The organism is Pseudomonas sp. 3296 (assembly GCF_031456615.1).
In the GTDB taxonomy this organism is placed as follows: Bacteria; Pseudomonadota; Gammaproteobacteria; order Pseudomonadales; family Pseudomonadaceae; genus Aquipseudomonas; species Aquipseudomonas mucoides.
Map to the genome: position 1 here is coordinate 340,008 of NZ_JAVDUY010000007.1, position 115,343 is coordinate 455,350.

At 59.0% G+C, this 115,343-nt stretch carries 105 protein-coding genes and 1 pseudogene (2 of these 106 cut by a window edge); 33 read left to right on the forward strand and 73 right to left on the reverse strand.

Annotation, left to right across the window (positions count from 1 at the left end; all coding sequences use genetic code 11):
- Nucleotides 1-340 carry the start of a DNA-binding protein gene (locus tag J2X66_RS20915; RefSeq protein WP_310267888.1) on the reverse strand. The gene continues 671 nt to the left of window position 1, outside the view, so 340 of the gene's 1,011 nt are visible here — the first part of the coding sequence; its start codon is at nt 338-340; its stop codon lies beyond the left edge, outside the window.
- 178 nt (nt 341-518) lie between these two features.
- Here J2X66_RS20915 and J2X66_RS20920 point away from each other — a divergent pair, with 178 nt between their 5' ends.
- From J2X66_RS20920 to ahpF, 3 genes are all read left to right on the forward strand, one after another.
- Nucleotides 519-1,457, forward strand: a complete 939-nt coding sequence (locus J2X66_RS20920; RefSeq protein ID WP_310267891.1) for a site-specific integrase — start codon at nt 519-521, stop codon at nt 1,455-1,457.
- A gap of 149 nt (nt 1,458-1,606) precedes the next feature.
- Nucleotides 1,607-2,170 (forward strand): alkyl hydroperoxide reductase subunit C, encoded by a 564-nt coding sequence (ahpC, locus tag J2X66_RS20925; RefSeq protein WP_010460707.1) that lies wholly within the window; start codon nt 1,607-1,609, stop codon nt 2,168-2,170.
- A 139-nt stretch (nt 2,171-2,309) separates the two neighbouring features.
- Complete coding sequence (gene ahpF, locus J2X66_RS20930) at nt 2,310-3,875, forward strand: alkyl hydroperoxide reductase subunit F (RefSeq protein ID WP_310267896.1); 1,566 nt, start codon at nt 2,310-2,312, stop codon at nt 3,873-3,875.
- A 92-nt stretch (nt 3,876-3,967) separates the two neighbouring features.
- On the opposite strand, the gene gloA is transcribed toward ahpF, so the two are convergent.
- On the reverse strand, nt 3,968-4,489 hold the full coding sequence (gene gloA, locus J2X66_RS20935; protein ID WP_310267899.1) for a lactoylglutathione lyase: 522 nt from the start codon (nt 4,487-4,489) through the stop codon (nt 3,968-3,970).
- A 166-nt stretch (nt 4,490-4,655) separates the two neighbouring features.
- Here gloA and J2X66_RS20940 point away from each other — a divergent pair, with 166 nt between their 5' ends.
- The gene (locus J2X66_RS20940) at nt 4,656-5,159 is read left to right on the forward strand and encodes a DUF4946 domain-containing protein (RefSeq protein WP_405046796.1); all 504 of its coding nucleotides are present in this window, start codon (nt 4,656-4,658) and stop codon (nt 5,157-5,159) included.
- Between the two features lie 176 nt (nt 5,160-5,335).
- On the opposite strand, the gene J2X66_RS20945 is transcribed toward J2X66_RS20940, so the two are convergent.
- The 3 genes from J2X66_RS20945 to J2X66_RS20955 all read right to left on the reverse strand — a co-directional run bounded on the left by J2X66_RS20945 (nt 5,336) and on the right by J2X66_RS20955 (nt 8,457).
- Nucleotides 5,336-5,701 (reverse strand): histone-like nucleoid-structuring protein, MvaT/MvaU family, encoded by a 366-nt coding sequence (locus J2X66_RS20945; protein WP_027922999.1) that lies wholly within the window; start codon nt 5,699-5,701, stop codon nt 5,336-5,338.
- 233 nt (nt 5,702-5,934) lie between these two features.
- On the reverse strand, nt 5,935-7,470 hold the full coding sequence (locus J2X66_RS20950; RefSeq protein ID WP_310267909.1) for an EAL domain-containing protein: 1,536 nt from the start codon (nt 7,468-7,470) through the stop codon (nt 5,935-5,937).
- Nucleotides 7,471-7,584: 114 nt separating this feature from the next.
- A complete protein-coding gene (locus J2X66_RS20955) occupies nt 7,585-8,457 on the reverse strand; it encodes a LysR family transcriptional regulator (RefSeq protein WP_310267911.1) in 873 nt (290 codons plus the stop codon).
- A 77-nt stretch (nt 8,458-8,534) separates the two neighbouring features.
- On the opposite strand from J2X66_RS20955, the gene J2X66_RS20960 reads away from it, so the two are divergent.
- Both J2X66_RS20960 and hppD read left to right on the forward strand, forming a co-directional pair.
- Entirely contained in the window at nt 8,535-9,473 is a 939-nt protein-coding gene (locus tag J2X66_RS20960) for an EamA family transporter (RefSeq protein WP_310267915.1), read from the forward strand.
- 256 nt (nt 9,474-9,729) lie between these two features.
- A complete protein-coding gene (hppD, locus tag J2X66_RS20965; protein WP_310267918.1) occupies nt 9,730-10,806 on the forward strand; it encodes a 4-hydroxyphenylpyruvate dioxygenase in 1,077 nt (358 codons plus the stop codon).
- A gap of 62 nt (nt 10,807-10,868) precedes the next feature.
- On the opposite strand, the gene rarD is transcribed toward hppD, so the two are convergent.
- Together rarD and J2X66_RS20975 are read right to left on the reverse strand one after the other, a co-directional pair.
- Complete coding sequence (gene rarD / locus J2X66_RS20970) at nt 10,869-11,750, reverse strand: EamA family transporter RarD (protein WP_310267920.1); 882 nt, start codon at nt 11,748-11,750, stop codon at nt 10,869-10,871.
- A gap of 194 nt (nt 11,751-11,944) precedes the next feature.
- On the reverse strand, nt 11,945-12,958 hold the full coding sequence (locus J2X66_RS20975) for an aldo/keto reductase (protein WP_310267924.1): 1,014 nt from the start codon (nt 12,956-12,958) through the stop codon (nt 11,945-11,947).
- Between the two features lie 465 nt (nt 12,959-13,423).
- Between J2X66_RS20975 and J2X66_RS20980 the strand changes: the two genes are divergently transcribed.
- On the forward strand, nt 13,424-13,789 hold the full coding sequence (locus tag J2X66_RS20980) for a DUF6124 family protein (protein ID WP_310267927.1): 366 nt from the start codon (nt 13,424-13,426) through the stop codon (nt 13,787-13,789).
- Between the two features lie 55 nt (nt 13,790-13,844).
- On the opposite strand, the gene J2X66_RS20985 is transcribed toward J2X66_RS20980, so the two are convergent.
- On the reverse strand, nt 13,845-15,155 hold the full coding sequence (locus tag J2X66_RS20985; protein WP_310267930.1) for an MFS transporter: 1,311 nt from the start codon (nt 15,153-15,155) through the stop codon (nt 13,845-13,847).
- 168 nt (nt 15,156-15,323) lie between these two features.
- Between J2X66_RS20985 and J2X66_RS20990 the strand changes: the two genes are divergently transcribed.
- From J2X66_RS20990 to J2X66_RS21000, 3 genes are all read left to right on the forward strand, one after another.
- On the forward strand, nt 15,324-16,436 hold the full coding sequence (locus J2X66_RS20990; RefSeq protein WP_310267933.1) for a sugar diacid recognition domain-containing protein: 1,113 nt from the start codon (nt 15,324-15,326) through the stop codon (nt 16,434-16,436).
- A gap of 176 nt (nt 16,437-16,612) precedes the next feature.
- Nucleotides 16,613-17,746, forward strand: coding sequence for a glycerate kinase (locus J2X66_RS20995; protein WP_310267935.1), 1,134 nt, complete (start codon nt 16,613-16,615; stop codon nt 17,744-17,746).
- 306 nt (nt 17,747-18,052) lie between these two features.
- On the forward strand, nt 18,053-19,678 hold the full coding sequence (locus J2X66_RS21000; RefSeq protein ID WP_310267938.1) for a methyl-accepting chemotaxis protein: 1,626 nt from the start codon (nt 18,053-18,055) through the stop codon (nt 19,676-19,678).
- A gap of 106 nt (nt 19,679-19,784) precedes the next feature.
- Here J2X66_RS21000 and J2X66_RS21005 read toward each other — a convergent pair whose 3' ends face one another.
- Nucleotides 19,785-20,228 carry a hypothetical protein gene (locus tag J2X66_RS21005; protein WP_310267942.1) on the reverse strand — a complete coding sequence of 148 codons (444 nt, stop codon included), beginning with the start codon at nt 20,226-20,228 and terminating at the stop codon, nt 19,785-19,787.
- 244 nt (nt 20,229-20,472) lie between these two features.
- On the opposite strand from J2X66_RS21005, the gene J2X66_RS21010 reads away from it, so the two are divergent.
- Nucleotides 20,473-21,660, forward strand: a complete 1,188-nt coding sequence (locus J2X66_RS21010; RefSeq protein WP_310267945.1) for an aminotransferase class I/II-fold pyridoxal phosphate-dependent enzyme — start codon at nt 20,473-20,475, stop codon at nt 21,658-21,660.
- 116 nt (nt 21,661-21,776) lie between these two features.
- On the opposite strand, the gene J2X66_RS21015 is transcribed toward J2X66_RS21010, so the two are convergent.
- The 5 genes from J2X66_RS21015 to J2X66_RS21035 form a co-directional block, all read right to left on the reverse strand.
- A complete protein-coding gene (locus J2X66_RS21015; RefSeq protein WP_310268390.1) occupies nt 21,777-22,754 on the reverse strand; it encodes an NAD(P)-dependent oxidoreductase in 978 nt (325 codons plus the stop codon).
- A 22-nt stretch (nt 22,755-22,776) separates the two neighbouring features.
- Nucleotides 22,777-24,075 carry an MFS transporter gene (locus J2X66_RS21020; RefSeq protein ID WP_310267948.1) on the reverse strand — a complete coding sequence of 433 codons (1,299 nt, stop codon included), beginning with the start codon at nt 24,073-24,075 and terminating at the stop codon, nt 22,777-22,779.
- Nucleotides 24,076-24,165: 90 nt separating this feature from the next.
- Complete coding sequence (locus J2X66_RS21025) at nt 24,166-25,143, reverse strand: sugar kinase (protein ID WP_310267951.1); 978 nt, start codon at nt 25,141-25,143, stop codon at nt 24,166-24,168.
- Nucleotides 25,136-25,918: a TIM barrel protein gene (locus J2X66_RS21030; RefSeq protein ID WP_310267954.1), complete on the reverse strand. Its 783-nt coding sequence runs from the start codon at nt 25,916-25,918 to the stop codon at nt 25,136-25,138. Before J2X66_RS21030 ends, J2X66_RS21025 begins: the two co-directional genes overlap by 8 nt.
- A gap of 71 nt (nt 25,919-25,989) precedes the next feature.
- On the reverse strand, nt 25,990-27,015 hold the full coding sequence (locus J2X66_RS21035; protein ID WP_310267956.1) for a LacI family DNA-binding transcriptional regulator: 1,026 nt from the start codon (nt 27,013-27,015) through the stop codon (nt 25,990-25,992).
- A 247-nt stretch (nt 27,016-27,262) separates the two neighbouring features.
- Between J2X66_RS21035 and J2X66_RS21040 the strand changes: the two genes are divergently transcribed.
- Both J2X66_RS21040 and J2X66_RS21045 read left to right on the forward strand, forming a co-directional pair.
- Entirely contained in the window at nt 27,263-30,079 is a 2,817-nt protein-coding gene (locus tag J2X66_RS21040; RefSeq protein ID WP_310267959.1) for a hypothetical protein, read from the forward strand.
- 233 nt (nt 30,080-30,312) lie between these two features.
- Nucleotides 30,313-32,970, forward strand: coding sequence for an autotransporter outer membrane beta-barrel domain-containing protein (locus J2X66_RS21045; protein WP_310267962.1), 2,658 nt, complete (start codon nt 30,313-30,315; stop codon nt 32,968-32,970).
- A 62-nt stretch (nt 32,971-33,032) separates the two neighbouring features.
- On the opposite strand, the gene J2X66_RS21050 is transcribed toward J2X66_RS21045, so the two are convergent.
- From J2X66_RS21050 to J2X66_RS21060, 3 genes are all read right to left on the reverse strand, one after another.
- Complete coding sequence (locus J2X66_RS21050) at nt 33,033-33,644, reverse strand: LysE family translocator (protein WP_310267966.1); 612 nt, start codon at nt 33,642-33,644, stop codon at nt 33,033-33,035.
- Between the two features lie 51 nt (nt 33,645-33,695).
- Nucleotides 33,696-34,535, reverse strand: coding sequence for an AraC family transcriptional regulator (locus tag J2X66_RS21055; protein WP_310267968.1), 840 nt, complete (start codon nt 34,533-34,535; stop codon nt 33,696-33,698).
- Nucleotides 34,536-34,611: 76 nt separating this feature from the next.
- The gene (locus J2X66_RS21060; protein ID WP_310267971.1) at nt 34,612-35,253 is read right to left on the reverse strand and encodes a DUF1345 domain-containing protein; all 642 of its coding nucleotides are present in this window, start codon (nt 35,251-35,253) and stop codon (nt 34,612-34,614) included.
- Between the two features lie 104 nt (nt 35,254-35,357).
- Between J2X66_RS21060 and J2X66_RS21065 the strand changes: the two genes are divergently transcribed.
- A complete protein-coding gene (locus J2X66_RS21065) occupies nt 35,358-35,564 on the forward strand; it encodes a hypothetical protein (protein WP_310267974.1) in 207 nt (68 codons plus the stop codon).
- A 98-nt stretch (nt 35,565-35,662) separates the two neighbouring features.
- On the opposite strand, the gene J2X66_RS21070 is transcribed toward J2X66_RS21065, so the two are convergent.
- On the reverse strand, nt 35,663-38,761 hold the full coding sequence (locus J2X66_RS21070; protein ID WP_310267977.1) for an efflux RND transporter permease subunit: 3,099 nt from the start codon (nt 38,759-38,761) through the stop codon (nt 35,663-35,665).
- 14 nt (nt 38,762-38,775) lie between these two features.
- On the reverse strand, nt 38,776-39,933 hold the full coding sequence (locus J2X66_RS21075) for an efflux RND transporter periplasmic adaptor subunit (protein WP_310267979.1): 1,158 nt from the start codon (nt 39,931-39,933) through the stop codon (nt 38,776-38,778).
- A 293-nt stretch (nt 39,934-40,226) separates the two neighbouring features.
- Between J2X66_RS21075 and J2X66_RS21080 the strand changes: the two genes are divergently transcribed.
- Entirely contained in the window at nt 40,227-40,928 is a 702-nt protein-coding gene (locus tag J2X66_RS21080; RefSeq protein ID WP_027923024.1) for a response regulator transcription factor, read from the forward strand.
- 4 nt (nt 40,929-40,932) lie between these two features.
- Nucleotides 40,933-42,234, forward strand: a complete 1,302-nt coding sequence (locus J2X66_RS21085; RefSeq protein ID WP_310267986.1) for an ATP-binding protein — start codon at nt 40,933-40,935, stop codon at nt 42,232-42,234.
- Nucleotides 42,235-42,287: 53 nt separating this feature from the next.
- On the opposite strand, the gene J2X66_RS21090 is transcribed toward J2X66_RS21085, so the two are convergent.
- From J2X66_RS21090 to J2X66_RS21100, 3 genes are read right to left on the reverse strand one after another with little or no spacing between them, the layout of a single operon-like run.
- Complete coding sequence (locus tag J2X66_RS21090) at nt 42,288-43,055, reverse strand: transcriptional regulator (RefSeq protein ID WP_310267988.1); 768 nt, start codon at nt 43,053-43,055, stop codon at nt 42,288-42,290.
- A complete protein-coding gene (locus J2X66_RS21095; RefSeq protein ID WP_081743930.1) occupies nt 43,052-43,549 on the reverse strand; it encodes an RNA polymerase sigma factor in 498 nt (165 codons plus the stop codon). Before J2X66_RS21095 ends, J2X66_RS21090 begins: the two co-directional genes overlap by 4 nt.
- A 55-nt stretch (nt 43,550-43,604) precedes the next feature.
- The gene (locus J2X66_RS21100; protein ID WP_027923028.1) at nt 43,605-44,147 is read right to left on the reverse strand and encodes a tetratricopeptide repeat protein; all 543 of its coding nucleotides are present in this window, start codon (nt 44,145-44,147) and stop codon (nt 43,605-43,607) included.
- Between the two features lie 158 nt (nt 44,148-44,305).
- On the opposite strand from J2X66_RS21100, the gene J2X66_RS21105 reads away from it, so the two are divergent.
- From J2X66_RS21105 to nudC, 3 genes are all read left to right on the forward strand, one after another.
- A complete protein-coding gene (locus tag J2X66_RS21105; RefSeq protein ID WP_310267993.1) occupies nt 44,306-45,079 on the forward strand; it encodes a class I SAM-dependent methyltransferase in 774 nt (257 codons plus the stop codon).
- A gap of 160 nt (nt 45,080-45,239) precedes the next feature.
- Nucleotides 45,240-46,052, forward strand: coding sequence for a crotonase/enoyl-CoA hydratase family protein (locus J2X66_RS21110; RefSeq protein WP_310267996.1), 813 nt, complete (start codon nt 45,240-45,242; stop codon nt 46,050-46,052).
- A 6-nt stretch (nt 46,053-46,058) separates the two neighbouring features.
- Nucleotides 46,059-46,889 (forward strand): NAD(+) diphosphatase, encoded by an 831-nt coding sequence (gene nudC / locus J2X66_RS21115; protein ID WP_059182900.1) that lies wholly within the window; start codon nt 46,059-46,061, stop codon nt 46,887-46,889.
- On the opposite strand, the gene J2X66_RS21120 is transcribed toward nudC, so the two are convergent.
- The 3 genes from J2X66_RS21120 to J2X66_RS21130 form a co-directional block, all read right to left on the reverse strand.
- On the reverse strand, nt 46,857-47,636 hold the full coding sequence (locus J2X66_RS21120; RefSeq protein WP_027923032.1) for a TSUP family transporter: 780 nt from the start codon (nt 47,634-47,636) through the stop codon (nt 46,857-46,859). The genes nudC and J2X66_RS21120 overlap by 33 nt on opposite strands.
- Nucleotides 47,637-47,889: 253 nt before the next feature.
- Nucleotides 47,890-48,366, reverse strand: a complete 477-nt coding sequence (locus J2X66_RS21125) for a nuclear transport factor 2 family protein (RefSeq protein ID WP_140669239.1) — start codon at nt 48,364-48,366, stop codon at nt 47,890-47,892.
- 56 nt (nt 48,367-48,422) lie between these two features.
- Nucleotides 48,423-48,986, reverse strand: a complete 564-nt coding sequence (locus J2X66_RS21130) for a TetR family transcriptional regulator (RefSeq protein WP_310268004.1) — start codon at nt 48,984-48,986, stop codon at nt 48,423-48,425.
- A 215-nt stretch (nt 48,987-49,201) separates the two neighbouring features.
- Between J2X66_RS21130 and pssA the strand changes: the two genes are divergently transcribed.
- Nucleotides 49,202-50,545: a CDP-diacylglycerol--serine O-phosphatidyltransferase gene (gene pssA / locus J2X66_RS21135; protein ID WP_310268006.1), complete on the forward strand. Its 1,344-nt coding sequence runs from the start codon at nt 49,202-49,204 to the stop codon at nt 50,543-50,545.
- Between the two features lie 91 nt (nt 50,546-50,636).
- On the opposite strand, the gene efeO (J2X66_RS21140) is transcribed toward pssA, so the two are convergent.
- Genes efeO (J2X66_RS21140) through efeU form a run of 4 tightly spaced genes read right to left on the reverse strand, consistent with a single transcriptional unit; the run spans nt 50,637 to nt 54,850 of the window.
- On the reverse strand, nt 50,637-51,461 hold the full coding sequence (gene efeO / locus J2X66_RS21140; RefSeq protein ID WP_310268009.1) for an iron uptake system protein EfeO: 825 nt from the start codon (nt 51,459-51,461) through the stop codon (nt 50,637-50,639).
- A gap of 24 nt (nt 51,462-51,485) precedes the next feature.
- Nucleotides 51,486-52,784, reverse strand: coding sequence for an iron uptake transporter deferrochelatase/peroxidase subunit (gene efeB / locus J2X66_RS21145; RefSeq protein WP_310268012.1), 1,299 nt, complete (start codon nt 52,782-52,784; stop codon nt 51,486-51,488).
- Between the two features lie 18 nt (nt 52,785-52,802).
- On the reverse strand, nt 52,803-54,002 hold the full coding sequence (gene efeO / locus J2X66_RS21150; RefSeq protein ID WP_310268015.1) for an iron uptake system protein EfeO: 1,200 nt from the start codon (nt 54,000-54,002) through the stop codon (nt 52,803-52,805).
- 8 nt (nt 54,003-54,010) lie between these two features.
- Nucleotides 54,011-54,850 (reverse strand): iron uptake transporter permease EfeU, encoded by an 840-nt coding sequence (efeU, locus tag J2X66_RS21155; protein ID WP_310268018.1) that lies wholly within the window; start codon nt 54,848-54,850, stop codon nt 54,011-54,013.
- Nucleotides 54,851-55,067: 217 nt separating this feature from the next.
- Between efeU and J2X66_RS21160 the strand changes: the two genes are divergently transcribed.
- The 6 genes from J2X66_RS21160 (at nt 55,068) to J2X66_RS21185 (ending at nt 61,978) form a co-directional block, all read left to right on the forward strand.
- A complete protein-coding gene (locus J2X66_RS21160) occupies nt 55,068-56,084 on the forward strand; it encodes an AraC family transcriptional regulator (RefSeq protein WP_310268022.1) in 1,017 nt (338 codons plus the stop codon).
- A 172-nt stretch (nt 56,085-56,256) separates the two neighbouring features.
- Complete coding sequence (locus J2X66_RS21165; protein ID WP_310268024.1) at nt 56,257-57,921, forward strand: AMP-binding protein; 1,665 nt, start codon at nt 56,257-56,259, stop codon at nt 57,919-57,921.
- Between the two features lie 16 nt (nt 57,922-57,937).
- Nucleotides 57,938-58,699 (forward strand): SDR family NAD(P)-dependent oxidoreductase, encoded by a 762-nt coding sequence (locus J2X66_RS21170; RefSeq protein WP_027923042.1) that lies wholly within the window; start codon nt 57,938-57,940, stop codon nt 58,697-58,699.
- An 11-nt stretch (nt 58,700-58,710) separates the two neighbouring features.
- Nucleotides 58,711-59,904 (forward strand): acetyl-CoA C-acyltransferase, encoded by a 1,194-nt coding sequence (locus J2X66_RS21175; protein ID WP_310268027.1) that lies wholly within the window; start codon nt 58,711-58,713, stop codon nt 59,902-59,904.
- Nucleotides 59,905-60,062: 158 nt separating this feature from the next.
- Complete coding sequence (locus J2X66_RS21180) at nt 60,063-61,190, forward strand: acyl-CoA dehydrogenase (protein ID WP_007945943.1); 1,128 nt, start codon at nt 60,063-60,065, stop codon at nt 61,188-61,190.
- 14 nt (nt 61,191-61,204) lie between these two features.
- Complete coding sequence (locus tag J2X66_RS21185) at nt 61,205-61,978, forward strand: enoyl-CoA hydratase (RefSeq protein WP_310268030.1); 774 nt, start codon at nt 61,205-61,207, stop codon at nt 61,976-61,978.
- A 115-nt stretch (nt 61,979-62,093) separates the two neighbouring features.
- Here J2X66_RS21185 and J2X66_RS21190 read toward each other — a convergent pair whose 3' ends face one another.
- The 11 genes from J2X66_RS21190 to argH form a co-directional block, all read right to left on the reverse strand.
- Complete coding sequence (locus J2X66_RS21190) at nt 62,094-63,245, reverse strand: acyl-CoA dehydrogenase family protein (RefSeq protein WP_027923046.1); 1,152 nt, start codon at nt 63,243-63,245, stop codon at nt 62,094-62,096.
- A gap of 3 nt (nt 63,246-63,248) precedes the next feature.
- The gene (locus J2X66_RS21195) at nt 63,249-64,355 is read right to left on the reverse strand and encodes an enoyl-CoA hydratase/isomerase family protein (RefSeq protein WP_310268035.1); all 1,107 of its coding nucleotides are present in this window, start codon (nt 64,353-64,355) and stop codon (nt 63,249-63,251) included.
- A 230-nt stretch (nt 64,356-64,585) separates the two neighbouring features.
- Nucleotides 64,586-65,293, reverse strand: coding sequence for an HPP family protein (locus J2X66_RS21200; RefSeq protein ID WP_310268038.1), 708 nt, complete (start codon nt 65,291-65,293; stop codon nt 64,586-64,588).
- A 161-nt stretch (nt 65,294-65,454) separates the two neighbouring features.
- Nucleotides 65,455-66,633, reverse strand: a complete 1,179-nt coding sequence (locus J2X66_RS21205) for an MFS transporter (protein ID WP_027923049.1) — start codon at nt 66,631-66,633, stop codon at nt 65,455-65,457.
- Between the two features lie 79 nt (nt 66,634-66,712).
- Nucleotides 66,713-68,062, reverse strand: coding sequence for an MmgE/PrpD family protein (locus J2X66_RS21210; protein WP_310268043.1), 1,350 nt, complete (start codon nt 68,060-68,062; stop codon nt 66,713-66,715).
- Nucleotides 68,059-68,946 (reverse strand): polysaccharide deacetylase, encoded by an 888-nt coding sequence (locus tag J2X66_RS21215; protein WP_310268046.1) that lies wholly within the window; start codon nt 68,944-68,946, stop codon nt 68,059-68,061. The genes J2X66_RS21210 and J2X66_RS21215 overlap by 4 nt, the downstream gene beginning before the upstream one ends.
- Nucleotides 68,939-69,787, reverse strand: coding sequence for a polysaccharide deacetylase (locus tag J2X66_RS21220; protein ID WP_310268050.1), 849 nt, complete (start codon nt 69,785-69,787; stop codon nt 68,939-68,941). The genes J2X66_RS21215 and J2X66_RS21220 overlap by 8 nt, the downstream gene beginning before the upstream one ends.
- Nucleotides 69,788-69,903: 116 nt before the next feature.
- On the reverse strand, nt 69,904-70,728 hold the full coding sequence (locus J2X66_RS21225) for an ABC transporter substrate-binding protein (protein ID WP_310268053.1): 825 nt from the start codon (nt 70,726-70,728) through the stop codon (nt 69,904-69,906).
- A 39-nt stretch (nt 70,729-70,767) separates the two neighbouring features.
- The gene (locus tag J2X66_RS21230) at nt 70,768-71,532 is read right to left on the reverse strand and encodes an amino acid ABC transporter ATP-binding protein (RefSeq protein WP_027923054.1); all 765 of its coding nucleotides are present in this window, start codon (nt 71,530-71,532) and stop codon (nt 70,768-70,770) included.
- Between the two features lie 10 nt (nt 71,533-71,542).
- A complete protein-coding gene (locus J2X66_RS21235; RefSeq protein WP_027923055.1) occupies nt 71,543-72,421 on the reverse strand; it encodes an amino acid ABC transporter permease in 879 nt (292 codons plus the stop codon).
- A 149-nt stretch (nt 72,422-72,570) separates the two neighbouring features.
- Entirely contained in the window at nt 72,571-73,998 is a 1,428-nt protein-coding gene (gene argH, locus J2X66_RS21240) for an argininosuccinate lyase (protein ID WP_310268057.1), read from the reverse strand.
- A gap of 306 nt (nt 73,999-74,304) precedes the next feature.
- Between argH and J2X66_RS21245 the strand changes: the two genes are divergently transcribed.
- A complete protein-coding gene (locus tag J2X66_RS21245) occupies nt 74,305-75,270 on the forward strand; it encodes a LysR family transcriptional regulator (protein WP_310268060.1) in 966 nt (321 codons plus the stop codon).
- 41 nt (nt 75,271-75,311) lie between these two features.
- Here J2X66_RS21245 and J2X66_RS21250 read toward each other — a convergent pair whose 3' ends face one another.
- Genes J2X66_RS21250 through arnB form a run of 9 tightly spaced genes read right to left on the reverse strand, consistent with a single transcriptional unit; the run spans nt 75,312 to nt 85,698 of the window.
- Entirely contained in the window at nt 75,312-76,931 is a 1,620-nt protein-coding gene (locus tag J2X66_RS21250) for a glycosyltransferase family 39 protein (RefSeq protein WP_310268063.1), read from the reverse strand.
- Nucleotides 76,904-78,283: a UDP-glucose/GDP-mannose dehydrogenase family protein gene (locus J2X66_RS21255; RefSeq protein WP_310268068.1), complete on the reverse strand. Its 1,380-nt coding sequence runs from the start codon at nt 78,281-78,283 to the stop codon at nt 76,904-76,906. The genes J2X66_RS21250 and J2X66_RS21255 overlap by 28 nt, the downstream gene beginning before the upstream one ends.
- A complete protein-coding gene (gene arnF / locus J2X66_RS21260) occupies nt 78,280-78,681 on the reverse strand; it encodes a 4-amino-4-deoxy-L-arabinose-phosphoundecaprenol flippase subunit ArnF (RefSeq protein WP_310268071.1) in 402 nt (133 codons plus the stop codon). The genes J2X66_RS21255 and arnF overlap by 4 nt, the downstream gene beginning before the upstream one ends.
- A complete protein-coding gene (gene arnE, locus J2X66_RS21265; RefSeq protein WP_310268074.1) occupies nt 78,678-79,022 on the reverse strand; it encodes a 4-amino-4-deoxy-L-arabinose-phosphoundecaprenol flippase subunit ArnE in 345 nt (114 codons plus the stop codon). The genes arnF and arnE overlap by 4 nt, the downstream gene beginning before the upstream one ends.
- The gene (arnT, locus tag J2X66_RS21270) at nt 79,019-80,668 is read right to left on the reverse strand and encodes a lipid IV(A) 4-amino-4-deoxy-L-arabinosyltransferase (protein WP_310268077.1); all 1,650 of its coding nucleotides are present in this window, start codon (nt 80,666-80,668) and stop codon (nt 79,019-79,021) included. The genes arnE and arnT (J2X66_RS21270) overlap by 4 nt, the downstream gene beginning before the upstream one ends.
- Nucleotides 80,665-81,549, reverse strand: coding sequence for a 4-deoxy-4-formamido-L-arabinose-phosphoundecaprenol deformylase (gene arnD, locus J2X66_RS21275; RefSeq protein WP_310268082.1), 885 nt, complete (start codon nt 81,547-81,549; stop codon nt 80,665-80,667). Before arnD ends, arnT (J2X66_RS21270) begins: the two co-directional genes overlap by 4 nt.
- Entirely contained in the window at nt 81,549-83,540 is a 1,992-nt protein-coding gene (arnA, locus tag J2X66_RS21280) for a bifunctional UDP-4-amino-4-deoxy-L-arabinose formyltransferase/UDP-glucuronic acid oxidase ArnA (RefSeq protein WP_027923064.1), read from the reverse strand. The genes arnD and arnA overlap by 1 nt, the downstream gene beginning before the upstream one ends.
- Nucleotides 83,537-84,553, reverse strand: coding sequence for an undecaprenyl-phosphate 4-deoxy-4-formamido-L-arabinose transferase (gene arnC, locus J2X66_RS21285; protein WP_027923065.1), 1,017 nt, complete (start codon nt 84,551-84,553; stop codon nt 83,537-83,539). Before arnC ends, arnA begins: the two co-directional genes overlap by 4 nt.
- Nucleotides 84,550-85,698, reverse strand: coding sequence for a UDP-4-amino-4-deoxy-L-arabinose aminotransferase (gene arnB / locus J2X66_RS21290; protein ID WP_310268089.1), 1,149 nt, complete (start codon nt 85,696-85,698; stop codon nt 84,550-84,552). Before arnB ends, arnC begins: the two co-directional genes overlap by 4 nt.
- Nucleotides 85,699-86,083: 385 nt before the next feature.
- On the opposite strand from arnB, the gene xerC reads away from it, so the two are divergent.
- Nucleotides 86,084-87,022, forward strand: a complete 939-nt coding sequence (xerC, locus tag J2X66_RS21295) for a tyrosine-type recombinase/integrase (protein ID WP_050590164.1) — start codon at nt 86,084-86,086, stop codon at nt 87,020-87,022.
- 10 nt (nt 87,023-87,032) lie between these two features.
- Here xerC and J2X66_RS21300 read toward each other — a convergent pair whose 3' ends face one another.
- From J2X66_RS21300 to J2X66_RS21345, 10 genes are all read right to left on the reverse strand, one after another.
- Nucleotides 87,033-88,103 carry an ABC transporter ATP-binding protein gene (locus J2X66_RS21300; protein WP_310268092.1) on the reverse strand — a complete coding sequence of 357 codons (1,071 nt, stop codon included), beginning with the start codon at nt 88,101-88,103 and terminating at the stop codon, nt 87,033-87,035.
- Complete coding sequence (locus J2X66_RS21305) at nt 88,100-89,698, reverse strand: ABC transporter permease (RefSeq protein WP_405046799.1); 1,599 nt, start codon at nt 89,696-89,698, stop codon at nt 88,100-88,102. The genes J2X66_RS21300 and J2X66_RS21305 overlap by 4 nt, the downstream gene beginning before the upstream one ends.
- Before the next feature lie 3 nt (nt 89,699-89,701).
- On the reverse strand, nt 89,702-90,715 hold the full coding sequence (locus J2X66_RS21310) for an iron ABC transporter substrate-binding protein (protein ID WP_310268095.1): 1,014 nt from the start codon (nt 90,713-90,715) through the stop codon (nt 89,702-89,704).
- Nucleotides 90,716-91,034: 319 nt separating this feature from the next.
- Nucleotides 91,035-92,558, reverse strand: a complete 1,524-nt coding sequence (locus J2X66_RS21315) for a glycosyltransferase family 39 protein (RefSeq protein ID WP_310268097.1) — start codon at nt 92,556-92,558, stop codon at nt 91,035-91,037.
- Nucleotides 92,555-94,303, reverse strand: a complete 1,749-nt coding sequence (gene arnT, locus J2X66_RS21320) for a lipid IV(A) 4-amino-4-deoxy-L-arabinosyltransferase (protein ID WP_310268100.1) — start codon at nt 94,301-94,303, stop codon at nt 92,555-92,557. Before arnT (J2X66_RS21320) ends, J2X66_RS21315 begins: the two co-directional genes overlap by 4 nt.
- Nucleotides 94,304-94,420: 117 nt before the next feature.
- The gene (locus tag J2X66_RS21325) at nt 94,421-95,044 is read right to left on the reverse strand and encodes a histidine phosphatase family protein (RefSeq protein ID WP_310268105.1); all 624 of its coding nucleotides are present in this window, start codon (nt 95,042-95,044) and stop codon (nt 94,421-94,423) included.
- 245 nt (nt 95,045-95,289) lie between these two features.
- A complete protein-coding gene (locus tag J2X66_RS21330) occupies nt 95,290-95,847 on the reverse strand; it encodes a PqiC family protein (RefSeq protein WP_310268395.1) in 558 nt (185 codons plus the stop codon).
- 32 nt (nt 95,848-95,879) lie between these two features.
- Nucleotides 95,880-97,538, reverse strand: coding sequence for an MlaD family protein (locus tag J2X66_RS21335; RefSeq protein WP_310268108.1), 1,659 nt, complete (start codon nt 97,536-97,538; stop codon nt 95,880-95,882).
- Nucleotides 97,519-98,175, reverse strand: coding sequence for a paraquat-inducible protein A (locus tag J2X66_RS21340; RefSeq protein ID WP_310268111.1), 657 nt, complete (start codon nt 98,173-98,175; stop codon nt 97,519-97,521). Before J2X66_RS21340 ends, J2X66_RS21335 begins: the two co-directional genes overlap by 20 nt.
- Nucleotides 98,172-98,768 carry a paraquat-inducible protein A gene (locus tag J2X66_RS21345; protein WP_027923076.1) on the reverse strand — a complete coding sequence of 199 codons (597 nt, stop codon included), beginning with the start codon at nt 98,766-98,768 and terminating at the stop codon, nt 98,172-98,174. Before J2X66_RS21345 ends, J2X66_RS21340 begins: the two co-directional genes overlap by 4 nt.
- A 227-nt stretch (nt 98,769-98,995) precedes the next feature.
- Between J2X66_RS21345 and J2X66_RS21350 the strand changes: the two genes are divergently transcribed.
- Complete coding sequence (locus J2X66_RS21350) at nt 98,996-99,619, forward strand: dihydrofolate reductase family protein (RefSeq protein ID WP_310268115.1); 624 nt, start codon at nt 98,996-98,998, stop codon at nt 99,617-99,619.
- A 55-nt stretch (nt 99,620-99,674) separates the two neighbouring features.
- On the opposite strand, the gene J2X66_RS21355 is transcribed toward J2X66_RS21350, so the two are convergent.
- On the reverse strand, nt 99,675-100,100 hold the full coding sequence (locus J2X66_RS21355; RefSeq protein WP_310268118.1) for a hypothetical protein: 426 nt from the start codon (nt 100,098-100,100) through the stop codon (nt 99,675-99,677).
- Between the two features lie 127 nt (nt 100,101-100,227).
- On the opposite strand from J2X66_RS21355, the gene J2X66_RS21360 reads away from it, so the two are divergent.
- Nucleotides 100,228-100,908 (forward strand): TetR/AcrR family transcriptional regulator, encoded by a 681-nt coding sequence (locus tag J2X66_RS21360; protein ID WP_310268121.1) that lies wholly within the window; start codon nt 100,228-100,230, stop codon nt 100,906-100,908.
- 80 nt (nt 100,909-100,988) lie between these two features.
- On the opposite strand, the gene J2X66_RS21365 is transcribed toward J2X66_RS21360, so the two are convergent.
- The 11 genes and pseudogenes from J2X66_RS21365 to J2X66_RS21415 all read right to left on the reverse strand — a co-directional run bounded on the left by J2X66_RS21365 (nt 100,989) and on the right by J2X66_RS21415 (nt 111,424).
- Nucleotides 100,989-101,351, reverse strand: a complete 363-nt coding sequence (locus J2X66_RS21365) for a DUF6124 family protein (RefSeq protein WP_310268124.1) — start codon at nt 101,349-101,351, stop codon at nt 100,989-100,991.
- Between the two features lie 436 nt (nt 101,352-101,787).
- Nucleotides 101,788-102,576, reverse strand: coding sequence for an SDR family oxidoreductase (locus J2X66_RS21370; protein WP_310268127.1), 789 nt, complete (start codon nt 102,574-102,576; stop codon nt 101,788-101,790).
- 46 nt (nt 102,577-102,622) lie between these two features.
- Complete coding sequence (locus J2X66_RS21375; protein ID WP_310268129.1) at nt 102,623-104,170, reverse strand: amino acid ABC transporter permease/ATP-binding protein; 1,548 nt, start codon at nt 104,168-104,170, stop codon at nt 102,623-102,625.
- 64 nt (nt 104,171-104,234) lie between these two features.
- Nucleotides 104,235-105,029 (reverse strand): ABC transporter substrate-binding protein, encoded by a 795-nt coding sequence (locus tag J2X66_RS21380; protein ID WP_310268131.1) that lies wholly within the window; start codon nt 105,027-105,029, stop codon nt 104,235-104,237.
- 46 nt (nt 105,030-105,075) lie between these two features.
- Nucleotides 105,076-106,146, reverse strand: coding sequence for a 2-oxoglutarate and iron-dependent oxygenase domain-containing protein (locus J2X66_RS21385; RefSeq protein WP_310268134.1), 1,071 nt, complete (start codon nt 106,144-106,146; stop codon nt 105,076-105,078).
- A 14-nt stretch (nt 106,147-106,160) separates the two neighbouring features.
- On the reverse strand, nt 106,161-107,012 hold the full coding sequence (locus tag J2X66_RS21390; RefSeq protein ID WP_310268136.1) for a TIM barrel protein: 852 nt from the start codon (nt 107,010-107,012) through the stop codon (nt 106,161-106,163).
- Nucleotides 107,013-107,632: 620 nt separating this feature from the next.
- Nucleotides 107,633-108,541, reverse strand: coding sequence for a hypothetical protein (locus tag J2X66_RS21395; protein WP_310268139.1), 909 nt, complete (start codon nt 108,539-108,541; stop codon nt 107,633-107,635).
- A gap of 519 nt (nt 108,542-109,060) precedes the next feature.
- Entirely contained in the window at nt 109,061-109,891 is an 831-nt protein-coding gene (locus J2X66_RS21400) for a HAMP domain-containing sensor histidine kinase (protein ID WP_310268142.1), read from the reverse strand.
- Nucleotides 109,892-109,944: 53 nt separating this feature from the next.
- Nucleotides 109,945-110,142 (reverse strand): annotated as a pseudogene (locus tag J2X66_RS21405) (RAD55 family ATPase); the annotation flags it as partial.
- Nucleotides 110,139-110,573, reverse strand: a complete 435-nt coding sequence (locus tag J2X66_RS21410; protein WP_310268145.1) for a hypothetical protein — start codon at nt 110,571-110,573, stop codon at nt 110,139-110,141. The pseudogene J2X66_RS21405 and the gene J2X66_RS21410, both read right to left, overlap by 4 nt.
- A 290-nt stretch (nt 110,574-110,863) precedes the next feature.
- Nucleotides 110,864-111,424 (reverse strand): YSC84-related protein, encoded by a 561-nt coding sequence (locus J2X66_RS21415; protein WP_027923086.1) that lies wholly within the window; start codon nt 111,422-111,424, stop codon nt 110,864-110,866.
- Between the two features lie 304 nt (nt 111,425-111,728).
- Between J2X66_RS21415 and J2X66_RS21420 the strand changes: the two genes are divergently transcribed.
- On the forward strand, nt 111,729-112,208 hold the full coding sequence (locus J2X66_RS21420) for a VOC family protein (protein WP_310268147.1): 480 nt from the start codon (nt 111,729-111,731) through the stop codon (nt 112,206-112,208).
- 4 nt (nt 112,209-112,212) lie between these two features.
- Here the strand turns inward: J2X66_RS21420 and J2X66_RS21425 are convergent, their stop codons facing one another.
- Nucleotides 112,213-113,118: a LysR substrate-binding domain-containing protein gene (locus J2X66_RS21425; protein WP_310268149.1), complete on the reverse strand. Its 906-nt coding sequence runs from the start codon at nt 113,116-113,118 to the stop codon at nt 112,213-112,215.
- 99 nt (nt 113,119-113,217) lie between these two features.
- Here J2X66_RS21425 and J2X66_RS21430 point away from each other — a divergent pair, with 99 nt between their 5' ends.
- Complete coding sequence (locus tag J2X66_RS21430; protein WP_310268153.1) at nt 113,218-114,138, forward strand: DMT family transporter; 921 nt, start codon at nt 113,218-113,220, stop codon at nt 114,136-114,138.
- Between the two features lie 42 nt (nt 114,139-114,180).
- A complete protein-coding gene (locus tag J2X66_RS21435; protein ID WP_310268156.1) occupies nt 114,181-114,573 on the forward strand; it encodes a tautomerase family protein in 393 nt (130 codons plus the stop codon).
- Nucleotides 114,574-114,604: 31 nt separating this feature from the next.
- Here J2X66_RS21435 and J2X66_RS21440 read toward each other — a convergent pair whose 3' ends face one another.
- Nucleotides 114,605-115,343, reverse strand: the 3' portion of a protein-coding gene (locus tag J2X66_RS21440) for an FAD-binding oxidoreductase (RefSeq protein WP_310268159.1). The gene runs 563 nt beyond the window's last position; the window shows 739 of its 1,302 coding nt (coding positions 564-1,302); its start codon lies beyond the right edge, outside the window; the stop codon is at nt 114,605-114,607.

Consider the following 115,343-nt stretch of genomic DNA (forward strand, 5'->3'; position numbering starts at 1 on the left):
CGGTATTGGCTTCCTGGGCTTCTGAAAGCTGGCTTTCCAGTGTTTTGCGCTGCTGGTCGAACTGCTCGCGAGCCTGGTCGATCGGTTCCTGGGCCTTCTCTTTCAGGCGTTGGGCCAGGCGCGACACCAGATCCGCCAGTTCGTCATCGATGGGTTCTGCCACAGCTTCGGCCCGTTCACGGCCGTCATCCAGTTCCTTCAGGTAGCGATGGATCGTGGTTTTCGAGCCGGTGTTGCCCATTTCGATCCGTACTGCATCGATGCTTGGGTTTTCGCCGCGGGCGAGGATCGCCAATCGTGCCGCTTGCACCACTGCTTTATTTACGCCGCCACGAGCCATGAGTTCTCCTACGATTTCGTACTGTGGTACATGCCACTAAAGTACGCAGTGTACCATCTGAAAAATAAAGATAAATGATGTCAGTTTGTCATGCGGGATATACTGGTATTACCCCGTGTGATGAGCCGCGCGGCACGATTGCACCCGCCAACGCGGTACGTTTTAGAGAGTTGAGCCGATGACCGAGCTGGATCGATACCTACAGGCCGCCACGCGCGACAACACCCGGCGCAGCTACCGGGCTGCCATTGAGCATTTCGAAGTCACGTGGGGCGGGTTTCTGCCGGCCACCGCCGACAGCGTCGCGCGCTATCTGGTGGCGTATGCGGGGGAGTTGTCGATCAATACGCTGAAGTTGCGTCTGTCGGCGCTGGCGCAGTGGCACCACAGTCAGGGATTTCCTGATCCGACCAAGGCGCCGGTGGTACGCAAGGTGTTCAAGGGGATTCGCGCGTTGCACCCGGCCCAGGAAAAACAGGCCGAACCGTTGCAGCTGCAACATCTGGAACAGGTGGTTGCCTGGTTGGAAAAAGAAGCGGCAGCAGCCAAGGCGCAGCAGGATCGACCAGCGCTCCTGCGGGCGCGGCGCGACATGGCGCTGATCCTCCTGGGATTCTGGCGCGGGTTTCGCAGTGATGAGCTGTGCCGTGTACAGATCGAGCACGTTCAGGCCGTCGCCAGTTCGGGCATCACGCTCTATTTGCCGCGCACCAAGAGCGACCGCGAGAACCTTGGCAAGACCTATCAAACCCCAGCCTTGCAGCGTCTTTGCCCAGTGAACGCTTACATCCAGTGGATCACCGAAGCCGCGTTGGTTCGCGGCCCGGTGTTTCGAGGCATCGACCGCTGGGGGCATCTGAGCGAGGAGGGGTTGCACGCCAACAGCGTCATCCCGCTACTGCGCCAGGCCCTGGAGCGCGCCGGCATTCCAGCCGAGCACTACACCAGTCACTCCCTGCGCCGTGGCTTTGCCAGTTGGGCCCATCAGAGTGGTTGGGACTTGAAGTCGTTGATGAGTTACGTGGGCTGGAAGGATATGAAGTCCGCCATGCGCTATGTTGAAGCGAGCCCGTTTCTGGGTATGGCCCGACTCGCGGAAAAGCCGCTGGCGCTGTAGATCACGTTTTCTTCTATTAATACTGTCGGCTAATAGCGAAAACAAATCAGCAGCATGAGGTTTGCCAATGAGCCATCCGGGGATCGAGTGGGTAGGATTCACCCATCAACTTGTTAACCCAACTTTTCAACCCTGACGGAGAGTCATCGATGCCTATCATCAACAGCCAAGTTAAACCGTTCAAAGCTGACGCCTTCAAAAATGGCGACTTCGTAAAAGTGTCCGACGCTGACCTGAAAGGCAAATGGTCTGTCGTTTTCTTCTACCCGGCTGACTTCACCTTCGTTTGCCCAACCGAACTGGAAGACCTGGCTGACAACTACGACGCATTCCAGAAACTGGGCGTCGAAATCTACAGTGTTTCCACCGATACCCACTTTGCCCACGCTGCCTGGCACAACACTTCGCCAGCCATCGGCAAGATCCAGTACACCATGATTGGCGACCCGACTCACGCCATCTCCCGCAACTTCGACGTGCTGATCGAAGACGCAGGCCTGGCTGACCGTGGCACCTTCGTGATCAACCCTGAAGGCCAGATCAAAATCGTTGAACTGAACGATGGCGGCGTTGGCCGTGACGCTTCCGAGCTGCTGCGCAAGATCAAGGCTGCCCAGTACGTTGCTGCTCACCCAGGCCAGGTTTGCCCAGCCAAATGGAAAGAAGGCGAGGCCACTCTGGCGCCGTCCCTGGACCTGGTTGGCAAGATCTAAGTCTGTGAACGCTTCAACAGGGCGGTACGCCGCACCTACTCAGTAAGCTGCAACCGCCCTCAAAAACGCTCGGGCGAGATTCGCTCGGGCGTTTTTTTATGCCTGTTTTTTATGAAGTACCAGAAAGGAAATCGCCCGTATGTTGGACGCCAATCTTAAAGCCCAGTTGAAATCGTACCTGGAACGGGTCACCCAGCCGATCGAGATCATTGCCTCCCTCGACGACGGTGCGAAATCCCAGGAAATGCTTGAATTGTTGAAAGACGTTGCCAGTCTTTCCACACACATTACCTTGCTCGATAACGGTGATGACGCACGCAAACCATCGTTCTCGATCAATCGCCCGGGGGGCGACATCAGCCTGCGCTTTGCCGGCCTCCCGATGGGCCACGAATTCACCTCGTTGGTGTTGGCGCTACTGCAAGTCGGCGGCCACCCTTCGAAGGCCAGTGTTGAAGTGATCCAACAGATTCGCTCACTCAAAGGCGAGTTCAGCTTCGAAACTTACTTCTCGCTGTCCTGCCAGAACTGCCCGGACGTGGTCCAGGCGCTGAACCTGATGGCCGTGTTGAACCCCAACATCCGCCACGTCGCCATTGATGGCGCGCTGTTCCAGGCCGAAGTCGATCAACGCCAAATCATGGCGGTGCCCAGTGTTTATCTGAATGGCGTGAACTTTGGCCAGGGCCGCATGGGCCTGGAAGAAATTCTTGCCAAGCTGGACACCAGCGGCATCGAGCGTCAAGCCGAGAAACTCAGCGCCAAGGACGCCTTCGATGTCTTGATCGTCGGCGGTGGTCCAGCGGGTGCTGCAGCTGCCATCTACGCGGCGCGTAAAGGCATTCGCACCGGCGTGGCGGCAGAGCGTTTTGGTGGGCAGGTGCTCGACACCATGGCCATCGAAAACTTCATCTCCGTGCAGGAAACCGAAGGGCCGAAACTGGCCAGCGCGCTCGAAGAACACGTCAAGCAATACGACGTCGATATCATGAACCTGCAACGCGCCACCGCGCTGATCCCGGCGAAAAATCCCGGTGAGTTGCACGAAGTCCGTTTCGAAAGCGGTGCCACACTGAAAACCAAGGCGCTGATTCTCGCCACAGGTGCGCGCTGGCGTGAAATGGGCGTGCCGGGCGAGCAGGAATACAAAGCCAAAGGCGTCTGTTTCTGCCCGCACTGCGACGGCCCGCTGTTCAAGGGCAAGCGTGTGGCAGTGATCGGTGGCGGTAACTCCGGCGTTGAAGCGGCCATCGACCTGGCCGGTATCGTCAGTCACGTCACGCTGCTGGAGTTCGACAGCAAGCTGCGTGCCGATGCGGTGTTGCAACGCAAGCTGTTCAGCTTGCCGAACGTCACCGTCATCACCAGTGCTTTGACCAGTGAAGTGAAAGGTGATGGTCAGAAGGTGACCGGTCTGGTCTACAAGGATCGCGATGCGGGTGAGTTCAACACGGTCAACCTCGAAGGCATCTTCGTGCAGATCGGTTTGCTGCCTAACACCGATTGGCTCAAGGGCGCCATCGAGTTGTCGCCTCGTGGCGAGATCATCGTCGATGCTCGCGGTGAAACCTCGATACCGGGCGTCTTTGCTGCCGGTGACGTGACCACCGTGCCGTACAAGCAGATCGTTATTGCGGTGGGCGAGGGTGCCAAGGCTTCCCTGAGCGCATTCGATCACCTGATCCGGACCTCGGCCCCGGCATAGACGCCGCCGCTGAAAACACAAAACCCCATGAGTGATCATGGGGTTTTTTGTGCTTCACACATTCCAAATTGTAGGAGTGAGTTTGGTGAAGGTTAAAGCGGAGCAGGCTGGATGATTTCCACCCAGTAAGCATCCGGGTCCTTGATGAAGGCCAGGCTCTTCATGCGCCCGTCATTCAAGCGCTTCTGAAAATCGCAGCCCAGCGCTTCAAAACGTTCGCACGCCGCGCGGATGTCCGGCACGGAGATGCAGATATGACCAAAACCACGCGGGTCAGTGTTGCCGTTGTGGTAAGCGAAGTCAGGGTCGTTCTCGGTGCCGTGGTTGTGGGTCAGTTCGAGAATGCCAGGGATCGACTTCATCCACTCGGTGCGGGCGGTCGCGTCGGCCGGGATCTGGTTCTTGTCGACCAGTGCGAGGAAATACAGGCTGAATTCCGCTTCCGGGAAATCGCGTTTTTCCACCAGCGAGAAACCGAGGATGCGTGTGTAGAAGTCCAGAGACTTGGTGATGTCCTTGACCCGCAGCATGGTGTGGTTGAAGACGAACTTCTGAGTGGCGGTGTCAGGCTGGGCGGTGACGCCTGGGAAGGTGTTCAATTCGTGCAGGCTCATGGGCCCTCCGGAAAATAAGTGGGGCTAACGAATGTTCGCAATGATACGCAAGGGCTCTGACATCACCAAACCCAAACGGTCTGCTATTGCCTGACAGGCGGACGAGGCTCAGACTTTACGGTTCAATTCGTGAGTGTTTATTACAATGGTTCGATTCTGTAAGCCGATGTTCGTCCTGGTGGGCCTATTTTCAATGGTTGCCATTGCTCATGCCGAGTCACCACAGGTGACGTGGCCCAGTGGCTGGGAAGTCGAAGCCCTTGCGCCAGATGCGGCCAATTCAGCTGTTTCCCGTCAGCGTGCGGTCAAAAACGATCAAGGCGGCACGCCAGTCATGGTCATGGAGTTGACGATGACGCAAGTCGAAAGCGGTCATCAAGTGAATGTACAGGGCGTTTTGCTTGAGATGCGCAAAGCGGTGCAGAAAGACTTCTTTCAAAGCGGCTATCAAAGCGTCTGCAACAAAATACATCCCGCGACATTGAGCCGTCTGTCGGCGCTGGAAACAACCTGCACCATTACCCAGAATGGGCGACACGTGCTGTCGCAAACATTGGTAGGGGCGGTGGATGCCGATAAAGCCTATGTTCTTTCTTACGCGGGGCAGGCCGAGGCTTATAAGGCAAGTCAGGAAGAAATCGAGGCGGTGCGTAACAGCTTGAAACTTTAGTGTCAGGGTTTTACGTGCCAGTGGATTTTGCCGGTTTCCGACATTTTTAGATACCCGAAGGCATTAAGCACAAAGTTGATCGGTAAGTTGCGAGTTGATCCCGTCAGATCGTTGCATTTAGTGGGTATCCATGAAAAAGCCCTGCATGAGCAGGGCTTTTTTATAACCGCAAGCTGTTAGCCGCGCAGCCAGGAATCAACAGTGGCTGCGCCATATTGTTCCTTCCAGGCCTTCAGGCCGCGGTGATTGCCGCCCTTGGTTTCAATCAGTTCACCGGTGTGCGGGTTCTGATAGACCTTGACCACGCGAGCGCGGCGGGTTTTAGGTGTTTTTGCTTGTTGCAGACCGGATTTTGCCGGGTTCGGATCGAGGATGGCGATGATGTCACGCAGGCTTTTGCCGTAGGTTTTCATCAGCCCCTGGAGCTTTTCTTCGAATTCGATTTCTTTCTTGAGCCCGGCATCATTCTTCAGCGATTCCAGCTGCTTGAGCTGTTCCTGAAGGGCCTTTTCAGCTGCACGAAATTCAGCGAGTCTGGACAATATCTTTACTCCAATAGTGTGTTTGGCTGATACCAACCGCAAACAAAGCTATAAGCCAAGAGCCTTGAAGCGACTCGGTGATAGTGGCTCACCTGCCCATCTTGCACAGGTACGAAAAATTGTAGTAGTTAATTGGCCAAGAGTAAATCCTGACGTTTTCTTCATGTAACAACAGTAGTTTTTTGATTCAATTTGGTGCGCGATGTCGATGATTCTTCGCATAAAACCATTAGTTAATGGTGGGTTAATGCGTTAATGAATTCAGCGCCGGGCATCGGTCGACCGAACAGATAACCTTGCAGGAAGTTCACGCCATGGGCAGTCAGATAGTCGCTTTGTTCTTCGGTTTCGACACCTTCGGCAACGATTCCCAGATCGAGCTTGGCCGAGAGTTCGATGATGGTGTCCAGAATATGCCGTGAAAGGGCGTCGATGCCGATCATGGCCACGAAACTCTGGTCGATTTTCAGGAAGTCCACGTTGAACTGGCGTAGATAACCCAGGCTGGAGTGCCCGGTGCCGAAGTCGTCAATCGCGATCATCACGCCCATTGCCTGAAGTTGTTCAAACAGCTCCAGCGTAATGTCGCTGGGCTTGATCAGTTCGCGCTCGGTCAGTTCCAGCACCAGGTAAATGGAACCGGGTGCAAAGGCACTCAGGAACGCTCGACAGTCCTTGACCAGTTCCAGGTCCTTGCAGTGGCTGGCGGTGATATTGATGCCGATGTGAAAGGGCTCGGCGAACGAGGAAGAAACAGGCCCCAGCAACTGTGCGGTCTGGCGCATGAGCGAACGGGTCATGGGCACGATCAGCCCGGAATCTTCGGCGAACGGGATAAACAGGTCGGGCCGCACCAGACCTTCCTTGGGGTGTTTCCAGCGCATTAACACTTCGGTGCCGGACCACTTCCGGGTATCGCCATACACCACAGGCTGAAACCAGGGGACAAACTCCTCGGCCGCGAGGGCGCGCTGCATTTCATGAATCGGCGACCATGAACGCCTTTGCAAGACGTGCCCGATAGCGCCCGATGCCACGCCAAAAAAAATCAGCAGGCTGAACAGCGGCGGGTATTCGCTGGCCATGTAACGCCAGTTTTCACCCTCAGGGAAACCGGCTACGACCGAAAAGGCATAGCGCGAGGACGTGAGTTCACTTTCGGCCAAGGGCAAAGTGGGCAGGGCGCCTTTGTGTACTTTACCGTCGACCGACAACCAGTTCGGGCCCACTTGCAGCAACAATATTGTCTTGCGCCCAATCAGGCGCAGCACGTTAGTCAAGTGGTAGCCGTCCAGCGTCGTCAGCGCCCCCTGTTTTCCCTCATTCAGGCGATACACCAGCACCGCCGTATCGGGAGTGACAGGGTTACCGTTCATGAGCCACAACTTACCTTGCACATAGTCTTTGGCGTCGATCTTTTGCTGAGCGTCACCGAACAACGAAGTGCAATAAAGGTTGTCGTCCCACACCAGGCTGGCCGAACGCACAAACGGGCGGCGGGTGACTTGTTCACGCAGGGCCAGTTTGACGTCGTCGCAGATTTGCCCGGCCAGCGGCAGCAACTCGCTCGCGGACTGCGCCGTGTTGTCCAGCATCAGTTCGAACTGGCGCACGGCTTCGTCTGCGGTCACTCGGGTGCTTTGCTGGAGAACCCGTTCAGCCTGCATATAGAGAATGCCAAAGCCCAATATCACCGGGAGCAATCCACATAGCAGGGTCACCATAATGCGGATGCGCAACGGGCGACGGCGTTTGGCACTCAATGGCATTCGCGAAATCTCTCATACAGAAACAGGGCTCTCAACTGCGGGCAGGACAACAACACGCCTCACAAAAGAGTTCAGATAGTGGCCATGATAGTTGGCCCTTGGCGCTTATGTCGCTCAATGGGCGTTCAGCTCGAGGGCCAGTTTGATAAAGGCCAGCGTGGCGGGTGACGCCTGACGCTGGTCCAGTACTGCCAGTCCGACCTGGCGAATAACGGGGGGCGACAGTGGTTTTCTCACATAGCGACTGTTGAGGTTGTCGGGCAGAGAACTTTCAGCCACGACCGTCAACGCATCGCCGCGGCTGACCGTGTCTAGCGTGCTGAGCAATTGTGAGCAGCGGTAGCGGATGTTCGGTATGAGGCGGGCGGCGCTGAACAGCCGCGACACCAGCTCCGATGAGCCTGCCTCAGTCAGCACGAACGGGTCGTGACACAAATCGTTCAAACTCAGAGCGTCACGACCGGCCAGTGTGTGATCGGCAGGCACCAGTGCGACCATTTGGTCTTCCAGCAACGCGAAGGTGTCGAAGCGATCTTCAGGCAACACCACAAAGCCGATGTCGATTCGTCGCTCTTCAAGCCATTGAATCACCTGGCGGTCCGGGCCTTCGTCGATGTGGACTTCAATGCCTGGATGTGCCGTGCGGTAGTGCTGCAGGATCTGGGGCAGCAGGCGGATCGACGAGGTCGGGCCAAACGAGCCGATGCGCAACGTGCCGCGCTTCATCCCGCGGGCATCGGCCGCTTCCTGGCGCAGTGTGTTGGCCAGCCCGAGCATCGCCCGGGCGCGCAACAACAGTTGCTGGCCTATATCGCTCAGCTCGACCTGGGATTGATGCCGCCGCAACAGTTCAACGCCAAGCTCTTGTTCCAACGACTTGAGCGCGTGAGACACCGCCGACTGCGAAATCCTCAAGCGGTTGGCAGCTGCCGTGAAACCGCGCAGTTCAGCGACCAGCGAGAAAATCTCAAGTTGAGTCAGGGTCATGAGCTTTTACTCATTTTACGATGATAGGTCATTAATCGAATGATACGTCATCTTCCTTGGCCTGGTTTTGCTTCTCCATGACAATCTCTGCGAAAAGAACCACTTCGCCCACTCCGGTGTATCTGAAACTCGCCGCCGTCACCATGATTTGGGGCGGGACGTTCGTTGCCGGGCGTTTCCTGGCCGACAGTCTCAGCCCCTTGTTCGCCGCCAGTCTGCGGTTCCTGCTGGCCAGTGCGGCGTTGTTGCTGTTTGTGCTGCTGGCCCGAATCCCGTTGATCCGGCCGAACCCGCAACAATGGCTGCGATTGGCGCTGCTGGGGTTCTTCGGGATCTTCTTCTATAACCTGTGCTTCTTTTATGGGCTGCATTACATCAACGCCTCGCGGGCCTCGTTGATCGTTGCGCTGAACCCGGCAGTGATCGGTCTAGCTTCATGGCTGATATTCAAAGAGCGTTTGAGTCGGGCGAAAGTCTTCGGTATTGCGATCTGTATTGCCGGGGCGTGTGGGGTGATTGCCAGTCGTAACCCGCAGCTATTGGCCGGCGATGCCGATGCCTCGATCGGTGACCTACTGATTTTCGGCTGCGTGCTGGGATGGGGGATTTACTCGCTTTTCTCTGAAGAGCTGAATCATTCGCTGGGGCCGGTGCAGACGGTGACGTATTCGATTCTGCTGGGTACGGTGATGCTCTGGGTGACCAGTGCCGTGCGCGGTGAACTGAGTGTCAGCGCGCTGGTCAGCCTCGGTCCGCAACAATGGCTGAGCCTGATGTACCTCGGGGTTTTGGGTTCGGCGCTGGCCTACATTGGTTATTACGACGGCATCCGCCAGATCGGCGCGACGCGTTCAGGAGTATTCATTGCCTTGAACCCGTTGACCGCCGTCATCCTCGGCGCACTGTTGCTGGGCGAGCCGTTGACACTGGCGATGTGCCTTGGCGGCGTGTTGATTCTGGCGGGAATTTTCCTCTGTAATAAACCCCTTGCGCGAGTAGGGGAAAAGGGGATTTGATACAGAAGGCGGACAAACCGATTTACGCTGTGTAGAATCGGGTTACGCATACAATAATAAACGTCTTCTGGCAGCAGAAGCCTCGCCCGCAAGAGCCTTGGGTCGACAATGAAGAGTTTTGGGTTTCAATTGATCTACGGTGACTTCCTCGCCCGCAGCGTGCGGGGCATCTCCTGTGCGCCACCCGCCGGTCTCAGCATTGCTAGCAACTAACACTTTTTGACTGTTAATTCTAAAAGCATGATGAGGCGCCAAAATGGCAGATTTATACGAAAACCCAATGGGCCTGATGGGCTTTGAGTTCATCGAGTTCGCATCGCCAACCCCGAATACCCTGGAGCCGATCTTCGAGATCATGGGCTTCACCAAGGTGGCGACCCACCGCTCCAAGGACGTGCACCTTTATCGCCAGGGCGCGATCAACCTGATCCTCAACAACGAACCGCACAGCGTTGCTTCGTACTTCGCGGCTGAACACGGCCCGTCGGTGTGCGGCATGGCGTTCCGCGTCAAGGATTCGCAGCTCGCCTACAAGCGCGCACTGGAAATCGGCGCCCAGCCGATCCACATCGAAACCGGCCCGATGGAACTGAACCTGCCGGCGATCAAAGGCATTGGCGGCGCGCCGCTGTACCTGATCGACCGTTTCGGCGAAGGCAGTTCGATCTATGACATCGACTTCGTGTTTATCGAAGGTGTGGACCGGAACCCGGTCGGTGCCGGCCTGAAAATCATCGATCACCTGACCCACAATGTGTATCGCGGTCGCATGGCCTACTGGGCCAACTTCTACGAGAAACTGTTCAACTTCCGCGAAATTCGTTACTTCGACATCAAGGGCGAATACACCGGCCTGACCTCCAATGCCATGACCGCACCGGACGGCATGATCCGCATCCCGCTGAACGAAGAGTCGTCCAAGGGCGCCGGGCAGATCGAAGAGTTCCTGATGCAGTTCAACGGCGAAGGCATCCAGCACGTTGCGTTCCTGTCCGACGACTTGATCAAGACCTGGGATCACCTGAAAAGCATCGGCATGCGCTTCATGACCGCGCCACCGGAAACGTATTACGAAATGCTCGAAGGCCGTTTGCCAAACCACGGCGAGCCGGTGGATCAACTGCAAGCGCGGGGCATTCTGTTGGACGGTTCGTCCGAGTCGGGTGACAAGCGCCTGTTGTTGCAGATTTTCTCGGAAACCCTGATGGGGCCGGTGTTCTTCGAATTCATCCAGCGTAAAGGCGACGATGGTTTCGGCGAAGGCAACTTCAAGGCGCTGTTTGAGTCGATCGAACGCGACCAGGTTCGTCGTGGCGTGCTCGCCACCGAATAACCCGGCACACCACTAAACAACTGTGGGAGCGAGTCTGCTCCCACATTTGTTTTGGGTTGGGTTTAAGGGCGGTGTTGTCGCATCAGGTGTTTGAAGCCTTCGAACACCAGCACCACCACCGCCAACCAGATCGGAATATAGGTCAACCATTCCCCAGGCTTGATGCTTTCCCCAAGCAGCAACGCCACACCCAGCAACAACACCGGCTCGACGTAACTCAACAACCCGAAAAGACTGAACGGCAACAAGCGGCTGGCGATGATGTAGACCACCAATGCCGACGCGCTGAGCACCCCCAGGATCGGGATCAACAGCGACAGCCACGGGTGTTGATCGAACACGCCGAAGCCTTGCTCGCCACTTTGCACAAACCAGAATGCCACCGGCAGCGTCAACGCCATGTCCAGCCACAGGCCGCCGAGGTTGTCCGAGGCCAGGCGCTTGCGCACGATGAAATAGGTGGGATAGCCAATGCACACCAGCAACGTCGCCCAGGAAAAACCACCGACCTGATACACCTCATTGATCACGCCGAGGCAGGCCAGTACCACGGCGACCTTTTGCAGGTAGGACAGACGTTCGCCGTAGGCGATTCGCCCGGTCAGCACCATGGTCAGCGGGAGCAGGAAATACCCCAGTGATACGTCCAGGCTGTAGCCGTTGAGCGGCGCCCACATGAACAGCCAGAGTTGCACGCCAAGCAGGGCCGAGGAGGCGATCAGGGCGGCGATCAGTTTCGGATTCGCCATGGCGCGCCGGACAATCTCCACCACGCGCGTCCACTCGCCGGACACCACCATGAACACGGTCATGCAGGGCACAGTCAGCAGCATGCGCCAGCCGAAAATTTCCACGCCGCTCAAGGGCGTGAGCAACGACGTGTAGTAGTACATGACGGCAAACAGCACCGAGGCCGACACCGATAAAGCGATACCTTTAGACAAACTGCCCTCGCGAGGTTGAAGGTGAAACGGGGCGCAGAGGATACGTGGTTTTCAATCTAAACACTGACCTACTGATCAACACCGATCAACTGTGGGAACGAGCCTGCTCGCGAAGGCGATGGATCAATCAACACTGATGCCGACTGACACACCGCTTTCGCGAGCAGGCTCGCACACAGGGGCTGTGTGTTGCTTCAGGTATTGCGGGGTTTACGGCCCGACACAAAATGGCTCACGTCATTAAACCCCGGCGTCGATGAATGCCCTGGCACCACCAGCGAATCAATGAACGCCTCATCCTCCGCTGTAATCTTCACCGCTTGCGCCTTGGTGTACGCGTCCCACTGTTCCTCGGTACGCGGCCCGACAATCGCTGAAGTGACGGCGCCGTTGTTCAGCACCCAGGCAATCGCAAACTCGACAATCCCCACGCCACGTTCTTGTGTGTACTGCTGAATCTGCTGGGCAATGCGCAACGACTCAACCCGCCATTCGGTTTCCAGAATGCGTTTGTCGGCACGCCCGGCGCGGCTATCGGCGTCCGGCTTCACATCCGGCGCATATTTGCCGCTGAGCACACCTCGCGCCAACGGGCTGTAAGGCACAACACCCAGACCATAATTGTGGGCGGCAGTGATTTGCTCGGTTTCCGCCTGGCGGTTGACGATGTTGTACAGCGGTTGGCTGATCACTGGCCGGTCGACGCCCAGTTGATCGGCCACACGGATCACCTCGGCAATGCGCCAGCCACGGTAGTTGGACAAACCCCAATAACGGACCTTGCCCTGACGAATCAGATCGCCCATCGCCGACACGGTCACTTCCAGCGGCGTGTTGTGGTCTTCGCGGTGCAGGTAATAGATGTCGAGGTAGTCGGTGCCCAAGCGGGTCAGGCTGGCGTCGATGCCGTTGAACAGGTGTTTGCGGCTCAAGCCGCTGCGGTTCGGCACACCGTCCACCGGGCCGAAGCCAACCTTGGTCGCCAGCACCCATTCATGGCGATTGCCGGCAATCGCTTCGCCAACGATCTCTTCGGAACGACCACCGGTGTAAACATCGGCGGTGTCGATGAAGTTGATGCCCTGGTCCCAGGCCTTGTCGATGATCCGCAGGGAATCTTCGGTGCTGGTCTGTTCGCCGAACATCATGGTGCCCAGGGTCAGGGTAGAGACCTGTAAACCCGAATGACCCAGCGTGCGATAGCTCATGAGGAAATCCTTTTACCGGTGGGAGAAAGGCCTCAATCAAATACCAGAACCGTCGTTGGGAGCAATCGGAATATCAGCTCAATGGTGGAGCCAGTGTAGGAATGAGCCCGTGGCAATAAACAGTATTGTTTAAACAGTCGGGAGGGATGGGGCTGGAGGCTACATAACCTTGCGTCGTTGCCTACGACTGCGCCAGAATCCGCCGGCTTGTGCGCCTTGGGGCTGGGCTCTATCGTTTGCTCGTCGCTGAAAAACAGCGATCGGGTTTGGTAGCCCGGTTATCCGGCGCATAGCGCACCTAATACAGGGACTTTTTATCGTCCTCTGTTTACATGGTGGCCATGCGTAGGGCGCTTCCGGGCGCGCCGGGTTGCCAGATAACCGGTCTACCAACCTCCGTATGGCCGCCACCTTCGTTTGGTAGCGAAGGCGATGGCTCCACTTTTAATATCTGGAGTTTCATCTATGTTCAAGATCACACCCAATCCACCAGAAGCCGACACCGACGACGTTTCCCCCTACGAATCCACCAATCCCAAAAAACTCAACACTGCCGCCGACCGCGCCCTCGATTACTACCTCAAACCGGTCATCCCCAAAGACACCCCACGTAAACCCAGCACCATCTATTCCGTAGGCCCCGACACCGATAACGAAACCCTGCTGGTCAACGCCTGTGAGACGTTGGCATCAGCCAGTGTCATGTTGAGTGATTTCGCCGGGCAACTAAACGGCACACAGCGCCACACCCTGCTCGGTATTCAAAACTCCGTCATGCTGGGTGAACTGGCGGTGAACCGGATGCTGGATAACGTCGACCCGCACGGCTGACGCGCCGCACATTAAAAACGGCCCGAATGGGCCGTTTTTGTAGGGGTAGAACGGCTTACACCCGTAACGTCCGCGTCATCCGCAGCGCCAGCAAGCTGCCACACACAATCACACCCGCCAACAAATACAAAGCGGCATCCGTCGACCCGGTGCTGTCCTTGACCCAACCCACCAGGTACGGACTCAGGAAACCCGCCATTTGCCCCATAGAGTTGATCAACGCCAAACCACCCGCCGCCGCACCCGCGCTCAGAAGTGCCGTCGGCACCGGCCAGAACATCGGCAGGCCGGTGAGGGCGCCCATGGTGGCGATGGTCAGGCCGAGGATCGCAATCGCCGGCGTCGTCGCGAAGTTCACCGCGATCAGCAGACCCACCGCGCCCATCAACATTGGCACCACCAAATGCCAGCGACGTTCCTTGCGCAGGTCCGCTGAGCGCCCGACCAGCAGCATGAACACCGCCGCCAACAGGTACGGAATCGCACTCAACCAGCCGATCACCAGGTTATCGCTGAAGCCCAGGTTCTTGATGATCGACGGCAGCCAGAAGTTGATCGCGTACACGCCACTCTGGATGCAGAAATAGATCAAACCGAACGCCCAGATCGCCGGGTTCTTGAACACCGCCAGCAAAGAATCCGTAGTGGTTTTCGGCTTGTTGGCCAGGTCTTCAGCGTGATCTGCTTCCAGTACCGAGCGCTCGAACGGGGTCAGCCATTTGGCGTTGGCGTAGCTGTCGCTCAACAGGAAATAGGCGAGGGCGCCAAGGATCACGGTTGGAATGCCTTGCAGCAGGAACATCCACTGCCAGCCGGCCAAACCGCCCTGGCCCGCCGCGAAGTGGTTGAGGATCCAGCCGGAGAACGGGCTGCCGAGCAGGCCGGACACTGGGATCGCCGACATGAACAACGCCATGATGCGGCCCCGGCGGAAGGTCGGGAACCATTGCGAGAGGTACAGCACCACGCCGGGGAAGAACCCGGCTTCGGCCGCGCCGGTGAACAGGCGCAAGGTGTAGAACTCGGTCGGAGTGGTGACGAACAACAGGCACGTCGAGAGCGTGCCCCAGACGATCATCATCAGCGCGATCCAGCGCCGCGGGCCGAACTTGGTCAGGGCCAGGTTGCTCGGCACGCCGCACAGCACGTAGCCGATAAAGAAAATCCCGGCACCGAGGCCGTACACGGTTTCGCTGAATTTCAGTGCGTCGAGCATCTGCAGTTTGGCAAATCCAACGTTCACCCGGTCGAGGTAGTTGAACAGGTAGCAGATGAAGATGAAGGGGATCAAACGCAGGGTAATGCGTTTGTAGACGGCGTTTTTCTCGTCAACGATGGCCTGGGTAGCGGCGGCGCTCTGTGACATGGCGGCTCTCTCTTTATTATGATTTTTTGCGATGCAAGGGTAACGTTGATCGCCCAGAGAGTCTCGGCCACGCTTTGGGTGGTTGTCTTTGTGCCTGAGCACAGGGTTTGCGACCAAGGCCTGTGCGGGTGAACAACCCGTCCCATCCCGTTTTCAAGGATCCCCGTTATGTTCGAACTCGATCACGACCTGGCCCAGGACATCGTCGACCGGGCGATGGCCATCCTGCCGTACAACGTCAACGTGATGGACAGCCAGGGATTGATTCTCGGCAGCGGCGAACCTGAGCGCATCAACACCCGCCACGAGGGCGCACAATTGGTGCTGGCCAACGGGCGGGTGGTGGAAATCGACGCGCAAACGGCGATGCATCTCAAGGGTGTGCAACCGGGAATCAACCTGCCGCTGCTGCTGGATGGGCGCTTGATTGGCGTGCTCGGCATCACCGGCGAGCCCGAGCCATTGCGTACCTACGCCGAGCTGGTGCGGATGACCGCCGAGATGCTGGTCGGCCAGCGCAATCAGCAGGCCGACCAGCAATGGCGGCGTCAGCGTTGTGACGATCTGCTCGCGTTGCTGCTGAGCGAGGCGGGGGACTCGCCACGCTTGCTCGATGAGGCGCAGCAATTGGGGCTCAAGCCGCAGATGACGCGGGTGCCTTATCTGTTTGAACTGGGCTTGGAATACGGCCCGGCGCAAACCGTTGAAGCGCTGAGCGCCTGGCTGACCTCGCGTTACCCGGACAGTTGGTGCGTGAGTTCGGCGAAGTCGTCGTTGCTGTGGTGCCGGCCGGCCTCGCAATCGATCGAGAATGATCGACTGCTGGAAAAACTCGACGGCTTGGGCTGGAATATTCTGCGCATTGCTGTGGGCGGGCAGGCGGATGGCTTGTCGGGGCTGCGGCGCTGCTACCGGCGGGTTGGCGACTTGCTGGCGTATGGGCGCGATGTGTTGCCGCGTTCGCGTTTGCTGACGCTCACTCGGTATCGACTGCCAGTGATGCTGTGGCGGCATCGTAACGACGATGCGCTGGACGAATTGCTCAAGCCGTTGCGTAAAGTCATCGCCAAGGATAGTAACGGCCAACTGTTGGCGACCTTGCGCAGCTGGTGTGATCACGATGGGCAGAGCCAGGCGTGTGCCGATGCGTTGGGGATTCATCGCAATAGCTTGCGGTATCGGATGGAGCGGATTGCGGAGTTGAGTGGGGTTGATCCGCTGAAACTGGACGGCATGCTCGCGCTTTACCTCGGCGTCCAGCTTTTGCCCCAAACCGACTGACCGAACACAACCCCTGTGGCCGCTGCCTCGCAGTCTCGACAGCTGCTACAACTCAGTGTGTAGCTGCACGGCTTTGTGAAAATGAACAATAAACGCCACACCCGCTTGTGCAGCGGACTGGCGTTATTGTTTGGGGCTACTGGCAGCATGGAGCGCATTGGAACTGGAGAATTCGCATGAAAATCGTCATCGCCCCCGATTCGTTTAAGGACAGCCTCAGCGCCCAAGGCGTGGCCGACGCCATTGCATTGGGGCTGGCAGACGTCTGGCCGGACGCGCACTTGGTCAAATGCCCGATGGCCGACGGCGGCGAAGGCACGGTCGAATCGATTCTGGCCGCGTGCGAAGGCGAATGGCGCCGCACGAAGGTGCGCGGTCCACTCGGTGCAACCATCGACGCCGCCTGGGGCTGGCTGCCGCACAACCAAACCGCGATCATCGAAATGGCCGAGGCCAGTGGTCTGCAACTGGTTCCGCCGGGCAAACGCGACGCGTGCACCAGCAGCACCTTCGGCACCGGGGAGCTCATTCGCGCGGCACTCGATGCCGGTGCGCAACGGGTGATTCTGGCAATTGGTGGGAGCGCCACCAACGATGGTGGTGCCGGGACCATGCAGGCGCTGGGCGTGAAGTTGCTGGATGCGCAGGGGCAAACCCTGGCACCGGGCGGTTTGGCGTTGGCGCAACTGGATCGCATTGATCTGAGCGGCATGGATTCGCGCCTGAGCGGCGTGCGTTTTGACATTGCTGCCGACGTTAACAATCCCCTGTGCGGCCCTCACGGCGCTTCGGCGATTTTCGGCCCGCAGAAAGGCGCATCGCCCGAGCAAGTCCAGAAACTGGATAACGCGCTGGGGCACTTTGCCGAACTGTGTGCGCGTGCGTTGGGTCACGACGTCAAGGACGAGCCGGGCAGTGGGGCGGCTGGCGGTCTGGGATTTGCTGCCAAGGCGTTTCTCGGCGCGCAGTTCCAGGCCGGTGTGGACGTGGTTGCAGAATTGGTCGGCTTGGCGCAAGCGGTGCAGGGCGCCGACCTGGTGATTACCGGCGAAGGGCGTTTCGATGCGCAGACCTTGCGCGGCAAGACGCCGTTCGGCGTGGCGCGCATTGCCCGGCAGCAAGGCGTGCCGGTGATCGTGATCGCGGGCACGTTGGGCGAAGGTTATCAGGCTTTGTACGAGTACGGCATCGATGCGGCGTTTGCCTTGGCCAGTGGACCGATGACGCTGGAACAGGCGTGCGCCGAGGCGCCACGGTTATTGCAAGATCGCGCGAGCGACATCGCACGGGTCTGGCGAATCGCTAAGTAGCCGCTGTCGAGCCTGCGAGGCTGCGTTTGAGTGCGCAGCAGTCGCAGGATCTAAAAAGCGCGACCGCTTCGCAGTCGAACGCGGCCTTAGGCAGCTGTTACAGGGATTGTGTTTCATGAGTGAAACACTCATCCCCCGAAATATATTTGCACAGCCCCCGCAAAATTCCTCATCCCCGGCCGATACAGCCTATAGACGCTCACACACCCGATTCGACAGTGGCGCCGAGCTGAAGGTACGGACCAATGCCCCTTCAGTGATTTCCGGCAAGGATGCTCGCAGCCTCAATCACCCGAGAATCCACCTATGTCACTGCGTAATCTGAACATCGCGCCTCGCGCCTTCCTCGGTTTTGCTTTCATTGCCTTGCTCGTCATCGTGCTGGGTGTGTTTGCCGTGAACCGTATGTCGATCATCCGTCAATCCTCGATCGACATGAGCAGTACCCAACTGCCCAGCGTCAGCTACCTGGGCAATGTCACCGAAAATATTCTGCGCATGCGCATTTTGTCGTTCCGGATTCTTGTCAACCGTGAACCGGCCAGCCTGCAGGAAGCCGAAACCCGCATTGCCGTGCTCACCGACAAGGCGCGCAAGGCGCAGGCCAGCTATGCCGAGTTGCCGGCAGGCCCGGACGAAGCGGCGCTGTATAAAGTGTTCAGCGCGACGCTGGACAATTACATGCAGGCACAGCGCGAAATGATGGACCTTTCGCGTCAGAACAAGGTTGATGAGATGCGCACCTTGATCAATACGCGGATCAAGGACGGCACCGACCTGATGGGCGAACAGCTGAATAAGCTGGTGGCCTATAACAATGAGGCTGCGAAAATGGCCGGTGTCACCGCCGAAGATAACTACAACACCGCTGTGTACGGCATCATTCTGGTAGCGGTGCTGGCGTCGCTTATGACTGTGCTGCTGGCCTGGCTGCTGACCCGCAGCATCGTCACCCCGCTGAACCGCGCGGTGCAGGCGGCCGAAACCATCGCCGGTGGCAACCTGACCAAAGTCATCGAGATTGACGGCAAGGACGAACCGGCCCGTTTGCTCGGCGCCTTGGCGGCCATGCAAACCAACCTGCGCAAAACCATCGAACAGATCGCCGGTTCTGCCACGCAACTGGGCGCCGCCGCAGAGGAACTCAGCACCGTGACCGAGGAAGCCTCGCGCGGCCTGCAACAGCAAAACAACGAAATCGAACAAGCCGCCACCGCCGTCAACGAAATGACCGCCGCCGTGGAAGAGGTCGCGCGCAACGCGGTGTCGACCTCGGAAGCTTCCAGCCAGTCGACCCAGGCTGCTCGCGAAGGCCGTGACCGGGTAGTGGAAACCGTCAACGCGATCCAGACCATGACCCACGACGTACAAAACACCTCGGTGATGATCGAAGGGCTGGCCGCGCAGGGCCGTGATATCGGCAAGGTACTGGACGTGATCCGCGCCATCGCCGAACAAACCAACCTCTTGGCACTCAACGCTGCCATCGAAGCCGCCCGTGCCGGTGAAGCCGGACGAGGTTTCGCCGTGGTGGCAGACGAGGTGCGGGCATTGGCTCATCGCACCGCGCAATCGACTCAGGAAATCGAAAAAATGGTCGCCGGCATTCAGAACGGCACCGGCGAAGCGGTTTCGTCGATGCAGCAAAGCAATCAGCGAACCCAAAGCACCCTGGAAATGGCCCGGGCCGCCGGAGTGGCACTGGAGCAAATTACCCAGTCGATCCATTTGATCAACGAACGCAACCTGGTGATCGCCAGCGCGTCGGAAGAGCAAGCCCAGGTGTCCCGCGAGGTCGACCGCAACCTGGTGAACATTCGCGACCTGGCTACGCAGTCGGCGACCGGCGCCAACCAGACTAGCGTCGCCACCCATGAACTGTCGCGCCTGGCGGTTGATTTGAATGCGATGGTTGCGCGTTTCGTGATTTGAATCGTTGAGTCGAAGCAGAGGCATAAAATTGGAGCCGTTTTGTGCTCCAATTTTAATTTGCCGTGCGGTTCTAAGTTTGAGAAATGACCCTATAGCCTATTTGCATTTACATGCCCTTTACTGTGACGTTTTGAATGAGCGACACTGGCGACTCTGACGATTTCGGCGACTCTGGCGATTTACTGTCATCTGCCAACTTGAACAATTTATAGGACATCGGTTGTATGCCGTTGCCAATCCTTGTGATGTTGCCAGTCGAGAATATGACAATCGTGTCAGGGGCCGAGGTGGAAAGGTGCGCAAGAGCAGTATAATGGTTGGGCGGTATACCAAATGTTAACTCGACGTAGTCATACGATTTATCAACATAGGGTTTTATAGTAACTTTCAACTCGTCGTCGTGTGCTGCGAGGTATTCAGGAGTGACGCCTTTAGTCAGCACTTCCTCTGGTAATACAGGTAGTTGAGGAGGAATTTGCGAGGTGCGCGGAGTTTCATTAACGGTGTTTTTCTGGAAACCTGGATGAGATGTTTCATTGAATTTCGACATTTCGATACTCCATGGCTAGGGGATTGTGAAAGGAAACTTCATCGAAAGTCGACATTCCTGCGATCATTTAGCGGCCTTAAACGATGCTCGTCTACTGTCAGATCTGTCAGCTGGACAAGGTCGAGAAACGCTTTCAAATTGTCGAGTTTCACTCAGCGAGTCCTCGCTGATGCCAAATAGCTGGCGCGTTTTGTGATTTGAGATAGGGTGAAGGCTGGGAGTCCGCGCGCGACAGGAGAATCACATGCGCTATTCAGCCTTGACCCAACGAATCGCCGGCGACGGAGCGGCAGCCTGGCAGATTCATGACCGAGCGCTGAACATGCGCGAGCAGGGCATTGACGTGCTACTGCTGTCGATCGGCGACCCGGATTTCGACACACCGCCACCGATTGTCCAGGCCGCGATCGATAGCTTGCGGGCCGGCGACACCCATTACCCGGACGTGCGCGGCAGTCGTGGGCTGCGCAGCAGCATTGCGCGGCGCCATCGCCAGCGCAGTGGACAAGGCGTTGACGCCGACCATGTCATCGTGTTTCCGGGAGCGCAATGCGCGGTGTACTCGGTCGCGCAATGCCTGCTCGATCCGGGTGATGAAGTGATCGTCGCCGAACCGATGTACGTGACCTATGAAGGTGTGTTTGGCGCTTGCGCCGCCAAAGTAGTGCCCGTCGCAGTGCGACCGGAGAACGGCTTTCGCGTCGCCCCGGCAGACGTGGCGGCACTGATTACGCCGAAAACCCGCGTCATCCTGCTCAACAGTCCCAACAACCCCTCCGGAGCGAGTTTGCCGCTCACCACCTGGCAAGCGCTGGCAGCATTGTGCGTGCGCCATGAACTGTGGCTGATCAGCGACGAGGTCTACAGCGACTTGTTGTTCGAGGGCGAACACATCAGCCCGGCGAGTTTGCCGGGCATGGCCGAGCGCACCGCAACCATCAACAGCCTGTCCAAATCCCACGCCATGAGCGGCTGGCGCGTGGGGTGGTCGATCGGGCCTAAACCCATGGCCGAGCACCTGGTGAATCTGTCGTTGTGCATGCTGTTCGGGATTCCTGATTTCATCCAGAACGCCGCGCAATTGGCGCTGGATCAAAACTTGCCGGAAGTAGCGCTGATGCGTGAGGAATATCGTCAGCGTCGGGATCTGGTGTGCGCACGGTTGAGCGGATGCCCCGGCATCAAGCCGATCCGTCCGGATGGCGGCATGTTTGTGATGGTCGATGTGCGCCAGACCGGGCTCGGCGCCCAGGGGTTTGCCGAACGGTTGCTGGAGGGGTACGGCGTCTCGGTGCTGGCCGGGGAGGCGTTCGGGCCGAGTGCGGCGGGGCATATCCGGATCGGGTTGGTGGTGGATCAGGTGAAACTGGCGGATGCGTGCCGACGGATTGCGTTGTGTGCAGCGGACCTGCTGGAGGCGCGTAGAGCCTGAAGTTATTGTGGTGTCTGTCCCGGTCTCATCGCGTCAAGCTCACTCCCACAGAGGGGGGGGAACGCCACAGATCCAATGTGGGAGTGAGCTTGCTCGCGATGGCTGCCGGAAATGTCTTAAGCCTGCCACACCCCGGCATTCACCAGGTTTTTCGGCCGTTCTCCAGCCAACGCCATCAGCAGATTATCCACCGCACACCGCGCCATCGCCTCCCGCGTCTCATCCGTCGCGGACCCTATGTGCGGGGTCGCCACTACGTTATTCAACGTCATCAACGGCGAGTCCGCCTGCAGCGGTTCACGCTCAAAAACATCCAGCCCAGCCGCCCGAATCTGTCCTGTACGCAGCGCCTCGATCAGCGCTGCTTCGTCCACCACCTTGCCCCGGGAAATGTTGATGAAAATGCTTTCCGGGCGCATCAAGGCGAACTCCTCGGCGCCGATCAGCCCTTCGGTTTCAGCCGTTAGCGGCAAGGTCAGGCAAATGAAATCAGCTTGCTGCAAAAGCTCCTTCAGGCTGCGGTACTGTGCATCGAAACGCGCTTCCACCGCCGGTTTCGGCGAATGACTGTGATAGATGACCGGCATGCCAAATCCGAAATGCCCGCGCTGAGCCAAGGCTTCACCAATACGGCCCATGCCGATGATGCCCAGCGTCTTGCCATGCACGTCCGTGCCGAAATGCACCGGGCCAATGTTGCGTTGCCATTGGCCGTTGCGAACCATGTTGGCCAATTCCACCACGCGCCGGGCGGTCGCCAGAATCAACGCGAAACCGGTGTCCGCCGTGGTTTCAGTCAGTACATCCGGCGTGTTGCTCAGCAAGATGCGGCGCTCGGTCAGGTAGTCGATATCGTAATTGTCGACACCGACCGAGACGCTGGCGATGGCTTCCAGATTCGGCGCCAGGTCCAATAATTGCGCGTCCAGTTTCAGGCTCGCGCCGAGTAAACCCTGGGCGCGGGGCAGGGCATCGCGCAGTTGTGCAATGCCTTCCGGGTTGAGGTTATCGATCAGCGTCACGTCGGTGTGCTCATGCAGGCGAGCCATCAACAGCGGCGAGAGTTTCTTGTACAGCACGACCTGCTTTTTCATCGTCATCATCTCAACTTCATGTTCAAGGGTGAGCCGTCACTGGCCGTTGCGTATCGGCCTTGGCCACGACGCGGTCACTGGCGCCGGGCTTGAGGAACATCGTCAGCACCACCGAGAGCATCAACGCGCCGCTCATCAGCAAATAAGAAGCGCCGGGCGAGCCGGTGGAGCTGTTCAGGTAACCGACCAGATAGGAGCCGCCAAACGAGCCGAGCGCGCCCATGCTGTTGATCAATGCCATGGCACCGCCCGCCACGTTGGCCGGAAGGATTTCGGGGACGATGGCGAAAAACGGTCCATACGGCGCATACATGCAGGCGCCGGCAATCACCAGCAGGGTGTAGGACCACCAGAAATGTTCGGCGCCCAAGGCGTAGGAACCGTAGAACGCAAGGGAGGCAATCAGCAGCGGCGGCCAGACGAAGCGTTTGCGCTTCTGCAGTTTGTCCGAGCCCCACGACACCAGCAGCATGCCGATCACTGCGGCCAGATACGGCAGCGCCGAGAGCCAACCGGCTTCGATCATGTCCATTTGCGCACCGGCCTTGAGGATCGACGGCAGCCACAGCACGAAGCCGTAAACGCCAATGCTCCAGCAGAAAAACTGCAATGCCAGGATGATCACCTTAGGCGAGCGAAAGGCTTCGGCGTAGTTCTTCACTGCTTTGATGCCGACCTGTTCGGCGGCGAGGGCGCTTTCCAGGTCCTGCTTCTCCTGATCGCTGAGCCACTTGGCCTGTGCCGGACGATCGTCCGCCAGGCGCCACCAGATAAATGCCCACAGCACTGCCGGCAAACCTTCGATGATGAACATCCAGCGCCAGCTGAAATGCTGCACCAGATAGCCCGACACCACCGACATCCAGAGCATGGTGACCGGGTTGCCGAGGATCAGGAACGTGTTGGCCCGTGAGCGTTCGGCACGGGTGAACCAGTGGCACAGATAGACCAGCATCGCCGGCATGACTGCGGCTTCAACCACGCCGAGCATGAATCGAATGACGACCAGCCAGTAGGCGTTGGAGACGACCCCGGTCAGCGTCGCGAGGCCACCCCAGAGGATCAGGCTGACGAAAATCAGCTTCTTGACGCTGTGTTTCTGGGCATAGATCGCGCCCGGCACCTGGAAGAAAAAGTATCCAAGGAAGAACAGCGCGCCGAGCATCGACGACAGGCCCGGCGTGATCATCAGGTCGGCGGCCATACCCGAGGCGGCGGCGAAGCCGTAGTTGGCGCGGTCCAGATACGCCAGGCTATAGGTGATGAACACGATGGGCATGATGTACCACCAGCGGCGGGTGGCGAGTGAAGCGGTTTTCATGGGTAGTGCTCCTGAGCTTGTTGTTTTTGTCGCAGCAGGTAGTTACATCTTCAACATGTGTGCGGATCTCATCGCGAGCAAGCTGTGCTCCTACAACGCGTGTGGGAGCACAGCTTGCTCGCGATTGACGCCCTCAAATTCAGCAGATAATTCCAGCCGGGTCGGCAACCCTTCCATATCCCCACGGCTCTGCACCGCACGACTGCCAATCCAGTTGGCACGCCGCACTGCGTCGGCAACGCTATGGTTCTCCAGCAGCGCGCTGATCAAGCCGACGGCAAAGCCATCACCTGCGCCGACCGTATCAACCACGTTTTTTACCGGCACACCTGCGACAAACCCCTCATTCAGCTGCGTGCGGTAATAGGCTCCGTGCGGACCGAGTTTGATCGCCACCGCTTCAACACCCAGATCCAGATAAAACGCCGCAATGTCCGCCGGGTCTTCAAACCCGGTCAGCAATCGACCTTCACTCAACCCCGGCAGCACCCAATGGGCGAGGGCGGCGAGGCGGTTGATTTCGGTAATCATCTGTTGCTCGCTGGCCCACAGGCTCGGGCGCAGGTTCGGGTCGAACGACACGCTGCGTCCGGCATTGCGCATGCGGGTCATCAGTTCGAAGGACATTTCCCGGGCAGATGCAGACAGCGCCGGTGGAATGCCGGTGGCGTGCAAGTGCCGGGCGTCGAGCAATGACGAGGAGATCGATTGCACCGACAAGTGACTGGCGGCCGAACCACGCCGGAAATACTCGACTGCCGGATCGCTGCCATCGTCGGCACGGGACTTGAGTTGGAAACCGGTCGGATGCGCCGCGTCGATGGCGACGTTGCGGCAATCCAGGCCTTCTTTGCGCAGCGTATCGACGACAAATCGGCCCAATGAATCGGCACCCACTCGACTCAGCCATGCCACGTTGAAACCGAGCCGTGACAGGCCAATCGCGACGTTGCTGTCCGCGCCGGCAATACGTTTGTGGAACTGGCCGACGTCGGCCAGATCACCGCTTTGCTCGGCGACAAACATCGCCATGGTTTCACCGAACGAGAGGATATCGAACTCAGACATGAGCGTTCTCCAACCGGGATTGGCCAAGGCGGGCGAGGGCAGCGACGTGTTCGGTGGTCAGTTGCATCAGGTCATCGCCTTGCAGCGGGTATTCCGCCGCCCGCATAACGCCTTGGGCCATGTGTCGCAGCAGGTGTTCCCATTCGTGCACATCATTGGCGGTTGGCGGGATCGCAACCAGTTTTCCGTCGGCCCGGCGGGTCACGGCTTTGCAGTGCACGTAACCGACATGCCGACCGAGCAACCGTGCGGCGCTGGCGGCGGATTGGTCCTGCCAGTGCCAGTTGCCGATGTCGAAGGTCATTTGGATCGGCAGGTGATGGTGTTCAACTTGAGTGAAAAAGCGCTGAAAGGGTTCGATGCGACCGCCGTGCAAGGTCTGGTCGTTTTCCACCAGCAGTTGCACGGGGCTGCGCAAGAGGACGCGGTTCAATGCTTGAAGATCATTGTTGTCGGTGAAGTAACCCAGGGAAACTTTCAGCCACTTGGCGCCGAACGCTTGGGCACGCTCCAGGGTCGCGGTCAATTCGGGATTGGGTTTTGACTGACCGGCCAGCCACAGCTCCATGGGCGATGAATAGATGCTTTCCAGACCTTGGGCGTGGCTGTTGTCGGCCAGTTGCACCGGGTTTTCATCGGTCAGCAGCTCTTCGCGCCATTCAATGCGCGTAGCGCCGGCGGCGGCCAGCACATCGATAAAACTGCCTTGGCCGCGTTGGCGCACAAGGTCTGCGCCGTAGCTGGACAGGCTGATGGAAACGGGGGGTGTGTTCATTGTTTTTATACCTCTGAAACCGGTTTCATTTTTGTTCAAAAAAAGCTGGCTGATTGAAGGGAACATAACGTTCACCGAAGATTCCCAAGGGTTGATCCCCGAACAACCAGCCGCGCAGAAAAATCCAGTGTCCGCACTGCTCCCGCCTCCCCACGCAACCGTTTGAGCAGGCACTCAAACGCACTGGCGCCAATCTCGGCCGTCGGCTGGGCGAGGGCGGTAATCCCGCTGCCCACCAGTGGATACCAATCCAGGTCATCCAGCGCAATCAACCCTACGTCCGCAAACAAATTGCACTGCAACTCACGCAACGAATGCGTACTGGCCAACGCCGCAATGCCATTGGCGCAAAACAATGCTTTCAGGCCGGGGCCGGGAGTGTTCAAGAAGGTCTTAACGTGGGCGGTCAACTCGCTACCGGTTTCGACCACTGCACCTTTCAGCGCCGGGCGTTGCTCAATCTGCGTCTTGAAACTGCTGACCCGCTCGATCCGGGAACTGGTGCCGTCAAACGGTTCAGTCACCATCAACACATCGTGATAACCCCGTTGCTGTAGATGGGCGAGGGCCATTTCCACCGCTGCCGGATTGTCCAGTCCGACCAGGTCGCTCTCAAGCTGCTCGACTTTGCGATCCACCAGCACCATCGGCATTTCGCGATGCAGTTCGCGTAGTTCGTCGCGGTGATGGCCGAGGGTGTTCACGATCAGGCCTTCGATGTTGTACGAGCGCAGCAACGCCAGGTGCTGGCGTTCCTGCTCGTCATCGCGATCGGTGTTGCACACCACCAGGCTGTAGCCGTGCTGACGGCAGGCGGTTTCCACCCCGTGCATCACGGCAATTGAATAAGGGTTGCGGATATCGGCCACGAGCATGCCGATCAGGCGGGTGCGTCCGCGTTTCAGGCCGCGGGCCATCTGGTTGGGGCGGTAGCCGAGTTGGGCAATTGCCTGCTCGATGCGCAAGGCCGTGGCATCGGAGAGCAAGGCGCGGTCATCGCCGATGAAGCGCGAGACGCTGGCCTTGGAGACACCAGCGTGTTCGGCGACGTCGAGCATGGTGACGCGGCTGCGTTGTGCGGCGGAGAAGTCGTTCATGGCGATGTTTGATCTTGTTGTTAGGTTTTTTTAAACGATTGAAACCGGTTTCAGATAACACCAATCCCTGCATCCTCGTCAAGGTGCGATCAAGCATCCAGGCGATAGGGACTCCCTATTTATCCGATGAGCGGTCGCTCTACCTGTCAGATCTGACAGTAGGCAACTGCAATGGCTAAGCGCTTAATTCTCCCCAAGCGAAGAATAAACCCGCTCAGTATCCTACAACTCGATGAACTAGAAGACGATGACGGCGAATACATCAAAGGAACCAGATCAAGGCTTATTTGCGCTACCACTTTCAGTGGAAGGTGTTGATGATAATGATCCGGACGGTTATGTTCCGCTCGAGATATTGCGTAACGGCACTCGCATCATTATTCCCTACTGGCCTAACCCTCTACCTGGCGATGAGCTTTGGATAAACCGGTTGCAAAATGGCATTGAGGAAAGGCTGTACACGGTTTTTTTAAGTCCGCCACAACCCGCTTTCTTATACTTCATTTTAACGCCGCAGCACTTGGTTACGGACGGTAGTGCATACTTGTACTACACGATCTGGAAAGGCTCGGGCGGTATCGATGATCCTTCGCCACACAGAAAGCTGACCATAGATCACACGCCGCCTCTGCGTTTGAAAGAACCGCGTTTTCCCGATGCCACTTTATGGGGCTACCTGAATAACAAAACTGTACCTCCATTGATGTCAGGAGTCACAGTGGCAATACCCGATGCTATCGGTTATGCATTGCCAGGTGATATCGCCAAAGTGTACTGGCAAGGTTATTCAAGTTTGAACGGAGCTGGTCCGCCCGTTCCGGGAACCTATGGCGTTTGGGATAAGACGCTGGAACAGTCAGATATTGATATGGGGTATCGCGCCGTTATCCCGTTCGATCCCCATGTAAAACTTCTTTTTAACGATGACTCTGCTCTGGCGAACTGGAGAGTGTTTAGAGCGGGGAGGTTGATTGGCGAGTCGAGACAAAGTTTGGTGAAGATAGACAGAGTAACACCCGGCGAAAGTGGCCCTAATGGCCTTAATGCACAAGGAGAAAATACGATGGCACTTCAACTATCACCCCCAAAACAACGACCATTTTCCATTGGTGTCAAGGAGGTCGGGCCTTTTTCAGTGATTACAATTGATACGCTCGTGGATAATCTTATCGCGAAGAGCGTGCTGGATAGCGGAAATCTGACCATCAATCTGGCGCGTACACTTGACGAAGAAGAATTAGATGACGTGGATGTGCTTGTGGGGATTAAAGGCAGCACTTTAGAAGTTGTTGGTACGATCCCTCTCGGTCCCATTGGCAATAGGCCCGCAGGCAATATTCCATTAAACATCCCTTCCAGCTTTTTTTTAGAACAACCAACCCCCGCTGGACCTACAATCTATGAAGTGCAGGTAAAAGTTTATAAAGGCGGCGGCGGTATCGAGGATCCCTCCAATGTCACGGAGGTAGCAAGTGACCAGACTGCGCCTTTCCATCTGAAGAATCCTCGGAGAGAAGTAAGGCCAACTCCAGCTCCTACTTTTGTCAATAGGCCTGCGGATCCGCAAGTGACTGTCAACGAGGCCTGGAGGGCACTGCCCGCTAACGCAAACTTGAATCTGGCAATGAACGTTGGTTATGCCCTTCGTCGTCTGGACGATCATTTGCGCGTCTGGCTCGTATCCAGCACTGGCACTCAGAGGGTTTTGGTCTGGGACGATGTAGTTCCTGCAAGTGGTGCTATTTCCATTCCAAATACCGTGTTGAGTCAACTCCCGAACGGGCGTGTCAATGTCCTGTATGACTGGAGTGACGTTTCCGGCAACCGTAGTCTCGAGTCAGTGTCGACCGCCTTTCTGACGTTGGCACTTGCTCAAATACCGGTGCTGACAAAAGCACCTCTGGTACCAAAAACCGACCCAAACTACAGCACTTCGCTTTTTCTGGACGATTTCGTCGATGGAATTACTGCGATCGTCGAAAACGCCTTTATCCAAAATGCGGAACCGGGAGACCACGTTCATTTGGTTCTAGAGGATGCGGCTGACGCGACCAACTATTTAGAACTTACTCCACAACCATGGGCAAATGCGAATCTGACTTTCCCTCTTGCTTATACAGACCTTGCACAACTATTTGCTGATTCCGACAAGCCAAAGGCCGTCACGATCAAGTCTGTAATCACCCGGACGGGGATGATCCCCGACGTTGAGTCGCGAGAAGCGACCATTATGTTGGCCTTTGACTACGCCGGTCCCCCGAATCCGGATATTCCGGATTTGAACAACCCGGCTATGCAACTACCCGTTGTCACTGGCGCCTCCGGCACGGCGAATAGTTTGCTACCTGGTGACCGCGACAAAGCGGGTACATTCAAAGTTGTATTTGCGCTCACTGATCCAGATATCACCCCGGAACAGACAGCCAAGTGCTATATCAATAATGAGTGGATTGCCGATTATGTTCCATTTGTAGAGGAGCGTGGGTTTGAAGTTCCTATTCCGGCACCACTCATTTCCAGACTTCCTACTCCGCAAGTAAATGCTCACTGGTCGATTCAGAAGTCAGGTACTGACAAGAACGTCATGACATCCCTTCCGCAGTCGGTGGCGGTAGGTGGAATTCCGATTCCTTTACCTTTGCCTACGATTGCTATCCGCAACCCTGCAAATCGTGATTTCATCGAGTGCTTTGGGATGATCAGCCCTACAAGCAACTACGTACTGGGCTTGCGTATTCCAAAGAGTCCGCTCCTGCCGCCAGGTAAAACCATTACAGCGCATTTTGCGGCCTACCTCGATCTGGCGGGTACTCAGTTGATTCCCAATACGAGTGCTTCGCAAGATTATGTCATCAAGGCCGCCGATGTGCTTGATGTGGCACCCGTAGGCAGCCCTGAAGTTTTCAAAGCGGCGCAACCGGTACGCGGAGCGATTGCCTATGGAAAATATTGGTATACAACCGTAATTAATGGGACGCAAACATCTGAACCCGTTATCAAACGACTGGATACCATCAGCAATAGTTTTAATTATTGTGACCAAACGGCTACTCCAGCCGCTTAGATAATTGAGTGGTTTTTAGCATCGCAAGGAGGTTTGAGTTCCTCCCCCTTGCGATGCTTTTCCAATTGAATGGGGGCAGGATCTAATTAAGGGCGCGTCAGTAGAGGATCATTTTCCAATGAATAAAGATTTTTCCTACATCAGGATTTGATATTTCTCTTTAGGCTGCCTGGCGCTTCTGGTGGGGCTTTCATTCTGCCGGAAAATCGTGGGTAATTGTGCAGGAGTCCTTCATGTATTTATTTTCGTGTTTAAAACATCCGGTTTTTTTTAAAAAAACATTGATTGCGAGCGCATTTGCGACTGTTCTCGTTTCCACTCCCGAAGCCTACAGCAGGACACTTTTGCCAGGCGAAAGCGCAGTAGTGACAAATCCCCCCGCACCGGAAGATTGGGGGGTATCTCAAGGGGGAACACTGACGATCAACAACGCTAATGCCTTGTCTATTAACTCACAAAATGCCAGCGTCGTTTTTAACGGTGGCCAGAGTCAACGCATCAGTGCGGATACTTCTGTGCTTAACATCTCTGGAGCCAACGTCAACAGTGCGACCGGCAGGGGAGCGGTTCAACTGATCGACAGTAGTGCCATAATTGACAACACGACCATCACCAGCGGTAACAGTTTTGGTCTGCTGTTGGGGCGCAATATCAACACGCCCGCATCATCAAGTGCCACGGTAAAGGGCGGCAGTACGATCACCGGCGCTTTGGGAGGCGCAAACGCGGTGGGTTTCGCGGTGTTAGATGTCGAAAACTCGACCCTTCGTGGCACGGGTGCGACCAGTTACGGTGTGCAATTGGGTGGGGCAACGCTTTCGGCGACCGGTAGCATACTTACCGGTGAGCAAGATGGCCTGCAAATCGTTACCGATACCTCAGGTGTCAACGCTAGCACCGTCACGCTCAACGATACTCACGTAGAGGGAGGAACAGGCTCGGCCATCGTGCTGGGTTCGTCGGGTGCTGCGGGATCGGTCGCAACCATCAATGTTCTCAACGGCACGGAACTGATCGGCGGTAATGGCACGGCGCTCCTGGCGACTAATCGTTCCACGGCCAACCTCACCGTCGACGCCAGTGCATTAAACGGTAATGTCATTGCCGATACCGGCAGCACCGTCGCACTGTTGATGCAAAACGCAGCCTCTATTGATGGCAATCTGCAGAACGTTACGCGGGTCAGCCTCGATTCCCGCAGCACGTTGAACGGTAATGTGCAGGCGGTTGCCGGAACGGCTGCCACGGTGGGCCTGAACAATGGCTCCGTCATCAACGGCAACGTCGATAATGTCGTCAGCCTTGCGCTGAACAACGGCAGCAGTATGACCGGTGACGTGCTCACCGATGCCAATGGCAGCGTGCTGCTGGATAACCTTTCTACGCTCAAGGGCAATGTCGACAATGTTTCCAGCCTTACGCTGAACAATGGCAGCAACATGACGGGTAATGTCGTCACCGGCACCAATGGCAACGTGCTTCTGGACAACGGTTCGGTGTTGACCGGCCAGATCAACAATTCCCGCAATGTGAATATCAATAACGCCGCGCAGTGGGTGATGACTGGCGACAGCGCCTTGGAAAATCTTGCATTGAATGATGGTGTCGTTCGCATGGGGACCAACGAGCAGTTCCAGCAACTGAACGTGGTTAATCTTTCGGGCAAGGGCACGTTCGTGATGGGCACCGATCTCGGCAACGGCGCCACCGATTTCCTTAACGCCCAAAACGCAAACGGGGATTTCAAACTGCAAATCGCTGCGACCGGCACTACGCCGGTCACGGCCGAACCGGTGAAGGTCGGTAACATCGCTGCCGGCGACGCGAGCTTTTCACTGGCCAATCGCCCCACCGTCGATGCCGGCACTTTTGTGTACCGGTTGGCGAAGGAAGGCGAGGGTTTGTACCTCAATCCCGACAAGGAAACCGTCAGTACCTCAAGCAATACCGCGTTGGCACTGGCCGGCAGCGCGCGCAGCGTGCTGAACGCCGAAGCGGCCATGCTCAACGACCAGTTGGGCGATCGCAGTCTCAGCATCCGCCCCGACGCCTCGATGCGTGCGATGGATGACGGCGCGGTGAACCTGAGCAACAGCGTTTGGGTCCGCACTTATGGCAACCAGTACAACGTCGACAACGCCTACGGCGATGGATACACCCAGAACCAGACCGGTATCACCGGTGGTGCCGATACGGTCGTCGAATTGGGCGGACGCTCATGGGTGCTGGGCGGGTTCGTCGGCGCGAGCCGTACCAACATCGATCTGAAGTACGGTTCCAGTGCCATTGTCGACAGCCTGAATACCGGGGTTTACGGCAGTACCTTCGATGTTGAAAGTGGTGTGTTCGTCAATGTCATGGCCAAAATCAACCAGTTCGATAACAAAGCCAAAGTGACCATGAGTGATGGCTCCAGGGCCAAGGGCGATTACAAGGCCTTGGGCGCAAGCGGTTCGGTGGCCGTGGGCAAACATATCCAGCTAAAAAATCACTACTTCGTCGAACCTCAAATCCAGGTCTCCACAGGCGTCACTCAAAGCGATAATTACAAGCTCGACAATGGCCTCGAAGTCAGCGCCGATACCATGCGTTCATTGCAGGGCAAAGTGGGTATTCGTGGCGGCCGCGTCATTGCGCTCGATAACGGCAGCACACTGGAGCCGAGTCTGTCCACGGCGTTCAACCATGAGTTTGTGAAAACCAACGAAATCAAGATCAACGACGACAGCTTTGATGATGACCGGGCCAGCAGCTCTATCGAGTATGGCGCGGGGCTCAAGTGGACACCGGCGCAACGCAACTGGCAGGTGTCCGGTCAGGTGGGCGGCAGTCAAGGGACGACGGTCAATCAGGACTGGAGCAGTAGTTTGAGAGTGAGCTATTTCTTCTGATAATCAATGAGCGAAAAAATGCCTCGACCTCGGTCGGGGCATTTTTTTCTGTCCGGTTTACGTTACGCCAGCACACTGAGCCAGGCCGATCCCAACAGCAAAAACGCCATGAATCGATTGAAGCGTCTCATGGCGCTGGACGAACGTATCCATTTGGCTGACCCAGCGCCCAGCAGGGCCCAGGTTCCCATGCACGGCAGCGCAACCAGAAAAAAGATCATCGACAGACAAAGCGTTCGTACCTGTCGATCTTGCCCGGAGCCTGCAAACACGCTGATGACGGCCAACGCCATCATCCAGGTCTTAGGATTGACCAGTTGCAGGCTGGCACCGGCCCAAAGTCCGACTTTGTGCGGTGCGGCGTGCTCTGTGTGGGGGAGCATGGCCGGCGAGCGGTAAATCTGCCAGGCCAGATAGCTGAGCCAGAGCACTCCCGTCCACTTCATAAAAGACTCAATGAGCGGCAGCTGATCCAACGTTTCACCAATGCCGTTGCCTACCGCCAACACGATCAAGCCCGCGCTCGTGCAAGCGCCGAAGACAATGGGCAATGCGGCTTTGAAACCATAACGAGCGCTGTTGCTCATGACCAGAATGTTGGTCGGCCCCGGCGTAATGGAGGCGACAAAAGCGAACAGCACAAAGGGCAACATCGTGAGGAAAGTGGACGACATGAGAATGGACTCCGTGAATGATTTCAGAAGCTGATCCTCACAAAGTACGTTTCAAGCGTCTGGAAGATTTGAGCAGCGCTTGCGGTACATGGCCGGCGTCAAACCATATGCCCGAACGAACCAGCGCCCCAGATGACTCTGGTCGGCAAACCCCATTTCCATCGCCACCGTCGCCGGCTGTTCGCCACGGGCCAACAGGCGTCGGGCAGTGGCCAGACGCAATTGCACCAGATAGGCATGGGGCGCCAGACCGTAGGCTGCCTTGAAAGCGCGGGTCAGGCGGAACCGGTCTACACCGGTTGCCGCGGCCACCTGGTCAAGGCCGATGTCGTATTGAGCATTGGCGTGCAAGTACTCCCGGGCTTTTTGCGCCACCAGCGGCAAGCGCGGGTCTTCGGCATAGCGGGCGCGCCAGTGCAGGTGGCTGGTCAGGCGTCCAAGTAAACCGTCGAGAGCGGCCTGGCGCACGATCTTCAGTTCGCCTCCATGCAGTGTCTGAAAGGCCAGGCTGGTGGCATGAGCCAGTCGTGCGTCGCTGGCCAACGTGTTGGCGAAACTCAATTGACTGTTGTCGGGGGCATTTTCGAATACCGCACTGAGCTCACGCGCGAGCCACTGCGGGTCGAGGTACAGCATGCGATAGGTGAAGCCTTCCTGGGTCGGCGCTACGCCGTCGTGGATGTCGCCCGGCTCGAGCAAAAACACCTTGCCCGGCGTGCTTTGGTGGCGGGTGCGCCGACAATTGAATTGCTGGACACCTTGCTCGGTGACCCCCACCAGATAGCTGTCATGCCAGTGCGGATCGTAAGCGTGGCCCTCAAAATGAGCGCGCAGGGTCTCGATGCCGGTGTCGGCGTCTTGGGCCAGGTCGATCCAGTTGTGATTGGTCATGCTGCACCTGCGAAACGGATTGCCGACTTATTTGACACCCACGCAGGGAACAATGACTAGAACGTTTGTGCAGCCATCAGCCAAACAACCCCGCCGCAATATTGATCGAAAACCCCAGAATCGCGGTGTTGAACAGAAAACTGATCAACGATTGCGCCAGCACGATTTTGCGAATACCCCGTGTCGCCACACCGACATCCGAGGTTTGCACCGCCACGCCAATGGTGAAAGAGAAGTACAGGAAGTCCCAGTAATTAGGGGTTTCCAGTCCTTCAGCGAAACGCAGCGCCAGGTCCTTGCCGTCCCAGGTGTAGAACAGGCGAGCGTAATGCACGCTGAAAATCACCCCGATCAGCAGCCATGAACCGATGACCGTCAGCGCGGTGAAGCCGTAATGCAGGAGCTTGCGGGTGGTTTCCAGCTCCTTGCTGCCGGCCAGTTCGAAGGTGATGGTCGCGAGGCTGGCAAGCGCGGCAATGCTCACGACTAACAACACCAGCCCGGCGTTTTCGTCTTCAACCTCGGCAATACGCTTTACATCCGGCGCCTTGGCGCGGGCGGCGAGCCAGAGCATCAGGATCAGGTAAGTCCAGACCCCGACATTCCAGCCCATGAGGATTTTGCTGATGATCGAATCGACCGGAGCCAGAATGCCTGCCGCGACACCCAAGGTAGCGGCGGCGGACAGGCGAGGGTGGGTGCGCGCGAGGAAGGGCATGAAGACTCACGGTCAGGGGCTTTGCAGCACCATAGCCCTGCCATGAGTGATGCGGCAAGTGCGGAGCTTTTGCCTTTTATCAAAATGCTCAGGCCGGATGCTGTGTGCCGTCGAAATGGAACAGTCCTTTTTTCACGCTGATGGTTATTGACCCGTCCGAGCGTTCGGCTTCGAAATCGATAGAACCCGCCGTTGATATCTGCGGCGCAGGTTCCGATAGTGGCGCGTGCTGTACGACGGGTTGGATTTTTCATCTGGGCATTCCTTCGCTGAGTGTTCACCTGGTGCTCAACGACGACGTCGAGCGTTGAACCCAGCGTAAGGAGGAATGCAGCCCCCGTGAGCTGTCAGCTCTGACAGTCCACGGGGGCTTCTTGGCTTAAAAAATGCGGTTTATACAATGAAGAGTTCAGTGCGTTTTCTTTAAACGTTGAACCCACTTCATCACCACCACAAAAAACACCGGCACAAACACCACCGCCAGCGTTGCCGTGATCATCCCGCCAATGACACCGGTGCCGATCGCTTGCTGACTCGCCGAACTGGCCCCGGTCGCAATCGCCAACGGCACCACACCCAAAATGAACGCCAGCGACGTCATGACAATCGGTCGCAACCGCAACCGTGCGGCTTGCAGCGTGGCGTCGATCAGGTCATGCCCTTCGTCATAGAGGCTCTTGGCGAACTCGATGATCAGGATCGCGTTCTTAGCCGACAGCCCGATGATGGTGATCAGCCCGACCTTGAAGAACACATCGTTGGGCATGCCGCGAAAGGTCACGGCCAATACCGCGCCAAGTACGCCGAGCGGCACCACCAGCAGCACCGACGTCGGAATCGACCAGCTCTCGTACAGTGCGGCCAGACACAGAAACACGATCAGCAGCGACAAGCCGAGCAGAATCGGCGCCTGACTGCCGGACAAGCGCTCCTGCAACGACAACCCGGTCCATTCCTGACCCAAACCCGCCGGCCCTTGTGCGACCAGCCGCTCGATTTCCGCCATGGCTTCACCGGTACTGTGACCCGGTGATGGCTCACCGGAAATGGCAATCGCCGGGTAACCGTTATATCGCGTCAGCTGCGCCGGGCCCTGGGTCCATTTGGCCTGGACGAAGGCCGACAAGGGCACCATTTTTCCGTGGGTGTTGCGTACGTGCATTTTCAGCAGATCGGCGACCTGACTGCGTTGATCGCCTTCGGCTTGCACCACCACCCGCTGCATCCGCCCCTGATTGGGAAAGTCGTTGATGTACGCCGAACCGACGGCGGTGGACAGCACATTGCCGATATCGGCAAAGGACACGCCCAACGCGTTGGCTTGTTTGCGGTCGACTTCCAGTTGCACTTGCGGCGCTTCGGCCAAAGCACTTTCGCGCACGTTCATCAGGATCGGGCTTTTCTCGGCCGCGGCGAGCAGTTCGCTACGCGCCTGCATCAGCGTGGCATGGCCGAGGCCAGCACGGTCCTGCAAACGGAACTCGAAACCGCTGGAGGTGCCGAGGCCATCAACCGGTGGCGGTAGAACGGAGAACACCACAGCGTCCTTGATCTGACTCAACGCGACGTTGGCCCGATCGGCAATCGAACTCGCCGAATCGTCGCTGCCGCGTTCAGACCAATCCTTAAGCGTGGAAAACGCCAGCGCCGCGTTCTGCCCGCTCCCGGAAAAACTGAAGCCGAGAATGATCGTGCTGTCGCCAATCCCCGGTTCGGTGGCGTTGTGCGCTTCAATCTGCTCAACCACCTGCACCGTGCGGTTCTTGCTTGCGCCCGGTGGCAGCTGAATGTCGGTGATGGTGTAACCCTGATCCTCGACCGGCAGGAACGAGGAGGGCAGACGACTGAAACACACGCCCAGACCGATCAGCAGCACGCCATAGATCAGCAGGTATCGCCCAGTGCGTTTCATCGCATAGGCAACCCAGCCTTGGTAGCGTTCGGTCAAGCGTTCGAAGCCACGGTTGAACCAGCCGAAGAACCCGGTTTTTTCGTGATGTTCACCCTTGGCAATCGGCTTGAGCAACGTCGCGCACAGCGCCGGGGTCAAGGTCAGTGCGAGGAATGCCGAGAACAGGATCGACGTGGCCATCGACAAGGAGAACTGCTGGTAAATCACCCCGACCGAGCCCTGCATGAACGCCATCGGGATGAACACCGCCACCAGCACCAGGGTAATGCCGATGATTGCCCCGGTGATCTGCGTCATTGCCTTGCGCGTCGCTTCCTTGGGCGACAGGCCTTCGGTGGCCATGATCCGCTCCACGTTCTCCACCACCACGATGGCGTCGTCCACCAGAATGCCGATGGCCAACACCATGCCGAACATGGTCAGCACGTTGATCGAAAAGCCCAGCGCCAACATGGTCGCAAACGTCCCCATCAACGCGACCGGCACCACCAGCGTCGGGATCAGCGTGTAACGGATGTTTTGCAGGAACAGGAACATCACCGCAAACACCAGCAGCATCGCTTCGCCCAAGGTGTAAACCACTTTGGTAATCGAGACTTTGACGAAGGGCGAGGTGTCGTACGGAATCTTGTATTCCACGCCAGCCGGGAAGTAGCGCGACAGTTCGTCCATTTTCGCGCGGACTAACGTGGCGGTGCTCAAGGCATTGGCGCCTGGTGCCAGTTGCACGCTGACAGCGGTCGACGGTTTGCCGTTCAGGCGGGTGGAGAAGTTGTATTCCTGGCTGCCGATTTCCACCCGCGCGACATCGCTGATGCGCACGGTGGAGCCGTCGGGATTGGCTTTGAGGACGATGTCGGCGAATTCTTCCGGCGTCGACAACTGACCCTTGACCAGAATGGTCGCGGTTATTTCCTGGGTGGTGCGGGTTGGCAAGTCGCCGATGCTGCCGGCGGACACCTGGGCGTTCTGCGAGACGATGGCGGCGTTGACGTCGGCCGGGGTCAGGTTGAAACCGATCAGCTTCTGCGGGTCGATCCAGATGCGCATCGCCCTTTCGGCGCCATACAACTGCGCTTTGCCGACACCGTCCAGGCGCTTGATCTCGTTCATCACGTTGCGCGCCAGGTAATCGCTGAGCGCCACGTCGTCGAGTTTGCCGTCGCTGGAGGTGAGGGTGACCAGCAGCAGGAAGCCGGCGGAGACTTTCTCGACTTGCAGGCCTTGCTGATTGACCGCTTGCGGTAGCCGCGATTCCACGACTTTCAGGCGGTTTTGCACATCGACCTGGGCCATTTCCGGGTTGGTGCCCGGCTGGAAAGTGGCCTTGATGGTTGCGCTGCCGAGGCTGCTTTGGGATTCGAAGTACAGCAAATGGTCGGCGCCGTTGAGTTCTTCCTCGATCAGGCTGACCACGCTTTCGTCCACGGTCTGCGCCGAGGCGCCCGGGTACTGGGCGTAAATTTCAATTTGCGGCGGTGCAACGTCGGGGTATTGCGCCACGGGCAGCTGCGGAATGGCTAATGCGCCGGCCAGCAGGATGAACAAGGCAACCACCCAGGCAAACACCGGGCGATCAATAAAGAACTGCGGCATAAAAAGCGTCCTGCTTACTGACCAGAAACCTGGGCAAGTGGAAGAGGGGAACTGTCGATCTGCACGTGTTCACCGGGGCGTGCGTGTTGCAGGCCTTCGGTGACGATGCGATCGCCAGGCTTGAGGCCGCCAGTGACGATCCAGCGATCGTCCTGAACCGCGCCCAGTTCAACCGGTTGCAGGCCGACGCGCTGCTCGGGGTCCAGAAGCAAAACGTGAGCAATGCCGGCGCTGTCACGCTGGATCGCCCGTTGCGGCACGCTGATGCCTTGCTGGTTCACCGCTTGCTCCAGGCGCACCCGCACGAAACTGCCGGGCAGCAAGTCGAGGTCCGGGTTGGGGAACTCGCTGCGCAGGATGATCTGGCCAGTGCCGGGGTCGACGGTGATGTCGGTGAACAACAGTTTGCCCGGCAGCGGGTAGAGGCTGCCGTCATCCTGGATCAACGTGGCTTTGGCCTGGCCTTGGCCGACTTGCTGCAACTGGCCGGAGCGGAAGGCGCGGCGCAAGTCGTTGAGTTCGCGGGTCGACTGGGTCAGGTCGGCATGAATCGGGTTGAGCTGCTGAATCAGCGCCAGTGGCGTGGTTTCGTTCTGCCCGACCAGCGCGCCTTCGGTCACCAGTGCGCGGCCGACGCGTCCGGAAATCGGTGCGGTGACGGTGGCGTAACCGAGGTTGAGTTTCGCCCGCTCCACGGCAGCTTTGCTGGCGGCGACGTCGGCGGCGGTTTGCCGGACGTTGGCGCGGGCGTTGTCGTAATCCTGGCCGCTGATGGCGTTGCCTTCGATCAACTGGGCATAGCGCTGCTCTTGCAAGCGGGCCTGGAACGCATTGGCCTCGGCTTTGCGCAACGCCGCTTCGGCGCTGTCCAGGTCAGCCTTGAACGGCGCCGGATCGATCCGGAACAGCACGTCGCCTTTTTTCACATCGCTGCCTTCGTTGAAGGTGCGTTGCAACACGACGCCGGCAACACGAGCGCGGACTTCGGCGATCCGTGGCGCAGCAATCCGCCCGCTCAATTCGCTGGTGATCGACAGGGGGCGGGCTTCGATGGTTTCGATACGCACGGTGGCCAACGGCGCCTGTTCTTCGGCGGTGGAGGACTTGTCACAGGCGCTCAGCGTCAGCGCCAGTGCGAACAGGCCGAGCATGGCGAACAGATTCTTTGACATGGAATTACCCCAATAATGACCACCCGCATCCTACGGGGAGCGGGTGAGGGTAGCGGTGAAGCTTTGTTGGTGCTGTGTGAAATTGTGTAAGGGTTTTACTCAGGCGGGGGTGAGGGCGTATATCCTTGGCGACTTGATATTTTTTGCGACGCTCAAGCCGCCATCGCGGACTAGCCCGCTCCCACAGGGATTTGGTGTAGACACAGATTTTGTGAACATCCTCAATCAACTGTGGGCGCGAACTTGCTCGCGATAGCGCCCGCCCCGTCGCCACAGCACTTTCTGGAACACCCATGCCCAACATCCTCCTGGTCGAAGACGACACCGCGCTCTCCGAACTGATCGCCAGCTACCTGGAACGCAACGGCTATTCGGTCAGCGTGATCAGCCGTGGCGATCACGTGCGTGAGCGCGCGCGGGTCAATCCGCCGGATCTGGTGATCCTCGACCTGATGCTGCCGGGCCTCGACGGCCTGCAAGTGTGCCGCTTGCTGCGGGCGGATTCGGCGACGCTGCCGATCCTGATGCTCACCGCCCGCGACGACAGCCACGATCAAGTGCTGGGCCTGGAAATGGGCGCCGACGATTACGTCACCAAGCCCTGCGAGCCTCGCGTCCTGCTGGCCCGCGTGCGCACGCTGTTGCGCCGCAGCAGTCTGGGCGAGCCGCAAACCGCCAACGACCGTATCCTCATGGGCAACCTGTGCATCGACCTGTCGGAGCGCACGGTGACCTGGCGTGAGCAATTGGTCGAGCTGTCCAGCGGTGAATACAACCTGCTGGTAGTGCTGGCCCGTCACGCCGGCGAAGTGCTGAGTCGCGACCAGATCCTGCAACGCCTGCGCGGCATCGAATTCAACGGCACCGACCGTTCGGTGGACGTGGCGATTTCCAAGTTGCGGCGCAAGTTCGACGACCACGCCGGTGAAGCGCGCAAGATCAAGACGGTGTGGGGCAAGGGCTACCTGTTCAGCCGTTCCGAGTGGGAATGCTGAGACGATGTTCAGGATTCTGTTTCGCCTGTATCTGGTGACCATCGTCTCGTTCAGCGCGGCGATTTACCTGGTGCCAGACCTGGTGATCAAGGTCTTCCATGAACGCTTTGTCACCTACAACCTCGACTATTCGCGCGGCTTGCAAACCCTCATCGTCAAACAGTTTCACGCCGTGCCCGAAGCGCAATGGCCGGCGTTGGCGGTCGAGATGGACAAGGATTTCGCCCCGCTGCACATCGCGTTGACGCGCAATGACGACCCGGATTTCACCTTGTACGAGCGCGAACGCCTGCAAAGTGGCGAGAACGTGGTGCGCATCGGCGACTGGGGCTGGCGCACGCTCGCCGTGGCGCCGCTAAACGCGCAAACGGTGGTGCAAATGATCGTGCCACCGGACCCGATGGACGTCAGCCTGTTGTACTGGAGCATCAACGTCCTGATCGGGGCGACCATGCTCGCCTGCCTGCTGCTGTGGCTGCGCCCGCACTGGCGTGATCTGGAACGCCTCAAAGGCACGGCCGAGCGTTTCGGCAAGGGGCACCTGAGCGAACGAACTCGTATTTCCCGACATTCCAACATCGGCAGCCTGGCCAATGTCTTCGACACCATGGCCGGCGACATCGAAAACCTGCTGAACCAGCAGCGCGACTTGCTCAACGCTGTATCCCACGAACTGCGCACACCGTTGACCCGCCTGGATTTTGGCCTGGCGCTGGCGCTGTCCGATGACTTGCCCGTGACCAGTCGCGAGCGCTTGCAAGGGTTGGTCGCGCATATTCGTGAGCTGGATGAATTGGTCTTGGAGTTGCTGTCCTACAGCCGCCTGCAAAACCCGGCGCAAGTGCCGGAGCAGGTTGAAGTGGCGCTGGACGAGTTTATCGACAGCATTCTGGGCAGCGTTGATGAAGAGCTGGAATCGCCGCACATTGTCATGGATGTGCTGCTTCACGGCCAACTCGAACGCTTCACGCTCGACCCGCGCCTGACTGCCCGCGCGATTCAGAACCTGTTGCGCAACGCCATGCGCTATTGCGAAAAACGCATTCAGGTTGGCGTGCAGGTGTGTGCGAAGGGCTGTGAGATCTGGGTGGATGACGACGGGATCGGCATTCCGGATGACGAGCGTGAGCGGATTTTTGAACCGTTTTATCGGTTGGACCGCAGCCGCGACCGGGCCACAGGTGGGTTTGGGTTGGGGTTGGCGATCAGCCGTCGGGCGCTGGAGGCGCAGGGCGGCACCCTGACGGTCGAACCGTCCCCGCTAGGCGGTGCACGTTTCCGCTTGTGGTTACCCACCCAACCCTGACGCGTTCTTTGTAGCAGATGCGCGGCCTCGCAGGCTCGACAGCTGCTACAGAACTATGCGCTGAGTCGCGTACGCAATAACTTGGCCATGTCTTCGAGTTCTGCCGCCGGGTTGTGCCCGATCAGCATCCATGCGTGTTCCATGTCCGCCCAATACACGACGTTCATGCCGTGCCGACGCTCACGGGCGAAGTGCCGGCTGCCGCTATTGGAGAGCGTGACGCACAACGCCATCGGGCCGTTCGCAGGGTCCAGGTAGGTGATCTGGGCAATCGGCACACCATCATATTCGAGGATTTGTGCGCGCTTGAACTCAGCGCGCGGCAAGGTCAACTTCGCGGGCGCAAGGCTCAGGCCCAGGCGCGTATCGATGGAGCGCAATTGCGCCCGTTGGGTGGCCTCATCGCTGGGCAAGTGTTCCAGGGTTTCTGGCACGTAGAGCGACATGTAATCCGCCACCAACCCGCGCCAGTTGTTCTTTTCCTGGCTCAATTGCCAGCCGAGGAACAAGCGGTCCGCCACCACGCTGGTGACCACCAATCCGGCCGCAGCCGCCAAAAACCAGCGACGATCCATCGACGGACGTTCAGGCGAAGGCAACGTGTCGAGCATGGATTGCAAACGATCCATGGGCGCCTGTTGCGACAATTGGGCAAACGCGTCCTTGAACGGCAGGCTGCTGCGGGCCAGCCATTGCAGGCGCAGGTTGAGCGTCGAATCCTCGGCGATGGCCGTGTCGATGCGGGCGCGTTGCTCGGCATCGAGCTGGTCGTCGAGGTAGGCCACCAGTTGCTCGTCCGACAGTGCGGCGCGTTCGTTCATCGACGTTCTCCCGAGGAAGGGTTCGGTACAGCATGCAGCGGTGGATATTCAGCCAGTTTCACCCGTGCAGCGGCCAGCCGGCTCATGACCGTCCCGACGGGCACTTGCAGCACCTCGGCGACTTCGCGATACGACAAGCCTTCGACGTACGCCAGGTACACGGTTTCGCGCTGGGCTTCGGGCAGCGCGTCGACACGCCTGATCACCTGGGCTGCGCGCACATGGGTTTGCGCCGCGTGCTCGCCGTCAAACGATAACTGGCTTTCGGCGTCCACCAACCCCTGACCCTGGCGCACCCGGCGGGCGCGCACTTCGTTGAGCCAGATCGAATGCAGAATGCTCAACAGCCAGCGGTCCATGCGCGTGCCGGGGACAAACTGCCCGGCACGCTCCAGCGCCCGCACGCAGGTCGCCTGCACCAGGTCTTCGGCCACATGCCGTTGCCGGGACAGCAGCAAGCCATAGCGCCACAATCGCGCTAGATGTTGGCCCAGTTCGGCCCTGATTGCATGATCGCTGGCGATAGCGACCTCCGTCGTTTAATCAGTGTCAGGTTTTCGATGAATCGTTTATCGCTTCGGCCAGGTCCTGGTATTCCTCGCACGTGCTGCCGCAAATCGATTTGATGTGCTGCAACTGTTCTTGCGCCAGGTCCAGTCGGCCTTTGATCACATACGCCTCGCCGAGGTACTCGCGTACTTGCGCATACTGTGGGTCGAGTTTGACCGATTGCAGGTAGTAACCGATGCCTTCGTCGGTGCGCCCCAGTTTACGCGTCGCGTAGCCGCGATAGTTCAAGGCTTTGGCCGTGTTCGGATCTTTCAGTGTATCAAGCAGGGCCAGGGCTTCTTCGTAACGACCGTCCTTGGCCAGACGATAGGCGTAATTGGTGCGGTCGGCATCCGGCACCAGACTGCTGGTCTGCCTGAGGCATTTTTGCGATTTGGAATCGAAGACCTGGCCTTTCGGGCAGTTGGGTTTGGCGGGCTCATCTTCGTCGCCATGGGCCAGGGCCAGGGAACTGGTCAGCGCGGCCGTCAGACAACCGGCAAGCAGCAGCGGGGCGGTGAAAACAGCAAAACGCAGGTTCATGGGCAAGGCTCCAGAGTTTGATCCACCATCGTTCGTGGTGCTGATACAAGAACACCGCAGCGTGAACAATTATTCATTTCTTTGTGCTGATCAGTACAAGGAAAGCTTAAACCTTGGCGCTATGCTCGACAGCATTCGTTGTCCAGCGGAGAACTGCCATGAAAGACCACGTTCATCATTCTGCAGCGGCGGGATACAAGACCGGCGCCGACACCTATGTTCGCGGCCGCCCGGACTATCCGCCGGCCGTAGCCGACTGGTTGACCGGTACGTTGGGCTTGAACGCGGACAGCACCGTGATCGACCTGGGGGCCGGCACCGGCAAATTCACCGGCCGCTTGCTGGCGACCGGGGCGCAGGTGATCGCCGTCGAGCCTGTACCGCAGATGCTGGAAAAACTCTCCCTGGCTCATCCCGAGGTGTTGGCCGTGAGCGGCACCGCCATGGACCTGCCGTTGCCGGATGCCTGTGTGGACGTGGTGGTCTGCGCCCAGGCCTTCCACTGGTTTGCCAGTGCCGAAGCGCTGACTGAAATTGCCCGGGTCCTGAAGCCGGGCGGGCGGTTGGGGTTGGTGTGGAACGTGCGCGATACCAAGGTGAGTTGGGTGCCGAAACTGGATGCGATCGTCAATGCGCTGGAAGGTGATACGCCGCGCTATTACACCGGTTCCTGGCGCCAGGCGTTTCCTCATCCGGCGTTCGGGCCGTTGCAGGCGCAGCATTTCAGCCATGGCCATACAGGGCCGCCTGAGGATGTAATTTTCAATCGAGTGCGTTCAACCAGTTTTATTGCGGCGTTGCCGCAGGCGCAGCGGGCGAGGGTGGATGAGCAGGTTCGGGCGTTGATTGTCGGGGAGCCGGCGTTGCGTGGACGGGATGTGGTGACGGTGCCTTATGAGACTGCGGCGTTTGTCGCGGTGAAGGGCCGTTAGATGGGGGGACAGCCAATCGCGAGCTTGCTCGCGATGCGGCCGCCCACACAGCACAAGTCCCTGCCGAGTCCCGCTTTTGGCCGAACCACTGCCTTACTCCCCCCGCCAATGCCTTGTTATAGTCCGGACCTCATTTTTGCCTGGTAAAAGGATCACTGCCATGTCTCAGTACACCGCGTTCACCGTCGAACTCGCCGACAACATCGCCCATGTGCAGATCAACCGTCCGGAAAAGATCAACGCCATGAACGCCGCGTTCTGGAGCGAGATCATTGAAATTTTCCAATGGATCGACGACACCGACGAAGTGCGCGTGGTGGTGCTTGGCGGCGCCGGCAAGCATTTCTCCTCCGGCATTGACCTGATGATGCTGGCCGGCGTGGCCAATGAACTGGGCAAGGACGTCGGCCGCAATGCACGGCTGCTGCGGCGCAAGATTCTCGCCCTGCAGGCGTCCTTCAATGCCGTCGACCATTGCCGCAAGCCGGTGCTGGCAGCGATTCAAGGCTATTGCCTGGGTGGCGCGATTGATCTGATCGCCGCCTGCGACATGCGCTACGCCGCCGAAGACGCACAATTCTCGATCAAGGAAATCGATATCGGCATGGCGGCGGATGTAGGCACTTTGCAACGCTTGCCGCGTATCATCGGTGACGGCATGCTACGTGAGCTGGCTTACACTGGTCGCACGTTTGGCGCCGAAGAAGCGCGCACCATCGGCCTGGTCAATCGCGTCTACAGCGACACTGACAGCCTGCTGGAGGGCGTCATGGGCATTGCCCGGGAAATCGCCAGCAAGTCGCCGATTGCGGTCACCGGCACCAAAGAGATGATCAGCTACATGCGCGACCACCGCATCGACGACGGCCTCGAATACGTCGCCACCTGGAACGCCGCCATGCTGCAATCCACTGATTTGCGCGTGGCCATGGCCGCCCATATGAGCAAACAGAAACCCGAATTTCTGGACTGATTAATCATGACTTCACGCTGGACCACTGCAGTACTGGACACCGATCAACCCGGCGGCTGGGCCGTGGCCCGCAGCCCGGAAGGCTTCCTGTTCGATGACAATGGCGCGCTGTTCCCGCGTGAATGGCTCAAGCGTCAGGACTTGCCGATTCTCGCCGAACACGGCATCGGCCATCTCGACGGTGAGCCGGTCTATCTGCTGGAACTGCGCAGCGCCAGCGACGTTGCGGGTTGCAACTGGAAAGGCCTGCGGGCGTTCATGCTTGAGGGCGATCACACGGTGTACAAGGTGCTCGGCTATGCCGCGCAAATTGGCACCTGGTACCGTGAGCATCGCTTCTGCGGCAATTGTGGGCAGGAGGCGACGCAAGTTCCGCGTGAACGGGCGATGTACTGCGAGCCCTGTGATTTGCGCTATTACCCACGGATCTCGCCGAGCATGATCGTGCTGGTGACCCGTGGTGATGAAGTGCTGCTGGCCCGTTCTCCGCGTTTTGTCAGCGGGGTCTACAGCACGTTGGCCGGGTTTGCCGAGCCGGGTGAGTCCGCCGAGGACTGCCTGATTCGCGAGGTTCGCGAGGAAGTGCAGATCGAGGTCAAGAACATCCAGTACCTGGGCAGCCAGTGCTGGCCGTTCCCGCACTCGATGATGCTCGGCTTCCATGCCGAGTACGCGGGGGGCGAGATTGTCTGTCAGGAAGACGAAATCGAAGACGCCCAGTGGTTCAACGTCCACGCGCTGCCGCCGTTGCCGGCGTCGCGCTCGATTGCCCGTTACCTGATCGACGTCTACGTGGCGCGGCGCTTAGGCCACGCTGAACCAGTGTTGCCAGGCTAACCGCACGGTCAAGCCCAGCACCACGGTGATGAACACCGGACGAATGAACTTCGCGCCGCCGCTGATGGCGGTGCGAGCGCCGAAGAATGCGCCGGCCATCACCGACACGCCCATGCTCAGGCCGATGATCCAGTCCACCTGCCCGGAAAACACGAACACTGACAGCGCCGCAATGTTGCTGACGAAGTTCATGCTGCGCGCCACGCCGCTGGCCTTCACCAGATCGATGGGGTACATCAGCAGGGTGCTGACGGTCCAGAATGCACCCGTGCCGGGACCGGCCACACCGTCGTAGAAACCGAGGCTGAAGCCTTGGGTCGATTGCCACTTTTTCTTGATCGGTGCATCGCTGTCCAGCGGTGCCTTGGGTGTACCGCCGAACAACAGGTACACGCCGCAGGCGAAGACGATTACCGGGAGCATTTTGTTCAGCCACTCGGCCGGCAAGTAATGCGCGACGATGGCGCCGGTCAATGCGCCGATCAGGGTGCCGACGATGGCATGCACCCACTGCCGGGGATGGAACAGCTTGCGTCGGTAGAAGGTGAAACTGGCGGTGGCCGAGCCAAAGGTGGAACTCAACTTGTTGGTGCCCAGCACCAGGTGCGGCGGCAGGCCGGCGGTGAGCAGTGCCGGCGTGGTGAGCAGGCCGCCACCCCCGGCAATCGCGTCGATGAAGCCGGCTATAAAGGCAACGACAGCCAGAATGGCCAGGGTGGTGAGGTCAACGCTGAGTTCGAAAGGCATGGAATCGGCTTATTCGGCGGGGTGCAGGAAAGGGCTGCGGGGAAGGGGCGGTATCTTACCTAGATCCGACTTCTGCGGCGACTGGTCTGGCGCCATCGCGAGCAGGCTCGCTTCCACATGGGATCTGCGCAACACCATCGTCCCCTGTGGGAGCGAGCTTGCTCGCGATGGCTGAGTGTCAGTCGATATATACAGTGACTGATACACCGCAATCGCGAGCAGGCTCACTCCTACAGATTGGATCTAGGTGGATTTACAGGCCCAGGTCGGACAGCCCCGGATGATCATCCGGCCGACGTCCCAGTGGCCAGTGGAACTTGCGTTCGCTTTCCTTGATCGGCAGGTCGTTGATGCAGGCAAACCGGTTAGCCATCAGGCCGTTTTCATCAAACTCCCAGTTCTCGTTGCCGTAGGAACGGAACCAGTTGCCCGAGTCGTCGTGCCATTCATAGGCATAGCGCACGGCGATGCGGTTGCCGGTGAAAGCCCAGAGTTCCTTGATCAAACGGTAATCCAGCTCCTTGGCCCATTTGCGGGTGAGGAAACCTTTGGCTTCTTCGCGGTTGTAGGCGAACTCGGCGCGGTTGCGCCATTTGGTGTCCAGTGTATAAGCCAGCGATACCCGTTGCGGGTCGCGAGAGTTCCAGCCGTCTTCGGCCAGGCGAACTTTTTCGATGGCCGACTCGCGGGTGAAAGGGGGCAATGGCGGACGAACTTCAGCGTTAGACATGTAAAGTCTCCCAAGAAAAATAACGTTCAAACACATTGTCACGCTTATATAAAGTGTTACAGGTCCAATAACTTTCGCGCCATGCATTGCGCATTATCGGCGGCACTGTGATCACCCATGACAAGCGCCACGGTAATGGCACCGTCGATCAGGATCAGCAGCTGTCTGGCCGTGTTCTCCGGATCGCTGGCACCATGTTCGGTGCAGAGCTCGCGCACGTAGTCGAGCAGCTTCTGTTTGTGTTCCTTGGCGACCAGGCGGACCGGGTCTTGCGGGTCGCCGGTTTCGCCGCTGGTGTTGATGAAGGCGCAACCGCGGAAGCCTTCCGAGGCGAACCAGGCCTTGAGCACGGTAAACAGTTTGAGCAGGCGATCGGCCGGTGTTCCAGCCTGATCGACGGCGGTTCTGTACCAATGCATCCAGCGCACATCGCGGCGTTGCAGGGCTGCGACGGTCAGCTCCTCCTTGTTGGCGAAGTAGCGGTAGATGCTTTTTCTGGAGACGCCGGCGGTTTTCACCAGAAGGTCCATGCCGGTGGCGGCGATGCCACTTTTATAGATCAACTTTTCGGTGACATCCAGAATGATGTCGCGTGTAGTGGTGCTGGTTGATTCGTTCATGTGGCGAACAGTAGAACGCTCGTTCTCCTTGGTCAATAAATAATTTATATTGTCTCTTGTGGCCCCATCGCGAGCAGGCTCACGCCTACACTTGGAACGCGTTCCCTGTGTAAACGAGCTTGCTCGCGATGGGGCCATTACAGACGGTAACAAGACCCAGGCCCATCCATGGTGTAAGCTCTTGAATTCTTCGGATTCGACCCATTGCGAGCCCTATGCCGTCGCTTTTCAAACGCCCTCTGCTGCCCAAACTGCGCAGTTTTCCGCTGACCGCCGATGCCGTCACCATCCTTTCCGGCGCTGCCGAGTTTCGTCGTTGCCTGCTGGAAAAAATTGCCCAGGCCACGCACCGCATCTATATCGTCGCGCTGTACCTGCAACAGGACGAAGCCGGGCAGGAAATTCTCGATGCCTTGCACGCCGCCAAACTGGCGCGTCCGCAGCTGGACGTGGTCGTGGTGGTGGACTGGCTGCGTGCCCAGCGCGGGCTGATCGGTGCCGGCAAGCAACCGGGAAACTCGGCGTGGTATCAGGAAGCGACTCGCACCCACGCCAGTGAAGTGCCGGTGTATGGCGTGCCGGTGCAGACCCGTGAGTTGTTTGGCGTGTTGCATTTGAAAGGCTTTGTCATCGATGACTGCGTGATCTACAGCGGTGCGAGCTTGAACAATGTGTACCTGCACAAGTTCGACAAGTACCGCTTCGACCGCTATCACGTGCTGCAGAACCAGGCGCTGGCCAACTCCATGCAGCACTTGATCCAGCACGGTTTCATCGCGTCCAAAGCCGTGCACCGCCTCGACTTGCCGAACCTGCCAACTACCCGCAGCCTGCGCAACGACATTGGCGATCTGCGAAGCCGCCTCAAGCACGCCGCCTACGACACCACCGCCGGCACCACGCTGAAAGGCGATTTGTGCGTCAGTCCGTTGCTCGGTGTGGGCAAGAACAATCCCTTGAACAGGGTGATTTGCGAGCTGATCGCCACCGCCCAGCATCAACTGACCATATGCACGCCGTATTTCAACCTGCCGCTGGCGGTGACCCGGGAAATCAACCGGGCGCTGGGCCGGGGCGTGAAGGTCGACATCGTGGTCGGCGACAAGACCGCCAACGATTTCTACATCCCGCCCAGCGAGCCGTTCAAGGTGATCGCGGCGCTGCCGTACCTTTATGAGATCAGCCTGCGACGTTTTGCCAAACGCCATCAACACAGCATCGACAGCGGCAAGCTGAACCTGCATTTGTGGCGCGATGGCGACAATACCTATCACCTCAAAGGCATGTGGATCGACCAGCGCTACACCTTGCTGACCGGCAACAACCTCAACCCGCGAGCGTTCCGTCTTGACCTGGAAAACGCGCTGCTGATCGATGACCCGAAAGGCGAGTTGCTGGAGCCGCGCAAGGCTGAGCTGGTGGAGATTTTCCAGAACACAAAGCGCATCGAGCGTTATCAGGACCTCGAAACGCTGTTGGACTACCCGCCGGCCGTGTCCAAGTTCCTCACGCGCGTCAATCGGGTGCGGATTGAGCGGTTGCTCTATCGGATTCTGTAAGGCTCACTTCTACAGCGGTTTTGTGTCGTTCACAAATCCAATGTAGGAGTGAGCCTGTTCGCGATGGGGACAACCCAGACGCTACAAAACCTCAGTTCAAACCGAGTTTCCCACGCAACGTCGACAAATCTTCCGCCAGCGTATTCACCGGCCCAACCAACGCCTTGCGGTCACTCTCTTTCACCTTGTCATACGTGTCGAAACCACCGTCCTTGGTCTTGTACTTGGCCAGGATCTTGTCCACGGTCGCGAAGTTCTTGTCGACCTTGGCGATGAACGCCGCGTCCTGCTTCTGGATCTGCGGACGGAACAGATCGACGATTTTCTTTGCGCCGTCGACGTTGCCCTGGAAGTCATACAGGTCGGTGTGGCTGTAACGGTCTTCTTCGCCGGAGATCTTGGTCGCCGCCACTTCTTCCAGCAACGCCGCCGCGCCGCCGACGACTTTCTCAGGCGGGAAGGTCAGGCCAGCGACGCGGGTTTGCAGATCCTTGACGTCTTTGTTCAAACCATCGGCCAGATCGCCCAGGCCTTGGGTGCTTTTTTCCGAGAACAGTGAGTATTCGAGGCGGTGGAAGCCGGTAAAGTCTTCAGCTTTCACGCCTTTTTCGTGGTCGTCGACGCGGGAGTCGATGGACGCGTCCAGGTCACTGAACAGCTCGGCAATCGGCTCGATCGACTCGTAGTAGACGCGCGTCGGGGCATAGAGCTTTTGCGCAGTGGCCAGCTCACCTTTTTTCACCGCGTCGGTAAACTGTTGGGTGTGGCTGGCCAATTCGTCCAGTTGTTCGGTGACGTAGATCTTGTAGTCCGAGACCGGCCCCACCAGGTCCAGCGGCGCGGTCGCCGCGAATGCTGAAAGCGGAGTGTTGAGCAAGCCAAGGGTCAGCATCAAAGCGAGTGGCGACTTTTTCATGGGGCGGTTCCGTGTTGGGCGCTGTTATGCGGTTGTTGTTGAATGGGAGGCGTCCAGCAGCGAGCGACCGATGAAATCCTGATCGCTCGTGACACCCGGCAAGGTGAAGAAGTAGCCGCCGCCGACTGGCTTGAGGTATTCCTCCAGCGGTTCGCCGTTCAGACGGGTTTGTACGGTGATAAAGCCTTTTTCCAGATCGGCCTGGTAACAGATGAACAGCAAGCCCATGTCGAGCTGACCGTTTTTGTTCACGCCTTTGGAGTAGTTGAACGGACGTCGCAGGATCAGGTTGGCCTGGGTCGCGGCGGTGCGCGGGTTGGCCAGGCGGATGTGTGCGTCGAGTTTGGTCAGCTTGCCTTCCGGGTCTTTGGCAAAGTCCGGCACCTCGGTTTCATGGGCGCCGCCCATGGGGGCTCCGGTGCTTTTGACCCGTCCGAGAATGCTTTCCTGTTCCTGCAACGGCGTACGGTCCCAGCGCTCGACGAAGTTGCGGATAATTCGCACCGCTTGATAGCTGCCATTTGCCGCCCAGGCCGGTTCATCGCTGCCGGGCTGGACCCAGACGATGTTGTCCATGGCCTTGGCGTTGTTGGAGTCAGGGTTGGCCGAACCGTCGCGGAAACCGAGGAAGTTACGTGCACTCTGTGCCGGAACACCCGGCTTCACCGGGGCCTGCGGCGGCACGCTGCCTTCCTGCTTCCAGCGCACGAGCAGCAAATCCGGGAGGTTTTTCACGATGTCGCGCAGGGCATGGATGTTGGTGTCCGTGGTGTTGGAACAGAACTGCACGCTCAAGTCGCCGTGGCAGCAGTCAGCTTCCAGCGCATCGTTGGGGAAACCGACCATGCGTATCAACCGCTTGGGTTTGACGTTGGCCAGACCGAAGCGCTCATCGAACAGCGACTCGCCCACCGAGACGGTGATGGTCAGGTTGTCCGGCGTCACCACCGGGCCGAGAATCCCGGAGTCCACCGGCGGCAGTTTTGGATCAACCTGGGTCACCGGACCGCCCTTCATCAAAAACGCGATGCGCTCGTTGAGGGTACGGAACAGCCGTTCGAGGTCTTCGCGGTCGCTGGCCAACACATCAAACGACACCAGCATGCCCGACGCCGGGCGCGGGGTGACGATGCCGGTCTGGTGTTTGCCGTGGAAGACGTGGCGGTCTTCGGTCTTGTCGCTGCTCGGCGCTTCGGTGACTTGCGCGGGGCTGGCGGCCATCGCCGGGCAGCTCAGGGCGCTGCCGGCCAATGCGACACCGGCGGCGCCCATGCCCATCAAGACCCGGCGACGCTGGAGGTTGAATTGCTCTGAATCGTTCATCTGAATGTCGTCTTCTGCTTACAGGCCGGACAGGCCAAGGGCGGGATCGATGGTGTCGAGGGCGTCGGCCAGTGCCTGGGCCTTGTCGGCGATCTGTTTGCGTTGTTCGGCGCTGACACTGTCGTAGCTGGCGTAGCCGTCGTTGATCTTGAGGCCATTGAGTTCGCTGTCGACGGCGGCGAGGGTGTTGTCGATCTTCGGTAGTACGTCAGGCGCGGTCTTGCTCAGCATCGGTCGCAACAGCTCGACGACTTTGCGCGCGACGTCGAGGTTGGCCGCGAAACCGTTGAGGTCGGTGTGGCTGTAGCGTTCTTCTTCGCCACTGCTGGCGCGCACGTCGGCGAGGGTGTTGAGGTTGCGCACCATAATGCTCACCAGTTGTTCCGGCGGCAGCGGCTCGGCGAGCAGTTGTTGTTTGAGCGTGGTGACATCACTGGTCAGGCGTTGCGCCACCGGCGTCAGGCCGTCGAGGTTGCGTTGCTGGAACAGCGCGTATTCCAGGCGATGGAAGCCGACGAAGGCCGGGTCCTGTTCGCGTTTTTCGAAATAGTCGGCGCGGGCATTGATCGCATTGTCCAGTTCGGCCAAGCGCTGTGCGGCCGGGGCGATGCGTTGATACGCAGCACGGGCCGGCACATACAAGGCTTGCGCCTGGTTGAGGTCGCCAGCCTCGATCGCTTGCTCAAGCGCGGTGACGGCTTTGATCAGCGCCGTGCTCTGGCTGCTCAGGTACACGCGAAATTCCGACAGCGGCCCGATGAACGCGACCATCGACGGTTTGGCCTTGGCGGCGGCGTCGGACGCGGCCGTCGAGGTCACGTGCAAGGTGCCGCGCGGGTTGCTGAGCAAGCCACAGGTGATCGTGTAGTCGCCGGGCGCGAGGTTGGCGTTGATCACCTGGCTCAGGCCCGGCGCGATGTTCTCGCGCTCTTCGAGCACTAGCACGCCGTCGAGGATTTCCCATTCCACGGCGCGGTCCGAGCGGTTGACGATGCGGAAACTGGCGCGACCGGCCGGGACCGTCAGCGCATTCGGCTCGCAGCTGTGCGGGTGAATGTTCACCACGATTTCGTCATGGTTGGCCTGGCGTTTGGCCGCGGCCATTTTCGAGGCGTAGTAGAACAGGCCGGCGGCGGCAATCATCACGATCACCGAACCGGCCACCGCCCAGCGTAAAGCCCTGGAGGGTGCGGCTACGTTTGGAGTAGGCGTTGACATGAAAGCCCTTACTGACTGGAAACGGAGGAAGACTGTTTGGCGGGCGCCGGGGCCGGGAGGAAAAACATCACCAGCGCCACCACCAGGTAAATCAGATAAGCGCCGAGGGTGCTGACGGTTGGCGCGTCCTGATAGCCGAACATACCCGCCAGCACCGAGCCCAGCAGGCCATCCATCGGCAGCGTGGCGCTGACGTCGAACAGCACGGTTTGCAGGTGATTCCACACCCCGGCTTCATGCAGCGCCTGCACCGAGTTGGCGAGAATGCCGGCGGCGACCACCAGGATGAACAACCCGGTCCAGCGGAAAAACGCACTGAGGTTCAGGCGCATGCTGCCGGTATAAATGAGGAAACCGATGACGATGGCCAGTACCAGACCGAGCAGGGCGCCGATGGGCGCGGCGGGGCCTTCGCTTTGCTGGAACACCGCGAGAAGGAAGAACACTGTCTCCAGACCTTCCCGGGCGACGGCGAAAAACACCATGGCGATTAGCGCGAACACCTGGTTTCTGGAGCCGGTCAGCGCGTGATCAAGGGATGCGTGCAAGGAATGCTTGATCGAACGCGCCACTTTGCGCATCCAGAACACCATGGAACTGAGAATGCCGACGGCAACCAGACCGACCACGCCTTCAAACAGCTCTTGTTGTTTCTGCGGGAACTCGGCACTGACCAGCTCCAGGCCACCGCCCACCAGCAGGGCCAGGGCGGCGGCGAGGAACACGCCGATCCACACGGCGGGCATCCACTGGCCACGGCCGGTTTGCTTGAGGTAGCTGGCGATGATGCCAACGATCAACGCGGCTTCAATGCCTTCGCGCAGCATGATCAGGAAAGGGACGAGCATTCAGCACCGGTGGAATTAGATAGGGTGCTAATTTGTAACATAATGACACTCATTCCCATATGGGGTTGATTGCCATTTACCTGAACCTAACCTGAACGAGCCTGAACATCACCCATTCCCTTAATTCACCCTATGCCCCCTGTGCGGATCTCCTTTGCTCAACCGGGCTGCGGTAAGATGCCCGCACTCAAAAAAACAACAGGGCTCACCGCGCTCAATGTCCGAAAAAGACACCATCTCCATTCAACTGGTGCGCGAAGCGCTGCTGCAAAGTTGCGCCCCCGGTCAGGCCACCGACGAGGTGTTGAACAAGGTCGGCATCGATCCGGCCTGGCTGCAAACCACCGATGCCCGTGTTCCGGCCACCGCTTATGCGCGGCTCTGGCGCTTGCTGGCCCGGCGTGGCGATGACGAATTTTTTGGCATGGACCCGCGCAAGCTCAAGTCCGGCAGCCTCGAATTTCTCTGTCGTTGCGCCATGGTTCAGCCCAGCCTCGCGGCTGGTTTGACCACGGGGTTGAGCTTTCTGTCGTTGATGCTCGAACACTTGCCTGCGCAATTGGTTCGCCAGCAAAGCCTGGCCGAAATCGTGCTGCTGGAAGACGACCAGGACCCGCGACGCGCCTTCACCTACTTTACCTACTGGATGATCGTCCACGGCGTTGCCTGCTGGTTGGCCGGGCGGCGCATCCCGATCCTGGCCATAGAATTGCGCTGCGCCGCGCCGGATTTTTGCGACGACTATCAGGTGATGTTCTCCGAGAACCTGCGCTTCGATCGCCCGCGCACCCGGATGATTTTCTCGGCCGACTGCCTGGATTTACCCATCAAGCGCAGCCCGGAAGAACTCAAGCGTTTCCTGGCCCATGCGCCGGCCAATATCCTGGTCAAGTACCGTGATCCGGAAAGCCTTGCGAGCCGAATCAAGCACAACTTGCGACAGCTCCCCGCTGAACAGTGGCCCGAGACCGAACCCTTGGCGCAGCAACTGTGCATGTCGGCCTCGACCTTGCGCCGACGTCTGGCGGAAGAAGGGCAGACCTATCAAGGGCTCAAGGACAGCGTGCGCAAGGAACTGGCGATCGTCTGGCTGGCCGAGCCGAGCATCAGCTTCGCCGAGATCGCGACGCGGTTGGGGTTTGCCGATGCCAGCTCGTTCTACAAGGCGTTCCGCAAGTGGTCGGGGTCTAATCCGGGGCATTACCGCAGTTTGATTCTGAACGAAGCGCACTGATCCGGATTTTGTGTCGCTCAGTCTGGCCCCAGGCGCAACAACCCTTGAACCTTGGCCAAAGCAGTCACGCAACTTGATAACTTTGACCATTGCCCCGTTCTGCCCACAGAGCGAGTATTTCCCTGGTTTTTACGGTTCCCCAACCTAATAAAAATACAAAGGGATTCTGGCAATGCGCGATTACTTGTCTGCCACATCACAGTTCAATTATCAGCACACCGTCGACGCCGCACTCAGTGGTTCCCTGCAAGCGCTCAACGCCTGTGTCGAGTGTTGCGACCGGCACGCCTTGCCGGGGCGCATTGCGCTGTTCTGGGAAGGGCGCGATGGTGCCAGCGCCACGTACACCTTCAGCGACTTGCAGGACAAAGCCGCGCGTTTTGCCAATTTCCTGCTGGCCCAAGGGGTGAAGAAGGGCGACAAGGTCGCCGGCCTCCTGCCACGCAACATCGAATTATTGATCACCGTGTTCGCCACCTGGCGCATTGGCGCGGTGTACCAGCCGCTGTTTACCGCGTTCGGCCCCAAAGCCATCGAACACCGTCTCGGCTGCTCCGGGGCCAAAGTCGTGGTGACCGACGCGGTCAATCGCTCGAAACTCGTTGAAGTCGCCGACTGCCCGACCACCGTCACTGTCGGTGGCGCCAAAGGCCAGGGCATTGTCCGTGGCGATTACAGCTTCTGGGCCGAACTGGCCAATTATTCCGCCGACTGCGAACCGGTGCTGCTGACCGGCGAAGACCCGTTCCTGCTGATGTTCACCTCGGGCACCACTGGCCCTTCGAAAGCCTTGTCGGTTCCGCTGAAAGCCATCGTCGCGTTCCAGAGCTACACCCGCGACGCCGTGGATTTGCGTCCCGAAGATGCATTCTGGAACGTTGCCGATCCGGGCTGGGCCTACGGCATCTATTTCGGCGTCACCGGGCCAATGTCGATGGGGCATCCGATCACCTTTTACGATGGCCCATTCACCCTCGAAAGCACCTGCCGGGTGATCAACAAGTACGGGATTACCAACCTCACCGGGTCGCCGACGGCTTACCGCCTGCTGATCGCAGGCGGCGACGAGTTCGCCAGGTCGATCAAGGGCAAGCTGCGCATCGTCAGCAGCGCCGGCGAGCCGCTGAACCCGGAAGTGATCCGCTGGTTTGCCGACAACCTCGACGTGGTCATCCATGACCATTACGGCCAGACCGAACTGGGCATGGTCCTGTGCAATCACCACGCACTGGAACACCCGGTCCACGTTGGCGCCGCCGGTTTTGCCTCGCCTGGCCACCGCATCGTGGTACTGGACGAAGAGTACAAAGAACTTGGCGTCGGCCAGCCAGGCATTCTGGCCATCGACCGCACCCAATCGCCGATGTGCTGGTTCAACGGTTACGAAGGCGCGCCGACCAAAGCGTTCGTCGGCGACTATTATTTAAGTGGCGACACCGTGGAGTGGAACCCGGACGGCAGCATCAGCTTCGTCGGTCGCAGCGATGACGTGATCACCACGTCCGGCTACCGCGTCGGCCCGTTCGACGTGGAAAGTGCGTTGATCGAGCACCCGGCCGTGGTCGAGGCAGCGGTGGTCGGCAAACCCGACCCGGAGCGCACCGAACTGGTCAAGGCCTTCGTCGTGATCTGCGAGCAATACCGCGCCACACCGGAGTTGGCCGAAGAACTGCGCCAACACGTGCGCAAACGTCTGGCGGCGCATTCCTACCCCCGTGAAATCGAATTTGTCAGCGAGTTGCCGAAAACCCCTAGCGGCAAATTGCAGCGCTTTATCTTGCGCAACCAGGAAATCGCCAAGGCTCAAGAGGCCGCCGCGAAGAACGTTTCAGCTTGAATCCAAGGAAACAATGATGCAGATCGAAAACAAGATTTTTCTGGTCACCGGCGGTGCTTCCGGCCTGGGGGCCGCAACGGCTGAAATGCTGGTCGCGGCCGGCGCCAAAGTGATGCTGGTGGACATGAATGCCGAGGCCGTGGCGGCGCAGGCCCAGCGCCTGGGCGCGCAAAGCGTGGTCGCGGACATCAGCAACGAAGCGGCGGCGGAAGCGGCGGTGCAAGCCACGGTCAAAGCCTTCGGTGGCCTCAACGGTCTGGTCAATTGCGCCGGCATCGTGCGTGGCGAGAAAATCCTCGGCAAGAACGGCCCGCATGCATTGGCCAGTTTCAGCCAGGTGATCAACGTCAACCTGATCGGCAGCTTCAACATGCTGCGCCTGGCCTCGGCGGCCATCGCCGAAACCCAGCCGGACGCCGATGGCGAGCGCGGCGTGATCATCAACACGGCCTCGGCCGCTGCCTATGACGGCCAGATCGGCCAGGCGGCTTATGCCGCGTCCAAAGGTGCGATCGTCAGCCTGACCTTGCCCGCTGCCCGTGAATTGGCGCGTTTTGGCATCCGCGTGATGACCATCGCCCCCGGCATTTTCGAAACGCCAATGATGGCCGGCATGACCCAGGAAGTGCGCGATTCGCTGGCCGCTGGCGTGCCATTCCCGCCGCGTCTGGGCAAGCCCGGCGAGTACGCCGCGCTGGTCCGGCATATCATTGAAAACAGCATGCTCAACGGCGAGGTGATTCGTCTCGACGGTGCCTTGCGCATGGCCGCCAAGTAAGGAGTTTTGTCATGACCATTGCCAACGATCCGATTGTTATCGTCAGCGCCGTCCGCACCCCGATGGGCGGGTTTCAGGGCGAACTGAAAAGCCTCACTGCACCGCAACTCGGTGCTCTGGCCATCCGCGCCGCCGTCGAGCGCGCCGGCATCAACGCCGAATCGGTCGAAGAAGTGCTGTTCGGCTGCGTGCTGTCCGCTGGCCTCGGCCAGGCGCCGGCGCGCCAGGCTGCACTGGGCGCCGGGCTGGATAAATCGACGCGTTGCACCACGCTCAACAAGATGTGCGGTTCGGGCATGGAAGCAGCGATTCTGGCCCACGACATGCTGGTGGCCGGCAGTGCCGACGTGGTGGTGGCGGGCGGCATGGAAAGCATGTCCAACGCGCCTTATTTGCTGGACCGCGCGCGCAGCGGTTACCGCATGGGCCATGGCCGTGTGCTCGATCACATGTTCCTCGACGGTTTGGAAGATGCCTACGACAAGGGCCGCCTGATGGGCACCTTTGCCGAGGATTGCGCGCAAACCAACGGTTTCACCCGCGAAGCGCAAGACGCCTTTGCCATCGCCTCGACCACCCGCGCGCAGCAGGCGATCAAGGACGGCAGCTTCAAGGACGAGATCGTCCCGGTGTCGGTCATGGTCGGTAAAGAACACGTGCTCATCAGCAACGACGAACAGCCACCGAAAGCCAAACTGGACAAGATCGCCTCGTTGAAACCGGCGTTCCGCGATGGCGGCACGGTCACGGCGGCAAACTCCAGTTCGATTTCCGACGGCGCGGCGGCACTGGTGCTGATGCGCCGTTCCGAAGCCCAGAAACAAGGGCTGAAACCACTGGCCGTGATTCACGGCCACGCGGCGTTCGCTGACACCCCGGGGCTGTTCCCGGTGGCACCGGTGGGCGCGATCAAGAAGCTGATGAATAAAACCGGCTGGTCGCTGGACCAGGTCGAACTGTTTGAAGTGAACGAAGCGTTCGCCGTGGTCAGTCTGGTGACCATGACCAAACTGGAAATTCCTCACGAGAAGGTCAACGTTCACGGCGGCGCGTGTGCCTTGGGCCATCCGATTGGTGCGTCGGGCGCACGGATTCTCGTGACCTTGCTCTCGGCCCTGCGCCAGAAAGGCCTGAAACGCGGCGTCGCAGCGATCTGCATTGGCGGCGGCGAAGCCACGGCCATGGCGGTTGAATGCCTCTACTGAAGCACTCAGTCCCTGTAGGAGTGAGCCTGCTCGCGATAGCGGTGTATCAGTCAGTAGAAATGTTGACTATGAGACCGCCATCGCGAGCAGGCTCGCTCCTACAGGTTCAGTGTTTCAACCAGTCATTTTGTACGACAGGCTTATTTTAAGGACTTGGCATGATTCCCAATGACGAACAACTGCAGATCAGCGAAGCCGCCCGGCAGTTTGCCCAGGAACGGCTGAAACCGTTCGCCGCCGAGTGGGATCGCGAACACCGCTTCCCCAAGGAAGCCATCGGTGAAATGGCCGAGCTCGGCTTCTTCGGCATGTTGGTGCCAGAGCAGTGGGGTGGTTGCGACACCGGTTACCTGGCCTACGCCATGGCCCTGGAAGAAATCGCCGCCGGTGACGGCGCGTGCTCGACCATCATGAGCGTGCACAACTCGGTCGGCTGCGTACCGATCCTGCACTACGGCAACGACGATCAGAAAGAACGCTTCCTCAAACCCTTGGCCAGTGGCGCAATGCTCGGCGCCTTCGCCCTGACCGAACCGCAGGCCGGTTCCGACGCCAGCGGCCTGAAAACCCGCGCACGGCTGGAAGGCGATCACTACGTGCTCAACGGCTGCAAACAGTTCATCACCTCCGGGCAAAACGCCGGGGTGGTGATTGTGTTCGCGGTGACTGACCCGAGCGCGGGCAAACGTGGCATCACCGCGTTGATCGTACCGACCGATTCACCGGGCTATAAAGTCGCGAGGGTCGAAGACAAACTCGGTCAGCACGCGTCGGACACCTGCCAGATCCTGTTCGAAGACGTTAAAGTCCCGGTCGCCAACCGTTTGGGCGAAGAGGGCGAAGGTTACCGAATCGCCCTGGCCAACCTGGAAGGTGGCCGCGTCGGCATTGCGTCGCAATCGGTGGGCATGGCTCGCGCCGCGTTCGAAGCGGCCCGCGACTACGCCCGTGAGCGCGAGAGTTTCGGCAAGCCGATCATCGAACATCAGGCGGTTGCTTTCCGCCTCGCCGACATGGCCACGCAAATAGCCGTGGCCCGGCAGATGGTGCATTACGCAGCGGCGCTGCGTGACAGCGGCAAACCGGCGCTGGTCGAAGCGTCCATGGCCAAGCTGTTCGCCTCGGAAATGGCCGAAAAGGTCTGCTCCTCGGCATTGCAAACCCTCGGCGGTTACGGTTACCTCAACGATTTCCCGCTGGAGCGCATTTATCGCGACGTGCGGGTCTGCCAGATCTACGAAGGCACCAGCGATATTCAACGCATGGTTATTTCGCGCAATTTATAAGAAGGAGTCCCTCTGTGAGTTACGAAACGATTTTGCTGGAAACCCACGGCCGCGTCGGCCTGATTACCTTGAACCGCCCGCAAGCGCTGAACGCGTTGAACGCGCAGATCGTCAGCGAGTTGAACCAGGCCCTTGATGGCCTGGAAGCCGATTCGAACATCGGCTGCATCGTGCTGACCGGCTCGAAAAAAGCCTTTGCCGCCGGCGCCGATATCAAGGAAATGGCCGAGCTGACCTACCCGCAAATCTACATCGACGACCTGTTCAGCGACAGCGATCGCGTGGCCAACCGCCGCAAGCCGATCATCGCTGCGGTCAACGGTTTTGCCTTGGGCGGTGGCTGTGAACTGGCGTTGATGTGCGACTTCATCCTGGCGGGCGATAATGCCAAATTCGGCCAGCCGGAAATCAACCTCGGCGTGCTGCCGGGCATGGGCGGCACCCAGCGCCTGACCCGCGCCGTGGGCAAAGCCAAGGCCATGGAAATGTGCCTGAGCGGGCGTTTGATCGACGCGGTGGAAGCGGAGCGTTGCGGCATCGTCGCGCGGATCGTGCCGGCGGATGAATTGCTGGACGAAGCGCTGAAAGTTGCGGCACTGATTGCCAAGAAGTCGCTGCCGATTGCGATGATGGTCAAGGAAAGCGTCAACCGTGCGTTCGAAGTGAGCCTGTCCGAAGGCGTGCGCTTTGAGCGCCGGGTGTTCCATGCGGCGTTTGCGACGCAGGATCAGAAGGAAGGGATGGCGGCGTTTATTGCCAAGCGTGAGGCTGAGTTCCAAGGTAAGTAATGCGGTGTCTTGACTGACGCCATCGCGGGCAAGCCCGGCTCCCACAGGTTATCGGTGTCCTTTCCATTGACACATAACCTGTGGGAGCCGGGCTTGCCCGCGATGCTTTTAGGGTTCAGACCAGATAGTTTTTGAGCTCGCGGGCGATCACCATCCGCTGTATCTCGCTCGACCCTTCGTAAATCTGCGTAATCCGCGCATCCCGGTAGTATTTTTCCACCGGATAGTCTTCCAGATACCCATAACCGCCGTGAATCTGAATCGCGGATGAGCACACCTTTTCGGCCATTTCCGAGGCGAACAGCTTGGCCTGTGAGGCTTGCGACAGGCAGGGCTTGCCGGCGGTGCGCAGGCGCGCCGCATGCAGGATGAGCAATCGCGCGGCGTTCAGTTGCATGTGCATGTCGGCGAGCATGTTGGCGATGCTCTGGTGCTCGATAATCGGCTTGTCGAATTGCACCCGATCCCGCGCATAGGCCAGCGCCGCTTCGAACGCGGCTCGGGCAATGCCCAGGGCTTGCGCGGCGATGCCGATGCGGCCGCCTTCGAGGTTGGACAGGGCGATGGACAGGCCTTTGCCGCGCTCACCCAGCAGGTTGGCTTCAGGAATGGTGCAGTTATTCAACGTCACCGCGCAGGTGTCGGAGGCGCGGATGCCCATCTTGTGTTCCGTGCGATCGACGATAAAACCGGCAGTGTCAGTCGGCACCAGGAAGGCCGAAATGCCGCGTTTGCCAAGGTCCGGATCGGTCACGGCAAACACAATTGCCAGTTTCGCGCGCTTTCCGTTGCTGACAAATTGCTTGGCGCCGTTGATCACCCACTGGCCGTCACGCAGTTCGGCGCGAGTGCGCAGGTTGTGCGCTTCGGAACCGGCTTGTGGTTCGGTCAGGCAGAAGCAGCCGATGGCCTGGCCGCTGGCGAGATCCGGCAGCCAGGTCTGTTTCTGTTCTTCAGTGCCGTAGTTCAAAACGGGGCCGCACCCGACCGAGTTGTGAATGCTCATCAGCGCACCGGTAGCGCCATCACCCGCGGAAATCTCTTCCACCGCCAAGGCGTAGGCCACGTAGTCGACATAGGTGCCGCCCCATTCTTCAGGCACCACCATGCCCAGCAGCCCGAGTTCACCCATCTTCGCCACCAGACCGTCGTCGATCCAGCCAGCCTTTTCCCAGGCTTGTGCGTGGGGCGCGATTTCGCCGCGGGCAAAGTCCCGGGCCATGTCGCGGATCATGACTTGTTCTTCGCTCAATTCGATATCGTGCATGGCTCAGTTCCCACTCTCATCAAGGCCGCTGAAGAAACTCGCGACATGCTTGGCGTCCAGCGCCTGAAAGGTCGGCGGGTTCCAGCGCGGCGACTTGTCTTTGTCGATCAGCAAGGCGCGCACGCCTTCGATCAGGTCGCCGCGCTCGAACCATTGACGGTCCAGGTGCAGCTCAAGGGCGAAGCAGTCTTCCAGACTCAAGTGCCGACCCCGACGGAGCATTTCCAGGGTCACGCCCATGGCCAGCGGCGAACGGCTGTCCAGCAGGTCGGCAGTGGTCCGTGCCCACTCATGGCTGTCGGCAATCGTCACTTCACGCAATTGCTCAACAATACTCGGCACATCGGGCAAGGCGAAGAAGTGGTCGATGGCCGGGCGCAGCGCTTGCAACGGCGCATCGGGCAGTTGTTGCACTGCGAGTTTCGCCAGCAGGCCTTGCAGGTCCTTGAGCGGCGTGTCGTGCCATTCGAGCTGATCGAGTTTGTCGTCAAGCACGGCCAGTTTTTCGCTCTCCAGATACCAGTCGGCCAACCCGCAGTAGAGCGCATCCGCCGCGCGAATCTGCACACCGCTGATACCGAGGTACATCCCAATCTCGCCGGGGATGCGTGGCAGGAAGTAGCTGCCACCGACGTCCGGGAAGTAGCCAATGCCGACTTCCGGCATCGCCAGACGGCTTTTTTCAGTGACCACTCGCAGATCGGCGCCTTGCACCAGGCCCATGCCGCCGCCCAGGACGAAGCCGTCCATCAAGGCAAGCACGGGTTTTCGGTAATGGTGGATGGCGAGGTCGAGGGCGTATTCCTCGACGAAGAAATCCTGGTGCAGCGTGTCGCCGCTTTTGAAACTGTCATACAACGAGCGAATATCGCCGCCGGCACAGAAGGCTTTCTCGCCGGCACCGCGCAAGACCACCGCATGCACCTGCGAATCCTGAGCCCAGGCATCGAGCTGACGCTGCAGGTTGCGCACCATGTCCAGGGTCAGGGCGTTGAGGCCGGCAGGGCGGTTGAGGGTCAGGTGACCGATGTGGTTGCGAACCTCGGCCAGCACTTCGTTTTGCGTGGCGTCCATGGACGAAGTCCCCTGCGATGAAACCTGAGCAGTCATCACTAACTCCCTGCTTTTATTGTTCTTTATAGAGATGCTCGCGCGCGAGCGATGCAGGATCGTACCAGTGCAAATTTGTGATGTACAACCGGGATATGTGCAGGTCCTGTCTGCGTTTTTGCAGCAAACTTGTGGGCGCCGAGCTTGCTCGCGATGGGGCCCTGTCAGCCAACATAAGTGTTGAATGACACACCGCTATCGCGAGCAAGCTCTGCTCCCACAAGGATTGGTTAAATGCGTTTGCTGAGTACTTCGCTGATACTGCGCCGCTTGGCGTGCAGTTCACTGGCATGGATCAGCTGTTCGAGGTCTTCGGGCGTGACATCGAAGAACGCCTCCATGTCCGCCAACGCCAGTTTGAGGTCCAGGGCGGTGATCGCCTGGGTGTCGACGGGCGGGTGGTCGGCGGGGATCGCGGCCGCCGGTACGCTGGCGCGTTTGGGGTAGCGAATGCGTGTCAGGTTGTTGTAGGCCAGGGCGCTGAGCAACATCGCCGAGGCAGCGAGCATCACCGGGCCGAGGGCCTTCCAGTCCATCGCGATGGTGGCGGGGTCGGCCAACACCAACAACAGTGCCAACGCCCCGGCCGGCGGATGCAGGCAACGCAGCCAACACATCAACATCAGCGCCATGCCCGCTGCCAGGCAGGCACTGCCGAGGGTTCGCCCGAGCACATGGGCAACCAGCAGCGAAACCACTCCAGCGCTCAAGTAGCCGCCCAGAATCGACCACGGCTGGGCGAGGGCGCCTGAGGACACAGCGAACAACAACACGGCCGATGCACCCAGCGGGCCGATCAGGTGCTGCGCGACGTCCATGCCAAACGCTTGCCCGCAAACCCACACGCTGAACAGCGTCCCAAGGGCCATGCCGATGGCAGCGCGGCTCCATTCGGAAGGGCGGGTGTTGATGGCGTCGGGCAACCAGCGAGCGAGCATGATGAAGTTGATCCGTGAACAAAAAAACGAGCAAAAAAAAAGGCTTGGCTGGGATATCCAGAAAGCCCTTGAAGGTGTTCCAACTATTGGGGGAGGAACGGGGCACAGTGTGCCGTTGAATCCATGTGCTGACAAATTCATATTAATGCAGTTTCAGTGCACTAATTTTGCAGTATCGCCACGCGCCGTCCGCTCATGAAGCACAGGAATCCGCCCATCGCGGTCAGTGCGCTCAAGGCATAGAACATCGTCGGTGCGGGCGTGTGCATCAACAGGAAGCCGCAGATCACCGGGCTCAGTGCGCCGCCGAGGGCGGCGAGGTTCTGCGCGCCGTAATAGCTGCCCCGCAATTCTTCAGGGGCCAGGGTATCGACGAAGAGGAACTCGGCGGGGTAAATGATCATTTCGCCCAGGGTGAAGATGAACATGGCCACGCACCATGACACCAGGCTGTCGGCCAGGCTGAAGCCGATCAAACCGACGATGAACAGGCTGGTGCCACCGGCAATCCAGTAGCGCAGTTGTTCGCGCTTGAGAAACCGGCCGATCTGATATTGCAGCAGGATCACGCTGATGGCGTTGCAGGCGAGCAGGGCGGCCATGGTTTCCAGGGCGCGTTTGGAATCATGCGTCACCAGCAGGTATTGCGACAGGTACAAGGTGAACCGGCCGTGGACCACGGTACTGAGCAGGCAACCGCAGGTGAACATGATCAGCGTGCGGTCGTTTTTCAGGGTGATCAGCGTCTTGAGAAAGCTCTGGGGCTGGCCGATGGCAGGCACCGGGGCCGAATCCTTGGGGATGCCGATCATCAGGAAAATGCTGAAGAACGCGATGCCACCGGCGATCAGAAACGGCGCAATCGGGTACACCCCGGCAATCACCACGCCGAGCATCGGCCCGGTGGCGTAACCGATGTTGGTCAGGGTGTAGCGCAGGGAAAAGGCCTTGGCGCGCTGGCCCATGGGCAGGTTTTCGCTGAGGATCGCTTTCGATCCGATCAGGAACAGCGCCGATGCCGTTTCAGTGATCACCAGCGTGGCGGTGGTCAGGTAGAGGTTTTCGGCAAAGGTCAGCAGCACAAAGCCGATGGCGCTGGAGAGCATGGCGAGGATCAGCAGCCGGCGCTTTTCCAGGCGGTCGATGATGTAGCCGCCGTAGAGCGCGAGCAGCGTGGCGATAAACACCGCGATGCCCAGCAGCAAACCGACGTCCTGTTGGTTGAGGCCGAGTTTGTTGCTCAGGAACAGCGTGAGCAGCGGGCTGGTGATGGCGCGGCTGACGACAATCGTCAGCGAGACAATCATCAAGCGGCGGATAACGAGCGAGTAAGTGGCCACGGAGGGGCAAATGTCCTTATTTAGTTTTTTGGGTGTTTACCGGCAGACCGAGGCGAGACCATGGCGAGCTTGCGTCTGATCAAACCAGCCACCGATCCAGCAAACGCACCGACTCCATCTCATCGAGCCGCCACAACTGCCCAAGCAATTGCGCCGCCCGTTCCTGCGACATCACCCGCCCGGCCAGACTGAAAAACTTCTGTTCCAACGCCGCATCACTCAACGGATTCCCCGGCGCTCCCAGCGGCACTTCGACACACAGGCTTGCCTGCCGACCGTCCACGGTTCGCAGGCTGACAACCGGTTCGCCATCCTCTGACAGTTGCGGGTCCACTTCAAGACGAACGCGCGACATCCAGTGCGCGATACGCGGATCACGGCGTTGCGCATCGTCATAGGCCTGCAAACGGCAATGACCATGAACCAACCTTGCCGCCAGGGCATACGGCAAACTCATCTGCGCCGCCGCCAAGGTGCTGACTTCCTGGTCGCCGCACATGCCTTGAAGAAACCCGCACAGCGAAACATGAATGTCTTCGACCTGATCGACATCGACCTGCAATTGATCGAGCAACATCCCCAATGCGTCGATGGCCGAATGCGTACCCCGGCACGAGGCATGAGGCTTGATCGAACCGCGGGTGAGTTTCCACACGACGCCCACGTCGGCGTCCAGTGCCTCGGGCTGCGATGTCACGCCGGCGAGGGTTTTCAGAAAACCACCCCAGACATCATCGAACAACTTCGTTGGCCCGCTGATGCCCTGCTGCGCAAACCGTGCCGCCAGCAACCCACCTTCCGCGGCGCGGCCACTGTGCAGTTTTTTGCTGTGCGAGCCGTCGTGGATAAATGCCCACAGCCCGCCACTGAAACTGCCGGCGATGCCCAGCGCCGATAACGTTTGCTGAAGGTCCAGACGCAGGATCCGTGCGCTCGCCGCGGCCGCGCCGAATACACCGCACGTGGCGGTGGAGTGCCAGCCTGCGCCGTTGTGCGCCGCGTAACCGCCGCAGGCTTCCAGAACGCGCCGGCCGACTTCGTAGCCGATGACCACGGCCGTGATCAGCTCGCGACCGCTGACAGCGGTGGGCGACATCGATACCGCCGCCATGACCGCCGGAAGCACCACCGCGCCGGAATGGTCGCAGCCACCGGTGTCGTCCAGTTCCAGTGCATGGGCCGCGACGCCGTTGAGCATGGCCGCCTGAACGGCCCCGACCCGCAATCCAGTGCCCCAGACCAACGTTTCACCGGTTTCACCCGCAAACACCTGTTGCGATTGTTTCGCCACGTCGCTCACAGAACCGGCCAACGTCGCGCCGAAGGTATCGAGAATGTGCCGCTTGGCTTGCGTCACCAAAGCCGGGGGCAAGTCGTTGTAGCGAGTGTCAACGCAAAACTGCGCCAGTCGCTGCATGCGTTCGGTCATACGAGGTAATCCCGATAATGGCGCTCATACACCGAGGCCGGGTGATCCTCGGCCACAGGCTGCGCCGAACCGGCCCACCATTGCGCAACTTCAGCGGCTGTGGCGATCCACACCTCTTTGTGTTGCTTCATGCCCTCAAGCAATTCGCGCAGGACACCGATGCGCCCCGGCGTGGCGATGATTTCCGGGTGCAGGCGCAGCACGTAGCACAAGCCAAACCGGTGGAACCCGGCGAAGTCCATTTGCAGGTTGCCCAGGGTGTGGCTGTAAGACGCGATCCGCGACTGCGCCGCAGGCACGGCAGGGCTCAGGTTGAAGGCGAAATACGGCTCGTCTTCCAGTTCATAGTGCAGCGGCAACTCGATGACTTGCGGTGCAGTCGGATGCTTGAACGGCAAGTCATCACCACGCCACGACGAAGACCATCGAATGCCCTGATCCCTCAAGGCCTCGATGAAACCCGGTGCGCCGTTGCCGGCCGGGATGCGAAACCCCGTCGGACGCTGGCCGGTCAGCGCGGTCAACGCTGCGCAACCCTTGGCAATCTCAGCGCTCTGTTGGGCGAGATCGAGGGTGTCATAGTTCTGGTGGCGATAGCCTGAACAGGCGATTTCATGCCCGCCGGCCTGTATTGCGCGGAGGTGTTCGGGGTTTTCCTCGGCGACGATGCCGGGGATGCACCAACTGCTGGATACCCCCAGTTCCTTGAACAAACCGAGTAAGCGCTCGACTCCGCGTTGGCTGCCGTAACGCCAGACGGACAGCGTCTTGTCGCGCCCGGCGACTTCAGGCGCCTGGGTCAGAATGCCGTGGATGTCGTTGTAATCAACGGTCAACACCACGGCACAGCGCTTGCCTTGAGGCCACACAGTGGAATCAGCCATGGTGATGCTCCTTCAGCCACCACTGGGCGACATCGCGGCAGGTCGCGAACCACACGTCATCGCGTTGGCGCATGTGTTCGAAGAGTTTTTCCAGCAACAGGATGCGACCCGGTTTGCCGGTGATCTTGGGGTGAAACAAGGTGGTCAGGCACAGGCCTTCGTTCATCGCGCCGTCGTATTCGCGGCACCAGTTGTCGAGAGTCAGCGCGTAGCTGGCGGTGCGGTCGAGGCCCGAGGGGAAGTCCGGGGCGCGGGTGTAGGCGAGGGAGGCGTAGTCGTCCATTTCCCAGCGGCCGGGAATTTCCACCAACGGCGTGTCGTGGCCGGGTACCTTGACCAAGTACGGCCGGTCATCGCCGCGCATGCTGCTGGAATAGGTCACGCCGGCTTCAACCAGCATCGCCGGGGTCTCGGCACGCCAATCGCCGGACGGAGTGCGAAAGCCTTCGGCGCGGATCGCCAGGTGTTTCCAGAACACCTCGCGTGATGTCTTCATCACGTCCTTTTGCTGGTCCAGCGTCAGGGCGTAAAAGGATTCGTGTTTGTAGCCGTGGTACGCCACCTCATGCCCGCGCTCGACAATCGCCTGGCACTGTGTCGGCCAGTTCTCCACGACCCAGGCCGGGACGAAGAAGGTCGTTGGAATCCTGAATTCGTCGAGCAGGTCGAGAATCCGCGGCAGCGCCCGGTAAGGGCCGTAACCGCCGAAACCGAAATACTCGGGCTTGCGCCAGATCGAGCCGTTGAGCATGGCATCGCCGGTCGGGCCATCGAGATCGAAGGCCAGGGCGAGGCAGGCTTTGTGCGGGGCGGGCCAGGTGGGTTGCAGCGAGGAGGACATCAGTGGCACTCCATTCATTTATAGGTAAACCGCAAAACTTGCAGGAGCATGGCTTGCCAGCGATCGCGTCCTCAGGTGCGCCATCGCCGGCAAGCCGTGCTCCTACAGGGCAAGCATTACTTGCCGGCGTTGATGGTCACAGTCTTGATCGCGCCCAGTTCCAGGTCCCATTTTTTCAGGATGGTCTGGTAGCTGCCGTCATCAATCATGCTCTGCAATGCAACCTTCACCGCTTCACTCAACTCAGGCTTTTTCTTGCTCACGCCCAGCCCGGTGAACTGCGAGGAGATCGGCAAGCCCACGGTTTTGTACATGTCCTTTTCCTGGGTCTTGAGGTAAGGCAGGGTCTCGCTGCCCTGCATCGCCGCGTCGATACGGCTTTGACGCAGTTGCGCACGGGCATCGGCCGAACCTTCGGTGCCGATCACGTTGATTGCAGGCTTGCCGGCGGCTTCGCAGTTGGCCTTGCTCCACTCGGCGATTTCCGCCGGGAAGGTGGTGCGGCGGCTGGTGCCGACTTTTTTGCCGCACAGGTCGATGATCTCGTTGAAGTCCTTGTTCTTCTGCAGGGTGTAGAACTGCGGACCGCTGGTGAAATAGTCAACGAAAGTCACGCTGGCTTGACGCTCGGCAGTATCGGTCATGCCGGACAAGACCATGTCCACGCGGTCGGTGGTCAGCGCGTTGATCATCTGTTCGAAACCGGTTTCCTGCCATTTGATCTTCACGCCCAGACGCTCGGCCAGGGCATTGCCCAGGTCATAATCGAGGCCGGTGAGGGTGTTGGTGGCCGGGTCCTTGAAATCCATCGGCGGGTAGTTCGGCATGATCGCTACCACGATCTCGCCCTTGGCCTTGATGCTGGCCGGCAATTCGGCGGCGAAGGTGAAGCTGGAAGCCATCAGGCCGGCGAGTACTGCTGGAATAACGAAGTTCTTCATGGTCGTTCTCTTATGAGTGTTGTGAGCGCCAAACAGCGCTTAGGTTCGAACGGCAGAAATGAAGCTTTGGGTGCGCGGGTTTTGCGGACTTATTAGTATTTCTTCGGGGCTCCCTGCCTCCACGATCTGCCCGCCGTCCATGAACACCATGCGATTGGAAACCTCGCGAGCGAAGCCCAGTTCATGGGTGACGACGATCATGGTCATGCCGGTTTGCGCCAGATCGCGCATCACCGACAGCACCTCACCGACCAGTTCCGGGTCGAGTGCCGAAGTGGGTTCATCGAACAGCATCAGCTTGGGCCGCATGGCCAGGGCGCGGGCAATGGCCACGCGTTGTTGCTGACCACCCGACAGCTCGATCGGGTAGCTGTTGCGCTTGTCGGCCAGGCCGACGCGAGCGAGCAGTTCCACGGCTTCTTCGTGCGCCTCCTTGGGCGAGCGCTTGAGCACCTGGCACGGCCCTTCGATGATGTTTTGCAGCACCGTCATGTGCGGGAACAGATTGAAACGCTGGAACACCATGCCGGTGGACAGGCGTTGACGGGCGATCTGCGACTCGTTGAGTTCGTGCAGTTTGTTGCCGACGACGCGGTAACCCACCAGTTCGCCGTCGACCCACAGGCCGCCCTTGTCGATCTTTTCCAGCTGGTTGACGCAGCGCAGCAAGGTGCTTTTTCCGGAGCCGGACGGGCCGATGATGCACAGCACTTCGCCTTGCTCGACTTCGATGTTGATGTCCTTGAGCGCGTGGTACTGGTCGTAATATTTGTTCAGGCTCACGGCCTTGACGATGCTTCTCATGTGGGGCTCCTCAAGAACGCTTGCCGGCGCCGCGAGCGAAACGACGCTCCAGGCGGCTTTGACCAAAGGACAGCACGGTGACCGTGGCCAGGTACCAGATACCGGCGACGATCAGCAGCTCCATCACGCGAGCGTTGGCGTAGTAGATGTTCTGGGCGTTGTAGAGCAGTTCCGAGTACTGGATTACGCTCGCCAGGGAGGTCATTTTCACCATGCCGATGAATTCGTTACCGACCGGCGGAATGATGATCCGCATGGCCTGCGGCAGAATGATGCGGCGCAGCGCTTGCAGGCGCGGCATGCCGATCGACTTGGCGGCCTCGTACTGGCCGGTGTCCACCGACAGCAACCCGGCGCGCACCACTTCGGCGGTGTAGGCGCCCTGGTTGATGCTCAAGCCGAGCAGGGCGGCCACGAACGGCGTCATCAGGCTCACGGTGTCCATTTCGAACAGGCCGGGGATGCCGATGGTGGGGAAAATCAATGCGAGGTTGAACCACAACAGCAGTTGCAGGATCAGTGGCGTACCGCGAAACAGCCAGGTGTAGGTCACGGCCACGTAGCGCAGGATCGGGTTGGCCGACATGCGCATGATCGCGGTGATCACCCCGAAAATAATGCCCAGCGCCATCGCCAGCACGGCCATGACGACGGTGTTGAGCAAGCCCCACATGATCGCCTGGGAGGTCAGGAACTGGCCGATGTACGACCATTCGATCTTGCCTTCGGCGAAGGCCCGCACCAGACCGAGAATGGCGACGACGATGAGGGTGGCGAAGAAAATCCGCCCGTAATAACGCCGTGGCACATGCTGGTATTGCGTGATGTCGAACTGGTTTTCCGCCAGTTTGCGCTCCGACTGGAGTCGTTCTGCCTGGGTCTGGCTCATGTTGTTTCTCCGTAATCTGGTGTTTCAGGTCCAACTCAATCCCTGTAGGAGTGAGCCTGCTCGCGAATGCGGTTTTTCATTCAACGCTGATGTTGACTGACCCACCGCTTTCGCGAGGAGGCTCGCTCCCACAGGTTTTGTGTTCTGCCTTAAAGCCGGAAACCCTGATAGTTCTCGGTCCACGCGTGTTGCGCAGCGAGGGCGGTTTTCAGCCGGCCGATCTGCTCGCGCACTTGTTGCGGTGCGGTGCCGCCCCAGCCACTGCGGGCGGCGATGGCGGCTTCCAGGGTCAGGCTGTCACGCACTTCAGGCGTCAGGCGCGGGTCGATTTCGGCCAGCAATGCCGGCGAGGCTTCCCACAGTTCTATGTCGTGTTTCTCACAGGCCTGGACCAGCGCGCCGGTAATCTCATGCGCTTCCTTGAACGGCACGCCGCGCATGGCCAGCCAGTCAGCGACCTCGGTGGCGAGGGTGAAGCCCAGTGGTGCCTGACGACGCAGTTCTTCGACGTTGACCTTCATGGTTGCGACCATCCCGGCCATGGCCGGCAGCACCAGCAGCAAGGTGTCGACGCTGTCGAGCACGCCGTTCTTGTCTTCGCTCAAGTCGCGGTTGTACGACAGCGGCAGGGATTTCAGCGTGGAGAGCAAACCGGTCAGGTTACCGATCAGGCGACCCGCCTTGCCCCGGGCCAGTTCGGCGATGTCCGGGTTTTTCTTCTGCGGCATGATCGAGCTGCCGGTGGCGTAGGCATCGTCCAGCGCAACCCAGCGAAATTGCCGCGACGACCACAGGCAAAATTCTTCGGAGAGGCGGGAAATGTTGATGCCGAGCATGCTCGCAATAAACAGGAATTCGGCGACGTGATCGCGGCTGGCGACGGCGTCGATGGAGTTTTCGCAGACGCCGCTGTAGCCCATTTCCTTGGCCGACTGTTGCGGCAGGCGAGCAATGGCGGAACCGGCCATGGCCGCAGCGCCGAGTGGCGACAGTGAGGTGCGTATGTCCCAATCCACCAGGCGTTGCACGTCACGCAGCAACGATTGCGAGTGAGCCAGCAAGTGGTGCGCGAAGACGATGGGTTGCGCCTGCTGCAAGTGGGTGAAGCCCGGGCAGATGCTTTCGATGTGTTGCTCGGCTTGATCGACCAGGGCCTGTTGCAGGGCCAGCACTTCGACGGCCAGGGTGCGGACGTGATCACGCAGAAACAGGCGCAGGTCGTTGGCGGTCTGGTCGTTGCGCGAGCGGCCCGCACGCAGCTTGCCGCCCAAGGCGCCGAGGCGTTCGGTCAGCAGGCGTTCGATGAAGGTGTGGACGTCTTCGTCGTCCAGCGTCGGGGCGATGCGGCCGGCGCGGAAGTCATCACCGATGCGCTCCAGCGCGTCGAGCATGGTCAGGGTTTCTTGCTCGGTCAGCAGCCCGGCACGCTGCAGTTCACGGGCATGCGCCTTGGAGCCGGCGAGGTCGTACGGGGTGAGGCGAAAGTAGCGCTCGGGGCAACGGGACAGGGCCGCCAGGGCTTCGGACGGGCCGCTTTTGAAGCGAGCCCCCCAGAGACGGTCGGTGGTTTGAGACATTGTTGTTTTCCTCGTCGGTAAAGCAAACTGAAATCGGTATGCCAGGCTTGGAACACGCGTCGAAAATCATCCGGGCGAGGTTCGGCCTAATCAAATTCAAGGGCAGGGGATAAGCGCAGTTGCGAAGTCACGAGAGCTGATCGAAGTGTCAGCTTTTAGTCGTTGAACATCAGTGAGTTGGCACTGAAGTACGGAATTTATTGGCGGTTGCCAAGCCTGGTTTTCTGTGGTCATTATTATTTACCGGCACTATTTTTGTTGTTGGACACAGGTTGTTGAATACGGCGCCAGAGGTAAATAAGCATTATGGAAACCCCACTTTCCAATTCCGGAAACCCGCCGCCAAAACCGCTGCAACGGGCACCGCTGGCCCTCAGTGGGCTGGACTTCAAATTGCTCAAAGTATTCAAGGCCGTGGTCGAGGCCGGGGGCTTTAGTGCGGCGCAAAATGAGCTGAATGTGGGGCTGGCGGCGATCAGCAAACAGATCTCCGACCTGGAAATCCGCATTGGCATGCGCCTGTGTACCCGGGGTCGAGAAGGCTTTCACCTGACCGAAGAAGGGCGCTTGGTGTATCAGGCATCGATCGATTTGTTTGCCTCGGTCGATAACTTTCGAGATCGTCTTAGTTCAGCGCAAAACGAACTTATCGGCGATCTGGGGGTGGGCGTTATCGACAATACGATTTCCGATGCTAATTCACCGTTAGTTGCAGCGCTAAGACGAATTAATGAAGAGTCGCCGAAAGTAAGGTTTCAACTTCAGTCATCGCAACTGGATGAAGTGGAAAGGGGAGTGGTAGAGGGGCGATTAGTGGCGGGGATCGTGCCGGTGTACCAAAAAAGAGAGGAGTTTGATTATTACGCGCTGTATGAAGAACGCTCGGAAGTTTATTGCGCTGTCGGTCACCCGCTGTTTTCGACGCCGGACGCCGAAATGGGCAGCGATGTGCTCAGGCACCATGAGTGCATCAACCATCGCTACGCGATTCATCGGGACAAGCTGAACTTCGCTCACTACGACAGTTTTTCGGCGTCCGCTACCCAAGTGGAAGCCGTGGCGCTGTTGATCAAGACCGGTCGTTTTGTCGGTTTTCTGCCGCAGCATTACGCCGCGACGATGGTGGCTCATGGACAGTTTCGCGCGGTGCGCCCGGACCTGATCAACATCGTCACGCCGTTCAATCTGATCCTGCGCCACAACACCGTGCGCAGTCCGCTGGTCAAGGCGTTTGCGCAGGCGTTGGGGGTTGATTTGAAGGCACCTGCGTGAAACAAACAGGGGCCGCCAACAGCAACTTCCTGTGCGCCGTTCTACGGGGTTTGTTTATGCAGCAGCACGAAATCATTCTTGTCGAATCGCCCGCTCAACACCGGTTGCAAGTTACCCAGCGCAGTGCCCTGCAAGGCGTTGTAGGCGTTCAGGTCCATCATCAACCATGCGGGTCCGGAGAGACTTTGCAGTTCCGGGATCGAGTCAGTAAACAGCGGCTGCAAGTCATGCGGGATATTGACCATGAATTTGATCGCCTTGGCATCTTTGCCCATGCTGTGCAGCACCAATGGCGCCGGCGCTTTTTTAACCTGCTCATAGACGGCAAGGCTGAATATGCGGGTGTCATAGAGCCGACGTTCAACCGGTTCGAACACGCTCATGTACACCGACCACACCGCCAGCACCGCGCAAAAAGCCAGTGTCTCTGCGCGCCAACGGGGTTTGAACAGCGTGGCAAGGGCGATGGCCTGCAACACGCCGAGCAGGATCACGATCGAGCGGATCGACGTCAATTGCTCGGGAAAACGGCGCTGAGCGACCACCAGTCCAACGATCATGAGTATCGGGATCAGCAGCCATAACCCCTGCATCAAACCGCGCAACGCGGCAAACAACCGCCCTTGTGCGACCTGAAACGGATACGCCGCAATAATCGCCGCCATCGGCAACATCGGCAGTAGATAGCGGGCCTTTTTCGCCTGCGGGATCGACAACCCGATCATCACAATCAACCCGGCCGCCACGCAGTACAGCAACAGGCGCCATGCCGGGCCTGCCTGGCGTGTTTGGGTCAGCGCAATCGCCGCCAATGCAAGCCAGGCCAGCGGATAGGCGAGCGCATAGTTGCCCATCGAACTGGTGAAATAATACAGCGCACCGCTGGCGCCTTCGCTGCCGTCCATGCGCCCCATGAACTGCATGCGCACCACGTCTTGCATGAAGGCCGGGCCGCCTTCGGTGTCGGCCAGCCACAACAATGTGCCGATGCTCACTGCCAACAACACGGCCGCTGTCAGGCCGAAGCCGAACAAATGCCGCCATTGGCGATTGAGCAAAAAGTAGCTGCACAGAATGCCTGTGGGCACCACCAGCCCGATCGGTCCGCGCACCCCAAAGCCGAGGACCAACAGAGCAAAAATCAGCCGCCAGCGGCGTTGTGCCGCGAAGTGGTCGGCGGCATACCCCAGGTAAAACACCGAAAACGCGACCGCCGCGAGTATCAGGTCCTGGGACACCGCGCGGGCTTCGGTGATGAACGTAGTGGTCATCAGCATCAAGGCAATGCTGAGCAGCGCCCAGCGTCGGGAGTAGGGCGCCAGCAAGCGGTACATCAGCGTGACAATCACCGCACCCGCCATCGCGCTCGGCAGCCAGGCGCTGAGGCTGTTGACCTGCCCGAATGGCAAGGACAGCAGCCAGATGAATAGCGTCGACAGGGCGGAGTAGTCGGCGTAAGGCTGGCCATAGGTGGTGGGGAACACCGATGGCCCGTTACGCAGCATTTCCTGGGCAAACATCACGAACCGTGAATCGAAACCGATGGCCGCCTGCTGATAAACCCCGGCACTGAACAGGATCAGTGCCAGTAACCCGATGCCCAGGGACTGCTGGCGGGTGGGTGACAGGGTGATCACGCGACGACCGAGTCTGCCGGCCATTGCTGAAGCGGAATCGGCAGGTTGCGTGACTCGCCACGGCCCATCGGGAAGTATTTGAAACCGCTGCGTTCAAGGCGTTCGGCGTCGTACAGGTTGCGTCCGTCGAAGATCACGGGCGCGTTCAGACGCTGTTCGATCAGGTCGAAATCCGGGGCCTTGAACTGTTGCCACTCGGTGCAGACGATCAAGGCATCGGCACCGGTCAATACCGATTCGGGCGTCCCCATGAGCATCAGCTTCGATTCATTCGGATAGAGCTTTTGGGTTTCCTGCATCGCTTCCGGATCATAAGCGCGGACATTGGCTCCGGCGGCCCACAGCGATTCCAGCAGGACCCGGCTCGGCGCATCACGCATGTCATCGGTGTTGGGCTTGAACGCCAGGCCCCAGACGGCAAAGGTCTTGCCCCGCAGATCACCACGGTAGAACGCGTTGATCCGCGAGAACAGTTTGTGTTTCTGGCGCTCGTTGATCGCTTCCACCGCTTGCAGCAGGTCACTGGAGCAGTGCGCTTCCTGGGCGCTGTGAATCAGGGCGCGCATGTCTTTGGGGAAACACGAGCCGCCATAACCGCAGCCGGGGTAAATGAAGTGATAACCGATGCGCGAGTCGGCGCCGATGCCCAGACGCACCGATTCGATGTCGGCGCCCAGGTGTTCGGCCAGTTCGGCAATCTGGTTGATGAAGCTGATTTTGGTGGCCAGCATGCAGTTGGCGGCGTACTTGGTCAGTTCGGCGCTGCGCAGGTCCATGAACATGACGCGGTCGTGGTTGCGGTTGAACGGTGCATAGAGGTCGCGCATTACTTCGCGGACTTCGTCACGTTCGCAGCCAATGATGATCCGGTCCGGGCGCCGGCAATCGGCGACGGCCGAACCTTCCTTGAGAAACTCGGGGTTGGAGACGATATCGAACTGCAACACACGGCCAGTTGTCACCAGGGCCTTGTCGATATGTGCTTGCAACGCGTCGCCGGTGCCTACCGGGACCGTGGACTTCTCCACCAGAATCACCGGTTGTTCGCGATGCCGCGCCACGGCATCACCGACCGACATCACATAGCTCAGGTCCGCCGAACCATCGTCCCGGGACGGCGTGCCCACCGCAATGAACAGCACCTCGCCATGCTGGACGGCCAGTTTTTCGTCGCTGGTGAATTGCAGTCGTTTGGCTTCCAGGCTTTCACGTACCAGACTGGCCAGCCCTGGTTCGAAAATGCTCACGTGGCCCTGTTGCAGCAGTGCGACTTTTTTCTCGTCGATGTCCATGCAGACCACATCATGGCCAACTTCAGCCAGGACAGCTGCCTGGACCAGGCCCACATAACCGCTACCAAATACACTGATTTTCATGACGCACCCCGGAGTTCGGTCGCACGGACTGAACGAGAGTTGATTGTGATGACCCCGAGAATGACCAATGCCACCCCGACGGTCTTGGAAAGGCTGAACGATTCGTGAAACAGCGGCAGGCTGGCGGCCAGCACGTACACCAGCGCGTAGCTGATGCTCAAAAGCGAATAGGCCCGGCCCAGCGGCAAGTCGCGCAGGGCGGCCAGCCAGCAGAGCATCGAGAGGGCGTAGGCCAGGATCGCGGCCAGCACGACCAGCACCGGGACCAGTTCGAAACTGGCGGTCAGCCAGTTTTCCGGTGAGGGTAGGCGGGTCATGCTCCAACGCATGCCCAGTTGCGCCGCGCTGCCCAGCACCACGCTGCCCATGGCGAAACTGATTCCGCGACGCAGGCTCATGCGTGTTGCCCCAGCAGAACCACGCCACCGATCACCAGTGCAACGCCGCACCAGTGCTGGCGATCAATGGTTTCGTGAAAGACGAAGCGGGCGATCAGGGTGACCAATACAAAATTGAGGCTGAGCATTGGGTAGGCGATGCCGACTTCGAGGCGTTGCAACACCAGCAGCCAGACCAGCAAGCCTGACCCCAGCGCGGCGAGCGCCAGCCACAGCCAGGGCGAGCGCAGTTTCGCGCCCCATCCCGAAGCCTGGCCGCGCCAGCTCTCCACGGCGTATTTCTGCGCAATCTGACCCAGGCACGTCAACAGGCACGCGACCAGTACCAGTAGCAGGCTCATGGCGCCTCCTGAGGGAAAATCAGGATCACCAGGTTGCCCTGTTCATAACGTTTACCGTCCTTGGGCAACAATTCGATTTCCTGCAACTCATCCTCACCCTTGACTCGCATTACCACACCGACGGAGCCGTTGCGGCGGGCGTCGCGCATCCACTGCTGAACCTGGCCGATGGTGACCAGCTGCTGTGCGGAGTCAGGATAGGCGAGACCATATTTCAATTCGCCTACCGAGTTGTACAAGGACACATCCGGGTGCTTCATGCGCCAGGCCAGCGCCGATGCGGCGCCAAGATCGTTGCTCAGCAGTTTGCCGGTCTGTGCCAGTTCATCCATGTGATGAAGGATGAATTGGTCGGGGGTCTTGTTGGCGACCACCGAGTTAGGCAGTCCGGCGGGTATCAAGCCGATCAGCAGCAAACTGCCGAATGCCGGTGCAGCCCAGCATTGCAATGGCCTGAACGCTTGCAGCAGATTGGCCATGATCCAGCCGATCAAACCGATGAACACCAGCACCAGGTTGTGCAGTTCGTGGTCGTACAGCGGCTTTTTCAGTTGCAGGTAGACCAAGGCGATCAGGGTCACCAGACCCAACACCAGGTTGAGCAATCCGTTGAGCCCCAGCACCCGTCCCTGTTCCAGCTTCAGCCGGTCAGCCAGTGTGTGACCCAGCAACAAGGCCAGGGGCAGCAGGCATGGCAGGATGTAACTCGGCAGTTTGCCTTTGCTGATGCTGAAAAATACCAGCGGCATCACCAGCCACAGCAGCAGGAAGCCGATGCTGGACTGACGTCGGGTTTGCCAGGCCTGTTTCAGCGCGGACGGTAACAACGCCGCCCATGGCAGACTGAAACCGACCAGCAGCGGCAGGTAGAACCAGAACGGCTCTTCATGCTGGGCGTCCTCACCGGCAAAGCGCTGAATGTGTTCGTGCCAGAAGAAGAAACGCCAGTAATCGGGCTCTTCCGAATGAACCGCCAGCACCCAGGGCAGGCTCACCGCGATGGCCACGACAATCGCCACAGGCCCGTAGGTCAGCAATTCTTTCCAGCGTTTCTGCCAGATCATGTAGGGCAGGGCCACCAGCACCGGCAGCAACCAGGCCAGGAAACCCTTGGTCATGAAGCCCATGCCGCAGGCCAGACCCAGCGCCCCCCAGCTGATGATTTTTTGCCGGCGACCGTCGCTGTCCAGCGCAAACCACAACGCCACCAGACTCAGGTTGACCCATAAGGTGAATTGCGGATCAAGGTTGGCGTAACCGGCCTGACCAGCGATGACGCTGAAACTCATGTAAAGCAGCGCGCATGCAAAACTCTTGCGCGGATCGTTCCACAATCGGCGGGCGATCAGGAAGCACAGCAGCACGCTCAGGCCCATGCTCAGCGCCGAGGCAAACCGCACGCCAAACAGGTTCTGACCGAACAGCGCCTGGCTGGCGGCGATCATCCAGTAACCCGCCGCCGGCTTCTCGAAATAGCGCACGCTCATGAAATGCGGCGACACCCAGTCGCCGCTCAGGAGCATGTGCTGACTGATCTGTGCGTAACGGGTTTCGTCCGGGATCCATAAGCCATGGGTGCCCAGTGGCAGCAGATAACCCAGGACGAAAAGGACCAGCAGCAGGGGGAGTGCCCAGCGTTTGCTCATGCGCCTTGCACTCCCAACCAGCCTTCGCGACCTTCAAGGGTGCCGCGTACGACACGTCCTGTGGGCAAGGTGTTGGGCGCGTCGGGCAGCAGATCGCCCAAGGGCTGGAAATGAATGTCACGCTGGCGCGCATCGGCCAGCAGCTGACGGAAATCGTTGGCCATCAGAATCCCTTCTACTTCTGCGTGAATGGTGTAGACGTTGAGTTTGTCGGGGGAAAAACGGTCAAGAATGAACGCGTTGAAGTCCTGGGCAGTGACCGTCGGGCCAACCACCTCATCGAAGGTCGGCAGGTCCACCGGTATCTGCGGTGCACCCAAACTACCGTTTGCCAGCGTCGGCTGAAACAGGCTCTGACCCCGGCAGTCGCTGTTGTAGCGAAAGCCGAATGCTTGCTTGGCTTCGATCACGCGCTCGTCCGCACGCCAACCGGCGGCGGCCGAACAGTCGACCTTTTTTCCGAGGATGTCGCTGAGCGTGTCGACGCCCTGGCGGATTTGCTCGATCAGTTGCGCGTCGCTCCAGCGTCCGGCATTGGCCTGCCAGCCATGGTGATCCCAGGCGTGCAGGCCGACTTCATGCCCGGCAGCCTGAGCCTCGCGCATCAAATGCCCCAGGTCCCGGCCGATCGGTTTGCCCGGCCAGGCAGTGCCGGCCAGCAAAATGTCCCAGCCGTACAACCCGGCGGCATTGGAACGGAGCATTTTCCAGAGAAATTGCGGGCGGATCAGGCGCCACAAGTGGCGCCCCATGTTGTCCGGCCCGACGCTGAAGAAGAACGTCGCCTTGACCTGCGCTTCGTCGAGGATTTCCAGCAGCCGGGGCACCCCCTCACGGGTGCCTCGGTAGGTGTCGACATCGATTCGAAGGCCTGCCTGCATCAACGCTTGTCCGCGATTTCGAGCATGGCTTCACGAAGGAAGAAGTCCAGCGTGTTGCCGATGGTCTCGCTCATCTCCACGGTTGGCGTCCAGTCCAGCAGACGCTTGGCGTTGGCGATGCTTGGTTTGCGGTGGGACACGTCCTGGTAGCCGGTGCCGTAGAAGGCTTTGCTTTCTACGTCGCGGAAACCGGCGAACGGCGGGAAGTTGTCGCGCAGCGGGTGAGCTTCGAACTGACGCAGCAGTTCTTCGCCCAACTGGCGAATGCTCGCTTCGTTCTCCGGGTTGCCGATGTTGATGATCTGACCGTTGCAGGCGTCGTTTTCGTTGTCGATGATCCGCGCCAGCGCTTCTACGCCGTCAGCGATGTCAGTGAAGCAACGCTTTTGCTCACCGCCATCGAACAGGCGAATTGGCGTGCCTTCCACCAGGTTCAGGATCAGCTGGGTAATGGCTCGGGAGCTGCCGATACGTGCCGAGTCCAGACGGTCAAGACGTGGGCCCATCCAGTTGAAAGGGCGGAACAGGGTGAAATTCAGGCCTTTCTGGCCGTAGGCCCAGATGACGCGGTCGAGCAACTGTTTGGAGACCGAGTAGATCCAGCGTTGCTTGTTGATCGGGCCAACGATGAGGTTGGAAGTGTCTTCGTCGAAGTTGTTGTCCTGGCACATGCCATAGACTTCGGAAGTCGACGGGAAGATCACGCGCTTGTTGTATTTGACGCAGTAGCGAACCAGTTTCAGGTTCTCTTCGAAGTCCAGTTCGAATACGCGCAGCGGATTGCGGGTGTATTCGATCGGGGTGGCAATCGCTACCAGCGGCAGGATCACGTCGCACTTCTTGATGTGATACTCGATCCACTCGGAGTGAATGCTGATATCCCCTTCGACGAAGTGGAAGTTGGGGTGGCTGCGCAGGCGGTCGATGGCGTCCGAACCGATGTCCAGGCCGTAGACTTCGTACTGGTCATCGCGCAGCAGGCGCTCGGACAAGTGGTTGCCGATGAAGCCATTGACGCCGAGGATCAGCACGCGGGTGCGACGTGGCTTGCGACCGGATTCAGCCCCGCGCAGGACGGAGCCGTCGACCAGACCCAATTCGTTGGCCAGTTGCGGGCCGCTCAGGTACAGACCGTTGTCATTACGCTGACCGGCGGTGATCACCAGCGAGTCTTCGCCGCAGGCGATACGCAGTGGATCGACGCTGATCACACGGCCCGGCGCCTGACCTTCATTGCCCTTGGCCACTTCGGCGCTCCAGACAATCAGCTTGTGCTCGCCCACGTCGCAGAACGCGCCCGGGTACGGCTGGGTAACCGCACGGACCAGGTTGAACAGTTCTTCAGCGGGTTTCTTCCAGAACAGTTTGCCGTCGGCGGCGGTGCGGCGACCGAATACCGTGGCTTTGGACTCGTCCTGAGCCGTTTCGGTGACTTTGCCTTGCAGCAGTGCAGGCAGGGTGTCGCGCAACAGGTCGGCCGCGGCTACACGCAATTTGCCGTGCAGGGTGAGCGCGGTGTCGCTGCGTTCAATGGCAACCTTTTGCTGGGCGATGATCGCGCCGGCGTCGGCGCGCTTGACCATGCGATGCAGCGTCACGCCGGTTTCGGTTTCACCGTTCACCAGCACCCAGTTGGCCGGGGCGCGGCCTCGGTAGCGTGGCAGCAACGAGCCGTGCAGGTTGAATGCGCCTTTGCGGGCGGTGGCCAACAGCGGCTCGGTCAACAGGTTGCGGTAGTAGAACGAGAAGAGGTAATCCGGGTTGAGTTTGGCAATGCGCTCGATCCACAGCGGATGGTTGGCATCTTCAGGGGCATGCACCGGGATGCCTTTTTGGGCACACAACTGCGCAACGGAACCGTAGAACGCGTTTTCTTTCGGGTCATCGGCATGAGTGAACACGGCGGCAATTTCAAAGCCGGACGCGAGCAGGGATTCGATACCGGCACAGCCAATATCGTGGTAGGCGAAGACAACAGCTTTTGCGCTCATGAGAGAACCTGATCTGAAGTGGAAGTGAGGCCGTCAACGGTGACAACGGGAGCGGGTGCGGCGGGTTGGCTACGCAAGACTTTTTCGACAAAGAAGCGCGGGCGGGCGCGGACGTCGCTGTACATGCGTCCCAGGTACTCGCCCAGCAGGCCCATGCCGATGAATTGCCCGCCGGTGAAGACGAAGAGCACGGCGAACAGCACGAACGAACCGTCGCCAGCCCATTCGGCGCCGAACACCAGGCGCAAGAAGATCAAGGTCATGGCGAACAGCACGCCCAGGCCGGCCATGGCGAAGCCGACGATGCTCAGCAGGCGCAACGGCGTGGTGGTCATGCAGGTGATCAGGTCGAACATCAGGTTGACCAGGCGCATGGGGCTGTACTTGGATTCACCGTGTTCGCGCTCGGCGTGCATCACCAGGATTTCCGTGGTGTGCCGGGCAAAACTGTTGGCCAGGATCGGGATGAAGGTGCTGCGTTCGCGGCAGGCCAGCATCGCGTCCACGATGGTCCGGCGATAAGCACGCAACATGCAGCCGTAATCGCTCATGGCAACGCCGGTCGAACGCTGCACGGCCATGTTGATCAGTTTCGACGGCCAGCGACGCAGGGCCGAGTCCTGACGGTTGTTGCGCACAGTGGCGACCACGTCATAACCGAGTTCGGCCTGGGCCACCAGTCGCGGAATTTCTTCAGGCGGATTTTGCAGGTCGGCATCGAGCGTGATGACGACATCACCTTTGCAGTGTTCGAAACCGGCCATGATTGCCGCATGCTGACCATAGTTGCGGTTGAGAATGACCGCGACCACCGGGCTGCCTTCACGACTGGCGGCTTCTTCGAGGATTTGCGCCGAATTGTCGCGACTGCCGTCATCCACCAGCACGATTTCGTATTCATGGTGCAACTGTGCACAGGCCGCTTCGGTACGCCGCAGCAACTCGGGCAGGCTGTCCTGCTCGTTGTAGACCGGGATAACAACCGACACGCAACGGATTGGGTAAGGTTTCACTGAGATCTGTCCATAACGTTTTCAATGGCATCGACCACACGATTGACATCATCGGCGGTCATGTCGGGGAACAACGGGATCGAACACAGCCGCGCCGAATTCCATTCGGTGTTGGGCAAGTAGATGTTCGGGAACCGCTGACGATAATACGTGTGCAAATGTGTGGCAATAAAGTGGATGCCAGTGCCTATGTTCTGCTCCTGTAAGCCCTTCATGAACGCTTCACGGTCCAGGCCGCAACGCTCGGCGTCGATGCGCAGGATAAACAGGTGCCAGGCGTGTTGTTGCGGGTAAGTGGGTATCGCCAGCGGTTGCACGGCGCAGCCTTCCAGGCGTTGCAGGTAGGTTTGAGCGAGCTGGGTGCGCTTGGCGTTGATCTCTTCAAGTCGCTCCAGTTGCACCAGGGCGATGGCGGCATTGATGTCGGCCAGGTTGTATTTGAAACCCGGTTCAATCACTTGCGCCTGCGGTTTGCGGCCGCCAGTCAGGCGGTCATAGGCGTCGACGCCGAGGCCATGAAACTTGAGCATGCGCACCCGGTTGGCCAGGGCTTCATCGTCGCTGACAAACATCGCGCCTTCAGCGCAGGTCATGTTCTTGATGGCGTGAAACGAGAAGATCGCCGTGCCCTTGGAACCGACATGACGACCTTTGTAGTAGGTGCCAGCGGCGTGGGCGGCGTCTTCGATGACAGGAATACCGTGTTTGTCAGCCAGCGCATACAGCGGGTCGAGATCGAAAGCGGCGCCCGCGTAGTGCACCGGAATGATGGCTTTGGTGCGCGGGGTGATGGCGGCCTCGATGCTGTCCAGATCGCACATCAGGGTGTCGCGGTCGACGTCGACGAACACCGGCGTCGCGCCCAGCAGGCAGATCATGTTGGCGGTGGACACCCATGTCTGGGACGGGGTAATGACTTCATCGCCCGGCCCGATGCCCAAGGCCAGCAAGGTGATGTGCATGCCACCGGTGGCCGAAGAAAGTGCGACGGCGTGGCGGCATCCGACATAGTTGGCGAACTGCTCTTCCAATTGTTGGTTTTTTGGCCCGGTGGTGATCCAGCCGGAGCGCAATACTTGCTCGACGGCTGCAATTTCTTCATCGCCGATACTTGGGCGGGAAAAGGGGAGAAACGCCTGACTCATGGGCACCTCGGGCTGGAATTGGACAAAGATTGATACTGGATGTGCTGGATCCAAGGCAAGCGTAGTCGATAAAAAATAAGCTGCTTCAATTGGTTACACCGAAAGTGTGACAAATCGCATTAATTGACTTTTTCTGTTCCGGTCGGCACGTTGGAGGCCTGTGGGGGACAGTCGCAGCTCATTGAGGGTATGCGCAATTTCGTGAAAGGAACATGAAAACCCGGTCGGCAAATCATTTATCTGAGAGCCATACAGGCACTGTTCAGACTCCTGCCGTTCATCGTGGGTTTTAGAAGAAAAGTCCTACGGAAGTCCCCGCTTTAGATGAGGAATGTTTCAATCCTTAGTTGTTTTACTGCAGTGTTTTAACTGAAGGCCGTTTCGTTTGACTGACTTACCTGTTACCCATCCTGTTGCTTCAAAGACCAACCCGTTGACGGTCTACCTGGCCCGGCTCGCGCCCTCCAGTCAGCTGACCATGCGTTATGTATTGCAGGATGCCGCCGACCGGTTGGGCTTCGAAGACATGAACATCGAGGAAATTCCCTGGCATCAGCTGCAGCCAGAAGATGTCATTGCGCTAGTCGCGGCGTTGCGCGAAGACGGCTATGCGCCTAACACATCTTCGTTGTATGTGAACGCAATCCGCGGGGTAATGAATGAGGCGTGGCGCATGAGCTTGATCAGCCAGGAACACCTGCTGAAAATGCGCTCGGTCAAAGGCATTGCCGGCACCCGATTGTCGCAAGGGCGCAACTTGCGGCGCACGCTGATCCAGGAGTTGATGGCGGTGTGTGCCGCCGATCCACGTCCACAAGGGTTGCGGGACGCGGCGATCATCGGGATTTTGTACGGTTCGGGGATGCGCAAGTCCGAATCGGTAAACCTCGACCTGTCGCAGGTCGATTTTGCCGAGCGCAGCCTGCGGGTGACGGCCAAGGGCAACAAGCAATTGATCAAGTATGCGCCGGCCTGGGCCTTCGCCAAGCTGGAAGCCTGGCTCGAGTTCCGCCGATCACAGCTCAAGGAAGGCGAGGTGGATGACCCGTTTCTGTTCAACCGCATTCGCCGTGGCAGCCATATCACCCGTGAGCGCGTGACCAAACATGCGATCTATTACATCGCGCGCCAGCGCGGTGCCGAAGTCGGGGTCAAGATCATGCCGCATGATTTTCGCCGTTCATTCATCACCCGCGTGATTGAAGAGCACGATTTATCGATCGCGCAGAAACTGGCGCATCACAGCAACATCCAGACCACCGCCAATTACGATGTACGCGACGACAACGAGCGGCGCCGCGCAGTGGATCGCTTTGATCTTTGACGCATCGCTGTCAAACGTCGCTGAACACGTGGGCATGGCCGATGGTCGAGACGTGAACCGCGCTGCCGGCAGGGGGCGCATACATGCCTGAGCTGCGAACCGTTAATGACCGTCCTGTCAGTTCGCCGGCAGTCGGGGCTTCCAGCTCGACGGTCAATGTGCAGGTATTGCCGCTGAAATCCCGGTCGGTGACCATCGCGCGGCAGCCGGTAGCCTCGGTGGGACTGGGCTGGGCGCTGACCAGTTGCAGTTGTTCGGGACGTAGCATGATCTGCGCGGCACTGTTGTTGCGATGGTTGTTCACCGGAATCCGGCCGAGGTCGCAATGGGCCCAGCCGGCTTCGATGCGGGCCGGCATGACCACCGCATCCCCGAGAAACAGCGCGGTCTGTTCGTCGTTGGGGTAGCGGTAAAGATCCAGGGGATGGCCGGACTGCACCAGCCGACCGTCGCGCATCACTGCCAGTTGATCGGCAAACGACAGCGCTTCGCTCTGGTCATGGGTGACCAGGATGGTGGTGACGCCGGCATCGGACAGCAGCCGGGCGACCATTTTGCGCATTGCACCGCGCAGGCCGGTATCGAGGGCGGAAAACGGCTCGTCCAGCAGCATCAGGCGCGGCTGTTGCGCCAATGCCCGTGCCAGCGCCACACGCTGTTGCTGGCCGCCGGAGAGTTCATGGGGCCAACGATTGGCCATGTTCGCGTCCAGAGACACGCTGTCCATCAGCTCGGCGATACGCTCGTTTTTTTCGCTGCCCTTGCTCGCAAGCCCGAAACCGATATTGGCGGCCACGGTCATGTGCGGGAACAGGGCGCCGTCCTGGGGCACGTAACCAATCAAACGCTGATGCGCCGGCACCTCGTGGGTCTCGTCGACGAGTGTCTGGCCGTTGAGTGAGAGCCGGCCGGTGTCCGGGAATTCGAAACCGGCGATCATCCGCAACAGGGTGGTCTTGCCTGAACCGGACGGTCCGACAATCACCGTCCGACTGCCGGCGGGTACCGACAGGTTGATGTTTTCCAGCGCCTGATGGTCGCCGTAAGACTTGGAAATGGCATGCAGTTCAAGAGCGTTCATCGGCCAGCCGTTCGTTTGGATTGGTGATAAAGAAGTCCGGTCAGCGGAAGCGACAGCAGGATCATCAACAGGGCATAGGGTGCAGCGGCGGCATAGTCGATTTCGCTGGTCATGGCCCAGAAGCCGGTGGCCAGGGTGCGCGTACCATTGGGCGCCAGCAGCAGGGTGGCGGTGAGTTCGTTGGTGATCGCCAGAAACACCAGCGCAGCGCCAGCGGCGGCCCCCGGCGCGGCCAGGCGCAGGGTAATCAGCCACAAGGCCCGCCCCGGCGAGCGGCCGAGGCTGCGCGCGATGTTTTCCAGCTCCACTGGTGCCTGGGCAATACCGGCCCTTAGACTCACCAGGGCCCGGGGCAAGAACATCAGCAGATACGCCAGCAACACGGTGATCGTGGTCTGATAAATCGGCCGGGCAAAATGGATGGTGAACGTGACCAGGGCCAACGCCACGACAATCCCCGGCAACGAGCTGGTGATGTAGTTGCAGCTTTCCAGCACCCGTTGCAGTCGACCCGGCGCGCGAATCGACAGCCAGGCAATCGGGATCGCGGCGCAGGTAGTGAGGGCCGCGCCCGCAGCGCCTAACAGCAACGTCTGTTGCAGCGTCGGCAGCAGATCGTCCAGTTGCCAGACTTGCGTGCCCCCCGCAATCAGCCACTTGCCCAGCGTGATCAATGGCACGCCCAGCGCCAGTGCGCAGGTGATGCCTTGCAGGAGCAGGCCGAGCGCGATATTCCGTGAGCCCAGACGCACCGTCCGCTGAGAGCGTGCGCTTCCTGAGCCGACCCGGGCATAACGCGCCGTGCCGCGAGCAGCGGATTCGGCGGTGAGCATCGCCAGGCAACACAGGGCCAGCACACTGGCCAACATGTTGGCGGCAGGGCCATTGAAGGTGGATTTGAACTGGTCGAAGATCGCGGTGGTGAAGGTGTCGAAGCGGATCATCGCGTACAGGCCATATTCGGCGAGCAAATGCAGGCCTACCAACAACGCACCGCCGCAAATGGCCAGGCGCAGCTGCGGCAGTACCAACCGAAAGAACACCGCCCACGGTTTGAGTCCCAGCGATTCGCCGACGTCTTCGATGGCTGGATCGAGCCGGCGCAGGGTGGCGGCAATCGGCAGGTACAGAAACGGGAAGTAGGCGATGACCGAGACCAGCACGCCGGCAAACAACCCGTGGATCGGTGGCACCAGGCTCACCCACGCATAGCTGTGGACAAAGGCCGGCACCGCCAGCGGGGCGGTGGCCAGCAGTGACCATGTGCGTCGGCCCGGCAGATTGGTGCGCTCTGTCAGACAGGCCAGCGCCAGGCCCAGCATCACGCACAACGGAATGGTGATCACCACCAGCAACACGGTGTTGATCAGCAGTTCAGCGACGCGAGGCCGCAAGACCAGCGGCACGATGGCCGCCCAGCCCGTTTGAATCGACACGCCGATGACGAAGGCAATCGGCAGCAGCGACAGGAGGGCGATCAGTATGGACAAACCGATCACCCACACGCCGCCGCGACCTGTGAAGACGCCACGGGAGCGTCGTCGCAAGTTCGAGGGCATCGCCGTGGCGATAGCCCCTGGGAGGGTTTCAGGAATCAATTAGAGCAGTCCCGCCTGAGTCATCAACTCCACGGCTTTTTTGCTGTCGAGTTTTGAGGCATCGACTGCTGGCGCATCGAGCTGCTGCAAAGGCACCAGTTTAGGATTGGACGGTGCGTTCTTGCCCACGGCGTATTCGAACGATTTGCCGGTTTCGAGGACTTTCTGGCCTTCCTTGCCGGTGATCCACTTCAGCAGTGCCTGTGCTTCTTCTTTGTGTTTGCTAGAGGCCAGGACGCCGCCACCGGAGACGCTGACAAAGGCACCCGGATCTTTATGCTTGAAGTAGAAGAGGGCGGTGTTCTTGCTGTTTTCACCGGTCTTGGCCTGATCGCCGAAGCTGTAGTAGTGATAGATCACACCGCTGTCGACCTGGCCGGCGTTGACGGCCTTGAGCACGGCGCTGTTGCCACGGTAGGCGGTGTAGTTGGCTTTCATCCCCTTGAGCCACTCAAGGGTGGCGGCTTCACCCTTGAGTTCCAGCACAGCGGCGACGATGGCCTGAAAATCGGCACCGGCAGGCGAGGCGCCCCAACGGCCTTTCCAGTCGGGCCCGGCGAGGTCCATCAGCGATTTCGGCAGATCGGCTGCAGGTAGTTTGCTCGGGTTGTAGACGAATACCGTGGAGCGCGCAGCGATTCCGACCCATTTGCCATGCGCCGGACGATAAGCCGCATCGACTTGCTCCAGCGTGGTCGGCGCGACCGGTGCAAACAGGCCCGCGTTGTCCACCAGCACCATGGCCGGGGAGTTCTCGGTCAGGAACACGTCGGCCGGAGAAGCGGCGCCTTCCTGAACGAGCTGATTGCCCATCTCGGTGTCGTCGCCGTTACGTACCGTGACTTTGATCCCGGTTTCCTTGGTGAAGCCCTCGACCCAGGCTTTGGTCAGACTTTCGTGTTGAGCGTTGTAGACCACGATGCCGTCGGTCTCAGCGGCATACACATGCCCGGCGCTGATCAGTGCGGTGGTCAGCAGTGCGGTTTTGAGAAACGCAGGGAAAGAGGGCGTCATTCCGGGGGCAGCTCCTGTTCTTTCTTGGTGGTCATGCATGGCGATCCGCTAGCAAATCAATGCGAATCATTTGCATGTTTTGAATGGCAGGGAATGTAGAACGTAAAATGAGAAAAAAACGTCAAAGAAACCGTTAATACATGTCATTTTCATTCAGATTAGCAGCCCTCAACGGCTTGCCCGGCAGAAATTCGTTTCGCACACCTTGTTGTGAGCAACCGGCGGGCAGCCGCTGATGTGTAAATAGTGGCGAAAGGATAGTACCGCTCTCAAAGGCACGCCGGGAAGCGCGGCCCGGTGGTTCAATTTTCGTTGTGGATCAGTCGGGAATAAACGCCACGCTCTGGTCTTCGCGGGCGTGAAACAGTCGTTCGCCGTTGGTGGGCGTGGTGGTGATGACCTGGTGGTCGGCACTCAGGTAGTTCAGCGGCAGCGCATCGCCGTTGCGGTACTGCGCGACAACAATGGTAAGTTGCGGATTCCAGTGCTGGCCACTGGTGCGGTCCAACCAGGCCATCAGCGCGTCGGTGTCGCCGGTGCGCGGGAAGTCGTCGGTTTGCTGTACGTAATAAAACGTTGGGCCACCGGTTTGCAGGTACATGGGCACTTTGTTATCGACATCGATCATCACCATGCGCCAGTGATTCAAGGGAGCCCGTTTGCTGGCCTCGAGCTTGACCCTGTCACCGAAGTCCATCACGCCGCCACCGCTGTTGGTCCAGGGATACAGCACGCCAAGCACGGCCATTAGTGCGACGGCACTCACTCCGAAGCCGATCTTCAAGCCGCGACTGAGCAACGTGCCGACCACGTTGCGTTCAGCCATGCGTCGGGTGATCCACCACGCTCCCAGCAGTTGCGCGAAGGGCACAAGCGGCAGCACGTAGTAGCTGCGTCGACTGCCACTGGCAGTGAAAAACAACATCAGCAACCCCAGGCCCCAGAGCAGCCAGCGGGTATTGGGCTCGACACTGCGCCAGTTGCGCAACGCGACCCAGCACGCCAACAGCCAGCAAGGCGCCCACGGCAAGGTGTAGACGGGGAGGTAAAGCAGGTAGGTGTAAATCGGGCCGATGTTATCGAACGGCTGGAAAAACCGGACGACGTTCTCGCGCAACACCAGGCCCAGGCCACTTTCGCCATAGGTTGGTGCACCGTAAACATGCGACAGCATGAACGGGGTCATGTAGAAAACGCCGGCAATCAGCAGTGCCGCACACAGCCGCAGATTGAGGTGGCGTTTCCAGCGTCCTTCCTGCACCAGATGCGGCAGCAGCAACAATCCCGGCAGGATAAAACCGATCAAGCCTTTGAACAGCGAGGTCAGGGACAGCAGCAGGAAAAACACCAGGTAACGACCGACGCGGGTGTCGTCCGGTCCGCGCCAATACCACCACACCGCCGCCAGCACGCCGCAAACCGTGAGGATGTCGGCCGTGGCCACCCGTGCCCAAAAGACAAAATAGAAGGTGGTCGCCAGCATCCACCCGGCAATCAAACCGGTGCCTTTGCGGAACAGCTGCTCGCCGATCAGGTACACCAACCACACGCTCAGCCACGCGGCGATCACCGAGGAGAGGCGCAATGACCAGTGGTTCAGACCGCCGGTCAACCAGGCGGAGGCCGTGATCAACCAATAGGAGGGCAGCGGTTTGTCGTAATAGGCCCCACCTTTGAGGTAGGGGTCGAAATAGTCACCACTTTGCAGCATCTGCAACGCGATATTGGCCCAACGTGTTTCCGCGCCCCATAACTCACGGGTGCCTAGCCCCAACAACAGAATCAACGCGGTAACGCCCAGCAGCAGCGTCAACCGGCCCTTGTCACGGGTCCAGAATTTCATGAGGGGTTTCCAGTCGGCACTTTGTCAGAAACGCTGTCAGGGCCGGTTTTCGGAAATATCAGGATCTGCAGATTGCCTCGCTCATAGCGCACGCCGTCGATAGGCAACAGCTCGACCTCCTGCACTTCCTGAACGCTGTTCACCCGCATCACCACGCCTACCGCGCCTTTTTTTCGTGCCTCGGCCATCCACTTGGCGACGCTGTCCTTGGTGACTTTGCGTGAGTCCATGGCCGGGTCGGCGAGGCCGTATTTCAGCTCGCCAACGGTATTGAACAGGTCGATTTGTGGCCGCTTCAAACGCCAGGACAACGCCGAAGCCGCCCCCAGATCGTTACTCAGCAACGAAGAGGTTTGCGCCAATGCATCAAGGTGCTCGGCGATAAACTGGTCCGGCATCTTGCTGTTGACGATCTGCGAAGGCATGGCGGCCGGCGCTAACGCGACCAGCAGCCAGATACCGACGGCGGGCATCGCCCAAAACGTCAACGGCCGCATGACTTGCAAGGCGTTGGAAATGATCCAGCCGACCAACACGATAAACACCAGGGACAGGCTGAACATCTCGGTGTTTGGGTAGATTTCCTTGGTGGTCTGGACATAAAGCAAGGCGATCAACGCGGCGGTGCCCACGCTGATGTTGATCACCCCATTGATGCGAATTGAACGGCCCCGACCCAGATTCAGCTGCTCCATGACCGTGTGCCCGATCAGCAGGGCCAGCGGCAACAGGCACGGCATGATGTAGGTCGGCAGTTTGCCGCTGCTCAAGCTGAAAAACGCCAATGGCAACAATAGCCACAACAGCATGAACGCGATGGCGGGTTGGCCTTTTTGCTTCCACGCGTTGATCAACGTGTTGGGCAGCAATGCCGCCCACGGCAGGCTCGACGCGATCAGCAGCGGCAGATAAAACCACCAGGGTCGTGCGTGCTGCGCATCATCGGCGGCGAACCGGCGCACGTGTTCATTCCAGAAGAAGAAGTTCCAGAAGTCCGGCTCCCGATGCTGGATGGCGAGCACCCATGGCAAGCACACCGCGACAGCGACCAACACGGCTAACGAACCGTAACGCAGCAATTCGCCCATGCGCCGTTGCCAGATCATGTAGGGCAGGGCGATCAACACCGGTAACAGCCAGGCGAGAAAGCCTTTGGTCATGAAACCCATGCCACAGGCAAAACCCATCACCGCCCACGCGCTCACCTTGTTTCGAGACGTTTGGCCGTCGATGGCAAACCAGAGCGCGACCAGGCTCAAGTTGACCCAGAGCGTGAATTGCGGATCAAGGTTGGCGTAACCGGCCTGACCGGCAATCAGCCCGAAACTCATGTACAGCAATGCGCAGGCCGCGCTTTTGCGTGGATCGTTCCAAAGCCTGCGGGCGATCAGGTAAGTCAGCCAGACACTCAGCCCGGTACTCACAGCCGAAGCAATCCGCACGCCGAACAGGTTATCGCCAAAGATCGCCTGACCGATGGCGATCATCCAGTAGCCGGCAATAGGCTTTTCGAAGTAGCGGATGCCCATGAAGTGCGGCGCGACCCAGTTGCCAGTCAGGAGCATCTCCTGACTGATCTGGCCGTACCGGGTTTCGTCGGGGATCCATAGCCCGTGCGTCATCAGCGGCAGCAGGTAAAAAACCACAAACGCCAATAACAGGCCGGGCACCAGCCAGCGTTCAATCGGGACGCGAGCGCTGGCTAGCTGATCCGTAGAATGGGGTAATGGGTTATGCGAAGTCATGACTCGTCCTTGCCGTAATACCGCAAGCGGGCAGCGTGGGTGTCGAAGTTCAATGGACAGTGGGACAACTCAAGTCGAGTCGGTGGCTACTGATGGCTGTTGGCGAGTCGCCGTTGTTTATTTCCCCTGCACTGCGTTCCAGTCTTCAGGATTAATAATGCCCAGCACTTGGAGTTGCCCATTAGTGTCAATACGCAGGAACAGTGAACTGCCGTATTCACTCTTGGCCGCATGCGGGAAACCGGTCTCGGCCAAGAAGTCGCCAATGCAGCCACTGTGAGAGACCAGCACCAGATTGCGATGGGCCTGCTTGTGCGCGACCACGTCGTTGCGCAGCGTTTTGCCACAAGTGACCAGCCACTCCTGTGTCTTGGGGTCACTGCCGAACATGGCGTGCGACGTTTGCATCGTGCGCGTGGCCGGGCTGCTCAACACATCGGTTTGCGCCATGCCCAGGCGCGTGAAGTGCTGGCCGACCGCCGTGGAGGACTCGTTACCGAAGCGGGTGATACCGTCCGCCGACCCCAGGCAAGGGTTGTTGGATTGGTCGCACCGCTCGGCGTGACGGACCAGCGCTACGACTTCGCCGGCCTGCCAGTCTTGAAAGAGTTCAGCCTTGGCGGCGCTATCGGCACTGGCCAGGTGAGTGGGCGATTTCGGCCACAAGACAAAACCCGTAACGACTGCAGCAACCACCGAGGCAGCGATTAGTGAGGCCAGTTTCACTGTGCGCGAAGTCATGTTTTGTTCGTTATCTGAAGTAAGAGAATTACGAGCAAAACTAGAGCCGATCAGGTAGCGGAGGAGTGAAACAAATGTGAAAAAATTGCTCAGGGTGTGAACGCTGTTAACTTAGTCAATTATTGAGAATCCTTATCGCTTCCTCGGTACCTGTCACGACTTTTGACGTGTCAAAATCAAACCATCCTGTAATGCTTGGTTCAGCGGTAACGGAGACACCGCTGAACAGTGTCCAGGCATTAAAGTCAGGAGGACGGGCAACTCTGTCGTGTGCTCCTGGCCGCCTGCCCGATCAGTGCAGCCAGGCGTTTGACGTTGTTCTGCTGGGCGGCAACCAGATCTTCAATGCTCGCGCCTGAAGGCGTTTGCAATGTACTGCGGCAGGTGAGTGACGCCCCATTGCCTTCGCCGGTAACGCGCAGGCGCCAGGTCGCGTCAATCAGCCCATATTGCCCGGGAACCAAATCAAAGCGTTGTACATCTATGCGCAATGACAACTTGCGCGGGGGATTGGCGCTCGCCAATTGATCGATCAGGGCACTTCGAAACTCATCGCCCAGCGACGCCCCCCACCATTCGGTTTCGAGCAGCACCAGGCCGCTGTTACCTTGGCGAATCACCACCTGCGGCCGGTCGACCTGCGCCGGCACACTGAGGCTCTCAATCTCGATGGACACCGCACTATTGTGCGCCGAGCCCCCGGTTTGAGGCGGCATCAGGGTGTGATAGTGAACAGGATCACTGCGGCAAGCCACGAGCAGTAACAGCGCAGTGACCAAGGTGAGCTTTGGCGAAAAACCCATAGATGTTGCTCCTTTCTTCTGCGGCCCGGTCATTATTTCAGGTCCTTTGCCGCGGCATTGTCAGGTCGACCACGAATCAGCGATTCCGGATGGCGGCCCAGGTAATCCGTCAGTTCACGCAACGATCGCGACGTACGTGAAAGCTCATCCAGGGTCTGTCCCAGTTTTTCCCTTTGTGGCGAATCTTCGGCAATGGTGGAGTTAGCCGATTGCAGGGTCGTATTGGCCGACTGCAGGGTCTTGCTGACTTCCGACAGGGTGGTATCTACGCCTGGCAGTGTCTTGCCGTTGAATTTCACCAGCCCTTTGCGCAGTTCCACAAGGTTGCTGTCGAGGTTGTCGGCAATGCGCTCCACGGGCAGCTTGTTGATTTTGCTGATCATGGCTTCGAGTTTTTCCTGCAACTGTTCGAGGCTGCCCGGCACCGTTGGAATCATGACCGGGCGCGCGGTGGGATCGAAGGCCACTTTTTCCGCTTTGGGGTAAAAGTCCAGGGCGATGTACAACTGGCCGGTCAGCAGGTTGCCGGTACGGGCCTGGGCACGCAGACCGTTGTCGATGAAGGTACCGATCATCCGTACGCCAGCCGCTTCGTCATTGGGGTCATGATTGAGCGCCTTGATCATTTTGGTGTGGGCCTGACCCAGGCGCTGCGGGTAGATCACAATGCCGACGTTGACCGGGAAAGTACGTTTTACCGGGTCAAAATCCAGGTTGACCGACACCACCTTGCCGATTTCCATGCCGAGAAACTCCACCGGCGCATCGACCTTGAGCCCGCGCATGGCCTGATCGAAACGCAGGCCCAGGAACTGCGCCTTGCCATTGGGCGGGGCGAGGGCGGTTTGCTGATCTTCAAACAGCTCGTAGGCATACTCTTCGGCGGCCGGTTTGTCGTTGGGGTTGTAGTCCGGCGCGCGGAAGGCGATACCGCCCACCAGCATCGCGGACAGCGACTCGGTCTTGAGCGCAAAGCCGTTGGCGCCGACGCTCACGTCCACACCGCTGGCATTCCAGAATCGGGTGTTTTCGGTGACGTACTGGTCATTAGGCGCATGGATGAACAGGTCGATGTTTACCCCTTTCCCGTCGGGGTCCAGCGCGTAGGCCACCACCTGGCCAACCGGAATCTTGCGGTAGTAAACCGGCGAGCCGATGTCCAGCGAACCCAGGTCCTGTGTATGCAAGGTGAACCGCTTGCCCGGCTCGCCATAGGTGATCGGTGGCGGGTTTTCCAGACCTTTGAAGGTTTTCGAGCGGCCATTGGCCTGGCCAATGTCGGCGCCGATATAGTCCCCGGACAGCAACGTATCAATGCCCGAAACCCCGCCGGCACCGATACGTGGCCGCACGACCCAGAATTGCGAGTCTGAACGGGTGAAACTTTCGGCTTGTTTGGTCAGTTTGATCGTGGCGTTGACATTCTTCTGGTCGTTACTCAGCTCTACATCAGTGACCTGGCCGATCACCACGTTGCGGTATTTAACCTCAGTCTTGTTGGCCGTCAGGCCAGAACCGGTCTTGAACGTGACGGTGATGGTCGGCCCTTCCTGCAAGATGCTGTGGACCACCAGTGACAGCCCGACCAATACCGCAACAATGGGCACGATCCAGACCAGTGAGAGGCTGCGACCGGTCTTGACCGGAGCCTGCCCGGGGGTTTGAGGCCCTTCAGTGGCTTGCGACTTCATCCATGACCTCCTCGTTTTGTGGGGTTTCCCGCTTTTTATCCCAGATCAGGCGCGGGTCGAAACTCATCGCCGCCAGCATGGTGAACACCACCACCAAACCGAAAAACAGAATGCCCGGGCGCGGTTCAATGTCGGCCAGGGCTTGAAACTTCACCAGCGAGGCCACCAACGCCACCACAATCACATCGAGCATCGACCAGTAACCGATGATCTCGACGAAGCGGTACAGTTGCGACCGCTCCTTGCGTGCCCACAGGCTCTCGCGCTGGACGGTCACCAGCAGCATGGTCAGGGCCACGAACTTGATGCCCGGCACCGCGATGCTGGCGATGAAAATGATCAGGGCAATATCCCAGGCACCATGCTGCCAGAATTCCAGGACACCGCTCATGATCGTGCTGTCGGCGCCATTGCCGACCATCTTGGTGTTCATCACCGGCAACAGATTGGCCGGCACGTAAAACGCCAGGGCGGTGAACATGTAGGCCCAGGTGCGGGCCAGCGAATTGGATTTGCGCCGGTGCAGCGGCGCACCGCAGCGCTCGCATTCGTGGGGCTCACCGGTCATGTCGCAGGCCATGCCGCAGCTATGGCACAGGCAGAGGTTGAGGTCGCTGGCGACCGGGGGTGTGTTCATAGAATGTCCCACAATTCACGGATATCGCGCCCGGCGATGCGGATCATCATCAGGCTGAGCACGGCCAGGGCAAACAGGCCGATGCCGGGCAGCACGTCGAGCAATCCGGCCAGTTTGATCACCGCGACCATGGCGCCGAGCAGACAGACTTCCAGCATGCTCCAGGGCCGCAGGGATTCCAGCCAGCGCATGCAAAATTTGAAACCGGGGGAACGTCGGTGTGAGAGGGCAAAACCCAGGACCCAGATCAGCAGCAACAGCTGGAAAATCGGCGCGATGATCATTGCAATCGCGGCGACCATCGCGATGAACGTGATCGGCCCCAGGCTCAGGGCCAATACCGAATCCCACAGGGTTGCGCTGTTTTTCAAGCCTTTGAGGCTGATGCTCATGACCGGATAGAAATTGGCGAAAATCCACAGCACCAACGCCGTGAAGGTCAACGCCAGTCGTTGCTCCACCGTCAGGCCGTTGTAACGCTGGAGCACGCCGCCGCAGCAGGTACACAGGGTTTTCTGGTGTTTGGCGAGCGTGACTTTTTCATACACAGAGTCGCAGTGCTCGCAGATGATCAATTGATCAGTATTCGCCATGGGCCAAGGCTCAACAGTAGGCAGGAAGTTCAGAGCACCTCCTCAATATAGAAGTGCCTCGCAATTGAGCAAATCGAAATTCAAAACGATGCGGTATCGGTGGACCTTCATCAGGACGACGTACTGTCGATTTCGCAATGGCTCGTTCGACTATCTGTCAGGGAATGAATCGGCGGGTACGCTGCGATCCCCGGAATTCCCGATACGTGCACTTACAGGAGAAGACCATGCGCAAGCTCACCGTTGCCGCTTTCCTGAGTCTGGATGGCGTCATGCAAGCCCCCGGCGGCCCAGAAGAAGACACCAGCGACGAATTCCGCTTTGGTGGCTGGATCGTGCCCCACGCCGACAAGGTCTCTGGCGAGGCGATACAGGACCTGTTTTCTCAGCCGTTCGAGTTGCTGCTGGGGCGTCGCACCTACGACATCTTCGCGGCGTATTGGCCGCGGCAAAAGGCCGATTCCCATAGCCATTGTATTGCTGACCTGTTCAACCGGGCGCCGAAGCATGTGGCCACGCATCACCCAGATACGCTGGAATGGCAGCACAGTCGTGCCTTGGAAGGAAACCTTGCCGATGCGATACGTTCGCTCAAGCAACAGGACGGTGCCGATCTCTTGACCCAGGGCAGCGGCGATCTGGTGCGCCAGCTGCTCGCCGCCGGATTGGTCGACGAACTTCGGTTGATGACGTTTCCCGTCATGCTGGGGCGCGGCAAGCGCTTGTTCGACGACACGGCGCAGGCTTCGGCTTTCACATTGGTGAATTCGATCAGCACGCCGGCCGGTGTGTTGATCACCCGGTATGTGCGGGACGGGGAGGTGCGCACCGGTACGTTTGATAATGAATAGCGGCCGGCGGCAGAGGGCAGCGTATCGATACGCTGCCCAAAAACCGGATTTCGCTTTATGACAGCCGCGACTCGCCAGTCGCGTTGGTCAGCCGCTCGGCAGTGACACCCATGCGCGAAAACACCTGCCACACGAACAACAGCACGCTGGCACCCACAAGGAGTGATGCGACGGCAATCAATGGCTCGACTGACGGCCAGCCTTTAAGGCGCAGCGCCAACGCGCCCAGCATCACCGGGACGGCAACGTTGTAGGTCCAGAACTGAATTGCCGCAATTCGGCCTTCGGTGATGGACGGGTGCACCGCGCCGATGATTCCGAACAGGGCCATCGATACCCATCCCAACAGATTGATATGGGCATGTACCGCGTAAAGCGAGTGGTCGCCGGAAGCGCCCATCGCCACACCCAGCATCACGCCAATGGCAAAGTAAATGGCAGCGAGCCGAAACCAGGTCCGCGAACGGGGGTTGTGATTCATGGCATTCACCTCATGCGCCCTGCGGCGCGCTCAGTTGCTGAAATCGATTGTTTTATTCACCGTCGACAGCGTCCTTGCCCTGCATCTATTATGAGACTTATGTCTCATAAGAAGACGGAGTATCACCGTGCCAAAAAAGAAGTCAAGCCCGTCGGTCCGCGAGTCTGATTCGCAAGGCCGCGCCAACCAGAGGCTCCGCACACGACAAGCGCTGCTCGATGCCGCAGTCGCCTTGCGCGACGAGGGCCACAACCCGACGGTCGCGCAAGTGGCCGAACGCGCCATGGTTTCGCGCGCTACAGCGTATCGCTACTTTCCGTCACCGGAGGCGTTAATCAGCGAGACCGCCACCGACCGCGACATGACTCCGCTGAAGCAGCTCTGGCAGCCGGGAGACGATCCGGTAAAGGGCATGGGCCTGGCTGCGAACGCGTTGAACACACTGTTGATGGAGGACGAGATTGGCCTGCGCGTGATGGAGCGTTCGTTCATGACCGTGTGGCTCGATAGTGAGTCCCGCGACACGCCGCTGCGGCCGGGTCGACGAATGAGCTACATCGAGCCGATTGTCGATTCGCTGAAGGACGAACTCTCACCCCAGGCGCGCAAACGCCTCAAGCAGGCGCTGTCGATCGTCATGGGCACCGAGGCGATGATCGCCGTGCGCGATATCAGTGGCGCGAGCGTCGAAGAATCACTCGACGCCGCCGCGTGGGCGGCTCGGGCGCTGGTTCGTCAGGCGCTGGCGGAGGATGAGTCGGCGCGACGAAAACGCAAAGTTGTGCCGGCGGGTTCGCAGAATGGATAACTACTGCTGGCCGAACAGCCATAACAGACTTCATCTCCTTCTGTGGCGAAGAACCGGTTCTTCGCCACAGAGGATCGTGCTTACGCCTTCACTTCAACCTTGTCCAGCGCCTGATTCACCGCCAGTTCCCCCAACATCACCACTTGCGTAATCCCCAGCAGGGTCTTGCGGTTTGAGTTGTCCAGTAGCGCCGCCAAATTGCTGAGCATGGTGGTGGCCGAGCCCAGTGATTCGCTGGCGTTGACCAGCAGGGATTCGGTGTCGTACTTGGGGTTGGCAAGGAACATCGGTTCGGGTTCGTGGGGGCTGGCCATGATTTGGGCGGCCGGGTTGAGGTAGTGGTCGAGGGCGCGTTCGGCCGCTTCGTGGAGTTTTTTTGAATCGAGGGATTCGTAGGGCGATGCCGGATCAATGTCCGGAGGGTTGGGTGTTGGTTTGATCATGGTGAAACTCCTGATTGTTCATTAGGAGCTACCGACATCACTTGCAGATGATGGGTGGCAGCTATGTGCGGGTCTGCAAGACCGGGAAACCAGGAACCCGGCAGACCCGAAGGTCTCCCACACAAAGCCGCCATTTCGCGGACATGAACGAGCGTCCGTTGGCAGGGCTATGCGACTGGTATTCCGGCGGGCTTGCAGACCCGATCACTATGAGCAGTGACAGGAATCAAGTTAACGACGGGGCCCTGGACGCACAAGCCGGCGGATTCTGTCTTACCCGTAGGCGATGGCGCAAGGCGTTGTAGCTCTTGGGTGGTAACAGGAGGCTTCGTTTAAACAGTTAGGATTTTTGTTGTTTAAAACCCCAAAGCAAAGGGGGAATCTCGCGCGGGGACGGACGCCATCGCGAGGTCCGTCCCAGTTGCGCCTGCTGTCGTTATTGACTGGAGCGAATCGCCCCGCCATCTATCAACAGGTTCTGCCCGGTCAGGTAACCCGTATGGCGGCTGCAAACGAAGGCACACAGCGCACCGAATTCTTCGGGTGAGCCGAAGCGTTTGGCAGGGATTTCGCTGCGGCATTCGTTGAGGAATGCCTCACTGTCTTGCCCCGACTCGCGGGCAGCCTCGACCAGATTGCCACGCAGTCGATCGGTGTCGAAGGAGCCCGGTTGCAGGTTGTTGATCGTCACATTACGACTGGCGATGTTTTCCTGCCGGGCAAGCCCTGCGATGAACCCCGTCAGGCCGCTGCGCGCGCCATTGGACAGACCGAGGCTTTCGATAGGCGACTTCACGGCACTCGACGTGATGTTGATGATCCGGCCGAATCCGCGTGCCGCCATGCCGTCTACTGTGGCCTTGATCAACTCGATCGGCGTGAGCATGTTGGCGTCCAGTGCCTTGAGCCAGGCGTCGCGATCCCATTCGCGGAAATCCCCGGGAGGCGGGCCGCCAGCGTTGTTGATCAAGATGTCAAAATGCTCGTGGGCCAGGAGGGCGGCTGCCCGGCCTTCAGGCGTCGATATGTCTCCCGCCACGGCGATGACCGTCACCTCAGGATTGATCGCTCTGAGCTGAAGGGCTGTTTGATTCAGCGTGTGTTCGCCCCGCGCAGTAATCACCACGTTCACGCCTTCGCTGACGAGTGCCTGTGCGCAGGCTTTACCCAGGCCTTTGCTGGCGGCGCATACCAGCGCCCAGCGTCCTGCTATTCCAAGATTCATGGGTGTTTTCCTGAAAGAAGAGCGCTCAAAAAAAGGAGTTGCCTGTTCATGCGTGATCCACCGCTGCGGAGCGGTTGGGCGATTGAGCACCGATGCCCATAAAGCGCCGCACTCGTTCGCCCTCGTCATCGCAGCGTATGGTTTCAGGGGCGGCATCGAGTTGAATATTGCCGTTCTCCATGAAAATCACCCGATCGGAGATTGACATGGCAAAGTCCATTTCGTGGGTCACGATCAGCATGGTCATGCCTTCCTTGGCCAAGTCGCGGATCACATTGAGCACGTCGTTGACCAGTTCCGGGTCGAGGGCCGAGGTCGGCTCGTCGAACAGCATGATCTGCGGCTCCATCGCCAGGGCCCGGGCGATGGCCACGCGCTGTTGCTGCCCGCCGGAGAGCTGGTGCGGGTACTTGTGGGCATGGGCCAGCAGGCCGACCTTGTCCAGTAGCGCGTAGGCACGATGTTCACTCAGCTCGCCTGGCTGGCCGTGGTAACGCGGCGCCAGCGTGACGTTGTCGAGAATGGTGCGATGCGGGAACAGGTTGAAGTTCTGGAACACCATGCCGATGTGCCGCACGCCTTTGCGCAGGCGGGAACTGTCGGGTTTGTCCGACGCTTCGATGAATGTTTGACCGAACAACGAAATATCGCCGGTATCGATGCTTTCCAGGCCGTTGACTGTGCGGATCAGCGACGTTTTGCCGGAGCCGGAGGGTCCGATGATCGAGACTACCTGGCCGTATTCGACAGTCAGGTCGATGCCCAAAAGCACTTTATGCGTGCCGTAGCTCTTCTGGATATTCTTCAATTGCAGGATGGGTGCCGCGTTATTGCCGGCGGCTCTGCGCGCGCTATCGGGCAGTGCTTCGGCGCAGGCTTTGAACTTCGCCACGGTCGCGTCATCGAGTGTGTGCGGCTTGCGGAAATTCAGGTCCAGGTAGCGTTCCAGACGCTGCAGGAAATAGCCGAACACGGTGACAATCAACACGTAGTAGACGCCGACTGCCGCCAGGGTTTCCATGACCAGGAAGTTAGTGGCATAGAGCCGTTGACCGACCGTGAGGATTTCGGTCAGAGAGATGACCGAGACCAGCGATGTCAGCTTGACCACCGTGATGTATTCATTGATCAACGTGGGCAGCGAAATACGGAATGCCTGGGGGATCACGATCAAACGTTGCATGCCGAACACGCCGACGCCCAGCGCGCGGCCGGCTTCCTTCTGGCCCTTGGCCACTGAAATCAGGCCGCCACGATGGATCTCCGCCATGTACGCCGCTTCGGTGACCACCAGGGCCAACAAGCCGGAGTAGAAGGGGTTGGACAGAATCGGGCCGCTACCGGGAAACAATTGCGGCAAGTTGTAGACGAACACCACCAGCACCAGCAGCGGGATGCTGCGAAAGAACCAGATGTAGACCGCTGCGGGAATGCGCAGCAAGGGCGATTGGGACAGCTTGGCCGTGGCCAGGAGAAAACCCAGCAGCATGCCGATGAACCAGGCCAGGGCACTGAGCTGAATCACCGTGACGCAGGCGTTCCAGAAGTCCGGCAGGGAGAACAGGGAGAAGAAATACGACCAATCGAATGGCATAGGGCACCTCGATCTGCCGCCCCCATGCAGGGGCGGCAGATGACCAGACTACAAGGACAGGTTCTTAATGGGAGGCCGGTTCTTCCAAGGCGTATTTTTTAAGAATAGCGGCATACTCACCACTCTTCTTGGTCTCCTCGAAGGCCTTTTGCACCGCCTGGAAGGTTTCTTCGTTGCCTTTCTTGACGAAAATGCCCAGGGTTTGCTGATAGATCGGGTGATCGGTGGTGATGACGACTCGGCCGTTGGTCTTTTCCGCGATCAATTTTGCCGCGCCAGCGATTTCAACCTGGGCCTGAATGTTCTTGGACAACAGGGCCTGGGTGACTTCAGGCGCCGAAGGGTACTCGCTGACGGTGATCGCGCCTTTGTTGTTCGGCACGCAATATTCATCGGACAGTTTGCGGAATTCCTTGACCCAGGTGGTGCCCTGTTCCAGACCCAGTTTCAAGCCACACAGGTCTTCAGGTTTTTTCGCATTGATTTCGCTGCCCTTGGGCACCATGACCGCGGCACCGGTGTTGGCATAGGCGATGGTCTGGGCCTGAGTCTGACGTTCCGGTGTGATGTACATGCCGGAAATGACCGCGTCGTATTTGCCTGAGTTCAAGCCCAGGATCAGGCTCGGGAACTTGGTGTCGACGAACTCCACCGTGGTGTTCATGTGCTTGGCCAGTGCCGCTGCCAGTTCAGGATCGGAACCCACGACGTTTTTGTCCTTGTCATAGGACTCGAACGGAGGGTAGGTGATTTCCATGCCGACCTTGAACGGGCCGGTCGCAGCCATGCTCACCGAGGCACCGAGCATACCGGCTGCCAATACAGCCAAGCTCAACAGGTTCTTTTTATTGTTTTTCATCTTTTACTGACTCCGGCGTAGGTAAGGGTGTAACTGAAAACTTCAATCAGGACGGTTGAACCTGATTTTTCAAATGTCCGAAACTGGCGGGCTTGCGTGCCTTGCCTGGCAGTTGAACTTCCCCATTGGCTACCCTCTGACGCAGATACTGATAGGTCTGCAGAGCTTGGCCATACATGTGTTCGCCGATCGTGATTTCTTCGTAGTCGTTGCCTGCCTGGGCGAACCCTGGCAGCGGTTTGATCTGGGTGTGATAGTCGCAGGCATAAAACAGAGGAAAGGAATAGCGCTCCTCTTTCACACTGCGCACCCGGTGCGCAGTGGCAACGAATGCGCCTGCCGTCATGACTTCAAGCATGTCGCCAATGTTGACGACAAAGGCATCGGCCATCGGTGGTGCATCGATCCATTGCCCAAGGTTGTTCATCACCTCAAGGCCAGGTTTGTCGGCCAAGAGAATGGTGAAGCACTCATAATCAGTATGGGCGCCAAGCCCCGGTGCGTCGTGGGCGGCACCGTCGAAGGGGTAGTGGATCAGGCGCAGCTTGGATGGCGGGCGGGTGACCAGGCTGTCGAAATAGTTTTCTTCCAGGCCCAGGGTCAGGGCAAAGCCGCCGAACAGGCGCCGGCCCAAGGCGAAGATCGCTTCATAGTAGGCCTGCACTGACGCCTTGAAACCTGCCAGTTGCGGCCAGTCGTTAGGCCCCAACAATGGAGTGTTGGCCAGCACCAGCGGGTCATCGGCCGGGACCTCGAAGCCGACGTCAAAGGCTTCCTTGTGGTCCGGCTTGCCTTTGGAGTAGACCTCTTCGCCTTCGGGAACAAAGCCCTTGTGGGTTTGCGAGGTGCCGATGTAGTGCTGCATCTTGGTGTCGAAAGGCTGGTCGAAATAATCCTTGGCAGCCTTGCGCAGGTTGGCGATCAGCTGCGGGTCGATGCCGTGATCGGTGATATAGAGGAACCCGACGTCGCTGGCGGCGCGCCCCAATTGTTCGGCCACGGCCAGGCGGTGTTCCAGTTCATAGCTGAACAGACCGGCGATGTTCACCACCGGGATGCTATTGAAGTTGGCTGTGTGGGTGTCAGTGCTGGCGCTGTTGTTTTTATTGTCAGGCATGACGCATCGGCTCCCTAAGGACGGCTTGAGTGGTGGAAACGCTCGAAGTGTTCGCGCTCGGTCTGGCCCATCCACACGTTCAATGACCACAAATTGGCCACCGGGACGTTGGTGAAGGGCAAGTGATGCAGGTAGCCGTCGGCGCCGAATTCCGGGGTCAGGGTGCTCACCTGGTAACCGCGAGTTTGCTGCGAACGCCAGATGCTTTCCCAATGCTGCTGATGGAAAGCCAGTTCTTTGGCATATTCGGGAGCTGCCGGGTGTGGGACCTGCGGGCCTTGGTCGTAACCGACCCGGGCCTGGATATGGTGAACGCGCTCGATGAAGGCGCTGAGGTCATCGGCCGGGTCATTCAGCAGGCGCTCGCAAGTCACGACCCAATGGCTGATGTCACTGGTGAACAGCAACTCGGGCAGTTGCCGGATCAACTCCAGGGTCACCCAGGGGTTGAACAGCGAACGCGAACGGTGAGTTTCGAAACTGCACACCTGACCATGCTTGCGCGCCAGTTCCAGTGCTTGACCGAAGAACTCCACTTGTTGCGGCAAGGACCAGCGATCATTGCCTGCCAGCACATTGACGAAACGAGGGCCGAGTTCGGCAGCCCAGGCGAGTTTCTGATCGAGGTCATTGAGGTGGACGGCAGGCGATGCCGACTGTTCCGGCAGCACGTCGTAGGCGGTGAAGACAGTGCTGATATAGCCCAGGCGATTGGCCTGGAGAAAGGCGCCAAACTCAGCCCGTTCCCGGGCGTCCAGTGGCAGGCGTGCTTCCATGCCATCAAAGCCGGCTTGCAGCAACTCCTCGAGCGCTTGAGCTTTGCTGGCGGTGTAACCCCACAGCGTGCGAAAAATTTCCAGCTTCATCGGTGATCCTCAAAAATCCCAGGGCCTACTGCAAAAGCACTTCGATGGCGCCAAGCCAATCAGCGATCAATGGTCAACCGGAGCAGAGGACATTAGGTCCGGGCGTCTGCGTCATCTGATCCACTGAGCGATACCGAGGCTGGCTCACTGTGGCGCCGATGTTAGGCACAGGCCGTGCGGCGAAAGAATCTGAAAGTTCAAATCAATACTTCAGACTTTCGTTAACAAATAGCTAGCTAATTATCGCGCGTATCAGAGGGGGATTTTTGATCAAGAAGGTGTCTACGTTGGCTATTGGCGAGGCGTGCCATCGTTACAACATCATTTTGAAGACTGCCAAGCGACACCGCCGTTGATGGGGCGCAACCGGCCAACAGCTGCCGTTCGGGGAGGACCGCCGTCGGCCACGAACCGTTTCTATAAGCGAGAAGCCAGCATGAGTTCGTGATAATTTCATTGGGCTTCACCTTACCGGAAAGGTCAGGTGTCGCACTCAGTTTCCACGGTCACCCGTCTCGGTCTGTGTTGTTCCGGGTTTTTATTCGTCTGTGCAACGCGTTGGATTATGGTCTTTACAATAGTTAAAACGCATAAAATAACGAGAGACGCCAAACGTTAAACTAGAAAGCCCGGTTAATTGATAGCGCAGCAGATTGTGTCGTTATACTGCCGGTGGTGCTGCCGATGAGCGAACCAGTGTAAGTGTAAGGCGTGCCGGGGTTTGTGAATGGAGCGGAGTAGTCGATGGTATGGCTTTTGGTGACGGAGTAGTTGTAGCTAAAGTCCAGAAACCACGATGAACTTAAAAAGTAGGTGCCGCCCAGTGTCGCGGTGCCGCCGTACACCCAGTCTGAACCGGAAAAGTTAGTCGGCTGCCCAGATATATCCGTGCGATTTCCCTTGAGGTCGGCAAAACCAACCAAGTCGGTAATTTTGGTGTTTATTTGAGAAGCGGTCGGTCCAGCGCCTGCATAAATATAGCCGGACATAAATGACCGGCCAATATAGGGCACTAAAGACATGTGATGTTTAACTTCGGTTTCAAACGAGCGGACAACTGCATTTCCGGTAAAAGAGGTCGTTCCGTAAGCGCCAAACTGAGGGATCAGGAAAGGGTCTGTCTTAGAGCTGGTTGATAAGTAATCGTAAGTAAATTTACCGCCCCACAGCCATTTGCTGTTCTCGAAGTGCTTGAAATAGCCCACTTGCAGTGACGGCGAAAATTTTGAATCGGAGTCCATGCTCAGGTCGACAGCTGGCCCACCGGCAGAGCCGGAAGAAATATAGGCGCCGGTATTCGAATCATAGACATTCGACAAGCCGGTTGCATAAATATCCTGGTTGTTAAATTGGGTGTGATTGGCGCTGGCGCCGAACCCTATAAAAAACGCTGAATCTGGAACACTGGCCCCTGATGGCGACTCGGCAAAAACCTCGGCGCTCTGAGAGACGCCCAGTGCACAAGCAAATGCCAGCATGGTCGATTGCGATTTAGTTGGAAAAGTGTGGATTGATGGCTTAATTGTCATTATTTATACCCCATTATGCATCGGCATTAGCGCGATTGATTGGCCAGATAGCCAATCAATTCGTAAGCCTGCGGGTTATTTAAGCAGGTCGAGCGGGTGGTGACTACTGAGAATAGTTTGAGGGGGTGATTCTTTCTGGTTAAGTTTTACGACCGCCTCTATAAGCCCTTGGATTCATAGAATAAGCATTACGCTTTAAACAATAAGCAGATTGTTAGCCGCCGGTAGAATCCGGGGTCACGCTCCTCAAGAACATCGATGTGGGTTGAGTGACTTCCTCAGGGCGTGAAGCGGCCAATGCATGAGACGTAAGTGGCCATAACCGGACCATCAAGCTGCTGGAAACCCGAACCAAAAGAGTACGCCAACGACTACTATGATCCATGCAGCGCAGAGGCATAGGTGAATGACGACGAAAAGGTTTTCATTCATGGCCACGTCACAGGGTCCGAGTCGAAGATCGATAAACGCAGGTGTGGAAGAAAGAATTGCAGGGTAGTAGTGCTCCCAATACCCTTGTCAACAAAATTGATTTTTCCCCAGCGGTAGAGTCACTACAAACTCGCTTCCTTTACCGTCGCCTTCGCTCATCCCCCTCACCGTGCCGCCGTGGGCTTCGACCAGCTCCCTTACCACTGTCAAACCAATGCCAAGGCCTGCGCCGTTGAAGCCGACGGCATGCACATCCTGTACAAATGGATCGAAGATAAACGGCAGCGCCTGGGCGGAAATACCGATGCCGTTGTCGCGGATGCTTATCTGCAGCAGATCGGCTTGGGCTGTCACCGAAAGCGTGACGTCGCCGCCAGCTGGCGTGTACTTGGCCGCGTTGCCCAGCAGGTTGCCGAGTATCTGCGCGAGCCGTACGGGATCGCCTTCCACTGTGAGCGCGCACTCGGGCAGTTCGGCGGTGAAATGCACATGGTGGGATGTCATCAACGGGCTGCACACGTCGATGGCCTGATGGAGGATCTGCATCATGTCGACGAGGCGGCAATCCAGTCGCAGTTTGCCGGTGCTGACACGGGAGACGTCGAGCAAATCGTCCACCAGCCGAGACATGTGTTGCACCTGACCTTCAATCAGCGCCTGCATCCTCGGCAGTTCTTCACTGGGCACCCGCACCAGTCGGCCGGCGATCATGCTGATGGGCGTCAGTGGGTTGCGCAGTTCATGGGCCACCATCGCCAGGATATTGCGTTGTTGTTCCAGGCTATGCTCGGCCGAGGCTTGCAAGTGCTGTGCGCTGAGGGCCGCCAGGATCAATTGTTCGTTTGCTTCACGCATTTCCAGATAGCGCTGCTGTTCCTCTTGGGAACGCGGGGGTTTTTCCGCATCCGACTGCGCCAACAACATCGCCAGGACCAATTGCTGATTGGCCTCGATCAGTTGTTCGAGCTGCTGCCCAGTACGGTAAAGAACAACGCCGGGCGCTCGGGCGTTGCGAGGGCGAACATCATTTGATGTGCCAGAGTGGTCTTGCCGCAGCCAGGCGGGCCAGCGATCAGGTTGAACGAAAACTCCGGCAAACCTCCGCCCAGCACCTCGTCCAGTCCTGGCACACCGGTGGCCAGACGGTTGATAGTCACTTTGGTGCTCATGGCGAAGTTTCCTGCGAAGGGGTGTCGCTCAAAGAAGGGTCCCACACGCCACGCAGCAAACGGGCAGTGAGCGATGGCCCGATCAGCGTGGTTAGCAACTCGTAAAAAGTCACCAGCAACGTTTCACCGAAAAACCACGCATCGGCTTCGCTTTGCTCAACGATTACGGACTTGAGGGCAATCAGATCCAGGGAGGCCTGCACACTGTCATAGGTTCCGGCCAGGCGCGGATGATGGGAGGCGCACAGTTGAAGGCTGCGGCGATAAAGCGCGGCAACCCCTTGCTGGCCAATGATGGGCGTGAGGGCTGCGTCCATATCCTGCAATAGTGAAGCGATCCCTTGTGCGATTGTTGCAATCTCAGCGTTGGGACCAACACGGTGCGTCAGAGAAGCTACGATCTGACGGCTCTCTTCGCTTAGCGTGGACATGGCTAACTGATATCTGAAGGACAGGTGTTGTTACTACACCTTACAGCGAGCTCCTGAGACTTAATTGGCCGCTGGGTAGAGCTACAGTCATTTATGGAGATAGAAGTGGCAAGGCAGCTAAATAGCTGCCTACTGAAAACACTAACTATGAAGCGCCCGCTGAACGATTTAGCCAATCTTTTGCCTCGATCGGTTGAATCCACAGGCGGTTACTGCCCGTTACGCCGGGCAGTAATTGAGCAGAAAGGTGATTGTCGAAGGGAGACTGACACCCAATCAAACCGCCGTTTTCAGCGCTTTATCTGGGAAATCTTCGTGCCTTCGATGCTGACGCCGGCCATCAAGCCTTGCTGGTCGGTAATGAAAGCGTACGCGTCATCTTTCAGCGTCGAGCTGGACAGGTTCTTCGCAATCCCTTCATCCACTACAACAACCGTGGGCCCCACACCGATTTCCCAGCCCTTGGTTTCGGCGAGGTATTTCACCGCCTTGTCGGTCATCAGAAACACCACATAGCCATACGACTGGGCGCCGGCCTGCAACCCCCATGACCCGCTGACGGAGTTGTAATACTTGTCGATTTTCGTGCCTTCCATTAACACGCCTTCGCCATAACTACCGCCGAAGACCAGGCCAGCCTTGATGATTTTCGGGAAGACCAGGATCGCCTTTGCCTGTTTTGAAAGAGTTTCGGCAGCTGGGGTGGATTTGTAGAGGATCTTCAGTTCTTGCCGAGCGTCGGCATTCAAATCCTCGGCCGTGGCCGCACCCGCGGTGTTGAGGAGGCTCGCCGAGGCCAAGGAGGCTGTTGCGAGGAAGAACGAGAGGAGGAATTGCATTGATCGTGTCATTTCCGTACTCCGAGAAAGGGAGCTTGGATGGGGCCAGCAGTCAGTGTCTGCGTCTGGCAGGAACCGAGCTTGCTGACGTTATCCGGCGCACCCTGAAAGGTTGGGATTGCAAGCGTCGCGCTTGAATGACAGAGGCCCCGGGCCGCTGATCAGTTGCGATGCCATCACTGGTTGTGACCACTGTGTAGCGGCGGGGTTCGCTGATGGCTGACACGCCTCGAACCTCGGTGAACACCTTGGTGCCCGGTCGCAATTCTCTGCGCTGCTAAAATGCACCTTCGAGTTCCAATCCAGGAGAACCCAGATGATCAGCAAAAACACGATTTGTCTCTGGTACGACGGCACCGCGCTGGACGCTGCAACCTTCTATGCCCAGACGTTTCCCGACAGTTCGGTCGGTGCCGTCCACCGTGCGCCGGGCGACTATCCGGCGGGCAAGCAGGGCGATGTGTTGACGGTGGAGTTCACGGTGATGGGCATACCGTGTCTCGGCCTGAACGGCGGGTCGGGAATCAAGCATAACCAGGCCTTTTCGTTTCAGGTCGCGACCGATGACCAGGCCGAAACGGACTGCCTGTGGAGCGCGATTGTGAGTAACGGCGGCACGGAAAATGTCTGCGGCTGGTGCCAGGACAAGTGGGGGGTGTCGTGGCAAATCACACCGCGTGTCTTGACGGCCGCGGTCACCAGTCCTGATAAAACCGCGGCCAAGCGCGCGTTCGAGGCCATGATGCAGATGGGCAAGATCGACATCGCTGGGATTGAAGCGGCGGTACGGGGCTAGCGGGTCACGTGGAAGAGGTTGATTGTTCCGCGCTGGCCCGATCAATCAACCACTTCTTCAACACCGCAGCAGCTGGACGTAATCCGGCCTGACGGTGGTGAACCAGGTAATAACCTCTGGACACCGGCAGGCGCAGTTCAAAGGGCTCGCACAGCGAGCCATTGCGCATTTCCACCTCCGTCAGGACCGCACTGCTCAGGACAACCCCCTGTCCATGTCGAGCCGTTTCTATGGCCAGAATGGACTGGTCGAAATGTTGGCTGGGAATGCCAGCTACCTGTGCATCAGTCAATTGGCTGTACCGTTTGAACCACGGCGTCCAGTGGGGGAGCAGGGTGGTTTGCAGGAGTGTGGCCCGCACCAGGTCTTCGGGGGCTTTGAGTTTGAGTTTGCGGGCATAGTCGGGTGAGCAATAAAGTCGGGCTTCATCCCGATACAGCAAGGTTGAGTCCAGCGTAGGATCGTTGCCGTCAAAGTAGCGGATCGCCAGATCAACCCGATCCCGCTCAAAGTCGATCAAAGCCGTCGACGCGCTCAGGTGCAGGGAAATGTCCGGTCTGAAACTCAAAAAATCGGCCATTCGTGGCGCGAACCACTTCGCTGCCAGCGTCGGCGGCATGGACAACCACACTTCATTGACGTTGCTCAGGCGCAGCTCGTTGCTGGCTTGCTGGATCCGTAGCAACGCCGGTTGCACGACGGCCCAGTAGCTCAGTGCAGCTTGTGTCGGCTGGACTTGCCGCACCGACCGGATGAACAGCGGCGTACCCAACCATTCCTCGAGCTTCTGAATCTGCTGCCCCACGGCCCCGGGGGTGACATGCAGTTCAGCCGCCGCTTCAGTAAAACTGGCGTGTTTCATCGCGGCATCGAACGCGATCAGGGCCTTGAGGGGAGGCATGTTGTTCATACTGAAGTTTTTCTACTCCATGCGGGTTTTTTAATCGTTTGTTCAGTTTGGCCTTCAGCCCTTACCTTCGCACATTAACTTCCCGTGCAGAGGTTCATCATGAACAAATTTGTCTATCCTGCCTTTGCTTTGCTCGGGCTGATCTGGGGCACCAATTTCATTTTCATGAAGTGGGCTGCCGAGGTGATTACGCCGATGCAGATTGTGCTGTTGCGGGTGCTCTTCGGCTTCGTTCCGATCCTTGTACTGGCGCTGTCACGCCGTGCGTTGCGCTGGTCTCATTTGCGCTACTTGCACCATTTCTTCGTCATGTCCTTGCTCGCCACCACCGTGTATTACCTGGCGTTTGCCAAGGGCGCGGCGCTGCTGCCTTCCGGAATCGCCGGCATGCTCAGCGGTGCGATTCCGCTCTTCGCCTTTTTGACGGCGTTTGTCTTTTTGCGCCAGGAACCGATCAACCGCTTGACGGTGACGGGCCTGATGATCGGGTTTGTCGGTGTGCTGCTGATCGCCCAGCCATGGAACAGCGCTGGAAATGGCGTTGATATCCGTGGCGTGCTTTACATGGTCGGCGGTTCGCTGAGTCTGGGTTGCTCATTCGTTTACGCCAGACGGTTCCTGATGGACAAGGATCTGTCGCCGCTGGCGTTGTCCACGTACCAGATCGGCCTGGCGCTGCTGGTGCTTTTGTTGACCACCGATTTTCATGGGATCGAGCGCATCGCACACGCGCCTGTCGCCTTGAGTGGCCTGGTGTTCGGGCTTGGGATCATCGGCACCGGCGTGGCGTTCCTGTTGTATTACTTTCTGGTGCAGCACCTCGGCGCGCTCAAGGCGGCGGGTGTCACCTACATTCCGCCCGTCGTGGCGCTGGGCATAGGTGCATTGCTGATCCATGAGCCGTTGCAGGCCCATGATGTGCTGGCCCTGGTGTGCATCATCGTCGGGGTCTATGTATTGCAGGTCGGGAAGTCTGCGCCGCGCCCGATCGCCACCGCGTCTTCTTTAAAACCGCTTTAACAACTTCGTCCAGTCAACCCTCAATCCCAGCAGGAAACCACCATGCCTTTAGCCAGAATCGATGTTGCCGCAGAGACCTGCGAAGAAACCGTCGCCGCCATCAGCGATGTGGTCTACGAGGCGATGATGCAGACGGCCAATGTTCCCGAACATGACAAGTTCCAGATCATCAATCGCCACCGCAAGGATGAGCTGGTTTATCCGTCGGCCGGCTACCTGGGCCTGACTTACACCCCGGGGATTGTGTTCATTCAAGTGACCTGGAATGCCGGGCGAACCGTTGAGGTCAAGAAAGCGTTTTACCAGGCGATTGCCCAAGGCATTCACGCAAGGACAGGGCTGCGCAAGGAAGATATCTGGATCAGTCTGGTGGATGTGAAGCGCGAGGACTGGTCGTTCGGCAATGGCGAGATGCAATACGCACCGGCAGATTGACGGAGGGGGCACGCCCCCTCACCAAACACCGTTAACCCAGCATTTCTCGCATCCGGTACCAGAGCATGCCCAGCGCCAGCAGTGGCGAGCGCAGGGCACGGCCGCCGGGGAAGGTCATGTGCGGCACCGCGCTGAACACATCGAAGCCTTTGCTGTGCCCGGCATGGATGGCTTCGCCCAACAATTTGGCGCACCAGTGGGTGACGTTCAGGCCATGGCCGGAGTAGCCCTGGGCGTAGAACACGTTCGGGTGCTGGCTCAAGCGCCCGACCTGGGGGAAACGATTGGCCGAGATGCCGATCATGCCGCCCCATTGATAGTCGATCCGTACCTGGGCCAGTTGCGGGAATACCTTGAGCATTTGCGGGCGCATGTAGGCGGCGATGTCCGCCGGATCGCGACCGGAATAATGGCAGGCACCGCCGAACAGCAAACGCCGGTCCGCCGAGAGCCGGTAGTAATCCAGGCCAACTTTCTGGTCGCAGAGCGCGACGTTATGCGGGATCAGTTTCGCCGCCACTGCTTCTGACAGAGGTTCGGTGGCGATGATGTAGCTGCCCGCCGGAAGCACCTTGCCGCTGAGCTTGGGTTCGAGTTCTTCCAAATGCGCGTTGCAAGCCAGCACCAGGCTCCCTGCGCGCACCGTTCCGCCGGCACACCGCACTTGCACGGTACTGCCATGGATCAGCTCCAGCACCGGGCTTTGCTCGAAGATCTGCACGCCGAGGGCGTGCGCGACGCGGGCTTCGCCGAGCACCAGGTTCAGCGGG

Coding starts and splice junctions, on each gene's coding strand:
- J2X66_RS21245 (WP_310268060.1), top strand. CDS start 74,305: ATGGAAACCCCACTTTCCAATTCCGGAAACCCGCCGCCAAAACCGCTG.
- J2X66_RS21390 (WP_310268136.1), bottom strand. CDS start 107,012: ATGAAGCTGGAAATTTTTCGCACGCTGTGGGGTTACACCGCCAGCAAA.
- J2X66_RS21355 (WP_310268118.1), bottom strand. CDS start 100,100: ATGAATCACAACCCCCGTTCGCGGACCTGGTTTCGGCTCGCTGCCATT.
- J2X66_RS20990 (WP_310267933.1), top strand. CDS start 15,324: ATGTTCGAACTCGATCACGACCTGGCCCAGGACATCGTCGACCGGGCG.
- efeO (WP_310268009.1), bottom strand. CDS start 51,461: ATGAAAAAGTCGCCACTCGCTTTGATGCTGACCCTTGGCTTGCTCAAC.
- J2X66_RS21110 (WP_310267996.1), top strand. CDS start 45,240: ATGTCTCAGTACACCGCGTTCACCGTCGAACTCGCCGACAACATCGCC.
- J2X66_RS21190 (WP_027923046.1), bottom strand. CDS start 63,245: ATGCACGATATCGAATTGAGCGAAGAACAAGTCATGATCCGCGACATG.
- J2X66_RS20950 (WP_310267909.1), bottom strand. CDS start 7,470: ATGCCATTGAGTGCCAAACGCCGTCGCCCGTTGCGCATCCGCATTATG.
- J2X66_RS21350 (WP_310268115.1), top strand. CDS start 98,996: ATGCGCAAGCTCACCGTTGCCGCTTTCCTGAGTCTGGATGGCGTCATG.
- J2X66_RS21170 (WP_027923042.1), top strand. CDS start 57,938: ATGCAGATCGAAAACAAGATTTTTCTGGTCACCGGCGGTGCTTCCGGC.
- J2X66_RS21010 (WP_310267945.1), top strand. CDS start 20,473: ATGCGCTATTCAGCCTTGACCCAACGAATCGCCGGCGACGGAGCGGCA.
- J2X66_RS21060 (WP_310267971.1), bottom strand. CDS start 35,253: ATGCCCTTCCTCGCGCGCACCCACCCTCGCCTGTCCGCCGCCGCTACC.
- J2X66_RS21045 (WP_310267962.1), top strand. CDS start 30,313: ATGTATTTATTTTCGTGTTTAAAACATCCGGTTTTTTTTAAAAAAACA.
- efeO (WP_310268015.1), bottom strand. CDS start 54,002: ATGTCAACGCCTACTCCAAACGTAGCCGCACCCTCCAGGGCTTTACGC.
- J2X66_RS21070 (WP_310267977.1), bottom strand. CDS start 38,761: ATGCCGCAGTTCTTTATTGATCGCCCGGTGTTTGCCTGGGTGGTTGCC.
- arnE (WP_310268074.1), bottom strand. CDS start 79,022: ATGAGCCTGCTACTGGTACTGGTCGCGTGCCTGTTGACGTGCCTGGGT.
- arnD (WP_310268082.1), bottom strand. CDS start 81,549: ATGCAGGCAGGCCTTCGAATCGATGTCGACACCTACCGAGGCACCCGT.
- J2X66_RS20940 (WP_405046796.1), top strand. CDS start 4,656: ATGTTCGTCCTGGTGGGCCTATTTTCAATGGTTGCCATTGCTCATGCC.
- J2X66_RS21415 (WP_027923086.1), bottom strand. CDS start 111,424: ATGACACGATCAATGCAATTCCTCCTCTCGTTCTTCCTCGCAACAGCC.
- efeU (WP_310268018.1), bottom strand. CDS start 54,850: ATGCTCGTCCCTTTCCTGATCATGCTGCGCGAAGGCATTGAAGCCGCG.
- J2X66_RS21395 (WP_310268139.1), bottom strand. CDS start 108,541: ATGACAATTAAGCCATCAATCCACACTTTTCCAACTAAATCGCAATCG.
- J2X66_RS21340 (WP_310268111.1), bottom strand. CDS start 98,175: ATGAACACACCCCCGGTCGCCAGCGACCTCAACCTCTGCCTGTGCCAT.
- J2X66_RS21435 (WP_310268156.1), top strand. CDS start 114,181: ATGCCTTTAGCCAGAATCGATGTTGCCGCAGAGACCTGCGAAGAAACC.
- arnA (WP_027923064.1), bottom strand. CDS start 83,540: ATGAGCGCAAAAGCTGTTGTCTTCGCCTACCACGATATTGGCTGTGCC.
- J2X66_RS21300 (WP_310268092.1), bottom strand. CDS start 88,103: ATGAACGCTCTTGAACTGCATGCCATTTCCAAGTCTTACGGCGACCAT.
- arnB (WP_310268089.1), bottom strand. CDS start 85,698: ATGAGTCAGGCGTTTCTCCCCTTTTCCCGCCCAAGTATCGGCGATGAA.
- J2X66_RS21090 (WP_310267988.1), bottom strand. CDS start 43,055: ATGAACGAACGCGCCGCACTGTCGGACGAGCAACTGGTGGCCTACCTC.
- J2X66_RS21125 (WP_140669239.1), bottom strand. CDS start 48,366: ATGTCTAACGCTGAAGTTCGTCCGCCATTGCCCCCTTTCACCCGCGAG.
- J2X66_RS21080 (WP_027923024.1), top strand. CDS start 40,227: ATGCCCAACATCCTCCTGGTCGAAGACGACACCGCGCTCTCCGAACTG.
- nudC (WP_059182900.1), top strand. CDS start 46,059: ATGACTTCACGCTGGACCACTGCAGTACTGGACACCGATCAACCCGGC.
- arnT (WP_310268100.1), bottom strand. CDS start 94,303: ATGACTTCGCATAACCCATTACCCCATTCTACGGATCAGCTAGCCAGC.
- J2X66_RS21310 (WP_310268095.1), bottom strand. CDS start 90,715: ATGACGCCCTCTTTCCCTGCGTTTCTCAAAACCGCACTGCTGACCACC.
- J2X66_RS21370 (WP_310268127.1), bottom strand. CDS start 102,576: ATGAATCTTGGAATAGCAGGACGCTGGGCGCTGGTATGCGCCGCCAGC.
- J2X66_RS21380 (WP_310268131.1), bottom strand. CDS start 105,029: ATGAAAAACAATAAAAAGAACCTGTTGAGCTTGGCTGTATTGGCAGCC.
- J2X66_RS21230 (WP_027923054.1), bottom strand. CDS start 71,532: ATGAGAAGCATCGTCAAGGCCGTGAGCCTGAACAAATATTACGACCAG.
- J2X66_RS21225 (WP_310268053.1), bottom strand. CDS start 70,728: ATGAAGAACTTCGTTATTCCAGCAGTACTCGCCGGCCTGATGGCTTCC.
- J2X66_RS21175 (WP_310268027.1), top strand. CDS start 58,711: ATGACCATTGCCAACGATCCGATTGTTATCGTCAGCGCCGTCCGCACC.
- efeB (WP_310268012.1), bottom strand. CDS start 52,784: ATGAACGATTCAGAGCAATTCAACCTCCAGCGTCGCCGGGTCTTGATG.
- J2X66_RS21030 (WP_310267954.1), bottom strand. CDS start 25,918: ATGAACACACCCCCCGTTTCCATCAGCCTGTCCAGCTACGGCGCAGAC.
- hppD (WP_310267918.1), top strand. CDS start 9,730: ATGGCAGATTTATACGAAAACCCAATGGGCCTGATGGGCTTTGAGTTC.
- J2X66_RS21325 (WP_310268105.1), bottom strand. CDS start 95,044: ATGACTTCGCGCACAGTGAAACTGGCCTCACTAATCGCTGCCTCGGTG.
- J2X66_RS21235 (WP_027923055.1), bottom strand. CDS start 72,421: ATGAGCCAGACCCAGGCAGAACGACTCCAGTCGGAGCGCAAACTGGCG.
- J2X66_RS21210 (WP_310268043.1), bottom strand. CDS start 68,062: ATGACCGAACGCATGCAGCGACTGGCGCAGTTTTGCGTTGACACTCGC.
- J2X66_RS20995 (WP_310267935.1), top strand. CDS start 16,613: ATGAAAATCGTCATCGCCCCCGATTCGTTTAAGGACAGCCTCAGCGCC.
- J2X66_RS21020 (WP_310267948.1), bottom strand. CDS start 24,075: ATGAAAACCGCTTCACTCGCCACCCGCCGCTGGTGGTACATCATGCCC.
- J2X66_RS21250 (WP_310268063.1), bottom strand. CDS start 76,931: ATGGCCGGCAGACTCGGTCGTCGCGTGATCACCCTGTCACCCACCCGC.
- J2X66_RS21200 (WP_310268038.1), bottom strand. CDS start 65,293: ATGCTCGCTCGCTGGTTGCCCGACGCCATCAACACCCGCCCTTCCGAA.
- ahpF (WP_310267896.1), top strand. CDS start 2,310: ATGTTGGACGCCAATCTTAAAGCCCAGTTGAAATCGTACCTGGAACGG.
- J2X66_RS20920 (WP_310267891.1), top strand. CDS start 519: ATGACCGAGCTGGATCGATACCTACAGGCCGCCACGCGCGACAACACC.
- J2X66_RS21015 (WP_310268390.1), bottom strand. CDS start 22,754: ATGAAAAAGCAGGTCGTGCTGTACAAGAAACTCTCGCCGCTGTTGATG.
- J2X66_RS21215 (WP_310268046.1), bottom strand. CDS start 68,946: ATGGCTGATTCCACTGTGTGGCCTCAAGGCAAGCGCTGTGCCGTGGTG.
- J2X66_RS21160 (WP_310268022.1), top strand. CDS start 55,068: ATGTCCGAAAAAGACACCATCTCCATTCAACTGGTGCGCGAAGCGCTG.
- J2X66_RS21000 (WP_310267938.1), top strand. CDS start 18,053: ATGTCACTGCGTAATCTGAACATCGCGCCTCGCGCCTTCCTCGGTTTT.
- J2X66_RS21165 (WP_310268024.1), top strand. CDS start 56,257: ATGCGCGATTACTTGTCTGCCACATCACAGTTCAATTATCAGCACACC.
- ahpC (WP_010460707.1), top strand. CDS start 1,607: ATGCCTATCATCAACAGCCAAGTTAAACCGTTCAAAGCTGACGCCTTC.
- J2X66_RS20960 (WP_310267915.1), top strand. CDS start 8,535: ATGACAATCTCTGCGAAAAGAACCACTTCGCCCACTCCGGTGTATCTG.
- J2X66_RS21220 (WP_310268050.1), bottom strand. CDS start 69,787: ATGTCCTCCTCGCTGCAACCCACCTGGCCCGCCCCGCACAAAGCCTGC.
- gloA (WP_310267899.1), bottom strand. CDS start 4,489: ATGAGCCTGCACGAATTGAACACCTTCCCAGGCGTCACCGCCCAGCCT.
- J2X66_RS21105 (WP_310267993.1), top strand. CDS start 44,306: ATGAAAGACCACGTTCATCATTCTGCAGCGGCGGGATACAAGACCGGC.
- J2X66_RS21035 (WP_310267956.1), bottom strand. CDS start 27,015: ATGAACGACTTCTCCGCCGCACAACGCAGCCGCGTCACCATGCTCGAC.
- J2X66_RS21430 (WP_310268153.1), top strand. CDS start 113,218: ATGAACAAATTTGTCTATCCTGCCTTTGCTTTGCTCGGGCTGATCTGG.
- J2X66_RS21085 (WP_310267986.1), top strand. CDS start 40,933: ATGTTCAGGATTCTGTTTCGCCTGTATCTGGTGACCATCGTCTCGTTC.
- J2X66_RS21120 (WP_027923032.1), bottom strand. CDS start 47,636: ATGCCTTTCGAACTCAGCGTTGACCTCACCACCCTGGCCATTCTGGCT.
- J2X66_RS21375 (WP_310268129.1), bottom strand. CDS start 104,170: ATGCCATTCGATTGGTCGTATTTCTTCTCCCTGTTCTCCCTGCCGGAC.
- J2X66_RS21040 (WP_310267959.1), top strand. CDS start 27,263: ATGACGGCGAATACATCAAAGGAACCAGATCAAGGCTTATTTGCGCTA.
- J2X66_RS21075 (WP_310267979.1), bottom strand. CDS start 39,933: ATGTCAAAGAATCTGTTCGCCATGCTCGGCCTGTTCGCACTGGCGCTG.
- J2X66_RS21425 (WP_310268149.1), bottom strand. CDS start 113,118: ATGAACAACATGCCTCCCCTCAAGGCCCTGATCGCGTTCGATGCCGCG.
- J2X66_RS21365 (WP_310268124.1), bottom strand. CDS start 101,351: ATGATCAAACCAACACCCAACCCTCCGGACATTGATCCGGCATCGCCC.
- argH (WP_310268057.1), bottom strand. CDS start 73,998: ATGTCTCAAACCACCGACCGTCTCTGGGGGGCTCGCTTCAAAAGCGGC.
- J2X66_RS21130 (WP_310268004.1), bottom strand. CDS start 48,986: ATGAACGAATCAACCAGCACCACTACACGCGACATCATTCTGGATGTC.
- J2X66_RS21180 (WP_007945943.1), top strand. CDS start 60,063: ATGATTCCCAATGACGAACAACTGCAGATCAGCGAAGCCGCCCGGCAG.
- J2X66_RS21410 (WP_310268145.1), bottom strand. CDS start 110,573: ATGTCCACGCTAAGCGAAGAGAGCCGTCAGATCGTAGCTTCTCTGACG.
- J2X66_RS21345 (WP_027923076.1), bottom strand. CDS start 98,768: ATGGCGAATACTGATCAATTGATCATCTGCGAGCACTGCGACTCTGTG.
- J2X66_RS20985 (WP_310267930.1), bottom strand. CDS start 15,155: ATGTCACAGAGCGCCGCCGCTACCCAGGCCATCGTTGACGAGAAAAAC.
- J2X66_RS20955 (WP_310267911.1), bottom strand. CDS start 8,457: ATGACCCTGACTCAACTTGAGATTTTCTCGCTGGTCGCTGAACTGCGC.
- J2X66_RS21420 (WP_310268147.1), top strand. CDS start 111,729: ATGATCAGCAAAAACACGATTTGTCTCTGGTACGACGGCACCGCGCTG.
- J2X66_RS21315 (WP_310268097.1), bottom strand. CDS start 92,558: ATGAAATTCTGGACCCGTGACAAGGGCCGGTTGACGCTGCTGCTGGGC.
- J2X66_RS21005 (WP_310267942.1), bottom strand. CDS start 20,228: ATGTCGAAATTCAATGAAACATCTCATCCAGGTTTCCAGAAAAACACC.
- J2X66_RS21330 (WP_310268395.1), bottom strand. CDS start 95,847: ATGGGTTTTTCGCCAAAGCTCACCTTGGTCACTGCGCTGTTACTGCTC.
- J2X66_RS21385 (WP_310268134.1), bottom strand. CDS start 106,146: ATGCCTGACAATAAAAACAACAGCGCCAGCACTGACACCCACACAGCC.
- J2X66_RS21195 (WP_310268035.1), bottom strand. CDS start 64,355: ATGACTGCTCAGGTTTCATCGCAGGGGACTTCGTCCATGGACGCCACG.
- J2X66_RS21055 (WP_310267968.1), bottom strand. CDS start 34,535: ATGACCAATCACAACTGGATCGACCTGGCCCAAGACGCCGACACCGGC.
- pssA (WP_310268006.1), top strand. CDS start 49,202: ATGCCGTCGCTTTTCAAACGCCCTCTGCTGCCCAAACTGCGCAGTTTT.
- J2X66_RS21050 (WP_310267966.1), bottom strand. CDS start 33,644: ATGTCGTCCACTTTCCTCACGATGTTGCCCTTTGTGCTGTTCGCTTTT.
- arnF (WP_310268071.1), bottom strand. CDS start 78,681: ATGAGCCTGCGTCGCGGAATCAGTTTCGCCATGGGCAGCGTGGTGCTG.
- arnT (WP_310268077.1), bottom strand. CDS start 80,668: ATGAGCAAACGCTGGGCACTCCCCCTGCTGCTGGTCCTTTTCGTCCTG.
- J2X66_RS20975 (WP_310267924.1), bottom strand. CDS start 12,958: ATGAGCTATCGCACGCTGGGTCATTCGGGTTTACAGGTCTCTACCCTG.
- J2X66_RS21335 (WP_310268108.1), bottom strand. CDS start 97,538: ATGAAGTCGCAAGCCACTGAAGGGCCTCAAACCCCCGGGCAGGCTCCG.
- J2X66_RS21100 (WP_027923028.1), bottom strand. CDS start 44,147: ATGAACCTGCGTTTTGCTGTTTTCACCGCCCCGCTGCTGCTTGCCGGT.
- J2X66_RS21255 (WP_310268068.1), bottom strand. CDS start 78,283: ATGAAAATCAGTGTATTTGGTAGCGGTTATGTGGGCCTGGTCCAGGCA.
- J2X66_RS21025 (WP_310267951.1), bottom strand. CDS start 25,143: ATGTCTGAGTTCGATATCCTCTCGTTCGGTGAAACCATGGCGATGTTT.
- J2X66_RS20980 (WP_310267927.1), top strand. CDS start 13,424: ATGTTCAAGATCACACCCAATCCACCAGAAGCCGACACCGACGACGTT.